The following is a 115,343-nucleotide window of genomic DNA, read 5'->3' as shown; positions in this document are numbered from 1 at the left end:
GGTTGCGAACCGCGTGCGTCACAAAGAACACGACCGACAGCACCGCTACCCCAATCGCCAGCCAGGTCACCGGCATGATTCCTCCGTTATCATACAGTATTCCCATGACATAGGGCCCTGCCATTCTTCCGACAGCCCCCATTCCCCCGGTCAAACCGATATAGAACGGAGCCGCCTTATAGGCGTGATCGGAAATAAAAGCCGGGATGGCCGGCGAGATCAGCATCTCTCCGAGCGTCGCCAGGATCATAGCCATGACCATTCCCGGATAACTGTGCAGACCAGCAATGACAAGATAGGCCCCAAGGTAAAAGAGGCCGCTGGCCGTAATTTGGGCCGACGAGGTCCGTGCGAACCAGCGCTTGATCAGGCTTGTCAGCGGCTGGGCGACAAAAATGAGAATGCCGTTCATCGTCCACAGGAAGCCATAGGCCCGCTTCGGCATGCCCTCGGAGATAATGAACGGGGACACGCCTGTGTTCCAGATCGAGTTCCCCAGCCAGAGAAACAGGGAACCGATGCCGATGAACAGGTAAACCCTCGTATTGCAGAGCAGGGACCAGGTACCTTCGGCACGTTCGGGCTTGTCCTTTTTCTGCAGATGAACCGGCCCCTGCTCCTTATCGAGCCGGCTGAGATAATTCAGGAAAAACATGGCGAAAACCGCCGATGTGACCCCGTTCAGAATAAAGGTCAGGTCGTAGGACAGATCCGCAAGGAATCCGCTCAGCGCCGTCCCCAGGGCAACGCCGATGTTGTTGGCGACGTACACGACGTTAAACAGCTCGCCCCGCCGGTCGGCGAAGCGGTAGCCGATGAACGCCTGGATCGCCGGCATGGACACGGCGTTGCAGAAGCCGATAAAGCCCATCAGAGCCATGTATAAATACCAATACGGGCTGATGAAAGGCAGGGCGAACAGACCAAGCGCATTGAGGCTAAGCGATCCGACGATGAGCCTCTTCACCCCGACCCGGTGGTACAGCGCGCCGCCGAGCAGCTGGCCGATGATGCCGCCCAGCGCCTGGACCATGATGACCAGGCCGGCGTCGGCCATCGAGTGGCCCAGCTCCTCAAACACGTACATGGTGGTGAGCGGCCACATCAGCGACCCGCCCGCCGAGTTGATCAGGCTGGCCGCCAAAAATATTTGAACTTCCCTTGGATAGGATTGCAGAAATTTCATGTTAGGAATCTCCTGTGCAGCGGTATGTGGTGAGGCCGGGCACATGTCCGGCTTCTGAAACCGGCAGATAACGAACGAAAAAAAGAAAGCCCCTGGGGGCTCTCCGGCAGGTGTCCGCCAAGCGTAAAGCCGGCTGACACCTGTAGCAATTTATCGTTATGTCTGCCGTCCCACATGACAGTATCTATCATATTGTGTCATCCCGCAATGACCTTCACTGACGCTTTACTTCGACAGTGGTTGAGAAGAACGTGGCTCCGCCGCCCATGTCGGCCAGGCGGTCGGGCGTCAAAGCGTTGGCCCGCTGCCTGCGGCCGTCCTTTGCCCACCACAACCCTTGGCTTACGACAGTGCCGGGAAGCATTTTATCCGTGACCACGGCTTTCAGCTCATACTGTCCCCGCTCGTTGTATACGCAGACGGCATCCCCGTCTGTAATGCCGCGTGCAGCGGCGTCTTCCGGATGGATCTGCAGCGCCGGCTCCTTCTCCAGCTTCTGATGCTTTTCCACATTGGCGAAGGTGGAGTTCAGGAAATTGTGGTTCGGCGGCGAAATGAACATGAGCGGGAAGGTCTCTCCTGCTGCAGGACGGCGCTCACCGTCGTAGCCTTCCTTCAGCGGGACATACTCCGGCAGCGGCGGCAATCCTGCCTGCTTCATCGCTTCGGAATACAGCTCGATTTTGCCTGAAGGGGTCGGCAGCCGGTCCAAATAGTGCTGCTTCGGCGTCATGTCGAGCTTGACGAAGCGCTGCTCCTTCAGCGACTCCAGGGTTACTCCGTTTAGATAGGGATTGTCCGGATAATCCAGCGCCGCCTCGATCATCTGCTCCTCCGTCTGGGAGAAGGCTTCTTCATCGAAGCCCATCGCCCGGCCCAACAAAGAGAACAGCTCCACGTTGCTCTTGCTCTCGCCCTGCGCCGGAATGACCGGCTCCTGGATCTGAACATATTGATGCCAGTATGAGCCGAACAAATCTGTGCTCTCAAAGGAAGATGTCGCTGGCAGGAGGATATCGGCGTATTTCGCCGTATCGGTCATAAACAGGTCATGCACGACCGTAAACAGGTCCTCCCGGGCAAATCCGGCCTGAACCCGTGCCGTATCCGGCGCGACGACGAGCGGGTTGCTGCAGTAGACAAGCAGCGCCTTGATCGGCTGCTCCGTCATGGCCAGCGCTTCTCCGATCCGGTTCATATTGATGCTGCGCGCCTCTGGGTTCGGCCGCAGATCCGGGCGCTCCAGCGCTTCGCTGTTCATCGCGTTATAGCCGCCGTTGGACTTGGCCGCACCTCCGCCCTGCTTCAGCCAGTGGCCGGTCAAGGCCGGCAGGCAGGCGATGCTGCGGATGTTCATGCCGCCATTGTCATGGTGCTGCAGCCCGTTGCCGATGTGGATGTAGGCGGCTTCCGCCTCGCCGTACATACGGGCCAGCTTCTCGATATCTTCCTCCGGAATGCCCGTAATTTGGGATACACGGGCCGGGGTGTACGCCTTCACATGCTCCCGCAGCTCCTCATGGCCGACAGTGTACTTGGCCATAAAGTCATTGTCCGTCAGTCCGTCGCGGAACAGGATGTGCATCATGCCCAGTGCGAGCGCCGTATCCGTTCCGGGATACAGCGGAATAAACCAGTCGGCCCACTGGCCGGTGCGGTTGCGGTGCACGTCGATCACGACCACTTTGGCTCCGCGCTTGCGGGCTCTCTCCGCAATGACGACTTGGTGCATATTCGTGCTGATGATGTTGCCGCCCCAGACCAGAATCAGGTCGGCGTATTCAGTATCCTCCGGCGTCGTCCCGCCGCCGAAGCCCATCGTATATTTCCAGCCGGCGCCGCCGGCGGAGTTGCATATCGTTTGGTCCAAACGGCTTGTACCCAGCGCATTGAGGAAACGCCGGTCCATGCCGTCGACGCTGAGAATGCCCATATTGCCGTAGAAGCTGTAGGGCAGTATCGCTTCGGAGCCATGCTCCGCAATAATATCCCGAAAGCGCTGGGTAATTTCCGTCACCGCTTCGTCCCAGGTAATCCGTTCAAACTGGCCTTCCCCTTTGGGCCCCGTTCGCTTCATCGGGTACAACACCCGGTCCGGATGATAAACCCGCTCCGTCATATTTCGCACCTTATTGCAGATCGCACCCTGAGTAATCGGGTGATCGGGGTTGCCGGTCACTTTGACGATTCTACCGTTCTCCTTGTGCAGCAGCAGGCCGCAGGTATCCGGGCAGTCCAGCGGGCACACCGCAGGAAAAACGCCGTTCTCTTGCTCGATCATCTCCCGCTCCATCTCCCTCTATATGAAGTCTGTATATGCTTGTATTTCTATCTTAAAGCGAGCCGGCAAAATCCGCAAAAGAAAAAATAAGACATCTGTTTCAACCCCACGCCCGCCGGGTATAAAAAGAACAGGAGCATAGAGTGGACGAACCGTGTTCGCCCTGCCTGCTATGCCATATATCATGGACCACTCCCAACCGAATTCGCCAGGTCGATGTTTCGTTCCCCCGGACGCCGACCTGGCGAATTTGTTTATTTTTGGAATTCTATCAAAACCTGTGTTCCCGCCCTGGACATCGGGGTAATGCATACGTAGAGGTGATCAACGATGACAACCGTTTTTGTGGCAGGCGCAAACGGGCAGACCGGGCGCAGAATCGTATCGAAGCTGGTTGATGCAGGCTATGACGTGAGAGGGCTGGTCCGTAAAGAAGACCACCTCCGGGATCTGGAGTCCACAGGAGCCAAGGGTTATCTTGGAGACTTGTCGGGAGTTTTCACAGGCGGTATGAAAGGAGCGGACATCGTCATCTGCGCCGCAGGGGCCGGCGCCTCGGGAGATCCGGAGCATGTGGATCATGTCGGAACCGTTCGGCTCATTGAGCAGAGCGTGCTGGAGCAAATTCCGCGGTTTGTGCTGATCAGCTCTATGGGCACCAAGGATCCGGACGCCATGCCTTCCTTCCTGAAGCCCTTCCTGATGGCCAAACGCAAGGCCGAGACCATCCTGGAGGAAAGCGGACTGAACTATACGATTATCCGTCCGGGCGGGCTGACAAACGAGCCGGGCAAAGGCAAGGTGTATGCCGCTCCGGAGCTGCAGCGTCACGGCAGGGTATCCAGAGATGATGTGGCCGCAGCTGTTCTCGCGGCGCTGCAAATCCGGCAGACCCATAACCAGTCGTTCGACCTGCTTGAAGGCGATACCCCGGTGGAGGAAGCCTTGAAGGGATTAAACGGCAGCGTTCCGCAGTAACCTCCGTTTGTGGGATGCAGCAAGAACATGGTTATCCGTACTTCAAATCCGGGATCATGCCGGAGAAGTAAGAAAAACGTCCATCGACGTACCTTCAAAGAAGACAGACCGCGTTTAAAGGAAGTTTTTCTTGCAATATCAGGAAGCAATGGCTCTGAAGTTTATACTTCTGATATTATAAAAAAAACGTCCATCGACGTACCTTCAAAGAAGACAGACCGCGTTTAAAGGAAGTTTTTCTTGCAATATCAGGAAGCAATGGCTCTGAAGTTTATACTTTCTGATATTATAAAAAAGGTCTGTCCCGTTTTCGGGACAGACCTTTTGTTCATGATATTATCGGTTCGTATCCCTTCCAGGATGCTTCACGGCATTTTACAGCAAACCGCGGATGGCTTCCGTCATGGCCTCCGGTGACTCCTTCGGCTCAAAGCGGGCAACCACTTCTCCCTGCCGGTTCACCAGAAACTTCGTAAAGTTCCATTGAATCTCGCCGTCTTCGGCCGGACCCGGCTGCTGCTGTTTCAAATATTGAAAGAGCGGATGTACCCCTTCCCCGTTCACTTCCACTTTGGCGAATACCGGGAATTGAACCCCATAATTCAGCTGACAGAACGATGCGGCTTCTTCACTGGTACCCGGCTCCTGTCCTCCGAACTGGTTGCAGGGAAATCCAAGGATTTCGAGCCCCTGCGCCTTGAACTGGTCATACAGCTTCTGCAGGTCGCCATACTGCGGCGTTAATCCGCATTGGCTTGCCGTATTGGCGATGACCAGCACTTTACCTTCATAATCCTGAAGAGACACCTCTTGACCAGAGGTCTTGGCTGCTGTGAATTGGTACACGGACATGTGATTACCCCTTTCTATCCTTCATATAGAATTGGCATTCTGCTGCTATTTACCCCGATGCTTGGCCTTAGCCTTCCTTACAGCGATCTCCCGCTTGTAAGCGGCCAGGGCTTCCCGCTGTTCCCTGCTTCGGCAGGCGCGCTGCTTCTTTGACTTCTCCAGCTCCAGGCGAAGCGCCTCCTGGCTCTGGGTGCTGACGCCGCGGGAGCGGGACTCCTTCGCCGCCTGCCGGGCAAGCCGCTTCGGGTTGACCGACTTCACAGGCAGCCGCGCGGCCGGGACGCTGCAGGATAAACGCTCCACCAGCGCGGGAAGATCGTTCATAACATATTCCCACACTTCCTGCAAAGACGGCTCGGAACCAAAGACGTGACGACCCGCCTTAAGCCCGTCTGCTCCCTGCACTTCGACGACACCGACCCAATAAGGATCTTCAAAAAATACCGTGAGTTTCACCAGTATTCCCCCTCTGTATAAATCGGACCGAGGGACATCCCGAGGGGGGAAGGTTACTGACATGTGATCCGGGAGGCTGTGCTGGCGAATCGCCCTCTGCCTCCGTACATGCGCCGCGGACTACCGACCGGGCTGTGATTTTACGATCCACTTTCCATGATACTCCAAAGCGGCCGTGATGCAAGTCCGGCCCCAAGCGAATCCAATGAAGCCGGGAATCAGCCTCATATCGGCATGCGGCGGTTCATATACTTTCCTGTAGCTGAAAGCGAGATTACTGCTGAAAAGGGGCCATACGCATGAATCATTCATCCAATCGGCCGGAGTCGGGCAGGCGGATTCCCCAGCCGATCCGCGGCCGCGAAGGGGCGACCGACGAGGGGCCGCGCGACGTGCTTCGGGACATGGAGAATCCCGACATGCTCGTTCCGCCGAAGACCGATAACGGGCTGATACCCAATTTAAAATTTTCCTTCTCCGATACGCACATGCAGCTTAATGAAGGCGGATGGTCCAGGGAAGTGACGGTTCGCGAGCTGCCCATCGCCACCACGCTGGCCGGTGTCAACATGCGCCTCACTCCGGGCGGCCTGCGTGAGCTCCACTGGCCACCAGCAGGCCGAATGGTCCTTTATGCTGCTCGGCAGGGCACGCATTACGGCGGTGGACCAAAACGGGCGCAATTTCATTGCCGATGTGGGTCCCGGAGATCTCTGGTATTTCCCGCCAGGCATCCCCCATTCCATCCAAGGGCTGGAGGAAGGCTGCGAGTTTTTGCTTGTTTTTGACGACGGACATTTCTCCGACCTGAATACCCTCAGCATCTCCGACTGGTTCGCCCACACGCCCAAGGAGGTGCTTTCAGCCAATTTCGGCGTTCCGGAAAGCGCGTTTGCAAGCATCCCTTCCGGCCAGGTGTACATCGAGCAGGAACCCGTTCCTGGTCCACTGGACAGCCAAAAGGTAACCTCGCCCTACGGGGAGGTGCCCCAAACCTTTACGCACCGCCTGCTCGCGCAGCCTCCGATCATCACATCCGGCGGCAGCGTGCGGATCGTAGATTCGTCCAATTTCCCGATCTCGCGCACCGTAGCGGCAGCACTGGTGGAAATTAAACCCGGCGGAATGAGGGAGATGCACTGGCACCCGAATCAGGACGAATGGCAGTATTACCTTACCGGCCAAGGCAGAATGACCGTATTCGCCGGTGGCGGCAAGGCCCGTACGTTCAACGTTCGCGCGGGGGACGTCGGCTATGTGCCGTTCGCCTTCGGACACTATATCCAGAATACCGGAACAGACAGCCTCTGGTTTTTGGAAATGTTCAAAAGCGACCGGTTCGCGGATGTGTCATTGAACCAGTGGATGGCCCTGACACCGCGGGAGCTGGTGGCGGAAAACCTGAACGTCGGGTCCGATCTGCTGGATGCGCTGCGCAAGGAAAAATCGCCTGTAGTCAAGTACCCCGGCTTCACCTACACGAAGCCAAAAGACGGCGCCCCGGACGGATAACATCCAGGGGGCCGTCTTTTTTTCTAGATATAAGAAGGTATAAGCTTCGAAAACTTGGCTTCATTGATACCGCAAGAAAAGTTAACGCTTAACGCGTTCCGTCTCCTATGAAAATAAGCCTCTAAACGTTATTTTAATTTCGCCTGTTCGTTCTGTTATCTTCCGGCGGCATCCGCCGGAAGTCCGAACGCTTCGGCGATCAGCCGGAAGGACTGCAGCTTATCCTCAAAACGATGGGTAATGCTGGCGATCATCACCTCATCGGCATTGTATTCCTCGCACAGCTCTTCAATCCTGCGCTTCACCTGCTGCGGGGAACCGACGACCATCCGCTTGCGGTTCTCCTCAATCCGGATTCGGTCGTACCGCGAATACGGATATTCCAGCGCTTTCTCCACCGACGGAGTGCCTCCAGACGATCCGCCCTTTTCCAATAAAATGAGCGAGAGATCCATGCTGGACGCAATCCGGTTGGCTTCCTCCTCCGTTTCGGCGCATACGGCAAAGATGGCCACAAGGGACTGGGGCTTGTCAAAAATGGCCGACGGCTGAAAATGCTCCTGGTACCAGCGCATCACATCACTGCCGCCGGAACCGTTGATAAACTGGGCGAAGGCAAAGCCGGTTCCCTGCATGGCGGCAATCCCGGCGCTGCCCCCGCTGGAGCCAAGCAGCCACATTTCCGGAACGGTTTGGACCATCGGCGTGGCCAGAAGGCCCGTAAAAGGATGTTCCGGACTCAGGGAATCCGTCAAATAGGCGACTAAGTCGTCGATCTGATCGGCGTAACGGTCCTCGCCGCGCATCTTCCCTTCCTGAAGGGCACGGGTCGCCAAAGGCATGCCGCCCGGCGCGCGTCCGAGCCCCAGGTCGATTCTGCCCGGATAGAGGCCTTCCAAGAGCCGAAAATTCTCCGCCACCTTGTAAGAACTGTAGTGAGGCAGCATCACGCCGCCCGATCCAACCCGGAGCGTCGACGTCTTCGCCGCCAGATGGGAGATCAGCACTTCCGGACTGGAGCCGGCAAGGTTCGGGGAAAAATGATGCTCCGAAACCCAAAAACGATGGTATCCGAGCCGTTCGGCTTCCTGGGCCATGGCCGCCGTCTGGGCCAGCGCTTCCACCGGATTGCTGCCTTCGGATATCGTTGATTGATCCAATATGCTCAGCTTGATCATTACGCATCAAGACCTTTCTGCTTATAACTGATTACAGCCGGTGCTGACTGCTATTGCAGCAGCGGCATCCAGGTTTTGGATGAGCTGCCCTGCTATTATATCATGCGCGTGACGGGCTGCCGAAACGCTTGGCCGCAAAGTGGGAGGATGCCCGAATCATCCGAGTCAGATTTGCCCCTAAATTCGGGGCATCCGAGAGGACAAAAAAAGGCAGCAGCTGACCCCTCCTAGGTTAGCTGCTGCCTTTGCCTTGGCCGCGGGGCGCCGTTATTTCCGGCGCCCGCGTCCTCCCGCGCTCCGGCCTCTGCCGCCGGGAGCGGATGGGCGGCCCGTGCCGCTCCGCTTGGCATCCCGGCCGCCGCGGGAACCGCCAACCGGCGCGCCGCGTTCCGCGCGGGCCGCTTGGCCCCGGCCGCCGCCAGAGCTGCGGCCGTCACGCTGCCCGGCCGCACCGGTGCGGGAGCGGCCGGCACCTGCACCGCCTGCGCCGGCTTCGCTTCCGGCGTAGGCGCCGCGCGCCCGCTTGGCCTCGCCGCGGGCGCCTCTGCCTTCACCGCCCGCGCGTGCGGGGCGGTCGTCCCGGCGCGGGCGGCCTTCGCTGCGCCCGCCGTCTCTGCCGCCGCGTCCGCGTTCGCCCTGCTCCGCATGGATGGAGCGCGCCTTGGTCCCCGCGGCGGTGATGCCGGCGCCCTTGTCATACCGGCGCCGTTCAATGTTGTACTGGATGTGCTGCTCGATGCTTGCCAGCTCGCCTTTATCTTTGGGGGCGACCAGCGTGATGGCCATGCCCTTCTCCCCAGCCCGGCCCGTGCGGCCGATCCGGTGGATGTAGCTCTCCACGTCATGCGGAATATCGTAGTTAAACACGTGCGTGACGCCTTCCACGTCAAGCCCGCGGGCCGCCACATCCGTGGCGACCAGCAGCTGCAGCTTTGCCTCGCGGAACCGCTTCATAACCGCTTCGCGCTTCGCCTGCGACAGGTCGCCGTGCAGCTCGTCCGAGTTATAGCCTTTCTCCAGCAAGGCTTCGTTGAGTGTCGACGCCCGCCGCTTCGTGCGGCAAAAAATGATCGCCAGGAACGGGCGGTACGTGTCGATCATAGACATCAGCGACTCCTGCTTCGTCCGGTCCGTCACTTCCACGACGATCTGCCGGATATGGTCCAGCGGCACCGGCGATTTCTCCCCTTTGATCACCACGTCCTCCGCGTCCCGGGTATAGGCTGCCGCAAGCCGCTTGACCTCGGCAGGCATCGTGGCCGAGAACAGCATCGTCTGGCGCTTGTAGGGCAGCGCCTGAATCAGCGTCTCGACCTCGTCCAGGAAGCCCATGTGCAGCATTTGGTCGGCTTCATCCAGCACGAGCATTTTGACGCGCCCGAGCTCCAGCGTGCCGCGCCGGAGGTGATCCAGCAGCCGGCCCGGCGTGCCGATGATCAGCTGGCGTCCCCCTTCGAGCTTCCGCAGCTGCTTCTCGACGTCCTGTCCGCCGTAAACGGCCAGAATCCGGATATCGGTCCCTGCCGCCAGTTTGCGCGCCTCCTCGGTAATTTGCAACGCCAGCTCGCGTGTAGGCGCAACGACAAGCGCCTGCGGGTACAGCTGTGTCGGGTCTATTTTTTGCAGCATCGGCAGCATAAAGGCCAGCGTCTTGCCGGTTCCTGTACGTGCCCTCGCGATCACGTCGCTACCTGCAAGCAGGAGCGGGATCGTCTCCACTTGTACCGGTGTCGGGATGGCAATACCGTTCGCCCTCAGTGTATTGACCAATGATTCGTTAACGCCCAAACTTGAAAACTTCAACAAAAATGCACCTCATTCATTAAGTTCCGCCTTTAGCGGGATATATAGTGGATTAACTCGGTTCAGACGCTTGTACTTCTATATCTTAAAAAGGAGGACCGTCACGTGGCCCGTGCAGGGCCGCCGGACAGACCTCCCTTAAAGGATGAAATGAAAAACGCATGAATAACAATGTATGGATCATAATGGCAACAATACAGGCAGCTAAAACCTGCCGGATTTGAATATGGAAAACAGCAGCCACAGCACCATCAACAGCGCCACAATAAAACCGGTTCCGATTACCGGAAAATGCCACAGCACCGAGGACTGCTGATTCAGGGAAGAACCGATGATCAGTCCAACCATAATGATGCTGAAGGCAAGCAGCACGATGCTGAAAGACAGCCGGTTGCTGATCTGGTCGAGCTTCCTCATCAGGGCTTCCATCTCCGGAACGCTGATCTCAACCTTCAGCTTGCCCTTGCTGATTAACGATGAAATCTGCCTTGCCTGGTCCGGCAGGTCAAACAGCGCCTCCGCCAGACCCGCCGCTCCGCCCAGCAGCTTCTTGCGCAGATTGCGGGTGCTGAAGCGGTCCTTGATCAGCTTCCGTCCAAATGGCTCCGCCATGTCGATGATGCTTAGCGTAGGGTCCAGCTTCTCGATGACGCCTTCCATCGTCAGCAGCGCCTTGCCGAGCAGCGTCAGATCAGGGGGGATCATCACTTTGTGACGCTGGGCGACCGCGAACAGATCGTTCAGTGCCGTCCCCATGCTGATTTCGGAAAAAGGAATATTATAGTACTGCTCCCGCAGACTGTCCAGATCCCTGCGCAGCTCGCGAATATCGCCGTCTTCCGGCATCATGCCCAGCCTCAGCACGGCGCGGACCATGCTGTCGGTGTTTTTTCGCATCAGGGCGATGATCAGCGAAGACAGATGATCCTTCATCTCCTCGCTAAGCCGTCCCACCATCCCGAAATCCAAGTAAGCGAGGCTGCCGTCCTTGCGCACGAGCAGATTGCCCGGATGCGGATCGGCGTGGAAGAAGCCTTCGATAAAAATCTGGTGCAGCATGCTCTCCACGAGCTTCTCGGCCGTTTCCTTCAAGTCATATCCCTTCGCCACAAGCTCCTCCTGATGGCTTAAAGAGATGCCCCGGACGTATTCCATCGTCATAACGCGCGAAGATGTAAATTGCCAAAATATTCGCGGGATGCACACGGTCTCATCGTTCTGAAACTGCAGGGCGATTTTCTCCGCGTTGCGGCCTTCCTGGGTGTAATCCAGCTCAGCCCGCATAGAGCTCGCAAACTCTTCCACCAGGCGGGCGATCTGGTACTGCTTGACCCATACCCAGCGCTTCTCCGCTAGAGCGGTCAAGTCCCTGAGGATTTCCAGGTCTCTGACCACCATCTGCAGAGCGCCCGGACGCTGGACCTTGACCGCTACATCCTCGCCGGTCTTGAGCTTGCCGAGATGAACCTGTCCAATGGAAGCCGCCGCGATCGGCGACTCCTCAAACCAGGAGAAAATATCCTCGATGGCGTCGTCCAGCTCCTGCTCGATAATGCCTTTGGCCGACTCGGACGAGAAGGGAGGAACCTGATCCTGAAGCTTGATCAGCTCCCGGATGATCGGCTCCGGCAATAGGTCCGATCGGGTGCTGGCCAGCTGCCCCAGCTTGACGAACGTCGGCCCCAGGTCTTCCAGAACCAGCCGGATCCGTTCCCCCAGCGTCTTGGTCTGCGGCGTCTGATGGGTGATCCACCGTTTTGGGATGGACAGCATCTGGAACAGGCCCAGCTCCTCCACGATATAACCAAAGCCATGACGCATAAGCGCCATGGCGATCTCCCGGTAACGACCGGTATGTCTGATGCGCAGTGCCATCTTATTCCGCGGCCGGTCCGGAACGCTCTGCTTCGAGCTCCGCCACCCTCTTCTCCAATGTTGCGATGCGCTGTTCCAGACTAACGATATCCTGATCGGAAGGAACGTGAATGTCCGTCAATACACGCCGAACCTGCTCCTGAATCCACGTTTTAAATTGGGACTGCTCCTCCTCGCCGCGTTCCACCAGCCGGTTGACCAGATCCTTGGATTCGGACGGCGCCAGCTCGCCCCGTTTGACCAGATCGTCCACGATCTTCTCGACTTTCTCTTTGCTCACTATGGTAAGGCCCCAACCTAATGAAATTGCTTTTTTAAACAGATCACTCATGGTTATTCCTCCCAAAGCTATAGTCAATATATTATACCCCCAAATGATGGGTCATATAAACCCGGGGGCCGTATTAACCCGGAAGATGCGCCGCCCACTGCGCGGCCTGCAGAATAAGCCGGCGGATCTGCGGATGGAGGAATGTCGGCTCGTGATGCCCCGGCATCAGAAAGGCGACTCTTCCCATACCGTAGCTGTGCTTCCAGGCCGCCGGATGCCACGTTCCTTCCAGTTCGTATTCCAGCAGGACGGTTCTTTCGCCAAACGGGTCAAAATCAATCTGGTACGGCTCTTCGTCGAGTTCAAAAGGCTCGATGCCTTTCGTAACCTGGTCCTCTGCGCTCACCCGGAACGACAGCGGCTGGTACGGTGGATGACCGTTAAAACGGCCGCCGGCCAGCTGGGCCAGCTCGTAGCGCCGGTTGCCGACGGACAGGCCGTTGTGGATGACAAGCAGGCCTCCTCCCTGGCTCACGTAAGACAGCAAACCCGCCGTCTGCTGCGGAGACACCTTCTCGTCCCACAAGTCGAAATAGCATATGCAAAGGTCAAACGGCTTCAAATGCTCCTCGAGCAGCAAATTTTTGTTTTCGCTGCATTGAACCGAAATGACATCGTTCAAAATATGGCTGATCTGCGCGTCCACCCCCTGCAAAGGGTGAAATTTCGGATGCGTATAATCACCGAGTAAAATGCTTTTTTTCTTGTTCATTATGTTCCTCCTTGCTCGCTCTCGTTCCTTATAGCATTCCACACTTTCTGGAAAAAACCTTTAATTCCTTTCGTTTTGATGAAGGAAAAAGGGATGCAGCCAGCCGCATCCCCCGTCTGTATGGACATGTCCCTTTCCGTCAGTTTCGAACAAAATACCTTCCCAGTTCCACCATCATGCTGCCCATCCGCTCATCTTCCTCCGGCGAGCAGACGCGTTCGATGCCTTCTTCCCGCAGCGCCTGGGCTGTAACTTTGCCGACAGCCGCCGCGATGACCGGTCCGGAGAAAGCCGATACCAGCTCCGGAAGCTCACCCTTCGCCCGGGCGTACTCGATCAGGTTGCGCACCTGCGGCCCGCTGGTGAACGCCACGGCGTCCAGCTCCGCCGCCGTAATTTCGGCGAGCAGCCGCGCAAGCTCCGCTTCATCCGGAGCAATATGCTGATACGGCAGCACTTCCCGCACCTGGGCCCCCTGTTCCTGCAGCCAGGCCGTCAGCTTCGGGGCCGGATCGCCGTGCAGCTGAAGAATGACGTCCGCCCCTTGGAACGAATAGGACGCCAGCCCCCGGATCAGACCGGCCGTGCTTCCGTCGTCGTCCCGTACGATCGGGATAAGCCCTCTCTTCTTCAGCGCATTCACCGTCTTGTACCCGCGGGCGGCAATGGACGAGCCCTGCAGCGTTTCGAGCAGTGCAGCGCCAGCCCCCATCTCCTCCGCCACCTGATCGATGGCGTCGAGCCCCATGCCCGTCGTCAATATGACCCAAGCGGGTGGAATGGCGATCCAGGCTTCAATATCCTTGCGCAGCTTCACATCGTCGAGGAATACCGTTCCCTGTGCGGGACGAATCAGCGGAATGCCTCCCATATTCTCCACAAGTTTGGCCATTTCGGCCGCTTTGCGGGGACCGGTTAACGCAATTTTCTTACCTGCCAAATTCCGAGCCATGCATCCTTCTCCTCATCAGGGTTCATGGAACCCGCCACTGTTTTACTAAACAGTATACTTGAAATTCCGACCAAGGAGATGAAAAGATTCACAGACTTTTGACGGCAGCGGCGTTCTGGCGCTTGGCCAGGCGGTGCCTTTTGCGCTGGTTATACAAGAATCGAACGACAAAAAAGGAAATGACGCCAAGCACCAGGCCGAACACCGACATACCGATCAGCACGTGAAGACCGCCCTGCAGCAGATGCTTAAATATGGTGAAATCGCCGGACGGCAGGTTTCTCCAAGCATGTTCCTGGACCGGAATATCCACCATTTTTTTCGGGAAGAACCATTCTCCGATTTTCTTGGCAAAAGGGAGGAGGACGATAGGAAGGAAAGTGAGCTTGCCAATGACATTGCCTATAATAGCTGCCGGAAGCGAGCCGCCGGCCAACCTTACCGTAGGGTAAAAAATCAAATACACCAGCGATCCGGTGGAAATGACGATCATCTCGAGCCCGAACCCGAGTGCGAATCCGAGCGACACTTTGCGTGCTCCGCCCGGGGAACGGAACAGCTTGATCATGTTCAGCTTGATTTTCCGGTAAAACTTATGAAAAATGTTGTACTTTTTCGATTTAGTTGTCATGTAATCACCCTTCAGGTATGCCTAGCAGGCAGGACATCCCCTTCAGCCGCAGGCTTCAGGGCCGCCCGTTCCTTCTATTGTATCACTTTTATCCCCTCTAATCTAACCGAAAGAGCCTGTTTTATTTTTGCCGGCAGAAGGATCAGGTAGCGTCCTCCCGGGGTTCCTGCATCCGGGGTTTTCGATGGGGCCGATGGAACAAAAAGATGAAGATCGGCAGCACAATGACAAACAACAGGGCCACGACCGTCCACTCCCTGTCGAACCGGAACACTTCGATCGAGTTGGGGTAGATCCAGAACGCTGTAACTGCGGCGAACAATCCAATGGGCGAGGTCATCATTTTTCCGGAAATTTGCGGGATCATCGTTTTTAATCCGTAACAAATGATGAACAAGCTGGTGGCAATATTCAGCAGAACGGCCGGAAACCAGAGGGCCACGAGCAGCATGTCGAACCGGTCGAGGAAATCCGTTATTTTGATCTGCCGGGTCAATTCGTAAGACGGATACATCAGGCTTTCGGCAATGGGTACACCTACCAGCAGCGCAATCATAATGACGATCAGCAGCAGCAGCCCTGTCGACAGGAGCAGCGCGTACATCCCGTCACGGATGCGGTAATCCTTGCTTGAGAAGATGAACGGGAGCACCAGAATCTGGCCCAGGTAAGAAAAGACGACCCAGCTCCCTTTGCCGACGCCCGCCCAATCGACGTAAAAGTAAGGCTTGATATAGTTGAGATCAAAGTCCTTGGCAACGATAAACGGCATGGTGAGGACCACCGTTGTCATAATCGGCCCATAGAGGTCGGCAATGCCCATCACCGTCTGCACGCCTCCTCTGGCGATAAAAATCACCGTCGCCGTGATCGCAATAGATATGATGAAGATCGGCGTAAGCGGAAGCAGGACAACATTGGTAAAGTCGGCAACCATGCGGATATCCCTGGCCAGGATGATAAAGAAAAATATCAGGTACAGGATGGTAATCACTCTTCCGATCACTTTATGCCGTCCGTTCAGCGATTGGAACAGGTCCTTCCCGGGGAACCGCTTTGCGCTTTTGGACAACAGCAGAAGCATCAGCGCAACGACGAGTCCCGCCGGAAAAAAGGACAGGTAGGCGTGCTGCTTGGCATAATTGGCAAGCTCACTCGGTACGTGGATTAATGTGGTGTTCAAGATATAGGTGATTCCGAGCATCCTAAACTGCCGGTTCGTCACTTTATTCACAGCCCTGCCTCCTTTATTGCGATTTCACATTCAAAAAGGAACGAATTGGTCGAGATAATGTCCCGCCAGTATCGATCCGTACACGACGTGGCCAAACTGCAGGCAGTAGGCCCATATTCCGAACCCGCCGACAAGCAGGATATAGGCCATCCAGCGGTTAATCCCCGGAATGTCGCGCATGACCTTCCGATCGACCAGGATCACCAATATAGCGGCCAAGATATACAGCCCCAGAAGCTTAATCATTCCTGATTTCCTTTCTGCCGAAGGGCTTGCCGACGGCTCCGATATTCTCGATATGAAGCTCAGGTTTTACGATAACCCTGACCTCGGGATATACTTTCTTCCAATTGCCCTTAAATCTCTGCCATGCCTTCGGGTCGTGCTCGTAGATCGTCCTGCCGAATCCCAGAATATCCGAATTGTATTTATGCTGCAGAGAACGCATGGCGAGCTGCACTTTATTGACAATCTCCTCGCTGGCCCGGCGCTCCAGGTCCCGCAGGCTATGCTCATCGCTGATAATGCTGTTTGAGTCATTTTCGTACACGGCGCCCTTGGCGTAAATTTCGATGGTCATCGTGATATCGTTGCCGCGGACAACCGGTTTCAGCTTGGCTTCATTTTCGCTGAAGCGAATGGAAATGTGGCCCTTTCCTCCGGGGCCGTCGACGATAATGTCCGGGGAGGGAGCCTGATTCATGGCCAGGTTAATGATTTTGCCCTCCTGTCCTTCCATGGCTCCCACGAACTTATCTTCATCAAACAGGGCCAGGCCCGTAACCTGGATATTATTTTTGGACGTTCCCACGCCCGGCGGCACCGCCTCTTGAATAGACAGGTACGGAAGAGCCACGTCCACGCCATCCGTCATGAGTGTGTTAACCAGCTGTTTCAGCGAATCGGGCCTTTTCGTGAATTCGTTGATCAGCTCCCGGATCATCTCGCTGGAGAATTGCTCCATCGGCGCATCTGCGTCCAAAATTTTGTACGCTGCTCCGCTTGTCACCGCCACCAGCGATGACAGGCGATTCTGAGGAATCCGGGCGAATTGGTCCAGCATCGGTGCAATGCCGTCCCTGGCGAATTCCTCGCCGATAAGCAGCACGCGCCGGTGGGAGAAGGAAAGGTTCCGGGAGTTGCCGGCCTGGATTTCCATATTGGCGCTGCGCAGCGTAATGCCCGTTTTCGATTCCAGGTAGTAGGACTTTCCGCCGCTGGTGCCTCCGCCGCCGCCTTTGCTGCCTGCCCCGCCTAAATTCCCCGGCAAGGCGATCTGGAGGGCACTTCGGTACAGCCCGTTTTCCTTGTCAACGGAAGATCCGATGACGAAGGCAACGTCGTTGATTTCTTTACGGTCCCAGCAGCCGGCCAGCGCAAGCGGGCTCAGGAGCAGTAAACCGGCTACCGCCCATTTCTTGATCATGTCCATATCACCACACCTTGTTTGATTGCGGGGTACCGTTGATCTCCTTCTTCTCGCGCACCCGGTCTTTCTTCGATGCCCAGGATGGGCGCCGCTTCATCTTCCACCATGGGGCGCGAACGAACACGTCCTTGTTATCCTGAACATGGAACGGGCTGATGCCGGACATATACGGCACGCCAAAGGAGGTCAATTGGGTCACGTGGACCAGAATCCAGACCGTGCCCAGCACGATGCCGAACAATCCGAGCACCCCGGCCAGGATCATCAGCGGAAACCGCAGCAGTCGGACCGTGATGGCCAGGTTGAAGCGCGGAATCGTAAAGGAGGCGATCCCCGTCATCGATACGATAATGACCATCGGGGCCGATACGATGCCGGCTTCGACCGCAGCCTGGCCGATAACGAGCGCCCCCAGAATGCTGACCGCCTGGCCGACGGTTTTCGGGAGCCTAACGCCGGCCTCGCGCAAGGCCTCGAAGGAAATTTCCATAATGAGCGCCTCGACAAGCGCAGGAAACGGGATCGCCTCCCGGGCAGCCGCGATGCTGAGCACCAGGGTCGAAGGCAGCATGTCCTGATGATAGGTCGTCGTAGCGATATACAGTGCAGGAAGGAAGAGGGCGATAAACACGAATAAGTACCGGATCCACCGGATGAAGTTCGTGATGAAAAACCGCTCGTAATAGTCCTCGCTCGCCTGCATCAATTGGAAAAAGGTAACCGGACCGATGAGAACGAACGGTGTGCCGTCCGTGAATATGGCAAACCGCCCCTCCAGCAGCTGGGCCGCGGCGGTGTCGGGGCGCTCGGTGTACTGAAGCTGGGGAAACGGCGAGAACGGATGGTCCTCAATCATTTCCTCGATATATCCGGATTCCAGTATACCGTCGATCTCAATGTCCTTGAGCCGCTTCTCGACGTCCCGGATCATCTTGGGATTCGCCAGTCCCTCGATGTACGAAATGACCACATCCGTTTTGGTCTCCGTCCCGAGTACGATGCTCTTCATCTTCAGCCGCGGGGATTTAATTTTGAAACGCAGCAGCGCTGTATTGACGCGAAGCATCTCCGTGAATCCTTCGCGCGGCCCGCGGATGACCGCTTCGGTCTCCGGCTCGGATACGGTTCGGCGCAGTCCGCCCTTCACATTGAACAGGTGGGCTTCCGAATACCCGTCCACCAGGACGACCGCACTGGAATTCATCAGCCCCTCGATGACGTCCCCCCACATGGTGGCGCTGTTGACCTGGGACAGGGATACGCGCGTATTTTCCAATGGTTCCAGATCAGGGTCTTGCTCCTTGCTCTCGTCCCCCTCATTCTTCAGGCGAACCAACCCCTGGACAATGGGCTGGATCATATGGATCTGAAGCTCTTCAGAGAACACGATCCCCTCCACAAATACGAGCAGGGCTTTAACGCCCGGGGCAACCTCCATGCTCCGGTAGACCATGTCCGAGCAGTCCTTGAAAACATCCTTCAGCAACTCCGTATTGGCTTTCAGATCCTTCTGGATCGGCACCTTATCCAATGAAGGAGAGGGCAGACCCAGTGCCCTTCCTGTTGGAAGGGCCATACGCGGCTTATCCGGTGTTGTACTGCCTTTTTTCATCTCCACTAGTCACCTCGATTTCCGCTCCTTGCCAACAAGAAGGAATTTAACCGTAGGTTGTGCCAGATTTGGATAAATTATGTGAATGGCTCCGGGAATACACAAAAAAAGGCGCCACCCGCTTGCAGCTTCGGGTAGCGCCTGTGTATCGATTGCCGTTAGATTTTAAATTGTGCCACCTGCTCGAGCAGCTGCTCAGCCAGCTTGTTCAGACTGGCCGCCGAGGAAGCAATCTCCTCAATGGAGGCAAGCTGCTCCTGGGCGGAAGCCGAGACGGCCTGCGTGTTGCCTGCGGCTGCTTCCGAATACCCCTGAATGAGCCGAATCGACTGTTCTACGCTTTCGCCGCTCTGTGCAAGCGAGCGCGACGCCTCGGCGGCCGAGGCGATGTCCGCGCTGGCTCCTTTGACAGCCTTGCGGATCCGTGTAAACGACCGGCCCGTCAAATCCACCGCTTCGATGCCCTCGGACACCCTCGTCTTCGCGTCGTTCATGGCGGACAGAATCCGTGTCATCTCGCCCTTCATGCCGCTGACGAGCGCTTCGATGCGCTGGGCCGACTGCTCCGACTGCTCCGACAGTTTCCGCACCTCGATCGCGACGACAGCGAAGCCCCGTCCATGCTCTCCGGCCCTGGCCGCCTCGATCGACGCGTTCAGCGCCAAGAGATGAGTCTGCTGGGCAATGCCTGTGATCAAATTGACGATTTCGCCGATTTGGGCCGTACGCTCGTTCATCGTATCCACGATCCCGTCGAGGTCGCTGACTGTCTCGTGGATGCTCTGGATCTTGTCCGTGACGCTGATCACGGCCGAGTTGCCTTCTTCCGCCGATTGGGTCGTCCGCTGCATCGTCTGCATGACGTCGTCCATGTTCGCCCGAATCTGCTCGGACTCCTTGGACATGACCTCCATGCTCACCATGCTCTGCTCCACACTGCGAAGCTGCTGCTCACTTCCGGCGGCGACCTCCTGGATGGCTTCGGTCACATGCTCGATCGCTTTGGTCGTCTGATCAGCGCCTGCAGCCAGCCCCTTGGCAGACGCGTTCACGTGATCCGTGATTTGCTGAACACTGACGATCATCGTGCGGAGATTGTCCACCATCGTCTGGAAGTGACGGCTGAGATTGCCGATCTCATCCCTCTTCGCCGTGTCCAGATCCTCCCGCAAATCCCCCTTGCTGATGCGCTCGGTCGCCAAGGTGAGCGTAGAAATCGGCTTAATGATCGAGCGGATATTGAACAGGATGATGGCCAGGGCGGCCAGAATGGATATCGAAATGACCAGGATCACCGTGTTGCGAATGCCGCTGACGGCACCAGCCACCTCTTTGTCGTACATCGTTCCGGCTATTTTCCACCCGGTGAGCTCGTTCGTCGTGAAGGACGCCCGCTTCTTCTCGTTTTCGTATGTATAGCTGAATGTTCCTTCTTGGCCGGCAAACAGATGCTTGGTCACCACTTCTTCCGCGGGTTCCCCCGTCTTGTCCGGATGCACCACATAGTTTTTTGCCGTATCGACGATCACGATGTATCCGTCCTTGCCCAGCTTCATTTGGGTCAGGCTGCGAATCGTATCCAGATTGAGCTCGATCGACATGACGCCTTTGCCTGATGGGAGCATCTGGGCGATGGAAGCGGACATTTGGCCGTTGGCCGCTTTAAACACAGGCGAGATGGTCGCGCCCTTCCCCTGCTTGATCGCCCGGATATACCAGTCCTGCTTGCGGACGTCGTACCGTTCCGGCAGCGGGTCCTCGGAGGCCCGGACGAAATCGCCGCTATCCGTGCCCAGCAATATATCCTTGACCTCCTTATGCAGGGTGAGATACTGCCTCAGCTGAGCCTTGAGCTCGCCTCCCTTGCCGGTGGGATCGCTTTCAGCACTGGCTACATAAGGCTGCTGAATCAGGTAAGCGAGATCATCCACCTTGGCCTTGATGTTCTGCGTGATGATCCGGTCAGCGGATTGGCTGCTCTCCAGAGCGTTGGTCATCAGCGTTCCCTCAATTTTCCCCTTGGCCGACTGGTAAGACAGCATTCCGATCATGACGCTGGGAATGATCAGCACGACGAGATACGATACCAGCAACTTTCGTTTAATGGACAGCGACATTCGTTTCACTAGCACTTTCCTTTCTACTGGGTAATCTGTATCTCCCACCCTCAAACTTGTTACTTGAGTCACGGTATATATGAGCACATTATCACAGATTGTTCTCGCTCATCCCCATAACATTTCTACATATATCCATTTTCTTTAAAAATTTTGAACTTATCAATAGGTAATAAGAACTAGTAAAGCATTTCTCAGGCGTCATTCATCCGATAGAGTTCAAGGCATTTTCTCCGCGGGATACGGCGTTTTGCATAAAAAAACAGCCTGGTGCTATGCACCCAGACTGCTTGCCGACTTGCTGCTGATTATTGACTCCCGGTAAATAAAGTCATCGCTGTTTGCCTCTGAAGGCAGACTATCGTTTTAGCGCGTTCGTAATCCGTTCCTGCAGCGCCACGAGCTCTTCCCGAACGCGGGCGATCTCCTGGATTTTGACGTCCAGCAGGCCGATCTGCTTGGTAACCGCTTCTCCCATCTGCTTCAGCTCAGCCGTGCGCTGTTCGTCGTCGGACGAGGACGAAAACTTGCTGCGGTGGAGCTCCACCTGCTCATGAATCTGCAAATACTCCTGGATTTCCTGCAGGGAGAAGCCGAGCACCTTGCGGGCCAACACGATATTTTTCAAATGCTGCACGTCTTCTTCCGTATATAAACGCATGCCTCCGTCCGAGCGCTCGGGTGATTTGATCAGGCCGATTTCCTCATAGTAGCGGATCGTGCGCTTGGTCAGGCCGGTTTCCTTCGCCACATCGTCAATTTTGAGCCAGTCCATTCCGTTCCTCCCATTCAAGGTTCTCCCCCAAGTATATCGTTCTCCCTGGCAGAATGCCAATGCGCGGAGAGCGGCAGGCGGGGGACTCAAGGCAAATGAGAAAACAATCGAAACGCCGTCAGGCGCTCATGAATAGGGGGCAGAAAAGCACTAAACGCTGTCCTTCGGTTTTTCTCCGATCAAACCAAGCAAAAACATTTGGGAATAAGCAAACCCGCCATGAAGCTTCTGAACAATCGCGGGAACGGTCAGATCATGATCCAGATACACCGAGAGGATGCGGTGCGTGAATTGTTTTTGATCCGTTAGAGAGAACTCCTGAAGCTGCTTTACAAAGTCCTTATCGATCTGCTCCCTCCCTCCTAGCTCCTGCTGCAGCCGGTAACCCGCCACATACAAATCAGCCGCCGTCTCTTCGTCAGTTTTGCGGTGCTCGGCGACATAATCGGCAATCCAGTCCCTGACCAGGGTGGAAGTATCCTTATGATTATCCTTTGCCGCCTGCTGAAAGCTTTCTTTCAGCTCTTTCGGGAGACGGATATGCAAACTTGAATCCATTGGTCGTTCCTCCTATTTTGGCATCCATATACGTACGATTTTATACACGATGTATACACAATGTCAACACACATATCAAAAACAAGGCAGCCAACCCTTAGATTGACTGCCTTGTCCAACTGCATCGTAATTTAAGCCTGCTGCGCTTTGCGCTGTTCCAGCTCCTGAATGATTTCGGCGTATTTGCGGTCCGTTAAATTATAGAAGAAGATCAGGACCATCGCGCCCAGCGTCAGAATGGCCGGAGCCAGCGTGAGCGAAAAAGCGATGCCGTGCAGCGCGGTAACCGTCTGTGCCTGGTTAGCCACATACCCGGTCAGCGTAAGCAGAATACCAGAGAGCGAGCCGGCAAGCGCCGTCGCAACCTTCTGGGCGAAACTGAAGGAAGCATAGCTGATACCCTCGGCCCGGACCCCGGTTTTCCATTCGCCGTAGTCGACCGAGTCCGCCGCCATCGTCCAGCCGACGACCCACGGCACGGTGAAGGTCAAGCCGATCAAAGCCGAGAAGATAAAGATCAGCGTAATGCTGCTGTAGCTCGTAAAGTACAGACACACGCTGCCGACAATCGTAATCAAAAAGGCGAGCTGAAGCGTGTTTTTCTTGCCGATTCTCTTTTCCACAAAAGGAACGCAGGCCATGCCGATCATGCCCATCAGAAGGACCACCGGGATGTAATACGCCGCCAGGTCCTCCCGGCCAACATTATATTTGAAATAATACGCCGGAATGGCGAAGAAAATCGTATTGGCTCCGCCGCTCAGCATCATAGCAAAAGACGAGAGCAGGAGCGGTCTGTTTTTCGCTAACGTTTTCAATCCGCCCTTGGTGCTGACTTCCTTCTGGATCGGAATCCGCTCCTGCGTGCTCTTGAAGCAGCCCAGCAGCAGCACGATCGCTACGATGGCGTACAGCCCCACCGTGTATTGATAGCCTTTGGCGGTGTTGTCGCCGCCGAACCAGCTGGCCAGCGGGCTGGTGGCATACGATACGATGAGCGTCGCCACGTTGGCGAAGATCATGCGGTATGTCATCAGCTTCGTGCGGTCTCTCTGATCCTGTGTAATGACAGGCGACATGGCCGAATAAGGAATGTTGACCAGGGAGTACAGAAATCCGAGCAAAATATAAGTCACGTACGCATAAACCAGTTTACCGGTATTCCCCATATCCGGCGTCGAGAAGCATAATACGAACATAACCGACAGCGGAATGCTGCCGAACAATAAATAAGGTCTGAAGCGTCCCCATCTTGAATTCGTTTTATCGACGATCATCCCGATGATCGGGTCAAAAATGGCATCCAAGAACCTGGCGACCAGAAACAGCGATGCGACGGCCGCCGGGCTGATGCCGTAGACGTCCGTGTAGAAGAACATCAGGTAGACCGACGTCATGCCCCACACGAAGTTGTTGGCCGCGTCGCCCAGCCCGTATCCCATCATTCTGAACGAGCTGAGCTTGCCGTACACTGATGCCGCTGATGTTTTAGCTCCCATGTGATTGCCCCACTTTCAAAAATTCTTCATTCAGGATGTTTAGGTGAGCTCCTGATATATTCAATTATAGGAAACGCTTGATATCGCTTTCATCGCGTTTTTTGCTCAGAACCTTCACGTTTTTTGTTGAACAGGTCCGGCTGCATCCGGGTCACGGCGGCAGTTAGGGAAATCATGATGCCCGAAAAGCGCAAAAAAGGTACAGCCGTTCCAAAGAACAGCTGTACCTTATAGAGTGAACGTTATGGGCTGTGCTTAAACCTTCGTCTGGTGAACCGAAGCAAGCAGCTCGTCGACCATCGATTCAGGCGAGCGCTCAATCAGCATTTCCTGACCGTACAGCTGGATCAGCTTGATGAGCGGAAAGTCACCAAGAAACTCAAGCGACTGTTCGCTTAGCGAAATCGGATCGGAAATTTGCCCGTTCATACGCTCCATGAACCGCTCCAGCACTTCCCGGGACCGGGACTCCGCCATCCAGTCGCAAATGAGGCTGTACCGGTGCAGACTTGGACTCTGCTGCGCCTCAAAGGCCATGTCTACCCGTACCGTCGCGCGGATATCCGCAGAGGAGCTGCCGGCCATGAGCGTGAACCACCCGCTTTCCGCCACCCATTGCCCCCGCTTGGGATCATAGTAAGAGAAATCTCGCGAGGTCAGCGTAAAGACGGCAGACTTCGTTTCCCCGGGCTCCAGCTGCAATTTGCAGAAGCCTTTCAGCTCCTTGACCGGCCGGATCAGGCGGCTCTCTTCGTCCTGAACATAGAGCTGGACAACTTCCTTACCCGCGCGGTCCCCCGCGTTACGGATATCCACTTCGACCGTCGTCACCCCGCCAGCAGTGCGGACGCGCAGGCCGCCGTACTCAAACGACGAGTAGGACAAGCCGTGGCCGAACGGGAACAGCGGCTCAAGCTCCTTTTTGTCGTAATAGCGGTAACCGGTAAAAATCCCTTCGCTGTACACCGCCTGCTGGTTGCCGTCGCCGAATGTAAGGTAGGACGGCGTGTCCGACAGCTTCACTGGGAACGTCTCGGACAGCTTTCCGGAAGGGTTCACCCGCCCAAACAGGATGTCCGCCACTGCCCGGCCGCTGCCCTGTCCGGACAGCCACATCTCCAGCACGGCCGGCACGCCGCCGATCCATTCCTGCATCGCCACCGCCGTACCGTTGCACAGAACGACGATGCAGTTCGGCTGAGCCGCGGCAACTTCCTGGATCAGCTTTACCTGGGCCGGCGGCAGGTCGATCGTCTTGCTGTCGTAACCTTCGGATTCCGTGCCTTCAGGCTGGCCGACGAAAAGGACAGCCGCTTCGGCCTGGCTGGACAGCCGCACGCTCTCTTCGATCAGAGCGTCGTCCGGCTCGTTGTCGTTGCGGTACCCTTCCGCGTACGCCAGATGGTCCTCCCCGCCAACCATCGCCGCGATTTCATCGTACGGGATGTCCAGTCGGGTCGGCGTAACCCGTGCGCTGCCGCCGCCCTGGTAGCGCGGCTTCTTCGCCTTCTGGCCGATAACGGCCAGCCGGCGGAGCTTCCCGGCCGCAAGCGGCAGGATGCCGTTCTCGTTCTTCAGAAGAACGATGCTCTCCGCTGCGGCCCGGCGCGCCAGCTCATGATGCGCGTCCACGTCCCAAGGCTGCCGCGCATCCCTGCTGCCGGCTGCGGCGGTGACCTTGGCGACCAGCTCCAGCATGCGCCGCACGGACGCATCCAGCATGCTCTCGTCCAGCTCGCCGCTCTGCACGGCGGAAACCAGCTTCACGGCGTTGTATTTCGCCGGTCCCGGCATTTCCAGGTCAAGCCCGGCCCGCAGGCTCTTCAGTCGGTCGTGGACCGCCGTCCAGTCCGACATGACGACCCCGTCATAGCCCCATTCTTCGCGCAGCACCTGGCGCAGCAGAAAATCATGCTCGCTGGTATAAGTACCATTCAGCAGGTTGTACGAGGTCATCACCGTCCAAGGATTCGCCTTCTTGACGATGATTTCAAACGCGGTCAAGTAGATTTCCCGCAGGGTGCGTTCATCCACAACGGAATTCGAAACCATCTTCTCGGTCTCCTGGTTGTTGCCGGCAAAATGCTTGACCGATGCGCCGACGCCCATGCGCTGCAGCCCGTTCACCATGGCGGCGCCCAGCTCCCCGGTCAGCACCGGGTCCTCGGAATAATACTCGAAGTTCCGTCCGCCAAGCGGAGAGCGCTTCATATTTACGCCGGGTCCAAGCAGAATCTGCGTATCCAGCGCCAGACTTTCCCGGCCGAGGGCTTCGCCCACTTCCTCAATGAGCTCCGTGTTCCAGGTGGACCCCAGCGCCACGCCGGTCGGATAGCAGGTCGCCGGCATATTTTCCGAAAACAATCCCATTTCCTGCGTGCTTCCGGGCTTGCGGACGCCGTTAGTACCGTCAAACATCGTAATGGACGGAACGCCCACCCGTTCAATCTCTTGCGTCTTCCACATGTCGGCTCCCGCGACGAGCGCCGCTTTCTCTTCCAGGGTCAGCGATTTCAGCAGCTTATCTATGGATGTATTCATGATGACTCATTCCTTTAATCATGGATTGTACATAGATTGAACTAAAGTTTTGCATGGAACTTCCTGTTATATAACGGTCCAATAGGCCCTATAACATCCATTTCTTTAGTTCATGCTATGTAGACGTTTGCAGAATCAACAAATGACTGCTTGTTTTCATTCTAACCCTGAAGCAAAAGCCCGTTCTTGTTCTCTTTTGCCTAAAAGCACCCCTTTTTTTGCGGTCATCCCCGGCTGCTGCAGGCATATCGCAAACAGCCCCGAATTTCCGTCCGGCACAGGAACGGGAAATTTCGGAGCTGGTTTCAATACTGTTTATGGAGCGTGATCAGCTGCACGCCGTGCGGCGGTACGGTGACGCGAACGGTATAGGGAGAAGCGTCCCGAATTTGGGACACCTTCAAGTCGGGCCCGCTTTGACGGCGCAAATAGGCGACCTCATCCTCACTGGGAAAGTCCGGCGCTCCCATCGCCTGCCATGCGTCAAACACCGATCCGTGCTCACGGTCCAGGGTGTAGTGCGACACCTTGTAATCCCCCTGCAAACCGTGAATGTCGAGCCTGACGTCAAGCGCCTCCTTGCTTTCAAACACGTCGTACCGGTTTTGATCGCTGATGCCCGACCATTCGCCCTTGGCGTACAAGCTGTCCACATGTGTATAGTTGTACAGCAGCACCTGGATGTCTCCGTTCTCCTCGGTCGCGATATAATACGGACCCTTGGCCAAGATCCGGCGGCCGAGCTTGTTCAGCAGCGCAAAAGCGTAATAGGAGGGCTTCTTGAGCCCGTGCATGCTGATCAGCCCGAATCCGCCGTGAAACGGGCTGTCGCCCGCCCGCATCTCCTCAAAAATGTCGGTGAACGTCCAAAACCCGAGCGACTGCAGCAGGCCGATGGAATCAACCGCGTTTTTGATAATAAACGGAGCCATGAACATCGTGTCATGCAGCAGATTGTGCGGATACAAGGAAAAGTTCCATTCCGTCAGATGCAGCTCCAATGCCTCCGCCGGAGAATCGGCGATCCGTTCGCGGACTTTGTGGATCGTATCCACAAAAAATTCCGGCGGCTGTGTATGGGATAGGCCACCGGAGTGCTCGTCCCCGGGCCAATATTCCGAATAGCTGTGGAAGGAAAAGAAATCGATATCCACCCGGTGCTCGTGGCAGTACTGCAGGAAGGTCTGAATCCAGTCCGTCTCCCACACGGTAATATAATTCAGAGCCGGCCCGCCGACCCGGAGATCCGGGGAGACCGACTTGATCGCCAGCGCGGTGGCGGCGTAAAATTCGAAATATTCCTCCTTCGTTCCCGACCAGCAGATCTCGATGGCATCCGGCTCGTTCCACACTTCAAAGTACCACTGCCGCACCTCTTCCATGCCGTAGCGGTTGACCAGATGCCGGACAAACTGGCGGATGAGCTCCGACCACTTGGCCATATCCTTCGGCGGCGATATGTTCCCTTTCCACCAAAAGAGCGTCTCATCCGAACGCTTCAGCTTGCCGGGCATAAACCCGAGCTCAACGAAGGGACGTATCCCTTGACCCAGCAAAAAATCGTACAGCTCATCGGCATAACTCCAATTGTACCGCGGAGTCCCGTCCTCGGATTCGTCGTAAATCATCATCTCGTCATTGAAAATGCCGTGGAATCGGATATGTTGAAACGGCTGCTCCGCCTGGATTTCCACCAGCTGCTTCCGCCAGTCCTCGCGCAGCCCTTCGGCGGCTCTTCCTGCCGTCAGCAGCCGGTTCCAGTGAGGCTCGTACGATTCTCCGGGAGCGGCCGCATCCAGAACGAGGCTTTCCTCAACGCTCCGGGCAGGGGCGGGCGGCACGGACGGTGCCGCGGCTTCAACCTGCGGCAGATGCCGGTACAAGCCCTCCAGCACTTTTACCGTATCGACCTTGATGTAGGAGCCGCTCTCCGATGTATCTCTCGTAAAAGGAAGATGCTTGTCATCCGCTCCTCCGCTCTGCCGCTCATGCTTCTGCCGGTACTCGGAAGGCGTCACGCCCATTTTTTCCTTAAAGCTCTTGTTAAACAGCTTTACATTGGCGAACCCGCAGTCCGCGGCGATGTCGATAATGTTGCTCGTCGTCTCCCTCAGCATCGTCTCCGCTTTTTCCAAACGGATGAGGGTCAAATATTTCTGAAAGGAGATGCCGATCTTGCTTTTGAAAAAGTGGGAAAAATAATAGAAGCTCAGATGCTCCTGTTCGGCCATCTGGTTCAGGTTGATTTTGTACATATAGTTCTCGTCCACGTATTGAATGATCCGGCGAAGGCGCTCGAGATCCACGTCGCTCGCATTCGCGCTGTCGTCCAGCCGCTCCGCGGTCGCGAAATATCGAACCAGCTGGCCCAGCAAAAGATGCAGATGCCCCATCACTTTGTCGCCGTAGCCGTCCTCCCGCTTGTTCAGCTCCCACATCATTTGGGCAAGACCGGAGCGGATGGGCGCAAAGCGGGCGTCGTCCGCACCCGGGGCGTTCACGGAGCTGCAATCGATCCGGTTTTTGGACTGCTGCGGCTGGGCCTGGACCGTCCCTGGATCGACCTGCAGGGTAAGCAGGACGTTGGCCTCGCCGGTCTTGTCGATTTTGTGCACGTCCATGCTGTTGATGACCAGCAGGTCCTCTTCCCGCAGAATCAGCCGCTCCTGGGCGACATGGATTTCCACCGAGCCTTTGAGGACGTAGATCAGCTCCAGCTCTTTATGCCAATGAAACGGAATATGGTCAATGCTGTTGATGAACAGCGTAAAAGGCATATGCTCATGGTGTTCGATAAACTCGTATCTGTGTTTCAATCCGATTTCCTCCACTTGGCTTTCTTGCCGCAACAGATTCAACGTAGAACTACTTTACAAGCTGCTCCGCCCGATGTAAAGCTGCGGCCCGGCGGGGGCCCTTGGCGTATCTAGAGCATTCCCGTTATCCGGTTGGCATAGACGAGCGATATATTCTCGGTCTGGAGATAAAAAAGACCGCCCCCAGCGCGGTATCGGGATACCCGCTGCAGGACGGCCTTCGCCATGCCTTATTCGATCATTAGGAGTTCAAAATTTGTTCGATCCGTTCCAGCACGTCCGCCGAAAGCTCAATGCCCGAGGCCTTCACGTTCTCGGCGACCTGCTCCGGACGGCTCGCGCCCACCAGCGCGCTCGCCACATTCGGCTGCCGCAGAATCCAGGCCAGGGCCAGCTGGCCTACCTTGATGTCAAGCTCGGCGGCGACCTTCTCCAACTGGCGCACCTTGGCGATCTTCTCTTCGCTGATGCGGTCTTCCTTCCAGCCGAGCTTGGCGGCGCGGCTGCCTTCCGGAGCCTGGCCGGGTGCCGTGTATTTGCCTGTCAGCAAGCCTTGCGCCAGCGGCGAGTAGACGACCTGGCCGATGCCCTTCGCTTCGCCGAGCGGAATAACCTCGTGCTCGATCTCCCGCTGAAACATATTGTATACCGGCTGGTTTACGACGATGCGGTCCAGCAGGTAGCGGTCAGCCGTGCCGAGCGCGGCCTCCATCTGCGCCGCGGTCCACATGCTGACGCCGACATACAGCACCTTGCCCTGGCGGACCAGGTCATCCAGCGCCCGCAGCGTTTCGTCGATCGGTGTATCGGCATGATACCGGTGACAGTAGTACAGGTCCACATAGTCGTGGCCCAGCCGCTTCAGGCTGGCATCGCACTGCTCCATAATATGCTTCCGCGACAGTCCCTGGTCGTTGGGCCCGTCCCCCATTTTTCCGAACACCTTGGTTGCCAGCACGTAAGACTCCCGCGGGTACGCCTTCAGCGTCTGCCCCAGCAGTTCCTCGGCCGCACCCCGCTCGTACACATTGGCCGTGTCAAAGAAATTTACGCCCTCGTCATAGGCTGTCCGGATCGCCTGAACCGCATTTTCGCGCTCCACGTATCCGCCGTAAGTCAGCCAGCTGCCCAGGCTGATTTCACTCACTTTCAGTCCGCTTCTTCCCAGTCTCCGGTATTTCATCGTTGGATCAGCGCCTCCTTTATCATATCGGCTTTCCCCCAAATGGCCGCCCTAAGCGCAGGTTTTCTGCCCGCCCGCAGGACGATTTAGGCTTTCCCTACTATTGTAAACAACCCCCGCAGGGAAGAAAAGCCGCCGCCGGGGCAAGCTCCGTTTCTTTTTGGTGAAAAGTGGTAATAAATGAAATGAAAATACTTAGGAGGCTACGATGCTATGCAACCATCTGAACCGATATCCAATGAGCTGCCGCAGTACCCTGAATCTTTATGGAGAGCGACAACGGACCTCCCTTCCTTTCCGCGTCTGGCGGAAGACATCAAGGTGGACGTTGCTATCGTAGGCGCGGGAATTGCGGGTATTACGACCGGGTACCTGCTTGCCAAGGAAGGGCTGAAGGTCGCCCTGATCGAAGCGGGGAACGTGCTGAACGGCACAACCGCACATACGACTGCCAAAATTACAGCCCAGCACGGCATGCTGTACGATGAACTGCTGAGCCATTTCGGGCAGGAACGGGCATCCATGTATTATCAGGCCAACCGGGATGCGCTGCAATTCATCCGGGATACGGCGTCCAAGCTGAATATCGACTGCGGTCTCCATGAGGAAGACGCCTATGTATATATGGAGAAGGATAAGGATCTCAATAAGCTGGAGAAAGAATTCGAAGCTTATGAGAAGCTGGGCATCCCCGGCGAATGGGTAAACAAGCTGCCGATTCCTCAGTTCGCATCGGGTGCCATCAAGCTGCCGGGACAAGCCCGGTTCCATCCGCTGCATTATTTGCGGCGTCTGTTGGAGGAGTTCGTGAAGGCTGGCGGACAAGTATATGAGAATACGACGGTCCATAAGGTGGACAAGGAGGGGCCGTTAACGGTCGTCACCTACCGCGGAAGCCACAAGATTCAATGCAGCCATGTTGTCGCTGCTACCCACTTCCCGTTCCTCGATGAAGGCGGCTTTTATTTCGCGCGGCTGCATGCTGACCGCTCGTACGCACTGGCTATGAAGCCGGAGACGGCGTTTGCCGGCGGCATGTATATCAGTGCGGACAAGCCGACGCGCTCGCTTCGGGCCGCCTCCTGGAACGGCGAAGAGGTGGTCATCGTCGGCGGCGAAGGGCATAAAACCGGGCAGCATATGTGCACCTTCTCCTACTATGAGGCGCTCGAAGCCTATGGCGGCAAACTGCTGGGCAGCAAGGGCATACCTTTCCGCTGGTCCACCCAGGATCTGGTCACCATCGACAAGGTGCCGTACATCGGACAAATTACGTCCAAGGACGAAGGGATCTACGTGGCAACCGGCTTCAACAAATGGGGCATGACCAGCGGTACCCTCGCCGGGCGGATGTTATCGGATCAAATCATCGGCAGGGACAATCCGTACAGCGAGCTGTACACGCCGTCCCGTTTCCTCGCCGACCCGTCGATTATGAACTTGGTGAAGGAAAATGCGGATGTGGCTGGAGAGCTGATTTCCGGCAAAGTCGGCCTCGTCCACACCCGGATCGAAGACCTGAATCCTGACGAAGGCGCCGTGGTCCGCCATAACGGAAAAAAAGCCGGTGCTTATAAAGACCCGGAGGGCAATCTTCATCTGGTGGATAACACGTGTACGCATATGGGCTGCGAGACCGAGTGGAACGCGGCGGAGCGGACCTGGGACTGCCCTTGCCACGGCTCCCGGTTTTCCTATGACGGGGTCGTGTTTGAAGGACCTGCTATCAAGCCGCTTGAGAAACTGGATGCACACGAGTAGACTGAATTAAGGAACGATACCACAATCGGAGGCGATTCCTTATGATAGTCATTACCAATACGATTTTGATCAAGGAAGGGCACGGACAAGCCGTGGCCGAGCGTTTTGCGAATGCCAAGGGCGTGCAGGACATGCCGGGCTTTGTCCGGATGGAGGTATGGCTGGGCAAGAGCAAGGAGGCGGACGCCGAGGAGCTGAAGGTGTCCACCGTCTGGGAGGACGAGGCGTCGTTTAAAGACTGGACGCAGAGCGAGTCCTTCCGCGCTTCTCACCGCGGGGCCGGAGGCAGCAAGGACGTCCTTCTCGGCTCTACGCTGAACCAGTATGAGCTCGTCGTCAGCCCTTTGAACGCAGCGGAATAAGCATTCGATGCTATAGGGCAGGCGGATGTCGCCCGTTCAACCAAAAAAGGATAGGTTCGAGAGATCCAAAGGGTCTGCCCGAGCCTATCCTTTATTATTTTATAAGATGCAGCTGATCCGCCTCTGACCCCGCGGCAGCCGGTTCCGACTGGCATCAGGCGATGCCCGCCTCGGCTCCCGCTTCCTCCACCTGAAGCCGGTACGCATACAGCGACTCGTCGATAATGGCGCTCATCATGGGCAGATCCGCTTCGGGAATCAGCTCCAGCGCATAGTTCCATGCGTTCTCTTCAATTTGCAGCGCCACGCGCATCCGATGTTCCTCAGTAAGATTCATGTCTTCCAGCGATTCGGAGAGCGCAGGCAGCTCCGGATCCGCGGCATGCCCCAGCTCATGGGCCAGGACAATCGTAAAATACTCCTCCACCCGGTCCAATGATCCGAACATCTGCATGCATTGTTCCTCGATCACACCGGTATACATCGTGATCCGCTTGGAAACCATCCCGTACTTGCCGCCGATCAGGCGTCCATCCCGGGACCGTGTTCTCAGACGGACCTGAACGCCCAGTCCCGACCGTCCGACCAGCTCACGGATGATTTCTTTCAAATGTATGGTGTTCAACGCTCTATCTTTATCCCCTTTAATGTCAAATAACCTAATAAATCATTATACGACGCAGCAGACGAAAAGCAACAAGCAATCAAGCACTTTTTTCGGGTCTGCAGGGTGTCGGAGTCGATAAGCTAATGGTGAAAAGGGCATCCCGCTTGTTCCGGCGTAGCGTTTGACGCCTCTCTCTTAAAGAAGTTTGGCGTCTTGACCGTGTTGTCATACGAATGATGAAAAATATGGGTCGTCGCCGGCGATAACGGCGGGATCAACCACGTCCAGTTCCCGGTGACCTCTCTGCCGCTCCTGGCTTCCCGCTCTTCAAACAACCGGAACTGGGAAGCCGCCGTATGGTGATCCACCATGCTGACCCCCGCCTGCTTGTAGGAATGCAGCACGGCGACGTTCATCTCGACGAGTGCGCGGTCCCGCCAGAGCGAGGTTTCGCTCGCTGTGGACAAGCCCATCAGCTCCGCCACCCGCGGCAGCATGTTATACCGCTGTTCATCGGCGAAATTTCGCGCACCGACCTCGGTCACCATGTACCAACCGTTAAACGGAGCGGCCGTATAGCGGATGCCGCCGATCACGAGTTCCATATCGGAAATGATCGGCACGGCGTACCAGCGTAGGCCCAGCTCGGCGAAAGCGGGCATATCCGGATGCGTGATCGGCACTTCCATGACCAGCTCCGGCGGAATGGGAAACAGCTCAAGCCCGCCTTCCCCGCCTTGAATGACAAGCGGAAGGACGTCGAAAGGCGTCCCTTCTCCCGTCCAGCCCAGCTTCTTGCACAGCCTCGTAAACAGGGCGGAAGCCGGATCACCGGTGACCGTCCCGCCGTTCTCGTACCCCGCATAGCGGATCAACTGGTGGTTCAGGATGCGGATATCGCTCATGCCGGGTACCGACGGCCTAAATACCGTGATCGTCGGCACGATTTTGCCGCCGCCCGTGCCGCGTTCGATATGACGCAGCAGCGCCTCGGCAATGTCGCCGGGCCGCTCAAGACCCCGTTCATCGATGACCTGCATCGAGTCCCAGAACAGGCGGCCGATGCAGCGGTTGCTGTTGCGCCAAGCCATTTTTGCCCCGTGAACCAGTTCCTCGTACGTATGCTCATACGTTCCGGTCTCTTCAATGCTGGCCCTGATCTCCGCCAGCCTCCGGACGGTCTCGGCCTCCGTCTTGCCAAGCTCCTGGTAACACAATAATATATATTCTTCCGCATCTTGCTGCAGAACGTCATACACCTTCATGCCGCGTTCACCTCGTTGTTCGTAAAAAAGGTCTGTCTCTCCCCATTATAAGCCAGACGCAGAAGCCACAGCCGTGCAAGGCTTGAGCAAATGGTGAATCTTGCAGCAGGCCGGATGATCGGTTTGTGGGCCGTGAACGGAGATGTCCGATGGGAGCACAAATAGAGGAGCCCCTGAAAAACATGACTCCTCCTTATGATGAATCAGGACGGCATGCCGGCCTTGGTGTTCTCGGCCTCCGTATGGGAAGACGGCCAGAAAGCAAAGCGACCCAGCAGCGCCGTAATGGCCGGCACGAGAAACGGCCGGACGATGAAGGTGTCCAGCAGGACACCCGCGGCGGTAATGATGCCGAACTGGACCAGCACCTGGATCGGCAGCGAGGCGAGCACCGCGAAGGTCCCGGCAAGAATGAGGCCGGCGGAGGTGATGACCGAGCCCGTCTCGGACACGCCCTCCTGGATCGCCTGCTTTAACGGCATATGCTTCCGTTTTTTCCAGATGCTCGAGATCATGAAGATGTTGTAGTCCTCGCCCAGTGCCACCAGGAACACGAATGAATAAAGCGGAATCGCTCCTTGGATCGCGTCCGCGCCAAGCCCGTAATGGATGATGAGCCAGCCCAGGCCAAGCGCCGAGAAATAAGACAAAATAACGGTCAAAATCAAATACACCGTTGCGGTGATCGACCGCAAATACACGAGCAGCAGCAGCGTAATCATCCCGATGACGACCGGAATAATGACCATCGTGTCGCGGTCGCCGGTCTCGCGGGTATCGTATTGTTCGGCGGTCTGGCCGCTGATCCACACTTTATCCGCCAGGGAACCCACACCCGCCGCCTGAAGCGCCTGCTCTGCCGTGCTCCGCAGGTGGGGAATCTGGTCCATCGCTTCGCTGGAATAAGGATTCATGTCGAGCGTGACGTCATACGCGATAATATTCGCGTTTTGACTGCCCGGTTGACCTTTCGACACCTCATCCACATATGGCAGCTCTTTCAGCTTCTGATCCAGGCCGTCCGGTTTGCCTTCCGTATCGACCATAATTTTCACCGGAGCCAGTTCCCCGGGGCTGAACTGCTTCCCGATCGTATCGAAGCCTTCACGCGAGGCCATATCTTTCGGAAAAGATGACATAATATCGTAGGTAAACTTCACCTGACTGGATACGGAAGCGAGCGCGCCCAGCACGATCACCGTCACAATGACGATCATCCAAGGTCTGCGGACCACGAGCCGGCTGGCAAAGCCGGGACGCTTCGGCTTGCGGGCGGGTACCGGTTTGCCCTTCTTGCGGGCGCGTTCCTCTTCCATCTCCGGCGTGCGGGGAACGAACGGAAAGAACGACGTCCGCCCGAAAATCGCCAGCAGCGCAGGTACCAGCGTCAAGCTCGCGATCACCATCACAAGAATAGAAACGCTGAACGGAACCGCAAAGCGGTGGTATGCCCCGTACTTCGCCAGCAGCAGGGCCAGCAGCGACAGGACCACCGTGAAGCCGCTCATCGCGATCGCGCCTGAGGATTCCGTCACTGCCCGCAGCAGCGCCCGGGTCTTGCTCTCTTCTTCCTTCAGCAAATGGCGGAAGTGCGAGATCAGGAACAGACAGTAGTCCGTCCCGGCCCCGAACAGCAGCACCGTCATGATCGAAACGGCTTGGGAATCGACGGTGATCCAGCCCTTCTGGGCCATCAGGCCGAGCAGGGGGCTGACTGCGCCATACGCAAATCCGACCGCGATCAGCGGAATCAGCGCCAGAATCGGCGAGCGATAAATGAGCAGCAGGATGACCAGCACCAAAATGACGGTGGACATGAGCAGCTTGAAATCCGCGTTCTTGAAGAGGCCGGTCGCGTCGATCGAAATGCCGACCGGACCTGTGACGCGGACGCTGAGGTCCGAACCGGCGTTATGGCTTGCGGCGAAGGGATCCTGCCCGGTTTCATGCGTGATCCCGGACTTCAGCTGCTCCACCCCTTCTTTCAGCTGGTCGCTGTCTGCGCTTTTCTGGAACAGCACGGGGGTGACCAGCGTGCTCTGGTCCTCGGACAGCGTCGCTTTCAGCGCAGCCGCCGGCATTTGGTGAAATGGCGGAACCGAATCCTGGTAAGGAACCGGATTCGCGCTCCATTCGGCATACACCTTCTGTACATGCTGCAAATCGTCGTCTTTTAGCCCGCCTTCACGGTGCCAGACCAGCAGGGCGGGAACCCCTGCATCGCTGCTGAACTGTTCCTCCGCGATGCGTTCAGCCTGAACCGAAGGCTTGGCGTCGTCCAGATTGGCCGCATTGTTCTGGACCTCGCTGTTGACCATCGGCCAGATGGCACTCAGCACGCCCACGATGATGACCCAAACGGCCAGCGTGATCCATTTGCTTCTTTTTCCGGCGACCCAGCGCCCGTATCCGGAATCCCCCATATTCTGCTCCTCCCCACCTGTCACAGGTGTCAAAATTGGTATAGTATAAGTACATGTTCATGCCGATAAAGTGCGGCTTCCGCAGGCTCCGTGATACAATATGGGACAGTACGGACCGCTGTCCTTTTCAGCCTTATCAGGCGGCATACAATCGCAGAATTTCAATGAAAGGCACATCCGCTGTTGCCATGCCACATTAATTATATATACCGGAAGGTTAATTATCAATCAAGATTTAGAACAGGATCGTGGAATTACTGGAGGACAACGATCAACTACTTAGATTATGGAGGACAACGATATGGAACAATCCCAGGGAAAACATCCGGCTAAACGCTCCCCGGGCCGGCCCAAACGCCGGCAGGAGGACACTCCCATGAACGAATTCATCCTGAAAACAGCTTCCGCCCTGTTCATGGAGTACGGCTATGAGCCGGTCTCGCTGCAGCAAATTGCCCAGGTATGCGGCGTAACCAAGGCTTCCATTTACTATCACTTTGAAAATAAAGCCCAGCTCTTCACGGCAGCCGTCACCGCCATGATGCAGAAGGCGCGCAATGCTTCCCTCCGGATTATGCAGCAGGACAAGCCGCTCTACGACCGGCTCGTGGAGCTGGCCGAGAACAAGCTTCGTTTCCCGCACGGAGACTTTGAAACGATCATGCGCGATGCCAGCGCCTCGCTGGCGCCCGAACAGCTGGAGGAAATCCGCGTCAGCGAGGACCAGATTCACGATGTGCTGACCGTCAGCTTCACCGAGGCGATCACAAACGGGGAGGTGCGCTCCGCACACCCGCTCCTGATGGCGCACACGCTGGCATCCATGCTGATGATCGGCAACCGGGAGATTGCCAAAGAATTCGCCCCGTCCGCGGGCGAACTGGCCCGGGAGATCGTCAACATGTTCTGGAACGGGGTCGGCGTGCAGGAAGCGTAGCGGTTAGGACTGGTTGAAGGCGGCCTCGATGGGTTGGTGGCATGCGGCTCGATTATGTCCTAGCTCAATGGATGGATTGGCGTAACGCCCGCGAAAGATCCGCGCCGCTCAAGTCGTATAGACTTAACTGGCTGTTATGAGCCCACCCTATGAAGCCATTCCTGCCAACCGGTGCTTATGAGCCCGTTCTGATTAAAATGCCTATCTCCCTCAGAGGGTGCTTATGAGCACTTCCCTGCTAAGCTCCTTACAGGTCAGCCGCCGCTATTCTTCCAAGGCTTTCCGGGCCGACTTGCCGCGACCCGGCTTCTTCTGTTCCTTCTCCTGCTTCTGCCGCAGCTTCCACTCGTCGAGCCAAGCCCATAAGTAGTAAGCGGCGTAGCTCCGCCATGGCGACCAGCTGTGGCTGATCTCCAGCATGAGCGGAGAAGGCGGCTGGCTGTCAAAGTCCCACAGCACTTTCATTGCATTTTTCAGTCCGATGTCATCAGCCGGGAAGAAATCGGTTCGGCCCACGCTGAAGAGCAGGAAGCACTCGACCGTCCATTTGCCGACGCCGCGTATCGGGAGCAGCCTGTTGAAAATTTCTTCGTCCGCAAGGTCCGGCATGGCGTTAAGGTCGAGGGAGCCGTCCGCTACTTGCCGCGCCAAGCCGGTGATGTACTCGGCTTTTCGCCGGCTGAACTGCAGCGGCAGCAGCTCGTCCGGTTCGAGCGCGGCCAGCGCTTCCGGCTTCGGGAAGCTGTAGAGCGTATGGTCCCCGATCGTCACGGGGGTGCCGTACTGCTCGGTGATTCGCGAGACGAGCGAAGCGGCAAAGCTCAGGTTCATCTGCTGGCCGATAATTGTCCGCACCAGATTTTGAAACAAATTTGGCTCCAGCAGTATTTTCAGCCCATGCAGCCCCGGAAGAATGGAGCCAATAACAGGCTCATCTTCAAGCTGCGCATAGAACGGCCTGAGGTCCACATGGTTGGACAGCATTTTGCCTACATATACCCGGATGGCCTCGATTTCCTTCGAATTGCAGGCCTGCAGCAGCTCCACCTCCGCCGCCGGTCCCTGGCCGGTCTCCACCAAGGACACGGTGACCGGAATGTCGCGCCCTTCCGCCGGAATCACCTTCGTGAATACCGGGTATTCCGGATGAGCCAGCACGAGCCGGGGATTTTGCCCCCTGACCGCGACCATCGTTCGTTCGATGCTAAAGGGCGTAAGCAGCGGGATTGTTTCTTTCATGTTCCGTACCTCCTGACTCTTGTAAAGTGATCAAGCATTCGCCGCAGGTTCGGTCTGCGTTTTATATTCCTGAATGAACTTCTAAGATCAATATTGACAAACACACGTTCGATATTCAAGCATAAACTGCCAATATTCCAAAAAAAAGAGCAGCCGTGATGGCTGCTCTTTTGAAATGCGGATGATAAGGGTTGCGGGTGGGGTCACCTTCACCCTCAGACAACCTCCTGAATGCTTCCGCCGGAAAACTGGCTGTTATACAGATCGGCGTAGAAGCCGCCTTTGGCCAGAAGCTCCTCGTGGTTGCCCTTCTCGATCACACTGCCCTGGTTCATAACCAGGATCAGATCGGCGTCACGGATCGTGGACAGCCGGTGGGCGATGACGAAGCTCGTTCTGCCCTTCATCAGGTCGTTCATCGCCTTCTGAATATAGACCTCCGTCCGGGTGTCGACGCTGCTGGTCGCTTCATCCAGAATGAGGATGGACGGATCGGCCAGAATGGCACGCGCAATCGTCAGCAGCTGCTTCTGCCCTTGGGAAATGTTCGACGCTTCTTCGTTGAGCACGGTGTCGTAGCCGTCCGGGAGCGTACGGATGAAATGATCGGCATGAGCCGCCTTGGCCGCCTCGATCACTTCCTCGTTCGTGGCGCCGGCCCGGCCGTAAGCGATATTTTCCATAATCGTCCCGTTGAAGAGCCAGGTATCCTGGAGCACCATGCCGAAAATGCTGCGCAAATTGCCGCGCTTCAAGTGGGTAATGTTCACGCCGTCGATGGTGATCGCCCCGCCGTTCAGCTCATAGAAGCGCATCAGCAGGTTGATGAGCGTCGTCTTGCCGGCACCGGTCGGCCCGACGATGGCGATCGTCTGTCCCGGCTTCACGTCGATGTTCATGTCTTCAATGAGCATTGCGTCTTCCTTATAGCCGAACCGCACATGCTCAAACTGCACGGCACCTTTTGGATTGTTCAGGACAGCCGCATCCGCCGCTTCCGGCACTTCCTCTTCTTCATCCAGCAGCTCGAACACACGCTCCGCCGAAGCAATAGTGGACTGGATGATGTTCGCGATGTTGGCCGTCTGCATAATCGGCTGGGTGAACTGTCTGGCGTACTGGATGAACGCCTGCACATCCCCGATCGTAATGCGGCCGTGGGTGACGAAGATCCCCCCGACCACGCAGACCAGCACATAGCCGATGTTGCCGATAAACATCATCATCGGCATGATGATGCCGGAGATGAATTGGGCTTTCCAGCCGGAGCTGTACAGCTTTTCGTTGATTTTGTTGAAATCTTCGACAGACTCCCGCTCGCGGCCAAAGGCCTTCACGATTTTATGGCCCGTGTACATTTCTTCGACATGGCCGTTGAGCTGTCCCAGAGAGGCCTGCTGGGCCATGAAATGCTTCTGGGACCGGGAAGCTACCGCTTTGATGACGATGAAGCTGAGCGGCAGCGTCACGATCAGAATCAGCGTCATCCATGGGCTGATCGACAGCATCATCACGATGACGCCGACCAGCGTCACGATCGACGTGATCAGCTGCGTCAAGCTCTGCTGAAGCGTGGTGCTGATGTTGTCGACGTCGTTGGTCGCGCGGCTCAGGATTTCCCCATGCGTCCGGGAATCAAAATATTTCAGCGGCAGGCGCGACAGCTTCGCATTGATCTGCTCCCGCATGTCGTACACGACCTTCTGCGCCACGCCGGCCATCAGATACTGCTGGATGTAGCTGAACGCTGCGCTGAACAAGTACAAACCAATCAGAATGAGCAGGATTTGGGTGATGTAGGTAAAATCAATGCCGGCGCCCGGCGTCCCCTTCGCCATGGCGATGACGCCTTCCAGCAGCTTGGTGATCGCCTTGCCGAGAATTTTCGGGCTCGCGATGCTGAACACCGTACTGAGAATCGCCGTCAGGAAAATAACGATCAGCGTCCCACGGCGTGGCCGCAAATACCCTACCAGTCGCTTCAGGGAGCCCTTGAAGTCCTTGGCCTTCTGCGCAGGCATCATTTGGCCGGGATGGCCGCCAGGATGCCGAGGTCCTCCCATCGGAGGTCCGGGTCTTCTGTTTTGCTCACTCATGCGATCTCCTCCTCTGACAGCTGTGAGGATACAATTTCGCGGTAGACGTCACTGGTTTCCATCAGCTCGCGGTGGGTGCCGATGCCCGCAATCCGCCCTTCGTCGAGGACGATGATCCGGTCGGCGTCCATGACCGTGCTGACCCGCTGCGCCACGAGCAGAACGGTTGCGTCGCGCGTCACCGGCTTCAACGCGCTGCGCAGCTTCGCATCCGTCTTGAAATCAAGCGCCGAGAAGCTGTCGTCGAACGCATAGATTTCCGGTCTGCGTACCAGCGCCCGCGCGATGGACAAGCGCTGCTTCTGCCCGCCGGACACGTTGTTTCCGCCCTGGGCAATTTCCGACTCAAAGCCGTCTTTCATATTCATAATAAATTCGGTCGCCTGGGCGATATCCGCCGCTTCGCGGATCTCTTCATCGGTGGCGTCCTTTTTGCCGTAGCGGATATTGTCCGCAATCGTCCCGGTGAACAGCAGCGCCTTCTGCGGCACGAAGCCGATCTTGGCGCGCAGCTCCTCCTGCGTCATCTCGCGGACGTCGACCCCGTCGACCAGCACGCTGCCTTCCGCTACATCATAGAAGCGCGGAATCAAGCTGAGCAGCGTCGACTTGCCGGAACCGGTGCCGCCGATAATCGCCGTGGTCTCCCCCGGCTTGGCGGTGAATGAAATCCCCGACAGCGCCGGCTGCTCCGCGCCCGGATAACTGAACGTCACGTCCCGGAATTCCAAATAGCCGCGTCCTTCTTCAGAGGATTGTGCAACGAGCGGATCGTCGATATCGGGCATAACGCTGAGCACTTCGTTAATCCGCGCAGCGGATGCGGAAGCGCGCGGAACCATGACGAAGATCATGGAGACCATGATCAGGGAGAACATGATCTGCATGGCGTACTGGATAAAAGCCATCAGGTCACCGACCTGCATATGTCCGTCCCTGATGCGCAAGCCGCCGAACCAGACGATGGCGATGGTCGATAAGTTCATGACGATCATCATGATCGGCATCATGGCCGCCATGATTTTGTTGACCCGGACCGCCGTACTGGTCAGATCGTAGTTGGCTTCCTTGAAACGCTCCTGCTCATGCTGAATCCGGTTGAACGAACGAATGACCCGGATCCCGGTCAGATTTTCGCGGAGCACCCGGTTCAGTTTGTCCAGCTTGACCTGCATCGCCTTGAACAGCGGCAATCCCATCCCGGCTATGATGGCAATGGAGCCCGCCAACACCGGAACGATCACAACGATGATCAGGGACAGCTTAGCGTCCTTGGACACCGCCATAATAATTCCGCCGATACACATCATCGGCGCGCTGATCATCATCCGCAGCATCATGGTCAGCACCTGCTGGGTCTGGGCGATATCATTGGTGGTGCGGGTAATGAGCGAAGCGGTGCCCAGCTTGTCGAATTCCTGCAGGGAGAAATTCTGGACATGCTGGAATACCCGGCTGCGCATCGATCTGCCGAATCCGCCCGCCACTTTGGCGGACAGGTAGCTCGCGGCGATGGAGCAAATGGCACCACCCAGAGCTACGGCCAGCATAAAGCCGCCGATTTTCCAAATGTAAGGAATATTCCCCTCGATGATGCCCTTATCCACGATGTCCGACATCAGCGTCGGGAGATACAGGTCCGACATGGACTGCAGAAACACAAGCACAAATGTGAACAGGATCAGAAGCCAGAACGGCTTCAATGAACGAAAAAGCTTCAGCATGTTGGCACTTCACCTCCATCTGATGAATCATTCTGCGTTTTGCTTTCATAATACTTATAAGCCTTGGTCAGCAGCTCGGACAGCTTCTCGCTCTCCTCGATGCCCAGGTGATCGACAAGCCCCCTGAAGGAATGGATCGTCGCCTTACGGGCTTGGATAATCGCTTCCCGCCCCTCTTCGCTGAGCCTGATCCGGACCACCCTTCGGTCCGCCTCATCCGGCGTCCGTACGATCCATTTCTTCTTCTCCAGCGCTTTGACAAACTGGGTGACGGTCGGAGAAGTGACCCCCAGCATCGCACTGATCTCGGACACCTTCAGTCCCGGGCTATCCGGCTCGACATGACGCATGAGCAGAACCATCAGCCCCATCTCGCTCATCTTCAAGCCTTCGATTACCCGGTGGCGAAACTCACCCCTGTTAAATCGCATGACCGCCTGAAGCAGCTGGACAACGGTTTCGTGGTGCTGATCATGCTCCTGCGGTTCACTACCCTGGCAGAAGGCTTTCTGACGGTTGTTGCCATCGTCGTTCATGACGCCAACAATCCTCCTTTCTCAAACGTGCTATGAAGGATGAGATCCCGCACAAAAAATAATTAGGTCACCAATTAAATAGGCAACCTAATTATATGGTCTTTCCGTTTTATATGTCAATTAAAACATATCTAATAAAGTCCAACAATATTTTGTTCATGGATCGGCTGTGCTTGCAAGATCAGGATTCCGCAGCAGACGTTTCACCGTCGCCGCAAACAAGATGCAGCAGGTGACCGCCGCGCAGGCATCTGCAATCGGCTCGGCCATAATGACGGCATCGGCTTTGGGCGATATGAACTCCGGCAGCACAAAAACCAAAGGAATCAGCAAAATAATTTTACGCAGAACGGCAATAAAGATGGACACCTTAGCCTGCCCAAGCGCAAGAAACATCTGCTGCAGCGCCAGCTGAATGCCGTAAATGCATGTCCCCAGAAAAAAGACCGGCATCAGCCTTTCCGTCAGCGCAATCAATTCAGCCTGATCCGTGAAAATCATGACGGGAAACCGCGGCAAGAACACCGCCACCGCCCACATCACGATGCCGAGGACACCGCAAACGGCCGTACAAAACCGGATCGCTGCCTTCACCCTTGCATAGTCTCCCGATCCATAGTTGTAGCCGATGACCGGCTGTGCTCCCTGCGCAAAGCTGGATAAAGGCAGGGAAAACAGCTGCATGAGGCTGGTCAGAATGCTGATTGCGCCCACATACAAATCGCCGCCATACCGTGCAAGGGAAATATTAAACACGATCTGGATCAGGCTTTCCGTCGACTGCATGATAAAAGGGGACAGCCCCAGCGCAAGGATGCGGCACGCCATCCGGGGGTTCACCCGCAGGTTGCGGAGCCGAAGACGAAGGTGGCTGCGCCTGGAGGTAAGAAACGACAGCACCCATATAGCGGACGCAGTCTGGGAAATGACGGTTGCCAAGGCGGCCCCGCGGACACCCATATGCATCGGAAATATAAAAAGGGGTGCCAGGATGGCGTTCAGCATGGCTCCGGCACAGACTGTGGCCATTGCCGTTTTGGCAAAACCCTGAATGGAAATAAAAGAATTCAGTCCCAGGGACATCAGCACGCTGACCGTCCCCAGCAAATAGATGTCCATATAATCACTGGCATAGGGCAATGTTTTACCGCTCGCCCCGAAGGCGATTAACAGGGGACGGTGAAAACACAGCAGCACCGCCGTCAGCATTCCCGAAACGAACAGGAGCATCAGACAGCAGCTGCCCAGCAGCTTCTCCGCTTCCTTTGGTTTCCCTTCCCCCAGCTTCATGGAGGCCAGCGGAGCGCCGCCAAGGCCGATAAGGGCCGCAAACGCCGAGATGGTCATGATCAGCGGGAAGGCGATGCCCAGTCCGGTTAATGCAAAGGTACCGCCTCCCGGCATCCTGCCGATCAGCATCCGGTCGACGACATTGTACAGCGCGTTGACGATTTGAGCCGCAATCGCCGGAAGTGCAAGAGACAACAGCAGCTTGGGGATGCTCCCCGCGGCAAACCGGCTGCTCATTTCATCATGGTTGATTGTAAATCAGTCCTTTTCGCTCGTAGTTCCGTAGAAATGCGCATTTCCATCTTTCATTATATCAGACTGAAATCGCATGAAAACACGAGTTTTAAGGCATCTATACGGCCGTTTAAGGGTTGTAAAATATAAAAATAATGAGGAGATACACGTCTGAATCCAAAATGCCTTAAAAGCAAAAATAGGAGGTCTGAGAAGGTGTAGGTAAATGTAATTTTATCTTGTAACCTCATTAAAAATAATGCGTTTCAGTCTGCCCGGTTACCCCCTGTCCTCCATCAACTTCCCCTGCGTAAACGCGATCCATTCCCGCGCGGCATAGGACAGGTAACGGTCCCTGCGCCAGATCATCCCCAGCTGCCACGGAATGACCGGTTCCACCAGCGGCATAATCCGGATCCGCTCCCGGTTGATTTCCCGGCAGATCGTTTCCGGCAGCAGGGCGATACCCAAATTGGCGGCGACCATTCCGCTGATCAAGTCCCATTGGGAGCTTTCGTAGACGATATGCGGCTGGAAGCCGACCTTGACGCATTCCGTAATGATCCGGTCATGCAGCGCAAAGTCCTCCCGGAACAGCACGAAGTTCTCTTCCGCCAGATCGGCAAGACCGGCGCACTCGCGGTGCGCAAGACGGTGAGACGGGTGCACCAGCAGCATCAGGTTTTCCCGGACGAACGAAAACGAGTGGAACAGCGAGTCGTCGGTCGGCAGCACCACGACGCCAATGTCGAGCAAACCGCTTTCTACGTCGACCTCCACCTTTTTGGCGCCGTCCTCAAAGATCTGCATCGTCACCTGCGGGTATTTCTGATGGAACTGCCCGATCACCTCAGGGAAAAAGCTCGATCCGACCATCGGTGGCAGGCCGAGGCGGATATGTCCCTTCTTCAGATTTTTCAAATCGCCGAGCTCGGAGGACAAGCTCTGGAACGACTTCACGATCGGCTGCGCCTGCTCGTAAATAATGCGGCCGGCATCGGTCAGCACCACCTTTTTGCCTGAACGGTCAAACAGGGTGACGCCCAGCTCCTCCTCGATGTTGCGGATCGTTTTGCTGATCGACGGCTGCGTGATGTAGAGCGATTCCGCCGCCTTCGTAAAACTCTGCAGCCGGGCGACCTCCATAAAATACTGCAATTGGCGGATGTCCATACGTCGTTCTCCTTTTCTTTGAATATGGAGTCCAAGTGGCCTGCGGTGGATCCATATAAGTTGACCTAATGAATACGATGCAAGCAAGGGAGTAAAATGATTCCGAAGAAGCGAAGCAGTCACACTTGGCTTTCGGATTTCTACCTCACGTGGGTTCAATACAATCAAGAAATCCGAAAACAAGAGTGATCGTAGGGACATTTTACGTACTTGCCCTACCATCCATTTCAATTATTCAACTTATACGTCATCCTTATGCCATAGCCATATGGAATGATATCCATTCGATATATGCATTTTACCTATGAAAATAAATGCTGTAAAATTTTCATTATAAATGAAAGGAAGGCGAAAACAATTGATGAAGCATGCCGTCAAAGGGACCTTTCAGGTCGCCGTTTTAATGCTGTTTTCATATGCGATGAACCAGCTGGCCGGTCTGCTGCATCTGCCGGTGCCGGGCAGCATTCTCGGAATCATCGTGTTGTTTCTTTTGCTCGAATCCGGCGTCGTCAAGCTCGAATGGATCGAAGTCGGAGCGAACTGGCTGCTCGCCGAGCTCCTGCTCTTCTTTATCCCGGCCGCCGTCGGGGTGATGAAATATTTTGCGATGCTGGAGAGCGACGGGGTGCGAATCCTGCTCGTCGTTATTTTCAGCACGGTCGTGGTCATGGCCAGCTCCGGCTTGACCGCCGCACGCATTGCCAAACATAAAGAACGGAAGGTGTCATGATGATCGGTCTCATCTGTCTATTGCTAACCCTCGTGATCTACATGGCAGCCAAACGATTGTATAAGCGGTATCCCAAAGTGTATTTGTCGCCGCTGCTGGTGACGCCCTGCATCATTATTATTTTCCTGCTGTGCACGCATATTCCCTATGAACATTACAACTCCGGCGGGAAATGGCTGAGCGATATGCTCCAGCCTGCGACGGTCGCCTTTGCGGTGCCGCTCTATAAAAATTTTAAAGTACTCAAAAAGCACGCCGTCGAAATCGTCGTCAGCGTGCTTACCGGTTCCTTCATGGCTATGATCTCTTCGGCGGTGCTCGCCAAAGGGCTGAAGCTGGACACTTCATTGGTGACCAGCCTGATCCCCCGCTCGATCACGACGCCGATCGCCATGAACGTATCGCAGGTCATCGGCGGGGTGCCGAACATTACGGCGGTCTTCGTCATTATGACCGGCCTGCTCGGCTCCGTACTCGGGCCGATGATTCTGCGCCTCCTGCGGATCGAGAACGAAATCGCCCGCGGCGTGCTGCTCGGCACGAGCGCCCACGGGACGGGGACGTCCGTGGCCTTCGGCTTCAGCTCGATGAGCGGAGCGATCTCCAGCGTCTCGATGATCCTGGCCGCCCTGTTCACGCTCGGCGCGGCGCCGCTGCTCATGCTGATGTGGTAAGGAGTTAGAGGCGGACCGGCTTGCCGGTAGATGCCGAGGCCAACGCGGCACAAGTCACGGCCTGCGTCCGGCAGGCATCCTCATAGCTTGAAAGAATACGGGAGCGGTCTCCGGTGCGCAGCGCATGGAGAAACGCTTCCGTTTCGCGTACATAGGGGCTCCCCTGCTCCGTATATTCCGTCGTGACGCCGGGCGCCGTCAGCTGCAGCCGCTGCGGGTTCCAATCGACAATCCCCCGGTCGGTGTAGAACGTCAGTCCCGTCTTGCTCAGCCCGCCGCCTTCCGGCAGGACGCATGTGTTGGAGATGTTCGCTACCACGCCGCTTGCCAGGCGGAGCGTAACCGTTCCTACGTCGGCGACCTCCACCCCGCCCACCTGGCTCTGCTTAACCCGGTCCCCGTAAAGCGCATACACTTCTTCCACTTCGCCGGCCGTATATCGAAGCATGTCGACCATATGCGTCGTCTGCTCGATGAACTGCCCGCCGGAGCCGCTTTGCCGTCTCCACCAGGACACGCCCGGCATGCTGTCCATCCACCGTCCCAGCACCATACCGGTCGTATGGTTCGACAGTTCCTCCTTCAGCCGCGCCGCATTGTGCTGGTAGCGGAAATGGTACCCCACCGACGTCAACAGCCCCGTCTCGCGGACCCGGGCCAGAATTTGTTCCGGCAAGCTGGTGTCGAGCCCAAGCGGTTTTTCCACCAAAAACGGAATACAGCGCTCAATCAGCTTCATTTCGATTTCGCCGTGTGCCATCGGCGGCACGCAGATATACACCGCGTCGAGTGGTCCCGCGTCCAGCATAGCATCCAGATCCTCATATCCCTCGGCGCCGTAACGCCGCGCCATCCGTTCTGCTTTCTCCAGGCTTGTACCACAAACCGCCGTCAGCTTTACTCCATCCATCCCCGCCAAGTTGTCGGCATGTACGCCGCTGAACCATCCGGTTCCGATCAATCCGATACGAAGTGTCATCCTGCGCGATCCCACCTTATCCTGTTTTCTCCACTATACCGGGGTCCGTCCCGTTTGGCTACGATTTGTTAGGAACGCATCGCACGCCCTCGTATCCATCCCGTTCGCGGAACCAAATCCCGACGAGACCAAGCTGCCTGGCGGACCACTTCGCTGTGCCGCGTCTCGCCCGTCTAAGGTCTCCCGACGGTGAATCCCTTCCACTCATCCGGGAGCAGCCCCTGATAGTGCCGCTGGAGAAAACGGTCGTCGACCAGCACCAGCACGCCCGTATCCTGCTCGGAGCGGATCAGCCGCCCTCCGGCCTGCAGCACCTTGTTCATCCCCGGGAACACGTAGGCGTAATCATACCCGCTTTTCCCGTTTTCATTGAAGTAATCCCGAATCAGGTTCCGTTCAAAACCAAGCTGTGGCAAGCCCACGCCGACCACGACGACGCCTCCCAGCCGATCCCCCTGCAGGTCGATGCCTTCGGAGAAAATGCCCCCGAGCACGGCGAAGCCGACGAGCGTATCCTCATTGTCCGCCTGGAACGCCGCGAGGAACCGCTCCCGCTCCTCCTCGGCCATTCCGGTATCCTGCACGATGATGCCAACCTCCGGGTGCAGCTCCGCAAAAGGCTCGACCACCATACGCATATATTGGTACGACGGGAAAAAGACCATGTAATTCGCTTTGCGCTCCGATATGAGGCCATGCAGCAGCTTCACCAGCGCGTCCCGGGTGTCGTCCCGGTCCCGGTACCTGGTGGACAGCGGCTCGATGCGCACATCCAGCTGCTCCCGGCTGAACGGCGACGGCACGGACAAGCTGTAGTCCTCCTCGCCGGCGCCCAGCATGTCCCTATAGTAGGACAGTGGAGACAGAGTGGCCGAGAAGAACACGGTTGAGCGGAAGCCTTTTCCCGCCTGCGCGAGCAAGTAGGACGGATCCATGCAGAACAGCTTCAGCACGCAGTCGCCGCCGTGAATCTCGGCATACGTCAGAAAGCGTTCGTCATACAGCTTGGCGATCCGGATATAATGCTGCGACGCAAAATAGGCATCCAGCAGCTGCTCCTGCAGCCCGGGGTCACCTTTGGGAGCCAGCAGCTCCCGCTCGGCTTCGGCGATGAACAGCGTAAGCAGCTCCCCCAGCTCCAGGGGCTGTTCCTGCCACTGCTTCTGGCGGGCTTCGCCCATTTCCTTTTTCAGTTCGATAAAAAATTTATTGACCGCATCCGCCGCCTTCTGAACCCCGGCATCCACGCCCTTGTATCCGCGCTTCAGCTCGAGAAATGCCGCCTTGCCGATCTCAGCCGAGAACATGTCCCGGCCACGATCAACGAGGTTATGGGCTTCGTCCACGAGCAGCACCGTCTGCCTCTTCTGTTCCTCGGGCAGCCGTTTGAACGAAACCCGCGGATCAAAGATGTAATTATAGTCGCAAATGACCGCATCCGCTGCGTAGGCCGCGTCCAGCGAAAACTCAAAGGGACATACCTGATGCTTGCGCGCGTAACGCTCAATGACGGCGCGGTCCATCACCGTTTCCTGGGACAGCATGTCCAGAACCGCCCCATTAACCCGATCATAGTAGCCGTCCGCAAACGGGCAGGCGTCCTTCCGGCAGACCGTCTCCTCCTGAAAGCAAACTTTGTCCTTGGCCGTAATCGTCACCGTCTGCAGCCGCAGCCCTTTGGCCTGCATCAGCGCAAAGGCCTGCTCGGCGGCCGTTCGGGTGATCGTCTTGGCCGTCAAATAAAAGATCTGCCCAAGCAGCCCCTCCCCGATGGCCTTCACGGACGGAAACAGCGTGGACATCGTCTTGCCGATCCCCGTCGGGGCCTTGGCAAACAGCTTCCGCTTCTCCTTCACCGCCTGATAGACCGCTCCCGCCAGCTTGCGCTGCCCTTCCCGGTAAGTGTCGAACGGGAACGGCAGCGCGCGGATGCTCTCATCCCGGAGATGCGCATTTTTCAGCCGGAGCGCGGCATACGGGGTGTAGACCTCGAGCACCCCCATCACAAAGGCCTCGAGCTCCGCCAGCGTCAGCATCCGCCGGAAACGGCGCTCCGTGCCGGTATGCGTCTCGACGTAGGTGAGCTGCACCGTCATCCGGTCCAGGCCGTGGTCCATGGCATAAATATAGGCGTAAACTTGGGCCTGTGCCCAGTGAACGGGCTTTCCGTCCCCCTCCATCGCATCCAGGCTTGCAGCGGTCGATTTGATCTCATCGATCATCCAGCCGTCATCCTTTTGGATCAGGCCGTCGCATCTTCCTTCAATGACATAAGTCAGGTCCCCGAAGGAGATCTCCCGCTTGAGGAACACCTCCTTCTGGTCGCCTTCCCCGTAAGTTTTCTGCACCTGCTGGTGAATTCGTGTGCCTTCAACCATGGCGGTGGCCGACCGGAATCCGGAATCGATATCCCCGCTTGAGAAAGCATATTCCACCAGCGGCCGGACCGATATCCGAACCTCCGCCCGCTCCCGGTTTTCTTCAGACATAAGATCACCCGTTCCCCTTGTTTTTCCCATCATACCATAATGGAGCAGGCAGTCCCAATGGCGCTATCCACGTAAAAAGCCCGTGCCGCCCTGATAAAGGGGCACGAGCTTTGACTAGTGAACTCATCCGGCAGCGGCAGGTCACACGACGCCACCGTCTTCCTGCTATCTTCTCCGCGTCTCGGTCAGGCGGAACTGGTTGACAAGCTGAAGCAGCGATCCGGTGATGGACTCCACATTTTCCGATGTGCCGCGGACGTGCTGCATGTCCTCCTGCAGCTCCTGCAGGGTGCCTTCCACCTCTGCCGAAATGCTGCGGTTTTCGATGCTGACGGCGGCTACCTTTTCCATGATGCCCACCACTTCACCGACCATCTTGGTCTTGAGGCTGTCCTGGCTGCCAGCCTGTCCCAGCATTTCAGAGGCCGAAGCGACGATTTTCGTGCCCTCCTCCACCGCCCGGCTGCCTTCGTCCATGGAGGCAAAGGCCAGTTCCACCTGCCCGCCGATCTGCCGCAGCGTCCGCTGGATCTGCTCGGTGGAATGCCGGGTAAGCTCGGCCAGCTTGCGGATTTCCCCCGCCACTACCGAGAAGCCTTGACCGTGCTCGCCCGCCCTCGCCGCTTCGATCGACGCGTTCAGCGATAACAGATTGGTCTGCTTGGAAATGTTCTCAATGGCCGTCAGCAGGCCGGCAATATCCCGCGTCGTTTCCATAAACGTCCGAATGGTCCGGTTGCTCTCCTCCACCTTGTCCTGGATTTGCTTCATCTTGTCGCCGATATGCTGCACTTCGCTTTGCGCCACCGCAATTTGCTGAGCGGCCGCCTCCTCGATTTTCCGCAGACTAACACTCATCTCCACCGACACGTCCTTGGCCACGTCAATATCCTTCAGCTGGCCGCGGATGCCGCGGATCATGCTGTGAACCTTCCCGCTCACCCGCTCCGTGGAGCTGGCGGTCGACTGGGCCGTCGCATGCTGTACGTGCTGGCTGTCCTGAACGTCCTGCGCCGCCTGCTTAACCTGCAGCATGATGCCTTCCAGGGCATCGATCATGCTGTTTACCCATTTGCCGAGCTCCTTGGCCTCGTCATCCGCAAATTCGCGCAGGTCCAGCCGCTGCGTCAAATCCCCTTTGCCTTCGGCATTGATTCGGATGAACCGGCTCAGGCTGCGTAAATGCTCCGCCGTCCGCCGCGTCCCCCTGCGTTCAAGAACTGAGACCGCGATCCAGCCGAACAGCAGGTTTGCCGCTAGAACCGCGATCAGCCCCGTGACCGGAGGCAGACTCAAGACCAGCAGGCCGAATAGAAGACCGTTCAGCACCACGCCCGCCAGGCCTGTCATCAGGTGCATTTTCTTCATCTTCCAACCGAAGCTCCGGAAGCGGTACACTTCCTCCAAATCCCCTTCGCACATCATCCCCCATAGATCCGGGCAATGCGGAAGCTGAAAAGTAACCCCTTTACCGATCACCGGAATGTGCCGGTAGTCCGAATATCCCGGAAACTCCACAAACAGATTGCTCCCGTTCTGTATCGTGTTCGCCACCCCTGGATGCAGTTCTCCCGTGGCCGGGTCCTTGAACACCAGCTCCAGCTCGGTATGGTTCTTTACCTGAACCGTCCCGTAGTCGGTCCGCACCCCTTCTTTCAGGTTATCGCCGTGCGTAAAGGTAAAGTCCTCGAAGCGGCTCCGCGACAGCGCCGTTCCGGGCGCAACGTTCTTGTTCAGTCCCGGCTTGGCCATGAAAATGTAGTTATCGCCTGAATCGGGATATACATGCCCCTGCTCCCGCTGGATCAAGTCGCCCAGGACATCGTTTGGAACCCGGCCGCACAGCGCCCCTTTCCACTCACCATCATTCATGACCGGCAAAATAAACATCAGCGTCATCGCGTCGTGAAATGCTGAAGTACTCGGTCCGACCTCTACTGTGGCCGGGTCGGAATAGGGGCCGAACAGGCAAGGACTCCCCTGCAGCGTATACTTCAGCCCCGGCTCGATCAGGCCCTCCCGGCTGCAGCTTGCCCCGATGCGGGACGGATGGGTGGAGTATACCACCTTCATGTCGTCACGAATCAGGAAAATCTCCGAGAAATCGGCACCTCTCTTCATATAGGAAGCGAACAGTGGCTCCAATGCAGCGGCCCCAGCAGGATCCTGGACGATATGGCCGAAGTTTGGGCCAAGCTGTATGCTCAAACGCTCCAAATGGGACCAATACTCCGTAACCCAGCTCTCTAATATTTGTATACGATTCTGGGCAATTCCCTCAAAAATGTTTTCGATATCCTCTTTCAAATGACGGTTTAACCGGTACGACCACCAGAGCGGCAGCCCCGTTGTAAAGCCCAGCCAGTCGAACATCCCCCTCAACCCCTTCAGCAAAAATAACATTATGTGTTAACTTATTTAACACAATATGTTTTTCGCACATTTTACCTAAAATACAGGCCCGGTTCAACACAATATTTTACAGTTTTTAGGGGGTTATTGACCGGTGGGAAATAAGCAGTGTACCGCAGTGTTCAGCGGGGTGTCGTGGTGTTACGGCTCAGCCCGCCGTACCCTGGCGGATCGGAAATCCGGACGTTTTCAAAGAATGGATCAGAGGAGCGGCGGAAGCGGTTCATTTACTTCCCAATATGGTAAATGATAACTAGAAATGACAAGGATTCGCCTTTTGACATCTTTCTGAGCCGAAGGCATAATAAACCTATTGCCCTCGATTCCATGCGACAAAAGGGCTCAAGCAACCGCAGGATATTCAATTTTATGCGCAATCATCCAGCTTTTCGCGCGATATACTCAGCTGCCCGGCTTAGACCAGCCAGTCAGCCCGTCATTAAAAGGAAGGAAGTTGGTAACGTGTCTTCACTTCGTGGATTTCTGCGAAAACCGTTTGTCTTATTCACCATTCTTTTAATTTTAAAGGGGTATTTGGCATGGGCCGTTACATTTAATGACCTGATGCCATGGAAGCCCATCATTACCGAAATTCCGTTTATTTGGCTCGTGTTCTGTCTGATTGAGTGGTTTGCCGGCAAGCGGAAATTCGGCGCTTATGTCATCGCCAACCTGCTGCTGACCACGATCTTTTTCGCCGTCATTATGTACTTCAAATACTATGGCGTCATCGCGACTTACCATGCCCTGGAGCAGGTCAACCAGGTTACGGCCGTCCGCAACAGTGTTTTTTCGCTGATGGACCCTTACTATTTGCTGATCTACGCCGACATCGTCGTGATCTTTGTCATCATGGTGCGCGGCCGTAAAGCGCGGCAATGGAAGGATCAGACCAGCCGCCGGGCCCGCCGGAGCGTCGTTACCGTGCTGTTCATCCTGTCCCTCGTGATCTGCCTGTTTAATATCGTTCCGAACCGGGCCAGCATGAACGAGATCACAAAAGCCCAGCAAATGGGCATTTTGAATTATGAAGCGTATACGATTTTCTCCAAGAAGAAAGAGGACATCGTTCCGCTGAACCGCATTACCCAGGCTTCGATCGATGAACTCAAAGGTATCAAGAAGACCGATCAGCCGCAGCATTTCGGGGATGCCAAAGGCAAGAACGTGATCATTATCCAGCTGGAATCGTTTCAGAATTTCCTGATCAACCTGAAGATCGACGGCCAGGAAATTACGCCTAATATGAACAAGCTGGCCAAAGAGCAGTACTACTTCCCGAACTTCAACCAAATGGTCGGCCAAGGCAATACATCGGATGCCGAATTCGTCGTGAACACCTCGTTCTATGTTCCCCCGAGCGGGGCAGCCACGCAGAACTATGTCGACAAGAAGCTGCCGAGCCTGCCGAGGCTGATGGAGAGCAACGGTTACGCGACCGCGACCTTCCATACGAACGACGTTGAGTTCTGGAACCGCGGGGAGCTGTATTCGTCCCTTGGCTTCCAGCATTATTACGACAAGTCCTTCTTCGGTGACGAAGACTCCTTCTTCTTCGGCCCATCGGATGAAGTGCTGTATAAGAAGACTGCCGCGAAAATGAAGGAAATGGACCAGGAAGACAAACCGTTCTATGCCCAGGTCATCTCGATGTCGGCGCATCATCCGTTCACGATTCCGGAGAGAAAATACCACATGCAGCTCCCTGAGCGATACGACGGTACGTTTGTCGGAGATTATATCCGCGCCCAGAATTATGCGGATTATGCGCTGGGCCAGTTTATCGATGAACTGAAGACTAACGGCCTCTGGGAAGACAGCCTCATCGTCATCTACGGGGATCACATGGGGCTGCCGCTGTACTCCCTGGACCGTGATGATAAAGAATTGATGAAGGAAATTTACGGACATGAATATTCCTATTCGGATATGATTAACATCCCGCTGATTCTGGCGGGCGGCTCGATCCAACATCCGGAAGTGAACAACACGGTGGGCGGACAGGTCGACATCCTGCCGACGGTCGCCAATCTGACGGGCGTTTCCGTCAAAGACCATATTCATTTCGGACAGGATCTCTTAAATCAGAGCTATAATCTGATTCCGGAGCGTTATTATTTGCCGACCGGTTCCTTCCTGACCGGCAATGCGCTCTTCGTGTCGGGAGCCGGATACGAGGATGGAGCGCAGTACCCTCTGAGCGGCCGGACCTCGGTAGACGGCGGCACTACGGAAGACGAATATAACCGGGCGCTTAAGCTCCTTAATTTGTCCGACAGCTACGTGAATCAGCAGCCGCTTAAATAGAGAATGGCCTCATGCATATCAAGCCTTGCCTGTACAATTACGGGCAGGGCTTTTTTTGCTATTGTTATCATTGTGTTATCTACTTTTCACACATCCCATCTCCACACAACACGGGCAGACTACCTATAAATCATCATATTTCCTCAGCCGCACACTTGATCTTCAGGCGTATTTTGTTTATAACAAGTATATAAAGTTATCATAACCAAATAACAAAATACACTAACAAAATAACACAAGAAGAGGTGCACACGGTGAATTTGATGCGCAATAACTTGCTGGAAGGATATATCGGCGGCATGACCTGGGGATGGACCGGCATCCGGGGAACATGGAACACCCCTGAGGCCGGACATTCAATGGAGGAAATGGTAAAACGCCTCGGCGTGAACTGGACGGCCGTCACCTTTGCGGCCCTGCAGGATACGGCCCATTCGACGGAAATCCACTTTGCGGAAGAGCCGACCGTAACGGATGAAGAGGTTCGCCATGCAATTGCCTCCGCCAAGCGTCTCGGCTTGCGCGTCTGCCTGAAACCGGTCGTCAACTGCGCCGACGGAACTTGGCGGGCCCATATTAACTTTTTCGATATTGACGTGCCTTGTGAACCGAAATGGTCCGAGTGGTTTGACTCTTATACCCGGTTTATGCTGCACTATGCGGCTATTGCTGAGGAAACCGGCTGCGAAATGCTGTGCATCGGGTGCGAAATGGTGCAGACCGACCGAAGGGAACGGGAATGGCGCGAGCTCATCCGCCAGGTTCGGCAAGTATACTCCGGCATCATTACCTATAACTGCGACAAATATCAGGAAGGTCAGGTGGCTTGGTGGGATGCAGTGGATGTCATTTCATCCAGCGGCTATTACCCGATCGACAGCTGGGAAGAGCAACTGGACCGCATTGAGCCGGTCGTCCGCCGGTACGGCAAGCCCTTCTTCTTTATGGAGGCGGGATGTCCCAGCCGGACCGGTTCGAGCCGGATTCCAAACGACTGGGGACTGCCCGGAGATCCAAACGAGGACGAACAAGCCGCCTATTATGAGCGGATGTTTGAAGCCTGTGCCAGCCGTTCATGGGTGGGAGGATTTATGCTGTGGGACTGACCGGCAGCGCTGTATGCACCAGAGGACGCCGCCGAGAATGATGATTACTGCCCTTATGCAAAAAAGGCGGAGGGCCTCATCCGCGATCATTACACGGCACAAATCCGCGAGCTCGGTGGACTGCCTGCCCAGCCGTAAGCGATCTAAAGGGCGCACAGGAAGACAGAACCTCGCGATTTCAGCTCTTTCAGCCTGCACATACGGCAACCCTGTGCACTTTCCGGAAACTTAGAAACTTCCTTTATCGATAAAAAGCATCCTGCCTGTTGGGCGGGATGCTTTTTGTTATGGCCGGCTGAGATTTCATCGTACCTGCCGTGATGTCAGCTCCCGGAGCCATCCGGAGCCGGTGCCGTGGAATCGCGGTAGACGATATCGCCGGCGAGCAGGATTTTTTCCAGAGGCGTATCCGCTTTTTCCATTCGTTCGAGCAGCTTTTCAACAGCCCGGCGGCCCATCGCCTCCTTCGGAACATGGACGGTCGTCAGAGACGGACTGCCCTTGGCCGCATCGGCGATATTGTCAAATCCGGAGACCGACACCTCCTCCGGAACCCGCACGCCGAGCTCGATCAGGATATCCCGGGCCGTCAGCGCAATCGCATCGTTGGCGCAGACCAGTGCGGTCGGCAGCGATTTGGATTTGATTTTCCGCGAGATCCACGACCGGATCTCGGGCTCGAAGCTGCCGTTCTCCAAATCGGGAAGCGGAATGACCAGCCCTTCCTGGCTCGGCAGCCCCTGCTCATCCAGCGCCGTCCGGTACCCGATGGAGCGGTCCCGGAAGCTGCGCGAATACCGGTCGTTTCCGATGAACTGCAGCCGCTGATGGCCGATGCCGATCAGGTGGGTCGTCAGCCGGGCCATCACATCCATATTGTTCGCAAAGACCGTGTCGGACGGAATGAGCGGATCCTCCATGTCGACCAGCACGATCGGTAGCCCCATCCGGTGCACCTCCAGCAGCAGCGGCGTGGAAATTTCCCCGACCCCAATGAGTCCGAGAATCCCTTCCGGATTCAGGAGGCTCACAAAGTTGTCCACGTTCTGCTCAGAGATGATCACCATGCCCAGTCCCCGTTCCTCGAGGCTGATCGAAATCCCCTCCATAATCTTGCCCCAGTACAGCGATTCCCTGTTCTGAAAACGGATATTGGGCATCAGGACGATCACGGAATGCTTCGCGCCGCTGCGCTTAAGCGTATGGGTTTCCGTGCGCGGGCTTCTCATATAAGCTTTCTTTTGCGAAAAATACCCGAGCTGGGAAGCCGCCTGGATCACCCGCTCCCGGGTCATTTCATTGACTCCGCCCTTGCCGGACAGCGCCTTGGATACAACGAACTTCGATACGCCCAAGTGGTCGGCGATTTGCTGCATCGTAATCTTTTTGGCCATCGTCTCTATTTCACCTCAAATAAACTGTCATTCATGTTACGAATATCATTAAGGGCTGCATCGGCCTGCCGTTTCCAGGGCGGTTTAGATGCCGGTGATACTCCGGGTCCGGATACAGCCGTTTCTGGAATCATGTTTGTTAGTCTGAAGAATCAACAACATTATAACAAAATGGGCGCCGGCATTATATAGAGACGATAACGAAGAACAGTGAAAGCTGGACCTTTCCAGATTTAGGGTAAAAAGAATTGACTCTAATCACACGATCGTATACATTTGTATACAAACAGCAATACACGTATACACATCCACTAATTCTAAGGAGTGACGTCAATGAAAGAAGATATGAACAACGAGGGCGGCCGCTGGGAGCGAGGCGACCGGCGAGGCGGGGGCCGCGGACACGGGCACCACGACCACGGCCGGCGCGGCAAAAGGGAGCATCACGGCGACGACGAGGGCGGCCGGAGCTTCCAGAGCGCCCAGACGTTTCGGCGCGGCCGCGTGCTGATGTTTCTGGAGCGTATGCAGGTCATGCGCAGCACGCTGATGCAGCAGCTGAGCCAGCCCGAGTTCCAGCCGATCCAGCAGGTCATTACCGGTGAGCTGAAAGCCGTTGACCAGATGATCCAGGAGTACATCCATACGTTTGAGCTGCGCGAAACGGGGGATGGCGGAGCCCCGGGTCCTTCGCCGGGAGGCCAGGCGCAGGCTGCCGATTCTGATACCAAGTGAGGTCCCGCCCATGTGGAAACTGATGATATCCTACCTTCGTCCCTATAAGGTGTCGGCTCTGCTGGCTCCTCTGCTGATGCTGCTTGAGGTATCCATGGACCTGCTGCAGCCAGCGCTGATGGCGAACATCGTTAATAAAGGAGTTGTTCCCGGCGACCTTGCGTACATCGAGCGAACGGGTATTCTGATGATCGGGGTTGCCGTAGTCGGCCTGCTTGGCGGCGTAGGGTGCACCGTCTTTTCAACTTATGCCTCTCAGCATTTCGGCACCGATCTCCGGGACCATCTGTTCCGGAAAATACAAACCTTTTCCTTCCGCAATCTTGACGAGCTGAAGACCGGATCGCTCATCACCCGGCTGACAAACGACGTCGTTCAGCTGCAGACGGTAGTCCAGATGATCCTGCGGAGCATCCGCTCCCCGCTGCTGTTCCTCGGCAGCCTCATCCTGGCCCTCTGGATCAGTCCCCGGCTGACGCTGGTTCTGGCGGTATCGATTCCCGTCCTGGTCGTATTTCTGGTGCTGCTGATCCGGAAGTCTTTTCCGCTGTTCGGCCGGGTTCAGTCGATGCTCGACCAGGTGAACGGCGTCCTGCAGGAGAACCTCGCCGGCATTCGGGTCGTCAAGGCCTTCGTCCGCGCAGGCTATGAACGCAAGCGCTTTGCCGGCGCTAACGGCGATTACACGAAGGAGGCCATCTCGGCCAACCGGCTCTTGGGGCTGAACATGCCGGTCATGACGCTGATCCTGAATTTGAGCATCGTGGCGGTGCTCTGGTACGGCGGTGCCCTTACCCGCGGCGGATCCCTTCCCGCCGGCGATTTGATCGCTTATATCAATTACGTGACCCAGCTCCTGTTCGCCATGCTGATGGTAAGCAACATGCTGACTTTCATCTCCCGGGCCAGAGTCTCCGCGGCCCGGGTGCAGGAAGTGTTTGACGCGCAGCCGGACATTGTCGATCCCACCGGCGCCCAGGCCAAGGAACCGGCGGCCGCGGACGTGGTCTTCGAGAATGTATCCTTCGGTTACGGGGAGCATCCGCATGCCGATCCGGTGCTCAGCGGGATCAGCTTTACAGCCAAACCGGGACAGACGACCGCCATTCTCGGCGTTACCGGATCCGGCAAATCCTCGCTCGTGCATCTGATCCCGCGGCTCTATGACGCCACCGGCGGCCGGGTGCTCATCGGCGGCACGGATGTCCGCGACATCCCGCTGGACATCCTGCGCGGGATGGTGGGCATGACGCTGCAGCAGTCCGTGCTGTTCAGCGGCACGGTGCTGGATAACATCCGTTACGGCCGGCCCGGCGCTCCGCTGGAGGAAGTGACCGCCGCGGCCAAGGCCGCCCAGGCCCACGATTTCATCATGCAGATGCCGGACGGCTATGAGACCGTGATCGGGCAAAAAGGCGTCAACCTGTCCGGCGGGCAGAAGCAGCGCCTGTCGATCGCCCGCGCGCTGCTCGTTAAACCGCGGATTCTCATCCTGGACGACAGCACGAGCGCGGTCGACGTCGGCACGGAATCGCGCATCCAGGCGGCGCTGAAGGAGCTGATGAACCGCAGCACCAACATCATCATCGCGCAGCGGATCAGCTCGGTCATGGAGGCCGACCAGATTCTGGTGCTGGAGAACGGCTCCATTGCCGCCCGTGGGACCCACGAAGAACTGCTGCGGACCAGCGCGATCTATCAGGATATTTACCGTTCGCAGCGGAAGGAGGAAGATACGCATGCCGCAGCCAACTAAACCCGCCGGCGCTGAAGCCGGCCGCGGGGGCTCTCCCATGATGGGCCATGGACCCGGCCGAAACATGGTCATGCAGAAAGCCAAGCCCAAGCAGGCAGGCGCCACCCTCAGAAGACTGTGGGCCTATCTGAGTCGCCAGCGGTTCGGGTTGGTCATCGTATACGTTACGACCATTCTCAGCGCGGTCATTTCCCTGATTGGCCCTTTCCTGCTCGGCAAAGCGATCGACCGCTTCATTATGCCGAAAGAGCATGACGGCTTCTGGTCTCTCTGCCTGCTAATGATCGGCATCTATGCACTGGGCAGCGTCGTTTCCTGGATTCAGGTGTACGTCATGACGGCCGTTTCCCAGCGCACCGTCTTAGCCCTCCGCCAGGACCTGTTCGATAAATACCAGCAGCTACCGCTGCGCTTTTTCGATACCCATCCGACCGGAGAACTGATGAGCCGCACAACCAATGACATCGAGAACGTGTCGAACACGCTGAACCAGAGCGTAACGCAGCTCTTGAACAGCATCATTACGCTGGCCGGGTCGCTGGTCATCATGCTGAGGCTCAACCTGCCCCTTACGCTCGTCAGCCTCATCAGCATTCCGCTCGTGCTCGTGGCAACACGCCAAATCACGCGGCTGACCCGAAAGCTGTTCAAAGCCCAGCAGCAGCACCTCGGCGAGCTCAACGGCTTTATCGAGGAGACCGTCAGCGGGCAGAAAATCGTCAAGCTGTTCCGGCGGGAGCCTGTCGCGGTCGAGCAGTTCCAGAAGATCAACCAAAAGCTGAATCAGGTCGGAATCCGCGCGCAGATCGCCTCCGGCATGGTCGGGCCGGTCATGAACATGGTGAACAACCTCAGCTTCGCCTTGATCGCGGCGGCCGGCGGCTGGATGGTGCTGCAAGGGCACACCTCCGTCGGCATCGTCGTCAGCTTTCTGAACTACTCCAAGCAGTTCGGCCGGCCGATCACCGAACTGGCCAACCAGTTCAACCTGATGCAGTCCGCTATTGCGGGTGCCGAGCGCGTATTTGAGATTTTCGACCTCGAAACCGAGTATGCCGAAGACCACAAGCGGGCCGTCGCGGAGCTTGGAGAGGTGAAGGGCAGCGTCGAATTCCGGAATGTAACTTTCAGCTATAAACCGGGAACGCCGGTGCTGCAGGACGTATCCTTTACCGCCGAGCCCGGCCAGATGATCGCCCTCGTCGGCCCGACGGGTGCAGGCAAAACGACGATCATCAACCTCCTGACCCGGTTCTACGAGATCGACCAAGGCGACATTTGCATCGACGGGGCGAGCATCCGCGATATGGATAAAGACAGCCTGCGGAGCAAGGTGGGGATCGTCCTCCAGGACGCCTACGTTTTTTCCGGCAGCATCCGCGAAAACATCCGGTTCGGACGGTTAGATGCGACCGATGCCGAAGTGGAGCATGCCGCGAAGCTGGCGAATGCCGACCGCTTTATATCCCGTCTGCCGGACGGGTATGATACCGTCCTGGCCGCCGAGGGCAGCAATCTCAGCCACGGCCAGCGCCAGCTGCTGACCATCGCCCGGGCGATCCTGGCCGATCCGGCCATCCTTATACTGGACGAAGCCACCAGCAGCGTCGATACCCGGACCGAAATGCATGTCCAGGAAGCGATGCAGACGCTCATGAAGGGACGGACCAGTTTTGTCATCGCCCACCGGCTGAGCACGATTCAGGATGCGGACCGGATTCTGTTCATCAACGGCGGACGCATTGCCGAGCAGGGGAGCCACCTTCAGCTGCTGGAAACCAAAGGTTTTTATTATGACTTGTACACCAGCCAGTTTCAGCGGGCGATATAACTTATTGGGTATAAGAAAAACGTCTATCGACGTACCTTCAAAGAAGACAGACCGCGTCTAAAGGAAGTTTTTCTTGCGAGATCAGGAAGCAGAAGCTCCGAAATTTATACTATCTGATCTCTAAAACAAAACTCCGGATGCCTTCATAGGCACTTCCGGAGTTTTTTTCAGATGAACGATGTTGTCAGGTCAGGATTTAACCCTCCATAGGGGTCAGAACAGCCTGCGACTCCGGTTCGGGAATCATCTCCCTTTCCGTCCCCTCCCCTAACCGGATGTAACGCCCAATAAATTGGCGTATCCTGAGTTCATACTCTTTTTTGTCCACAAAATAAGCGTTCGCATGCGAAGCCCCCTGAACCACGTAGACTTCCTTATCCCCTGCCGCGGCATCCGCAAGACGGTGCAGCATCGCGTATGGGACAAAGGTATCGCGGTCCCCGTGAATAAACAGAATCGGGAGCTTCGTCCGGGTGACCTGCTTCAACGCTGAAGCTTCTCCGAAGGAGTATCCAGCCCGCAGCTTGCACATCAGGCTGGTTGCCGGCAGCAGCGGAAATGGCGGAAGCTTATACATCTGCTTGAGCTGATGGGTCAAAATGTCACGCACTGACGTGTAGGCACAGTCCGATACGATGCACTTCACCTGCCCGGGGAGCTCCTCCCCGCTTACCATCAGCACCGTCGCTCCGCCCATGGATACGCCGTGCAGTATGATTTCCACCCTGGGTCCGCTGCGGTCAATGACCGTGCCGATCCACCTCATAATATCTCTGCGGTCCGGCCAGCCAAACCCGATGTAATTCCCTCCGCTTTGGCCGTGCCCCCGGTTATCCGGCATCAGCACGTTCATGCCCATCTCATGGTACAGCTTTGCAAAAGCCCCCATTTCCCGGCCCTGGCTGGAATAGCCATGCACGACGATGGCGGTTTGGCGGGTAGGCGTGGCGGCGGGGATGAAGTATCCTTTGAGGGCAATTCCGTCCAAGGACGTCAGCTCCAACGTTTCAACAGGCTGGCTGTGGAGCCACTCTTCCTCAAGCTCCCAGGGGTGCTCTTCTTTGACCAGCGCCGGATCGGCTTCCAAAAACTCCTTCGTGCTGCGCTTGATGCCCACATTATAAAAATAAGCACTTGCCGCGGCCAGCAGCAAAACGATCACGGCCAGGCAAATGATGGCGACCCATACGGCGGTGAACATGATGGTGATCTTTCCCTCCCGGTCTTAGGCGATTATTGGATATGTATAAAATAACATTCCGCAGCACGGCATACAATGGCGGCTCTGCGTCCGCTCCTTTCGGTCACGCAAAAACAGCCCCTTCGGTCCATTACCGAAAGCGGCTGTTCGCTGTGCTGCAGGATCGTGCTACTTTTTGTTCTTCGCCATCGAACGCAGCGCTTCCCGGTAGGCGTTGTCCGTACTGTAGTCCGGCTTTGGCGCCGGCGGTTCCTCCTCCTTGGGCGGCGTGCCTCCGGCGAACTGCCGGAGCGCCTCGCGGTAGGCCCGGTCGCCCTGCTGCTCCGCGGACTGCGGCCTCCGGGTTGTTACCGGCACCGGCTCGGGCCTTCTTACCGGTTCAGAGGCCACCGGTCCGGTGGTTGCCGGCGGCGGTTCCGCCGCCTTCACAGGTTCAAGATGAGCAGCTGGCTCCGCCGTTTCTTGGTTGTTCCGGATGGGTTCCTTTGCCTGCTTTTTCGCTGCTTTCTTGGACATCCGGGCATTGTAGATAAAAAGAAAAACCAGGGCGAGGACAGCCAGAACGATAAAGGCGATAATCATAGCCTGTACCTTACCTTGCTGCCGAGGAGAATCGTCCGGCCAATTCGGCTACGCGCTTGCCTAATGCTCGGCCCAGGGCGAGGTCGTTTTCGCCGGGCAGGTTTTTGGGATCGTCATCCGAAAGCTCCACGGGGCACGTCACACCTACACCGTAATACGATCCGTACAGGGCATTCTCCGGTATGTTTCCGGGAAGACCGACAACGATCATGCCGTTGTGAAGCATCGGCGTCAGCAGGTTGATCATGGTGGATTCCACCCCTCCGTGCACGGTTGCTGTCGTGCAGAATACGGCCCCGACTTTGTTGACCAGTTTGCCCTGCGCCCACAGGTAGCCAAGCCGGTCAATCCAATTTTTGAGTCCTGAGCTGATGGTTCCAAAATGTCCCGGACACCCCCATACGATGGCGTCCATATCCTCAAGTTTATAAATGTCCGCTTCATTGACGTGAGCGATCTCTGCCTCAGCTCCGTCCACGCCCTTAGCCCCTTCCCATACGGAACGAGCCAAGGCTTCCGTGTGGCCGTTTTCGCTGTCGTAAACCACGTACACTTTCATGTATAACTCCCCTTTCATCAACTGGATTTCTTATTTATCCCCAGGGCAGCGTTCCTTTATCCTAGCGGTGATCCGGGAAATTCCTCTGCTGAATATGAATGGGGCAATTAGGAGATGCTCTTGGATATCTGTTTTCAATCGATAACTAGGAAGCAACTTTAGGAGGGATCATGCTTTTATGAACTCGCGTGCACTGCTGGTCAACGTTGTAGTCGTCATCATTGTGCTCGTCCTGGGCGGCGCGGCCATTTATTACTACAACCAGACGTCCAACTACATTAAAACCGACAACGCCCAAGTCACCGGACAGGGGGTATCCATCACCGCACCAGCGGCCGGCAAGCTTACGACCTGGAACGGATCCGTCGGCAAATATTACAATTCCGGCGATGTCGTAGGAAGCGTAACTTCCGGAGGTACCCGGGTCGATATTACGTTCCCTGTGAACTCCACCATCGTTCAGCAAACAGCGGTTCCCAATTCTTTTGTATCCCCAGGAACTTCGCTGGCAAGAGCCTTCAACCTGAACAACCTGTGGGTTACAGCCAATATTGAAGAAACCAAGCTGGATAAAATCAAGGTCGGCCAAACCGTCGACGTCTATGTTGATGCTTTTCCGGATACAACGCTAACTGGCAAGATCGATCAAATCGGACTGGCTACCGCGTCTACGTTTTCGCTGTTTCCAACGACTAATTCCAACGCCAACTACACCAAAGTGACGCAAGTCATCCCTATCGTCGTTACCATTGAAGGGTATAAAGGCCTCGGGCTCGTTCCAGGCATGAATGCGACCGTCCGAATCCATATTTAGGGGGCTTGTCTAATGGAAAATATACACTTGGGGCGGACGTTGACGGTACTCATGCTCGGGGCGTTCGTCTCCATCCTGAACCAGACGCTGCTGAATGTGGCGATCCCCCACCTGATGAATGATTTTAACGTGTCCGCAACGACGGTGCAGTGGCTGTCCACCGCCTACATGCTGGTGAACGGCGTGCTCGTTCCGGTCACGGCTTTTCTGATTGAGTCCTACGGGACCCGGGTGCTCTTTATTACGGCCATGAGCCTATTCACCATCGGTGCGGTGCTCTGCGCCGTCAGCACCAACTTTCCGCTGATGCTGTTCGGCCGCGTTGTACAGGCCAGCGGGGCGGGAATCATTATGCCCGTCGTGATGAACGTGTTCCTGACGGTTTTCCCGCCCGAAAAACGCGGGACCGCGATGGGCATGATGGGGATCGCCATGATGTTCGCACCGGCGATCGGACCGACGTTATCGGGATGGATCGTGGAGCACTATACGTGGCGGATCCTGTTTTTCATGGTCATTCCGCTGGCCGTTCTTGATATTCTGTTCGCCCTGAAGTGGCTGAAAAACATCAACCGCCTGACCAAACCGAAATTCGACTTCTGGGGCGTCGTCTTCTCTACCCTGGGCTTCGGGATCCTGCTGTACGGGTTCAGTTCCGCCGGAGACAAGGGCTGGACCAGCTTCACCGTACTTGGCTCGCTGATTGTTGGTGCCATTTTTATCATCCTGTTTATCGTGCGCGAGCTGAACATGGACTCGCCGATGCTCGATTTCCGCGTGTTTAAATACGACATCTTCTCGGTTTCGACGGTCGTCGGCGGCCTCGTCAACATGACGATGTTCGGGGCGATGCTGCTGCTCCCGATTTACCTCCAGAATATCCGCGGGTTCACCCCGCTTCAGTCCGGTCTGCTCCTTCTGCCAGGGGCGATCCTGATGGGGATCATGTCCCCGATCTCGGGAGCGATTTTCGATAAAATCGGCGCACGGCCCCTGGCCATTATCGGCCTGCTTATCACTGCGGTTATGACCTTCGAATTCAGCCGGTTGACCGACACCACGACGTATTCGCATCTGATGATACTCTATACGATTCGCAGCTTCGGCATGTCGCTGATCATGATGTCGGTGCAGACGGAGGGACTCAACCAGCTTCCCTACTACCTCGGAAGCCACGGAACGGCGATGTCCAATACGATGCGGCAGGTGGCCGGGTCGATCGGAACCGCGCTGCTGGTGACGGTGATGTCGACGCGGACCACTTTTCACATCGCGGAATCGTCCACGCTCTACAACGAAGACAATCCGTTCATCATGCAGGACATCGCTGCACTTGGGCAGGAGGTTGCCACCACCGCAGGGGTTCCCGCCGAGACCGGCGTATCGCTGGCACTGCAGTCGGTGCTGGGGCTGGTGTCGTCGAATGCAAGCATCAACGGCATTAACGACGCCTTTATCGTGGCGACCTGGTTCGCCATCGCCGCCTTGTTCTTTTCCCTCTTCCTGCGCCGGGCACGCAAAGGCAAACGGGCCGGCAGCCCGGCCAAGCAGCCGTAAGCTTCTAGACCCAAAGCGCAGCACCAACGATATTGGACCTCATGATTGGTATACAAAGCCGCTATCCCGCATGGGATAACGGCTCTTTTATTTTTCGGACAAGATTTGCTTTTTTAGTCGTACAAGCAGGGCCCTTCACATAGGATGTAACAATGCGACAGACCGATGAAGGGGGTTCTCTTTGAATGAGTGTATGGATCAGCCATTTCCTGCTTGGCCTTTCCCTGGCCGCTCCGATTGGTCCCATCAATGCGGCACAGATGGACCGCGGGCTGCGCGGAGGCTTTTTACACGCGTGGCTGGTGGGCCTCGGGGCCATGGTGGCCGACGGAATTTTTATGCTGCTTGTGTATTTCGGGGTCATTCATTTTCTTAACATCCCTTTTATGAAAACGTTTCTGCTGCTGTTCGGCTTCTTTATCCTGACTTATATCGGCGTAGAAAGCCTCCTGACCGCAGGAAAAGCGGGTATGGAAACCCGCAGCAGCAATGAATCGCATGTGAAATCCTTCAGCGCCGGCTTTATCATGTCCATCTCTAACCCGCTGTCTATTCTGTTCTGGATGGGGATTTACGGGTCGGTTCTCGCCGACATGATCGCCAAGTACGAAGCCAAAGAGGTGTTCCTGTACAGCTGTGCGATCATGGCCGGCCTCATGCTGTGGGATGTGCTGATGGCACTCGTGGCCAGCATGTTCCGGCGGGTGCTCACGCAGCGCCTGGTCAGCGCGATTTCGGTCATTTCCGGCATTTCGCTTATCGGATTCGGCCTCTACTTCGGATACGAGGCATACCGAATTTTGTTCGGGTCCTGATCGTTCTTGGGCCAGACTCTGCGTGCTCTTCGGTATCGTACGAGCCCTTCTTCGGCCCATCGGTCTTGTTCCAGAAATGGCGCATGACCAGCGTAACACAGCCGATCACGACGATAAATCCGAGACTGATGAAAAAACCGGGACGGCTGATTTTATGAAACAGCGTTCCGATCAGTGTCAAGGCGATCAGCGCCATGCCGATATACCTCTTGGCTTTGCCCCATCCGGTCAGCTCCAGCAGCTTGCCGGACGTGACGAGAATAAACATCCAGTTATACAGCAGCATCATGCCCGCAGCCGTCGTAATGTACTCATATACGCTTTTCGGCATCAGCAGAGCGGATACCACGGAAGCGAGGAGCCCCACAGCCGTCAGACCGATGGCCGGCAGGGGCTTTTTGCCTTCCTTCTTCTTGCCCTTGATGAAAAAGGGCGGTGCGTCCCCATCGCTGGCCAGCGTAACGATCATCGTCGTCACCGCAAACAGCGAGGCCGTCATCGTCGAGAAGCCGGCAATAATGAGGACCGCATTAAACAAATGCGGCACAAACGGAAGCTTATAATCGACAAGGGCCACCACAAACGGGCTCTCCTCGGCGGCATAGGATTTCCATGGCTCGAGAATAAGCGCCAGTCCGATGGAAATGACATAGATGGACACTAACAGCAGCAGCATCACTTTGCCAGCCTTCGGCGCGTCTTTGGGCTCCTTCAGCCTCATGGTCATCAGACCTAACGCTTCCAGTCCCCCGTATCCGTAAAAAAGCAAAAATGAGCGCTGCCCAAAATCCTGTGAGCCCGCCCGGTATCCAATCCCGCGGAAAAGCGGGACCGTGAGCTTTGGTCGGGAGTACGCCGGATACCGCCAAAATGGCGATGACCATAAACATGAAGATCGCCGCAATTTTTAGCACGGCAAAAATGTTCTCCATTCGCTCGAATCCCTTGGTTCCAACCCAAATGATAAGGAGCCCGAGAACACCGTATCCCGCCGCAAAGCACCACATCGGAACCTGCGGAAACCAAAAGCGCGAAAACAGGGCAAGCGCCGTTAATTGGCTCCCCATAATAAGCAGCTCCGACGACCAGTACACCCACCCGCTGCTGAACCCCGCCCACCGGCCGAAAGCCTTCTTCGCATAAGAGCGGAACGAGCCCTCCATCGGGTCCTCCGCTGTCATTTGGGACAGCTTGTCATAGACCAGGTAGGCCCCAAAGGCCGCCAGGGCGTACGCAACGACCGCGGAAGGGCCGCCGATCTCAATCGCAATATGTGAGCCCAGAAAAAAACCTGTACCGACCGTGCAGGCCACCCCAAGGAGCGACAGCTGCCACCATTTCAGTTTCTTTTCTTTCGTCTGGGAGCCTTGATTCTGTGCCATAAATGATTCCCTCCACCGTATTGGTCGAACTCTGTTATCATCCCCGGGAGGTGACATCTTATGTACTTTATGTCGGACCCCGAAATACCAAAAAACCGCAGCTGCAGGGACTTTCGCCATCCTGCAAACTGCGGCTTTGAAACAATAGATTTATGATTCCTTTTACAATTCGTTACTTCTTGATTCCCCAAGCTTTCAAAATGGCATCATGCACATACGTGTTCTCGTAGACACCTGCAAACAGCTCGGCTCCGCTGCCCGTAGCCGTCAGCGGCACGTCGACGCCAGAGTGGCCGGAAGTCGTCCAGTCCACATAGAACTGATCCTTCGAGTTCGCGATGGTGAACGGACCGTCTTCCTTCGAGATGCCGTCTCCGGACTCGTCCTTGTCATCCGCTTCTTCGATCGTCAAGCCGCCTGTCTCATGGTCGGCCAGCACAAGCACCAGCGTATCAGGATGCTTCTTCGCGAATTCCTTAGCTGCGCCTACGGCTTTGTCCAGCTCCTGGCCGGCTTTGATCGTCAGCTTGGCATTGTCGTTGTGGGCGAATTCATCCGTGCCTTCTTCCTCGACCATCAGGAAAAAGCCCTTTTTATTCGTAGAGAGGGTATCGAGCGCCTTTTTCGTCATATCCACGAGCGGTACCGTCGGGTTGTACAGGTCGCCTTGTCCTTCCTCTCTTTGCTGGAACATTTCTTCATTGGCGAACAGGCCAAGAATTCTGCCGTTCTTCGCTTTGCTCAACTCTTCTTTGTTCGTTACAAATTGATATCCAAGCTGCTTAGCTTTCTCCACCAGATTGCCCTGAGTGCCCTTGCTGCCTTCCGACGGATCTTCAGCAGGCTGGTCCGGATGCGGCCCCGGCGTACCTTGCGGGGGGTACCAGAAATCCTCACCGCCGCCCAGCAGGACGTCTACCTTTTTCTCCAAGTATTGCTTGGCGATATCGCTTTGCTTCGAGCGGTCCTCCACATGCGATGCGAATGCTGCAGGCGTTGCGTCGGTAATTTGGCTCGTCGTCACCAGGCCCGTAGATTTGCCTTTCTCCTTGGCGATTTCAAGCAGCGTTTTGACCGGTTTTTTGTTGGCGTCTACGCCGACGGCTCCATTGTAAGTCTTCACGCCGCTGGCAATCGCCGTTGCCGCTGCAGCGGAGTCGGTGACCGTTGTTGTGGAATGGGTACGAAGAAGTCCAACATATGGCATATCGTCCATTTGCAGCTTGCCGTTAACGCCAACCGTGCTCAGACGGATGGCATCGCGAGCTGCGGTGCCCATGCCGTCACCGACAAACAGGATCACGTTTTTGGCTTTGCCCGCATTGGGCGAAGGGGCTTTCGAGTTTCCTTGGGCGCTGACCGAGCCCGTAAAAATTAAACTTGCCGCCGCGCTCAGGCAGAAAGCGGTTTGAACCAGACGTTTACTGCGTTTCATTCATCATTCACTCCTTTAAAGGATTCTAGCATGTCCCCATTATAGGAGCCGATTGTTAAACGGGATGGCGGAGTTTGTAAAATGTATTTCATCTTTACGAAGAGGCAAGCGGATCGGGGCCGGACAGGTCCAAACTGGCTTCGGGTGAAATCTGTTTTCTTCTGGTCCCCGGATTATGATATATTTCATATCAGGAAGACCTATTTTTCATAGAAGTGGAGAAGGAGGAAACACAATTGGAATTCAGAATTGAGAAAGACACCATCGGCGAGATCAAGGTTCCGGCGGACAAGCTTTGGGCGGCACAAACCCAGCGCAGCTTTGAAAATTTTGAAATCGGCACGGAGAAAATGCCCCTTGAGCTGATTCGTGAATTCGCCATCCTCAAGAAAAGCGCAGCTCTCGCCAATAAAGAGCTCGGCAAGCTGAATGCAGAAAAATCCGACGCTATCGTCGCAGCGGCCGACGAAGTGATTGCCGGCAAACTGGATGATCATTTTCCGCTCGCCGTATGGCAGACCGGAAGCGGCACCCAGTCCAACATGAACGTAAACGAGGTCATCGCCAACCGGGGGAACCAGCTGCTTCAGGAACAAGGCAGCGACCAGCGTATCCATCCGAACGACGACGTCAACAAGTCGCAAAGCTCCAATGACACCTTCCCGACCGCTATGCATATTGCCGCCCTGATCGCCGTGGAGGATCAAGTCCTGCCTTCCCTGGTGAAGCTGAAGGAGACTTTCCGGGCGAAGAGCGAGCAGTTTATGGATATTATCAAGATTGGCCGGACCCACCTTCAGGACGCGACTCCGCTGACCTTGGGACAGGAAATCAGCGGATGGCACCGGATGCTGGAGAAAAGCGAAGGCATGATCCGCAGCAGCCTGGAATCCCTGCGCGAGCTGGCGATCGGCGGGACCGCGGTAGGAACCGGGATTAACGCCCATCCGAAGTTCGGCGAGATGACGGCAGCCAATATCAGCAAGCTGACCGGCAAAACGTTCACGTCGGCGGAAAACAAATTCCACGCGCTCACGAGCCATGACGAGATCGTCTATGTTCACGGCGCGCTGAAAGCGCTTGCCGCTGATCTCATGAAAATCGCCAACGACGTGCGCTGGCTGGCCAGCGGTCCGCGCTGCGGCATCGGCGAGCTGACGATCCCGGCCAATGAACCGGGCAGCTCCATCATGCCGGGCAAGGTCAACCCGACGCAGAGCGAAGCACTGACGATGGTCGTCTGCCAGGTTATGGGCAACGATGCAGCGATCGGCTTCGCGGCGAGCCAAGGCAATTTCGAGCTGAACGTGTTCAAGCCGGTCATCATCTATAACTTCCTGCAGTCCGCCCGCCTGCTGAGCGACGCCATGCGCTCATTCAACGATCATTGCGCCGTGGGCATCGAGCCAAACCGCGCAGTCATCGAGCGCAACCTGAATCAGTCGCTCATGCTCGTGACGGCGCTCAATCCGCACATCGGCTACGAAAACGCCGCCGCGGTCGCCAAGCTGGCACACAAGGAAGGCTTGACGCTGAAAGAAGCGGCCCTGAAGAGCAACCTGCTCACCGAAGAGCAGTTCGACGCGGTCGTGCGTCCGGAGGAAATGATTCATCCGAAGGAGTAGTTATAGATAGAAGCAAAAAAGTCGAGTTAAGGTCAGGAATCTTCCTGGCCTACTCGACTTTTTTATATTAGGTAGATCAGTGGCAATAGTCTCTCTCACCATACTCCCCTCAGCTTGTCATTGCCCCTTGGTCTGCCCCGGCGGCGGCAAGTTTGGCCTTGGAGTGTGCCAGCCGGATTTCCTCCTGCTTTCTAGCGGCGTAATAACGGCGGAATCGGACGGAATAACCAAGCACGTACAGCACCAGCAGTGAGGCCAGTATGTTCAGCACCACGAGCGACACATGCAGATCGAAAAAGTACGTCAACACGCCGGTGCCAACAACCGGTACGATAAACCCGGCATAGCCGGCAAGGTAGAAGGTCGTGATGACCTTTGACCGAGCCTCGGCGTGCGGCAGCTCACCAGCCAGACGCAAGCTGATTTGGAACGTCCAGCCGCTGCCAAGGGCTTGAACCAGCACCCCGATCCACAGCAGAACGATACTTCCAGTGGATCCTGAGAAGACGACCAGCCATGCCCCGATCGACAGCAGCGCGATGCCCAGCCGCAGACGGGTAACCGGTTCGCTCGCCAGCGGCAACAATTGCAGCAGGGCCCCTCCTCCAAGCAGCAGCAGGATCAGCAGGCCGGAGACGGACAGGTTGGATGAATGGAGCACGCTTTTCACAAAGGAAGGAATCAGGGACAAAATAATACCATTCAGCGTAAACAGCGTAAAGATCGGCAGGGCGCTGAACGACCAGAAATGCGGGCTGATCTCGGACGGCACTCCCAGCGATATCGGTGCAGGTGCCGCTTTCGGCTTGCCTTTTTGCGCCAGAAAATCGGCATCCTTTAACGTTTCCAGAGCCATCCACGCGGTCACCAATAATGCCGTCAACAGCCAGAATGGAACGCGCAGCGGCATCAAGTGCAGATACTGAATGACCAGTCCCGTCAAAGCCGGACCGAGACCGAATCCGACCGAGACCGTTATACCCGATAAGGTGATGGCCAGCGGGATTTTATCACCCGGCGTCTGCTTCAGCAGAAACGCCACCGCGGTACCGGTAAACGTCCCGTAAGCGATCCCCTCCAGAATTCTTGCGGCATACACGAGCCATGCCTGCTGACTGCCCATAAATACCAGAGTGGCAAGAATGGAGATCCAGATGCTGATACGGAGCACTCGCTTGAGCCCCCAACCGCTTCCCCGGGATCCGGAGACCAGCAGTGACGGCAGCAGGAACAAGGCGTATACCGCAAACAAAATCGTGATCTGCAGGCTGCTTAAATGGTAACGCTCCTGATAGAGCGGAAATAACGGGGACGTAAACGTCGCCCCGATCGACATCATCAAAATGATCCAAAGCATGCGTTTCATATGATCACCCTCACTTTTATTGGAATGTTCGTTCAAGAAAAAGGTATAAGAATCGGCCTCCTACCTACAAAAGGGAGAAGCAGCCGGTGCTGTAACTACATTTATCTGAACGATCGTTCAAGAAAATATCAAAAAAATAGGGTCAGAATCGCTGAAAACTTCCCCATTTCTATTTATCTTTAAAAAACCGTAGACACCGCGACTGCACAAATATCCTCCAGCACGCCGCGATCAGCCGTCGTCCGGGCCATGACATGGACGCCCTGCTTGACGCCGTTCAAAAAACGGGCCAGCTGGCGCGGACTTTGCTTGCTTCGCACCAGCCCTTTGTTTTGCGCCCGCATCAAGAAGCTGAACAGCAGTCCTTCTGTATGCATATAGTGCGCATCGATCCGGCTGGCGACGTTCGGGACATAAGCTACCGCTCCCAGGGTCGTGTTCGTCATGAGGCAGCCGCGCCCCCGGGCCGCGTTACTCAGCGAAACGTCCATCACTCTGGAAAAATAACGCTCCAGCTGCTCCTTGGGCGAGTCGCTGTCCTCTTTTAAAATATAGTTGTAATTCTCGTCCGTCCTTGCGCTGAAACGGTCCAGGCAGGCCAAAAACAGCTCATGCTTGTCGCCGAACGTATCGTACAGGCTGCCTCGGTGAATCCCGAGATGATCGCACAAGTCCTGGATTGAGGTGCTCTCATAGCCCTTCTCCCAGAACAGGTCCAGCGCCTGGTCGACAGCTTTCTCCTGGTCGAATTCCTTGTGTCTGCCCATACCGTAAACGCCCCTTTCTTGATCATGATGTGAGGATAACATTTTCTTGAACGTGCAGTCAAGTATTTTGCGCAAAAACAGGCGGGACGCCCCCGATCTTCACGATCTCCTTAAGGACGCCCCGACGTCATATCGCTGCTATAATGGAAAATGGTCTTTTTGCCAAAGCCCGAGGGCCGATTATTCGTTATCCTGGGTTGGCTGCTGGCTGAACGCTTCTTTGGCGTCCTCCACCATTTCTTTGGCGAACTCTTCTCTTTGTTTGTCCGGTACCGGCATTTTGTTCAGCTCGGTTCTTTGGACTTCGTGTTTGCTAAGCTCTTGATCATTGTGATTCGTCATGTCCGGGTGCACCTCCTTTAATTGCAAAAAACTGCCCAAGTGGTAGGATGCACCAGTCCGGTTTTTTTATGCATGGCAGGTTTCAACGGGAAGGCGGCAGCACGCTGCGTGCCGCTAATTGATCAATGCCAGCCCCCCATTAATTGGCCTTGGTCAGCAGCGCCTCCGGCCGATCCAGCTGGTACAAGCTGCGGTAGCGGGGCTCGTTATCCATCAGCTCGGCATGGCTGCCGCGCATCACGATGTTTCCGTCTTCCATAAATACGATTTCATCCATGTGCTCCGCTCCGGCCAAATGATGAGTCACCCAGATCAGCGACTTCCCCTGAAGCGAATCGAGCATGATCCGGATCAGCTCATTCTCCGTTCGGGGGTCCAGGCCAACCGTCGGTTCGTCCAGTAGGACCACCGGGTTGTTCCGCAGCCAAATCCGGGCCAAAGCGATTCGCTGGCGCTCGCCTCCGGAGAACCGCTGACCGGTCTCGTGCATCCGGGTATGGTAGCGGTCAGGCAGCGATTCAATCAGCCGGTCAAGCTTCACCTGCCGGGCGGCCCGCACGATATCCTCCTCGCCGGCGTCCTGGCTGCCAAGCCGGATATTGTTGGCCACGCTCGTATCGAACAAATGCGGATTCTGGTTCAGCACGGAAACGATATGGGGCATATGCTCCCCGATCGCCGCGGCCGGAACGCCGTTCAGCGTGACCTCGCCTTCGCTAGGGGTAAGCGCCCCTTCCAGCAGCTTAAGCAGGGTCGATTTGCCCGCACCGCTGCGGCCGATGATGGCGACCTTTTTGCCCTGCGGAATATCGAGGGATATGTCCCGAAGTGTCCAGGACGAATCGCCTTCATAGCGAAAGCCGGCGCGTTCCACCCGAATATGAACGGCGCCGCCGGCCATCGCCGCGGCTTGATCCCCGCTCACCCGTCCATTTCCGTATCCATTCACGTTAGACTCATCCCCTTCCAAATCCGAGAGACGCCGCAGGGAATCCCGGTAGCGGGGAAGATGCTCCACGGCTTCCGATACCGGGAGCAGGGCATCCGTCACCGGGAACACGACCAGCACAAAGGCCGCGATCAGCACGGCAGGCAGCTTCCCGTCCGCATGCATCCCTGCCGCCCAGACCAGCACCGTCAGCAGGATCAGGCCGACAACGCACTGGGCAGCCAGCTGTCTGAAGCGTACCCAGGCGCGGAGCTTCGCATCCGTTCGGGCGGATTCCCCGGCCTTCGCCTCGTATGCCGCCAGAAACTGGGCCTCCCGGCCGCTGATCACCCAGTCGCCCATACCCAGCACGGCATCGGTCAGCTGCCGGTACATGCCGGCTTTCTGCGTTTTGGACAGCTTCGTTAGGGCCTTGGTGATCATCAGGGATAGCCACGGCAGAATGCCGACAAGGATGAACATATACAGCGCCAGGACCAGGGCAAAGCGAAGATCCCAGCGGCCCACCGCCGCTGCGGCTGCCGCGTACATGACCAGCGCCGACGCTCCGGGAAACACGGTGCGCAAATACACATCCTGCAGATGCTCGATGTCGGCGGACAACACGCCCAATACGTCTCCGGCGCGAAACCGCGACTGGATCCAGAGCGCCTGCGGCTCCAGGATCCGGTACAGCCGCTCGCGCATGGAGGAAACGATTCGAAGGACCGTATCATGGCCTGCCAGCCGCTCGGCATAGAACAAGACGGCCCGCCCGATGCCGAACGTACGGACGAGCACGATCGGCACATATACCATTAGAATGTTGTCCGGGCGCAGCGCCGATTTGGAGATCAGCAGTCCGGAGGTGAGCATCAGTCCTGCCGCGAACAGCAGCGCGATACTGCCAAGCCCGATAATCAGCAGGCAGCGTCCCCAGTGGGCCCGGATGTACGGTAATATCCATCCTTCTTTTCTCACCTTACTCCCTCCATTTGCGATCGAATCAAAGCGTCATACGCCCCGCCCTTGCCGAGCAGACCCGAATGGGTGCCCTCCTCGACGATTCTGCCCTGGTCCATCACCAATACACGGTCCATATCGGGCATCCAGTGCAGGCGGTGGGTGGCCAGAAAAACAAGCTTGCCCCGGAACAGGCGCAGCATCGTTTGCTTCAGTTCATACTCGGTTTCAATATCGAGATGGGCCGTCGGCTCATCCAGCAAAATAATCGGCCGGTCGCTCAGAAAGGCTCTGGCGAGCGCCACGCGCTGCGCCTGCCCGCCGCTCAGCTGGCGTCCGCCCTCGCCGATCGGCTCATCTAGGCCTCCCGGCAGGCTGCGGACCAGCCCGGCAAGGCCGGCTGCTTCCACAGCCTGCAGCGCTTCCTCCCGGGACGCCTCCGGCGAGTAGAACCGGATGTTGTCCAGCAGGGAGCAGCTGAACAGATACGGATGCTGCGGGATATAGGTGATCTGGCTGCGCCACGCTTCACCAGCCAGCGAACCGACCGGCGTCCCGTTCAGGCAAATCTCGCCGGCATCGGGTTCCAGGAACCCGCCCAGCACGTCGATCAGCGTGGATTTGCCCGCGCCGCTGGCGCCGATGATGCCGATGGTCGGCATGCCCTGAACCTCAAAGGACGCGTCATCCAGGGAACGAGGGCTCTGAGGGCTCTGCCCCTGCCCTTGCTCCTGCCCGGCCCCATCTATACGGCCATCTGCAGGCTGGTCAGCTCCAGCCTCCCGTCCGCGTTCCGCACCATCCGTCTCCGGTGCTGAACCGTACGCCTCAGCCTGGTGCTGCACGTTCACCCCCGACAGCTTCAGCCGGCTGAACGGCGACCAGCGCCAATCGGCGCCCGGACCCGGCGCTCCGTCGGAATCAGCCGACTCTCCCTCCGGCCGGTCCAGGATGGACTGCATCACGGCACCCGCCTCTTTGCCGTCCTGCGTCGCATGGAAATCCGTACCGACCTGCCGGACGGGCAGGAAATATTCCGGCGCCAGGATCAGCACCGTCAGCGCGGTGACCAGCTCAAGCTGGCCGTTCACAAGCCGCAGGCCAAGGCCGACGGCGACGACGGCCACCGACAGCATCGTGAAGAAATCGAGCGCGAACGAGGACAGGAAGGCGACGCGCAGCGTACGCATCGTCGCCGTCCGGTAGCGGTCGCTCACCCTGGCTACCGATGCGCTGTGCTCCCGGCTCTGCCCCAGCAGCTTCAGCGTCTCCAGGCCGCGCAGCGAATCGACGAAGTGGTTGGACAGTACCCGGAAAGTGTCCATCTGCTTCTCAGCCTGCTTGCGCGCCGCCAGCCCGATAAGGATCATGAAGGCGATCAGGATCGGCATGGAGACCAGCAGAATTACGCCGGAAGTGATGTCGCGCAAAAAGACGTAGGCCAGAATCAGCCAAGGAATGATGGACATGCCTGCCATCCGGGGTAGCATCAGCTCCAGGTATTTGCGGAACTTCTCCGTCCCTTCGAGCGCCAGCGTGACCAGATGGCCCGTGCCTTCGGTTCGCGCAAACCGCGGGCCGAGCCGGAACAGCTTGCGCAGCACCCGCCCCCGGACATCGGCCGCGGTGCGGTCCGCAAACGCGCTGCCGATTTTCTGCTGCAGCAGTCCGAGCCCGTGCCGGAGCAGGTAGGCACCAAGGAACATCGCGATCCTGCCGGTCTGCCCGGATAGCGGCGCCCCGGCGAACAGGGCCGATACGGCTTCGGCCAGCCCCTTGGCCATCATCAGGATGGAGACGCCTTGCAGAACCGTCAGGAGCAGCATGACGGCGAAAACGGGCTTTATCCCTTTGTAACCCAGCAGCTGCTTATCCATCGTGCTCAGTACTCCAGATGGCTCTGCTCGTGAACCCGTTTATGAAAGACGAAATAGCTCCAGATCTGATAGCCAAGCACGAACGGCAGCAGGGATAAAGCCACGATCGTCATGACTTTCAGGGAATACGGACCCGATGCGGCGTTGGTCAGCGTCAGGTTGAACGCCTGATCGATCGAGCTGATCATGACGTTCGGGAACAGTCCGGCAAAGAAGAAGGCAATCGTCAGCGCAATGACGGCGCCCGTCATGCCGAATGCCCAGCCGTCACGGCGCTTGGCGATGAAGACGGCGGCCAGCACGTAAGCGGCGACGATCACCACGCCCATGACGGTCAGCAGGAAGGCACGGTCCTCAAAAATGTCCGTTTCGAAATAGGTCATGGCCCCAAACGCCGCGATCAGTACCGCCAGCGGTGCAAGCAGCACTTCCGCCAAGCGGCGGGCCCGCACCTGCAGGTCGCCGGTGACCCGAAGCGTCGTAAACATCAGTCCGTGCACGAGGCAGAGCACTACCATGGTGAGCCCGCCGACCACGGAATACAGGTTGACGATGTCGCCGAAGAATCCAGCTTTCATCTCCATCGCCTGGTCTATCGGCAGCCCCCGGATCAGGTCGGCGAAGACGACGCCGAGCAGCAGCGGCGGCAGCAGACTGCCGATGAAGATGACGACATCCCACGTTTTTTTCCAAGCAGCGGTCTGCACCTTGCCGCGGAATTCAAAAGCCACCCCGCGCCCGATCAGGGCGAGCAGCAGGAGCACCAGCGGTGTGTAAAAACCGCTGAACAGCGTCGCGTACCAGTTCGGGAATGCGGCGAACATCGCGCCGCCTGCCGTCAGCAGCCATACCTCGTTGGCATCCCAGAAGGGGCCGATCGAATTGATCAGCACCCGGCGCTCGGTATCGTTTTTGGCCAGAATGCCCGTGGACATCCCGACCCCGAAGTCAAAACCCTCCAGAAAGAAAAACCCGATAAACAGGACAGCTACAAGGACAAACCACAGCTCATTGAGAGACAGCATGCGGAACTCCCTCCTTATCAAATGGATCGGCCGACTCATTCGAGTGAGCAGCGTTGTCGGCGTATGGTCCTTTCTTAATGACGCGGACGAACAGATACACCATGACCACCGCCAGAATGGCGTAAATGGCCGTAAAAGCAATAATGGAGAACAATACCTGGCCGGCCGTGACGCTCGGCGACACCCCGTCGGCGGTCGTCATCAGCCCGAATACGGTCCAAGGCTGGCGCCCAATCTCCGTCATGATCCAGCCCGACGTATTGGCGATAAACGGCAGTGAAATGGCAAACAGCATCAGGCGCATAAACCAGGTGTTACGGTTGTCGAGCTTTTTGCGTGCCGCAAGATAGGCGCCGTACAAGCTGAGCACAATGAGCAGCGAGCCGCTGGCCACCATGATGCGGAAGCTCCAGAAGGTCGTGCGCACCGGAGGAATGTAATCCCCTGGGCCGTACTGCTGTTCATACTGGGACTGCAGCTCCTTCATCCCCGTCACTTCGCCGGAAAACTTGCTGTAAGACAAGAAGCTTAGCAGGTAGGGAATTTGAAATTCCCCGGTATTGGTCTGATTTTTCGTATCGATAAATGCGGTGACCGTCCACGGCGCGGGATCGCTGCTCGTTTCCCAGAGCGCTTCGGTCGCAGCCATTTTCATCGGCTGGGTCTTCACCAAATATTGCGCCTGCTGGTGGCCCACCAGTGCCACGCCGATCGAGGACACAAGCCCGATGATCACCGCGATGGCAAAAGATTTTTTGAAAAAGGCGGTATCCTGCTTCTTCAGCAGCTTGTAGGCGCTAACCCCGGTAACCAGAAAGGCCCCTGTCATAAAAGCCGCCAGAATCGTGTGCGGGAACTCCAGCAGCAGCTGGCCGTTCGTAATCAAAGCTAGAAAGTCGTTCATCTCCGCACGGCCGTTGTTGATCGTAAAACCGACCGGACGCTGCATAAAGGAGTTGGCCGCCAAAATCCAGAACGCCGACATCACCGTGCCGAACGCGACCAGCCAGATGCAGATCATGTGGACCTTTTTGGACAAGCGCTCCCATCCGAAAATCCACAGGCCGATAAACGTCGATTCGAGGAAAAACGCAAGCAACGCTTCGATCGCCAGCGGCGCCCCGAAGACGTCACCTACAAAGCGGGAGTATGCCGACCAGTTCATGCCGAACTGGAACTCCTGCAAAATCCCTGTCACCACGCCGACGGCGAAGTTGATCAGGAACAGCTTCCCCCAAAATTTAGCCATTCGTTTGTACTCTTCCTTGCCTTTGACGACATACATCGATTCCATGATCGCGATCGTGAACACCAGCCCAATGGACAGCGGCACGAAAAAAAAGTGAAAAATCGTCGTCGCGGCAAACTGGATACGTGACAGCATAACTACATCCATCGTCTCTTCCCTCTTTCCTGTCGTTATTCTTAAAACCCGCCTAACAGGTTCCGATAACTTGGCTTCATCGTTTCTTCCTGTATCATGGCAGACTTTGAATCCGAATATTGTGATTTATGTCACAATGCCAAGCCCAAATCGTTGATTTTGTGAAATTAGTCACAAAATATTAAAAAATGAGGCCCTTCAAGCACAAAAAAGACGCCCGCACCTTTCGGCGCAGCCGTCCAATTCCTTCAGTTCCTCTATATTTGTTGCCTGCTTCAGGCTCGTTCGTGAAATCATGCTAGTCCCGTGCCACATAGTATTTATTGGTCATGTACCAGGCATCGCCCTTATCGGTCGGCACTCTGCCCTTCTTCTTGTCCAAAAATACGATTTCCTTGCACTTGGAACAATACCATTTGGTCGTGTAGTATTGGGAAAAGGTCGTGTAAGTCGTACCGCATTTGCAATCGACTTTGAAGTACACCCGATTTTCTTCGTACGCCTTCGAGAGCTGATCCGTGTTGTCGGGCTCCGAAGAAGATACTACGGGCTTGATCAGTTCAGCGTAATTGGAGAACCGATTATGCACTTTAAAATCGGCGACCAGCTCCGGATTCAGGCCGAAAAACTCCTTACCGATCGCTGTGATGAATTTCGCATCTGTGCGATAGCACTCGATCCATTCCTGAATCTGCTTATTGGATAAAGGTACAGTTCCTTTAATGCCGCTATTCAAGGTGTAGGTCATGATGCTCAAATTCTCATTGTCTTCATAGAACATTAATTCGGAAACCTCCTTATGATTTCAATTAATAATGTACTACTTCTGAGGGACAGAATCAAAGTGAGAAATAGTGCCAAGTGCCGGAAATATAAAAAAGCCCCCTTTCGGGGGCCTTCCAAAGCGGGAAACCCGCAGCTGCCGGATGTAGAGCGCTTTAATGCGACATGCGTGCGGCTTCATTTTTTGTATGAAATTACGACAAAAGGATAACATTTACCAGCCATTTTGTCGAAATCCGCCTCGTGTAAACGGTTGTTAGCCGCAGAAACAAGTCCGATTATAGACGACGGTATGGGCCGGGATACGGACCATGTGGATAGTGTGGATGCGGAACATGATGGTGACGGCCGTCCGCCAGCACAATCACCAACAGATCAAACAGTACGAGCGGCAGAATGAAAGGAAAAAACGAGATATGCGCCTTTCCGGGACTGCTCGAGACCGAGGAAACCTTCAGGTATACCTTGGAACTGCTGACCTTGACGATCTTACCGTAGAACGTGCTTCCGTACTTCGTCTTGATCTTTACCCGGCGGTTCATATACTTCTTGGCTGCCGAATAATGCTTGGATGTCGTCATGCGTCTCACCCCCTTCTCCCCAGCTTATTCCAGCTGAGGCGAAGGGAGCCGGGGCGGAAGGCTATTTCCTGAGCCGGTTGGAGCGGAGCCTTAAAGGTTACGGAAGGCCAGTTTCCATGCGGCAATATTGCCGATCAAGGCCACAGCCATCAGCACATATACTCCGTAAGTCGAGAAACGGAGTGCAAAATGAAGCCCTGCCATGGCCCCCAATATTAAAAAAAGAAGGAGCATCAGGCCGGCCCTTCCGGATTGCGTTCCTGCCTGAGCGGGTTCGGTAAACGGCATCTCCAAACCCATCAGCCGGAAGCTGATCACGGTATACAGCAGGGTCATAATGAGTATGACCAGCAGATCCGGCAGAATTCTGACGCCGAAAATCACCGTAAAGATCATGCTCTCCACAACGAAAATCGGCAAAATAAGCTGAGCAATGCATGCTTTAAGCGTACCTTTATAGACAGGCTCATGATTACGCAGCGGTACCGTACTGAAAATCCACGCCCCTTTCGGCGTGCTGGTGTACTGCAGCATCATGACGGCGCTGGGGATCATCAGGGCACAGAAATACATAAACAAATAAGAGTTGCCTGAACGGATATCCTCCCAGCCTCTGCCCGAACCGAAAGTATTAAACACAAAAATAAAAGGAATGATGAGCGAGAGTCCCAGCGATGGGTATACCTTCAATTTATAATCCCGCTCCTTCCGGATCATGCCGAGCGCAAAGCGGAAAAACACCTGCTCTTCCCGGCTTCTGCAGATCCAGCGCCCCAGAACATCCGGCCACCGTCCGCCCCTTCCCTTCTTGCGGGCAGTCTGGGTGGACAGTTTCCGCAAATTGGCTTCAAACGAAGGGATCATCCGAACATAAATCCATACGGCCAGGAGCGGCAGGAGGACCGACAATAGGCTGAAAACGATGATCGCCTCTCCCCTATGTCCACCGAACAACCATTCAAACGGAGCCGCAAACCAGACCGGGAACAGAAATACATGCCACCAATGGGCCTCATACCCGATCTGCAAATCCACCACATTGAACACTCTGGCGATGAGCTGATAACCAACCGCCATTACCATCGTGAGGCCGATTTGCGCATAATTGATGATGTCCTTCAGCTTTTCACCGTCGAAGAAGCGGAGGACAAGCCAGTACAACAATGCCGTTATCGCTACGATCAGCAGATCCATCAGCACGATCTCCAGCACAAATATCAAGAAAAATACAATGCCGTGTCGGAACAGGGCGGCAGCAAGCGGTGCGGCCGTAATCGAGCCTGTAATAAAAAACAAATAAATCATGTTATGAATGGCCTTGGCCATATTGATCGTCTTAGCGTTCACCGGTTTGGAACCCAAAACGGTATGGTCCCGAACATCCAGCAATACGGAGGAGAAGTCGGAAATCAGCGACGTCGTGATCATAAACATCAAGATACCGAATACGATGCTCATCTGAAAAATAAGGTTGTGACCCATGACCACGAATGGGGTCATGACCACCCCCATCACGGCATAGATCCACAGCGACTTAAGAAACTGGTTCGACAGCTCATCAGGATCAGCAGATCGGGAAGTTTTACCGATGAGTGTCGGCGCCCGGCGGCCATCCATCATGAGTTTGACCTGTAGTATACGGCGCATCTGCACATAATCCATCCCTGCCTTTTCGAAAAGACCCTTGCAGCGGTCCAGCACAATCAGCGTTTTGAAATCATTCATCGCTGTACCTCTTTTACAATGGACACAATTCGGGCTGCCGTATCTTTATGCTCATGATACCCGGTCAGCTCTGTAAAAATTTCTTCCAGTGTTCCTTCATGCAGCTGTTCCTGCAGCTGCTCGAAGCTGCCGTCGGCGACAACGTTCCCTTCATTCAGCAAAACGATCCGGCTGCTGATCTTCTCCACAACCTCCATAATATGCGAGGAATAAAAGATCGTTTTGCCTTCGGCTGCTAGGCTCGCCAGCATCTCCTTCACCACCATAACGCTGTTTGCATCCAGTCCGCTGAGCGGCTCATCCAAAAAAAGAATGTCAGGATTATGCAGGAGGCTTGAGATTAACAGTACCTTCTGGCGCATGCCTTTACTTAAAGAGGAGATCCGATTATAATACACCTCTTCCAAGCCAAACTGCTCCATCAGCCGCTGCGCCTTGTGATCGGCAAGCCGCCGCTCAAGACCGTACAGCTCGCCAACGAACGTCAGATATTCCTGGGCGGTCAAGCTATCGTACATCTCGGCGATCTCCGGAACATAGCCGATCTTAGCCTTATACCCTACCTCTCCGTCCGAAATATCCTTGCCGAAGATGCGAACCCGGCCGCTGTAACCTTTGACCAGTCCCAGCATGATTTTGACCGTCGTACTTTTTCCCGCGCCGTTCGGGCCGATATATCCGATGATTTGCCCTTCATACACATCCAGGTTGATGCCCTTCAGAACCTGCTTTCCCCCATAGTTCATTTCGAGTCCTTGGATGGAGATGATCGGCTCATGGTTCGATTCTGGCATAGCAGCTCCCCCTATCATCTTATTTTCCAAATACTAGCATAGCAGATATAGAGATGGAAGCGGACCATGAATCATACAATCGCCGTATTTTTTGCCGATATGCGACAACTTTCCTTCATTTTACGCGTTCTACACAATGTCCGGTTGAATGCACACCAAACCGGCATCATGAAAGGAGAATGACATTATGGTGACTCCCGGGCCACCACCCTTTGGCGGAGGAGGCTTTGACTTCTTCGATTTTATGTTTAGAATTTTCCCCTTTGTTTTCGGCATCGTGTTCATCATCATCGTTGCCAGCTTCATTATGAATGGTGCCCGTTATGTAAAAAATGCCCGTACGCCTCGATCATCCGTGTACGCTCGCGTCATTTCCAAACGGATGGACATCCGCCATCACAGCGGCAGCCATCATGATAACGGCAGCGGCTTTGCCAATTCCAGCGGCTCCTCCAGAACGTACTACTACATTACCCTGGAATTTGATAACGGGGAGCGGAAGGAATACCTGGACGTGAAGCATCTGTACGGCTTGGTTGCCGAAGGAGATGAGGGGTATGCCGCGGTCCAGGGCGATTGGATCGTCGGTTTTGAACGGGAGGTTGGGCAAACACCCTAGAACAGTAAAAGCAGCCTTGACCGCGGGTTCAATCGCAGGACAAAGGCTGCATTTTTAACATTCGGGGAAGCCGTCAATGATAAGTGCCTCATTATACAAAAAAAGAAGGCCGGCGCTTCGCCAAGCCCTTCCCCGCATATAGTGCTTATGAACGGCATCCGATAGATGCCTGCTTACTTCCAAGCCTGTCTGAACTTCATCACTTTACGATACATGGATTTGTCCTTCAGCTGGTTAAAAATGTACGGATCGGGCTTCGTATTCACTTCAATGATCCACGGCGTCCATGTCCGGTCAAAGCCGATGTCCAGGCCGATGTGCCGGAAACCGGGGTACTTTTTGTGCAAATGCTTTGCGGTAGTCACCCCGAGCTTGTTCAGGGATTGGATGACTTTAGCCGTCTCTTTCTCATTTAAATGGGCTCCAAGCAGCGTTTTGACATCCATCGGCGTGCCCCCGCTGTGATAATTGGTCACGATTTTGCCTTCGCGGGCGACTCTTCCGATCAAACCGGTCGCCTCCCAATCTCCTCCAGGACGCCGCTGCACCATCACCCGGATATCAAAACGACGCTTACGATTCTTTACGAGATGAATCCCTTTTTGAATCAGGTAGCTTCGCTTCCCGGTCAGCTTCTGCAGCGATTGATAGAACGGATCATAGCTGTCGAAGGTCTTTTTTACCGTCTCCACCTGATACGTATAATCTCCGTTCTCCAGCTGTTCCGCCCGAATCACCCCTTTGCCGTGGGTGCCGTTTTCCGGTTTGACATAGACCATACGGTACGACTTCAGCATCTCCTTCAGGTCGGTTTTGCTGATTTTACGGGTATCGAGCATAAACGGCCGGACTTCCTTGCTGCCAAGCAGCACTTTCGTTTTAATCAACTTGCTGACGACTGCCGTGCGGTTCTTCTCCCCCATCCACTGATCTCTCCTGTCCTGTCTTCAAAATTGATTGTAACGCGCTTGCAAAACCTGTTTATTGTATGCAAGGCACGGCGGACTGGACAGGACATTCATCCCGCAAGCAGAACAATAGATTCCGTTTCTGGGCTGGCATCCCGTACTCCCTTATGGGGGCACGCATAAATAATAGAAGGATCAATTGAAGCAGCAGGTGCGGGGATCAGCATCTTTGCTGTAAGGGAGGAAAGCGGCTTGAACATACTGATTGTAGCCCCCGAACGGCTCCCTGTTCCCGGCAGCGGCTCGGTGGAAATCTGCATTTTATCCATCGCCAGGCAGCTTGCCAAGAAGCATGCGGTAACCGTCTTAAGCAGAGCCTCCGCGGGATTGCCTCTGGAGAGCACGGATGAGGGGGTTCGTATTGTCAGGGTCCGTTCCGGCAGCTCCAAAGTCTACCTCGCTTCGGTGCTTCGATTCATTCATGGGAAAACTTACGACGTCATCCAGGTGGATAACCGTCCCCACTATATGGCCGCTATTCAGCGGGCTGTTCCCCAGTCCAAAGTAACCCTGTTTCTACATTCGCTCACTTTCGTGCCTTCGACACGGCTCGTTGCCGCGAGCCTGAAGCATGCATGGTGGATTGTCGCCAACAGCGCTTCGCTAAAGCAAAAGCTGTCCGTACGGTTTCCCTCGCAAGCGCACAAAATACGTACGGTCGAGCTTGGCGTCGACACCGACCGGTTCCGTCCGCCAACCGATTTTGAGCGGGCGCAGGCCCGCAGCCGGTATGGAATCGGGGATGTCTTCACCGTGCTGTTCACTGGACGGATCATCCCGAGAAAAGGAGTGCCCGTTCTGCTGAAAGCCGCGCAAATCGCAAGCAAACAAGTCCCACTGCATCTTGTGATTGCAGGCCGGAGCAAGGAGGGATACATCCGGAAGCTGAAAGCCGAGGCCGCCAAGCTGAGGGTAGCGGTCACCTGGACCGGCAACAAAAACCACAGCGAAATTCACAGCATCTACCGGATGGCCGACTGCTTTGTCTGTCCCTCCCAGCGGCACGAAGCCTTCGGCCTCGTGAACGTCGAGGCCATGGCATCCGGGCTTCCGGTCATCGCCTCGCAGATCGGCGGCATTCCCGAAATTATTAAGCACGGGGTAAATGGTTACCTGGTGGATGACTACTGGCGTCCGGAAGGTTTTGCGGAATATCTGGTCACACTGGCCCAAAGCAAAGAGCTGCGGCGCAGCCTGGGCGGCAGCGGACGCAGCATGGTACTTCAGTCTTTCACATGGGGCCGGACCGCCGAAAAGCTCGCGGCGCTGTACTCCTAAAGGGTGCCCCTCTGGCTGCTGAAGACAAATGACTCAATGCATTTTTCTCAATAATCCGTCCGCGTTGCGCAGCATCAAAGCACCGGCAGCCAAGGAGAGCAGGAAGCAGAAGCCGGCAGCGACAGTGAGCGTTGACCATTCAAGAACCGTATGGCCCAACAAAGTCTGCCATCCGATGAAGACCAATCCAAGCACGTAGCAAATGCCCGTCAGGTGGATCATGCGGAGACGTACCCAAATGGAGAGCGAAGTCCGAGTACTCAGCCAGGCGACGAGCGGGATGGCCTGAAGTGCATGGAAGCCTAGGCCGTGCAGCCAAATAATGTTGCCATGCAGCCCCACGGTCCGGCCTTGGTTAACCGAAATCCAGATTCCCGCTGCAAAAGACAGCATCACGGCTACCATGGCATAACGGATGCCCGTCACCAGCTCAGGATGAGCCGCGTATACTTTGCGACGGAAATACTGCGCGGCCAGGAACAGATAAAAGACGACGAGCAGCAGGGCGATGAACGCAAAAATGTTGCCCACAGCCTTGTCAAAGGCAGACCCGTCTTTGACAAACCGGGGATTGACCCCCCGGAAATTTTGTACCGTTTCGGCAAAATAGGAATACAGTGCGAGCACGATGTAGGGGTAGCGGTAAAAGGCTCTGCCTCTTCGTCCGAGACCCGAATACGGGATAATGAGGGCCGTGGACAGCAAAAATATCCCGATCGCAGCGTTAAAAGAAAATGCGTTTTGAACATTGCCCCCGGGGGCTACTTCCGCCCCGTTCACAAGGGTCCAGATCCCGCAGAAGGCGGACAGCAGAAATCCCAAGACAGCGGTCAGAACCAGCCACTTCTCCCCTTCAAACCAGCGGAACGCCGGCCGGGCGCCCACGCTCCTTACATTGACCATTTCCATCAATAATCTCCTCCATCCGAACGTTTTGGCTTTGATTACGTCTTATTGTACAGAGAAGGAGGTTCCGGCAATTCTATCCGGGGTCCAGACTTTTTCCTGGACTTTGGTCGATGCCGTCCCCGACCAAAGTGCGGGATACAAGCTTCTTCATTGTTTAGTTCGCTTACAGAATAAGCAGGGGGAGTTTCTGCCAGGACAAACAGCCCTGAGCCGGTCAACCGGCTCAGGGCTGTATTGGTTAAGGCTTTTCGTCTGGCTGCCAAGCGCTTCTGGTTGAGCTAGCAGTAGGAGTGCTCATGTACGGGAGCTATCCAGCCTGCACAGGATCAAGGCAGCACCATCTACCCGGAAACCTGCCGCAGGGGTTCTTCATAGGCGTGTTTCTTGCTGCCTGCCGGCCACAGAACCCGCTGCAGAAGAAGGCAGATGAGGCCAAAAACAAGAACGAGCATGCCTAGGACGCAGAACACCTCTCCCACGCCAAATCCTTTGATCAGCAAACCACCGGCCAATGGAGCTGCGACCATAATCGTACTGGACATCATGTTCTGAATGCCGAATATCCGTCCGGTCATGCCTTCCGGCGTTTCCTTTTGCAGCGCGTAATTGTTCGTCACCATAAACAACCCGTTGCCGATCCCGATGACAAGGCCCAGCACGATGCTCCAGATCTCCGGTGAACCGGGTCTCAGCAGCCCCATCGCCCCGATCGCAGCGCCTACCAGGACGATGCCGCCCCCGATCCCTGTGCCGTAACCGATCCGGTTCCGGCGGTTCAAGATCATGATCGTGGCTACAGCACCCACGCCGGTTGAGGAGACCATCCAGCCCAGAAGAGATTCGTTATCCGGCGCAATCTCTCTATAGAGCGTGGGAAACTGGAAATCGATCATAAGAATAACGAGGATGACCGCCATATTCACGATCAGCGTGGTGAGCAGAATCCGGCGCTGCAGCAGCACCGCCCACCCCTGCTTCCATTGTTCGATGAAGCCCGGTCCGTGCTTCGGACCGGCATTTACACCCGGATTCATGTCCGCCTGAGGAGCCGTATGATTTGCCTCGATACGGCGCAGCGTAAACAGCAGCAGGCAGGAGATTAACCGGGTGACGGCATTCACCAGAATGCACAGCTGCGGGGATAGCACCGTCAGGACGACCGCACCCAGCAGCGGACCGGCGATTTTGGAGAACTGGTTGACCAGACCGTTATAGGAAGTCGCCTTCAGCAGCTGATCCTCGTGGACCACCTGGCGTGTCAGCGCCTGATGGGACGGGACGCGGAATACGCCCATGGCGGCACGGAGCGCCAGCAGCGGCAGCAGCCAGTACATGCCGGGAGCAAACAGCAGCAGGACCGTCAGGACGGTCTCGGCCGCATCGGCGATCAGCATCAGGTTGACCTTTTTCCAGCGGTCGGCAACCACCCCCGCGAGCGATCCGAGAAGGATGCCCGGCAGGGCCATCATGACCGGGATCAGCGCAATCATTATGGGATCGGCCTGCCAGCGGTAGGCGACCAGGACCTGGATCGCAAAAGCGTCGAACCATTCACCGAACGACGAGATGGCGTAAGCCGTAAACATTTTGGCATAGATGCGGTTAGTCCACACCGATTTTGCGGGGGGCCGCGGCTCAGTAACAAGGGTAGACATGAAAAATTCCTCCGTTCAGTCAGAATATGGCGTACTCTCACTCTAACGAAGGAATATCAGAGGAACATCAGACAGCATCCAGGATGCTTTCGATTTTTTCTTCGATCGGCACTTTATTGGCTTCCAGTTGATACATCCGGTTATATTCGGCGTATTTCGCGGCAAACTGGCGATGAAGCTGTGGATCCTGCACGTTGTGCTCCAGATAAACCAGCGTTTCCCGAATCGATCCGACGATCAGCGGCACGTTGTGCGTCATTTCTCCAACCTCAATGCCGTAGTTCAGGGCAGCTGCAGCCTCGGCGCGTTTCCCCTGCCGGAGCAGCATCCGGCCTTTAAGCCCGTGATAAAAGCAAATTTCCCGCAAATACGGGGTTTCCTCCAGCATTCGTTCGACTTCGCCTGCGCAGCGTTCGGTTTCGGGCAGGTTGTCTGCACCCAGGTGGACATACATCTCTGCCATTTTGATATGGACGTTGAAAATATCCAGCTCTCCCCCCGCTTCACGAACGGCCTCGTATGCCGCCTTAACCCTGGACAGATCCTCTTCGGTCCGGCCGTTGTCGGTGTACAGCCCGATAATATTTAAAATCCTCAGCTCCCGCTGATGATCCTCCGGACCAATGTTGGCGGCCATGGTTCGCTCGAAATAATCCAGGCATTTTCCCGGTTCATTGTAAAAGTACAAGTAAAAATGCAGCAAATAATACAGTTTACTCGACAGCGGGAATTCGTTATCCGTTAAAAACCAGTGGATATCCGCCTGCGCATACCGGATAAAAATCAGGTGGGACGGGGGCAGCTCAAACCCGAGCAGATCCTGCTGGCTCGCCAGCGTAATCATTGATTTGCATTGGCCGTACATGAGGTACTTGTTCATCAGCTGCCGCATTTGGGCCTGCAGCTCGGTATCCTGCATCGACGGATTGCGGAGATCCGGCTCTTTGACCGTCAGGCTGTAGCCATAGCCGCGCACCGTATTCAGAAAGACCCGGTTACTCCAAGGACGCAGCTTCTTGCGCAGACGGTAAATGTGGTCGTCCACCGTCCGCTCCACCGGATATTCCATCGGCCATACCCGGTCCAGCAGCTGTTCCCGGCTGAAAGCCTGGCCGCGATGGCTGTATAAAAATTGCAGCAGCGCATACTCTTTGGCAAGCAGCGAAATGCGCTCCTCCTGGTAGCTGACCGTATATCCGCTTGGATCAAAATCCAGCTGGGCCACCATCCTCCCCCCTTTCTTCAATCGCGCATGTTGGCGACCGTTTATCTCCCTTTCTGCTATTTAAGCATATTCCCGATTTGCCGCACAATAGGATGGAGGTCGGGTGGTGAAATGATGCCATTAGGCCAACTTTTATCACAGCTTAACGTTTAAGAGTAAAAGACGTTGGGTTTTGAGGTATGAGAAGGAGGTACAGCCGTGATCAAAATTCAAACCAGACTGGTCATGGTACCGGTTGTGTTATATATCATCTGCCTGTTGATAGGCTGCAGCCGTGCAACGTCGGCCTCGCCCGGCTCTCTATGGTTTCGCAGTGCTGAACAGGCCGTAGAATATGGCCTTCATGAAGAGCAGGTTGAACTGTCCGACGTACTCACGACCATCACGGTCGACGGGGAAGAGCTCATCTTTTACGAAAAATACGGCGCCTTCGGAGTGGTTGGGGTGAACGAGGGGTCCCGCGGGTATCAGTGGTACCGATTATCTGCCTATCTGAACTTTCAAGGAGAGGAAACCCCTTATATGACCGGAGGCTTTACCGTTCAAACCGCTAAGGGGCGTAATGTGAACATTCTTGCCGGAAAAGTGTTTGATCTGAAGATTACCAGCATGATCGTAAAAGGGAATAACGAGGCTCAAGTGCTGTCCGTTACGGGGCATTCCCGTTTCTTCTTTATGGCTCACCAGTCGCTTTTTTCTGAATTGGAGGTCACTCCGGTAATGGGCGGCGGGGGCAGCCAGGATGGGGGAGAAAAGGAACTCATAGATAAGTAGATGTCGGGATCATCCCGATTCATTAAAGTGACAAAAGAGGTGTTAGATTGATGATACGTCAGCTCAGACGCCCGGCGGCTCTGCTCGCAACGGCTGCCGGTACAGCCACCATCCTGCTTTGGATGATGCTGGGCTTTTTCAATCCGTATTCATCCAGCCTCGAAACCGGCCCCCTTCAAATCACCTTCTTTACGCTGTGCGTGCCGGCCGTCCTTGCGATCATGTCTGCTTGGTTTCGCCTTAAAGCGCTTGTGCTGATCGCTTTTCTTTGGTCCCTGCCCATTAGTTTGTACCTCACGATGACCCAGGGCATATTTGCATGGTTTGGCGCTACCTCCTGCGCTTATCTGGTCACCTACTTCCTGATGCTGGCGGAACGGCCGCGATAAGGGGGCAGAAGCGGCAGTAAGTGCAAATAGGTGCACAAGTACATCTATTTCAGTCGCGGGCCCCCTCCAGTCCCCGATTCCCCGCCTCCCCCAGTTCGCCTCCCAAAACTTCGCCTGCTGTATCCCACCAAACGCAAAAAACCGCCGCGGCGTCCTTACGGACCTCCGCGACAGCTCCTGGTGGCACGCGCCTCAACGGCCGCGTACTCTTTGCCTAACTACTGAATGCTTGCTCCGACTTCCTTGACCATCTCCTGTACGGACAGCAGTCCGCCGCCGGAGAGGTACCAGTAGTTCGGATCGAGATAGACGATGTGCCCGTCTTTGAAGGCTTTCGTATTTTTGATCAGATCGTTCTCCACCGTCTGCTTGGCGGAAACGGATTCTCCGCCTTCTCCGGCAACAGCCGCGCCGCGGTCCACGACGAACAGGTAGTCCGGATCCTTTTCGGCTACGTATTCGGATGTGACGCTTTGACCGTGCGTGGAAGCTTCAATGTTTGCATCCACCGGTGTAAAGCCCAGCACATCGTGGATCAGTCCGAAGCGGGAGCCCGGGCCGTAAGCGCTCAGCTTGCCTTCATTCGCCAACACGATCAGGGCGTTTTTGCCCGAAGCAGCGGCTTTATCGTGAATTTCCGCGATCGTCTTGTCGACATGGTCCAGCTCCGTTTGGATCTCGTCTTCTTTGCCGAAGATTTGGCCGACGGTGTTCATATTTTCCTTAAACGATTCCATGTACCGCGCCGTATCCAGGCCCAGGTAAACCGTCGGCGCGATCTTGCTGAGCTCCTCGTAAGCATCGGATTGGCGGCCGGAGATAATAATCAGGTCCGGGCTCAGCGCATTGATTTTTTCAAAATCCGGCTCTTTCAGGCTCCCCACGTTGCTATATGCATCCTTGTCGGCGTACTTGGACAGGTACGGAGGAATGTTCGCCTGCGGAACCCCGGTAACCTGAACGCCCAATTTATCCAATGTATCCAGAATGCCAAAGTCGAACACGACGACCTTCTGCGGATCTTTCTTAACCTTTGTCTCGCCAAGCTTATGTTTAATCGTCAGGTCCTCGGAACCTGCAGCCGCCGAAGTGTTGGTCGGTTCAGCAGACGCCTCTTTCGCGGGTTCTGCCGTATTTTTATTGCCGCATGCCGCCAGGACGACGACCAACACGGCCGTGATGATGAACAGCATCATCTTTCTTGTTTTCAACTTCATCCACCCCATATTCTGATTTGGTTTTCGGCTTGAACCAAGCCGTAAATGTATAAAATTATGTGATGAACTACCCGCCGGCGCCTGGCTGGGATGAGTCCACGCATATAATTTCCCTTGGTTAGCATTCCATATGATTCTTCACCTGGCCCGTTCAACTCAGGGAGAACTTTATTTTTCGAACAAGCTGCCTCTTACCTCTCCCGGGCCTCAGGCTTCAGGCAAAATAAACGCAAATTTTGTTGTTGTTAATGTTCTCAATGGGGATATCCATCCCGTAGACCTGCTTCAGCACCGGCGTATCGATGATCTCGTCCGCCGTTCCTTCCTTCACGACTCTGCCGTTCTTCAGCGCGACGATGTCGTCTGAATAGACGGAGGCAAAATTGATGTCATGAATGACGATAATGACCGTCTTACCCAGCTCATCCACCATCCGCCGCAGCACCTTCATGATCTGCACCGAGTGCTTCATGTCCAGGTTGTTCAGCGGTTCATCCAGCAGCACGTAGTCGGTGTTCTGGGCAATGACCATCGCGATAAAGGCCCGCTGCTGCTGCCCTCCGCTCAGCCGGTCCAGGTACTGGTCCTGCAGATCGCCGAGCTCCATATAATCAATGGCTTCCTGGACGTATTTCCAGTCCTCCGGCTTCAGCCGGCCCTGCGAGTAAGGAAACCGGCCGAAGCTTACGAGCTCCTTGACCGTCAAGCGGACGTTAATATGATTGGACTGCTTCAGAATCGAGATCTTCTTGGCGAGTTCGCTGCTCTTGCAGCGGTCCACCCGCTCCCCTTCGATCAGGATTTCACCGCCGTCACAGGAAATGAGGCGGCTGATCATGGAGAGAAGCGTGCTTTTGCCCGCCCCGTTGGCACCGATAAAGGAGGTGATTTTCCCTTTGGCGATGTTCACCGAGACGTTGTCGACCACTGTTTTGCCGCCATATTGTTTGGAAACCCCTTTAACCTCGATCACGATGATTTACTCCCCTTTAGCAAAAGATAGATAAAGTACACGCCGCCGACCAGATTGATGATGACGCTCAGCGTCGTGGAGAAAGTAAACACCCGCTCCACCAGCAGCTGCCCGCCTACAAGGGCGACGATGCTGATCAGCACCGCAGCCGGGATCAGCAGCGTGTGCCGGTAGGTCCGCATCAGCTGATAGGCCACATTGGCCACGAGCAGCCCAAGGAACGTGATCGGCCCGACAAGCGCCGTTGCGATGGAAATGAGCACCGCTACAACAATGAGCAGCCTTTTTACCACCCGGTCGTAATCGACGCCTAGATTGACAGCGTGATCCCTTCCCATAGCAATGACATCGAGATACTTGGTATAGCGCGTAAAATAGGCGGTGACCAGCACGATCCCGGCCGCCGACACAAGCAGCAGATCCGTATTAACGTTGTTGAAGCTGGCAAACATTTTGTCCTGGACGATTTGGAACTCGTTCGGATCGATGAGCACCTCCATAAAGGAGGACAGGCTCTGAAACAATGTGCCGAAGATCAGACCGAGCAGAAGCAGAAAGTAAATGTTCTGGCCTTCCCTTTTGAACAGGAGCTTGTAGAACACGACCGAGAACACGGCCATCATGCCGACGGAAATGAGAAAGTTCACGTTTTTGCCCATCGCCGTCAGGCTGATCGAGCCGAACACATAGACCATGAAGGTCTGAAACAGCATATACAGGGAATCCAGCCCCATAATGCTCGGTGTCAAAATGCGGTTGTTGGTAATCGTCTGGAACACGACCGTCGAGAAGGCGATCGCTCCGCCTGTCAGGATCATGGCCAGCACCTTTTTGCCCCTGCGCGGAAGGATATAATCCCAGTTGCCGCCAGATTGGATCATCATAAAGACAGCAATCAGGACAAGTGCGATGACGGTTAAAACGATCAGCTTGGTCAGGTTGGATTTGCTCATGTATAAGCCCTTCTTCTCAGCAGTAAATAAATAAAGATCGCGCTGCCAATCACCCCGACGGTGACGCCGATGGAGATTTCATACGGAAAGATGATGACCCGGCCCAGAATGTCGCAGAACAGCACGAACACGGCTCCCAGCAGTGCGGTATGTAGCAGGCTTTTTTTCAGATGATCCCCCAGATACATCGTGACGATGTTCGGAACGACCAGGCCCAGAAAAGGAATCATGCCCACGGTTAAAATCACGACCGATGAAATAGCGGCGACGATGACCAGTCCGATGTTGACGACGGCCTTATAGTTAAGCCCCAGGTTCACCGCGAACTCCTCCCCCATGCCCGCAATCGTAAAGCAGTTCGCGAACAGATAGGCGATGATCAGGAGCGGAATGCTGATGTACAGCATCTCGTAGCGGCCTTTGAGGATCATGGAAAAGTCGCCCTGCAGCCAGGAGGACATGTTCTGGATCAGATCGTTTTTATAGGCAAAAAACGTCGTGACCGAGCTGACAATGTTGCCGAACATGAGTCCGACAAGCGGAATGAAAATCGCGTCCTTGTATTTGACCTTATCCAGGATCCGCATGAAGATCATCGTTCCCAGCAGCGCAAAAACAAAGGCCACCAGCATTTTCACCAGCGGCGCCGCATTACCAAATACCATGAGGGCCACCAAAATGCCGAACCTTGCCGAGTCCATCGTTCCGGCCGTCGTCGGCGACACGAACTTGTTTCTCGTCAGCTGCTGCATGATCAGGCCGATAATGCTCATGCTCGTGCCGGCGATGATAATGCTGATCAGGCGCGGCAGGCGGCTGATCCAGAGCACCTGCTTCTGTTCGGCTGTGAGATGAAACAGATCCAGCGGGGAAATATCCTTCACCCCGATAAACAAAGAAGCGGCTGAGAATACGATAAGCAGGATCCACAGCGTCCACAGGTAAGTGTTTTTCATGGCTATCCAACGCTTTCTTTAGTCTGGCCAGTCATTGAAAATAATGAAAGTATTCCGAAAAAGCATATGTCACTTTCGATCTAATTAATAATGATATTCATTCTCAATTAACTGACTTAGTTATTATTCTAACAGCTGACCGGTTTTTGTCAAACGTTTCTGGGTATTTTTATTCTTCTGCCTTCCTCCCGCAAGATGAATGCAGGCCGCCCGGAGTGGTCATAGTAACAGGGAATGCCGACTGCAAACACAAGGAGGTTGAACAGCCATGGACAGCACGCACGAGTATGTGGAGAAGCTCCACGATACCCAGGAAAAAGCCCGCAAACACAAGGATGGCATCAGCAAAGGAGCCAGCGCAAAGCTTCCGACCAAGCAGCATGGCACGAAGAAATAACCGGTAAACCTTAAAAAAGGGCATTTCCCTTTCGGCCGAAGGGGAAGTGTCCTTTTTTTTGAAGATATAAGATAGTATAAGCTCCAGAGAGTGCTTCTCCTATATCGTAAGATAGGCTTTTTTCTTAAGAGAGCAGAAAGTATAGGATTCGGAGCCTCTGCTTCCGGATCTCGCAAGAAAAACTTCAGCTAAACGCGGTCTGTCTTCTTTGAAGGTACGTCGATAGACGTTTTTCTTATTATTCAGGGGTTTTCGCAAAGTTTCTGCAATCTCCAAGACCAAAGTCCAGTTTGAACCTAGGCCAGAGACAGTTTCTGGATGACCCGCTGCTCCGTTAGAATGGACGAAAGCATGAGACGGCATCGGCCTCAGGTTGGATTTGACTGCAGGCGGCGAGGGCCGGTAAGGAGAGAAACTATGGAGTGGATCATCCATCTGTTTGAACAATACGGGTATATGGTGCTGTTTGGCGGCCTCTTCGCTGAATCTTTGGCGATTCCCTTCCCGGGAGAGCTGGCCATGGCCATCTCCGGCCATATGTCGACGCTGGGGAGCTTTCACCTGCTGCAAATTATTTTGTATTCGTATATCGGCGCCATCGTCGGCACGACGGTGACGTATATAATCGGGTATCGTATGGGAACGCCCTTCTTTGAAAAATACGGCAAGTACGTCCTCCTGAACCCGGCCCGGATTGCCAAGATTACCGGCTGGTTCGACCGGTACGGCACTAAGCTTATTCTGATCTGTTACTTCGTGCCTGGGCTCCGGCATTTTACCGGATACGTGTCCGGCGTGCTCCGGATCAATGTACGGACCTTCTTTATCTATAACTACATCGGCGGACTCGCTTGGGTGATCGTCTATGTCATGATCGGCAGGCTGGTCGGCTCGAAGATCGAGCAGTTCCTGCATTTGATTTCCCAGTATTCACTTGCCGCGATCCTGGTGGCTGCGGCGATCCTGGTTCTCGTCGTGTACCTGAAACGGAGAAAAAAATCCGCAGCCCCCCGTATCAAAGCGGAAGTGCGGCAGGAGGACTAAGGCCAAGCGCAAACGAACGAGCAGCTAACAGCTGTGGGACAGCCGACGCCCGAAATGACCGCACGCCTACAGCACTGGCTATCGTCTAGAACGTCAAAAGCCGCCCTCCGGGGCTTGCCCGGGGAGCGGCTTGTAACGAACGCTTTACACTCTATTTGACGGCGCCCTGTGTCACGCCGTTGATGATCCATTTTTGCGCGAACAGGTAGATGATGATCATCGGCAGCATCGCCATCAGATACGAGGCGAAGGCCAGGTTGTAGTCCGTGTTGAACTGTCCCTGGAAAATGTACTGCACGAGCGGCAGCGTATAGCTCGACTGGTCGCTGATGATGATCAGCGGGAGCAGGAAGTCGTTGTAGGTCGACAGGCAGATCAGGATGCCGACGGTGGCGTTGATCGGCGCCATCAGCGGGAAAATGATCCGCCAGAACGTGCCCCACGTCGTTGCCCCGTCCACCGTGGCGGCCTCCTCGAGCGCCATCGGGATCGAGCGGATGTATCCGACGTAGACGAAGACGTTAAAGGCCAGCGCATAGACCGTATGCAGGATCGTCAGGCCGACCAGATTGGTCATATGCAGCGCCGATGCCAGCTTAACGATCGGCAGCATGATGATCGGGAACGGAATGAACATAGCGCTGATGAAATAGAAGTACAGCCCTTTGAAGAACTTCCGGTGCATATTCCGGGCGATGGCGTACGCCACGAGCGAGTTGGTGAGCAGCGTCAGCACCACCGTCGAAATCGTCACAAGCGCACTGTTGCGGAATGCGCGGAAGAAGTTGGTCATTTTCACCGCGTTCGAGAAGTTTTCCCAGTGAAACGTCTTCGGAATCGCGAAGACCGACCGCGTCATTTCCTCGGGATTTTTCAGCGCAATGGTCAAGGTCATGTACAGCGGGAACAAAATCAGCAGCGTCCCCAAGGCAATCAGGATCATGACGGCCCAGTTCGTTTTCGTTCTCATTACATATCGCTCTCCCTTCCTTGTAGAAATTTAAGCTGCAGGATGGAGATGATCGCAATGACGATAAAATAAATGACCGAGTTGGCGGACTGGTAAGCAAACTCGCCTCCCTGGAATCCACCGATGTAGATCAGGTGCGAGATGGACTGCGTCGCCCGGCCGGGCCCGCCATTGGTCAAAGCGACGATCTGGTCGAAGACCATCAGCGAGTTTTTCATCGCCAGCACCATATTGATCGTGAAAAACGGGGAAATGAGCGGAAAGGTAATTCTCCAGAACTCCTGCCAGCGGCTGGCCCCGTCCAAATTTGAAGCTTCGTACAGCGAAGCAGGGATGGTCTGGAGTCCCGCCAGATACAGGATCGTATTAAACGCAATCCCCTGCCATACCGCCACGATGACGACCCCGATCCAGGCCAGGTTTTCGTTGCCCAGAATGTTCGTTGAGAACGCATGGATGCCCAGGTTCTGCCCCCAGATCGTAAACACGTTGGAGAACAGGTAATTGAAAATGTAACCGACGATCAGCACGCTCAAAATGTTCGGCAGAAAGTAAATGCCGCGGAAGAAGTTGCGCGCCTTGATCCGCGCGTTCAGGCCTAAGGCGATCAGCAGACTGAGCACATTGATCAGAATGGTGACGACGATGGCAAACTTGAAGGTGAACAGATAGGCGTTCCCCACGTTGCTGTCCGTAAAGAGGTTTGCGTAGTTGCGGAACCCGATAAAGTCGTAATGCTTCCCGAACCCGTTCCAGTTCGTGAACGAATAGTAAATGCCCTGCAGGGCGGGCAGTGTCATAAATACGAAGAACAGTACGACCGCCGGCACGGTCATCCAATAAAACGCCGTAAGTCGCTTGGACATCCCTTCATCCTCCTCTTTTGATCATGATGTTATTTCCGGCTCTGGACTTTGTCCCACTCGGTATCGAGTGTTTTCAGGTAGGCGTCGATATTCCGGTTTTGCAGGAATCCCTGAACGATCGAGTTCAGCTGCACGGCGGCCGGGATGTAGTGGTCGGCAAAATCGACGACTCTGCCCGCCTTGAAATAAGGCTGCAGCTCGGCAACCGCCGGGTCGTCCTGCGTCACACCTTTAACGGCCGAGAACGCGGTCTGCTCTTTGATGTACTGGCCGATGTTGTCCGGCTCGAGGAGAAAAGCGATGAATTCCTCCGCTTCTTTTTTATGCGTGGTGCTCTCGGAGATGGTCAGCAGCGTGTCCACCCCGGAGATCAGCTTGTTCTTGTCCGGGTCGTTTCCGGTCGGGAACGGGAAGAAGCCGATATTCGCGTTCGGGTTCGATTTCCGGATTTCCGGAATGGCCCAGCTGCCTTGGATATACATGGCCGATTCCCCGCGCGCAAAGGCTCGGTTGCCGTCCGCGTACGTTTTCCCGAAGTTGTCCCCATGTCCGTAATCGAGCAGCTCCAGCTGCTTCTCCGCCACCTCGCGGAACTTCTCTTGGAAGGTCACCTGATTCTCACGGCGCTGCTTGAAGAAGTCGATGCCGACCAGGTTGGGTGCGAGCGCATTAAACGGCAGATTCGTCTGCCAGTCGTCCTTGTATGTAAAATAAAACGGAATGACGCCGCTGTCCTTCACCTTTTGGGCGGTCGCAATCAGCTCATCCCACGTTTTCGGAACGCTCAGCCCCAGCTGCTTAAAGATGTCCTTGTTGTACATAATGCCGTTGGCGTTGGTTGCGTAAGGGATGCCGGTAATTTTACTCAGCCCCGTTACGTCCTTGAGCATTTTTATGTAGTTCGGATCAATGGATTCGACCAGCTTGCTCTGGGTCAGATCGGCGAAAATATCGCTCTGCGCCAGGATCGAATACGTGTCGGTCGCGCCCATGCCGATGACGTCGGGAATGTCGTTCTTGACGACCCTTGTCTTCAAGACCGTTTCGGCATCCGGCGGATTCACCTGGGTGACCTGGATCCCGGGGTGCGAAGCGTTGAACTTGGCCACCAGCTTATCAAAGGAGCCTTTGGCCTCCGGCTTGTTTTGAAAAAACTCCAGCTTGACCTTCCCGGCGTTCTCCCCGTTATTCCCGCAGGCCGTCAGCATCGACGCGAGCAGCAGGCAGGCCAAAAGGATTCTTCCCATTTTCATGCGAAACCCCCCATATCGAAATTCTTGATGTTGAATTTTCTCTAAAATTACCCGATTTTGTCGAAAAATAAACAAGCCGCCAAGCATGAAGCCTGCGCGACCATGCAAATGCAGCGCCGTTTCCCGGCGAAGTAAAAAGCAGCCCCCTGACGGAAAGGCTGCTTTTTGCATGGCTGGACCGAAGCGCGCTTATTTTTTGGCGGCCAACCATTGGGCTACGCCTTGAATGTCAGCATCGGACAGTTGGCCTTTGAAGGCCGGCATGCCGCCACGGCCGTTCGATACGATCCCGGCGATTTCGTCCGCGGAGTATTTGGCTCCGACCTTTTGAAGGTTTGGTCCTACGGCGCCTTCGAGGTTGTTACCGTGGCAGCTGACACAATTGGCTTTAAAGGTCGCTTCCCCGTTGCCTGCTGCTGCGTTGCCACCGGTTTGACCGGTCGTTGTACCCGTATTCCCGGCGTTGTTATTAGCTGCGCCCTGATTGTTGTTATTGTCGCTGCTTTTACCGCAGGCGGACAGGGAAAGAACGAGCAGCAGGCTCAGGAAAATGATCGATTTTTTCATTGGGGGTGTCTCCCTTCAACTTTTTCAAATTTGCCTCAATACAGCTACGATGCCCCAGCAATAAGCTTTTCATGTACGCGGATTATCGTGATTTCTCGTATTTGCGGTTTTTTCGGCTTGGCATGGCATGTGCATAATATACCCAGCAAAGGGGAACATATCCCTCAAGGAGGAATGAAACCATGGCAGAACAACAAAAGGAACAACCACCAAGCGGGTCCAGGCGCCAGTTCCTGAAATATTCAGGGACGGCGATCGGCGGTCTGGTCGTCGGGGGCGTTATCGGCGGAGCCATTACCGGCGGCTTCAACAAGAAAAAGCCGGCTGCGAATGCCCCGACATCGCCGCAAACCGGAACGCAGCCTGCTGCAGATTATAACCATGCGACCATGTACTTCAACCAGCGCCAGCTGCAAATTACACAGGCAGCGACAGAGCGCATTTTTCCTAAGGACGATAACGGTCCTGGAGCCAACGATTTGGGCGTTGCTTACTACATCGACCACCAGTTAGCCGGTCACTGGGGCTTCAACGCCCGCGAATACCGCATGGGGCCTTTTGTTAAAGGGGAAGCCACACAGGGCGACTATCAGAGCATTAACCGCAACGAGGTCTTCCTGCTCGGGCTTACCGCCATTGACAATGCAAGCCAGAAAAAGTACCAAAAGGGGTTTACCGACCTTGCCGACGAAGAAAAAGACGCCATTCTGACTTCGCTCGAAAAAGGTGACATTGAAGTGATTAACGGCATCACCGGCAAAAGCTTCTTCGATCTGCTTCGCAATATGACGCTCGAAGGCGTATATGCGGACCCGCTCTATGGCGGCAACGTCAACATGGAGGGCTGGAAGATGCGGAACTATCCGGGCAACCAGATGTCCTATGCCAAAATTGTCGGTGAGGACGCTTTTGCAAAAACCGATCCGCTCAGCCTGCATGACCATTTGGCCACACATTAATTTTTACATGCTGACAGAGAAGGAGAGTTATCCATGGCTACGAAATTGCCAAGAGTCCCGGTATTGATCGTCGGGATGGGATGGATCGGCGGCATTATCGCCGCCGAATTAAGCAAGCAGGGAATCAAGGTCGTCGGCCTGGAACGCGGTAAACCCCGTTCTACCGAGGACTATTACATGGTCCATGACGAGCTCCGTTACGCCCAGCGCTATGAGCTGATGCAGGACTTGTCCAAGGAAACGATCACCTTTCGGAACACGTCGAAAATGACGGCCCTGCCGATGCGCCAATACGGCGCCTTCCTGCTCGGGGAAGGTCTCGGAGGCGCGGGCATCCACTGGAACGGACAAACGTACCGGTTTCTGCCGTACGATTTCGAGATCCGGAGCAAAACGATCGAGCGCTATGGAAAGAAAAAAATTCCGGATGGCATGACCATTCAGGACTGGGGCATTACATACGACGAGCTGGAGCCCTATTTTTACAAGTTCGAAGAGGTCGCGGGCATTTCCGGAGATCAAGAACAGACGCCGATGGTCGGCAAGCGTTCCAAGCCGTTCCCGACCAAGCCGATGACCAAGACGCCGATGATCAAAATGTTCGAGGAAGCGACCAAAAAGCTTGGCTACCATCCGTATATGATGCCGTCGGCCAACCTGTCCGAGCAGTATACGAACCCGGACGGCATTACCCGGGCCCCTTGCCAGTACTGCGGCTATTGCGAGCGCTTTGGCTGTGAATACGGCGCTAAGGCCGATCCGGTCGTGACCGTCCTTCCGGTCGCACAGAAATCGGGTCATTTCGAGCTGCGCGAGTATGCCAACGTGACGGATATTTTGCATGACGGGAAAAAGGCCACCGGCGTGAAATATGTCAACCCGTTGACCGGCCAGGAATACGAACAGCCGGCAGACGTCGTCATTCTGGCGAGCTACGTGTTCAACAACGTCCGGCTGCTGCTGACGTCCAAGCTCGGCAAACCGTATGATCCGAATACGGGAACGGGCGTTGTGGGCAAAAACTACGCTTACCAAACGAATGGCGGTTCAGCGACCGGTTTTTATGACGACAAGCAGTTCAACCTGTTTGCCGGAGCCGGCGCGCTTGGCATGGAAATCCCGGACTTCAACGGCGACAACTTTGATCACAGCGATCTGAATTTCATCCACGGCGCAGGTATCCGGATTTCGCAAACCGGGCTCCGCCCGATCGCGAACAATTCAGTTCCGAAAGGGACGCCAACGTGGGGCAAGGACTTCAAAGCGACCTCGCTGAAATACGCGAACAACTACTTGACCGTGGCGGCGCAGGGATCGAGCATGCCTTGGAGGCACCACTATCTCGATCTGGATCCGACCTACAAGGACGCTTACGGCAAACCGCTGGTCCGGATCACGTTTGACTTTGAGGAGCAGGACCGGCAAATGATCGCCTTCATGGCAGGTAAAACCGAAGCCATCATGAAGGAAATGAAGCCCTCGTCTATCGGCTCATCCAAGGAGCTGGGGCCGTTCAATATCGTGCCGTATCAATCCACGCACAACACCGGCGGCGCGATTATGGGATCGGACCCTTCGACTTCGGTCGTCAACAACTATCTCCAGATGTGGGATGCCGAAAACGTGTTTGTCGTCGGCGCATCCGCCTTCCCGCATAACAGCGGTTATAACCCGACTGGTACCGTTGGCGCCCTCGCTTACCGGGCTGCGGAAGGCATTGCGAAGTATTTGAAATCAGGCGGATCTCTCGTTTAAGCGAAAACACCGCCTGTGGGCAAGGAAAATGCGGAGGGAATCAAATGGATCAAGACAACTGGATTGTTCATGTCGCCGAGGCGCGGAAGCGGCTGATCATCGTCGGCATCTGCTTCATCGTGACGTTTGCCGCCGGATTGTACGCCGCCCCCGGCATCCTGCTCTACCTCAAGTCTCAGCCTTTGGCGGAGCCGATCGCCTGGAATGTGTTTTCCTTTACGGACGGCATTCTGATCTACATGAAATGCGCGCTGATCTTCGCGCTCATGTTCACAGTTCCCGTCCTGCTGTACCAGCTGTGGGCTTTTGTGAAGCCGGGGCTCACGGAGCATGAGGCGAAGAGCGCGTTCCCCTTCATTCCGGTCGCATTCATGCTTTTTCTGGCCGGGCTGTCGTTCAGCTATTACGTCGTGTTTCCGATGATGCTGAAGTTCATGAAGCGCATGAACCAAACGATCGGGGCGATCGAAACGTACGGGATTGACCGGTATTTCGGGTTCCTGTTCGATCTGGTCATCCCGATGGCCATCGCCTTCGAGCTTCCAGTGGTCATTCTGTTCCTGACCCGAATCGGAATCTTGACGCCCGATACGCTGAAAAAGACGCGCAAATACGCGTACCTGGGGCTGGCGATCCTCGGCTCCTGCATTTCGCCGCCGGATTTCGTCTCGCACCTGTCCGTCACCATTCCGCTCATCCTGCTGTTCGAGATCAGCGTTTACGTATCCGGCCGCCAGTGGCGGAAAATGCAGTCCAGTCCGTCTGGCAGCTAGCTACTGCAGTTCCTGCTCATCAGCAGCTGCACAATCCCAAAGTCTGGCAACTGCAGCAGTTCAATCCGTCTGGCAGCCAGGAAATTGCACTCTCCGTCTATCCGAGACCGCATCAGTTCCGTAGTCCGGCAACTCGGAGGCTGCAATCCTGACCAGACGACAGCCGCCATCCGTCCAGTGTTCAGTCATCTGGGGCTAGGACGTTAAATCCAGAAAAGAGGTGTACATGCTATGCTGAACAACATTGGTGTATCCGGCCTGGTCATTATTTTGGCCATTGCCCTCGTCCTCTTCGGGCCATCGAAGCTCCCGCAGCTCGGAAGAGCGTTCGGGGACACGCTCCGCGAGTTCCGAAGCTCCACGCGCGGAATCGTCGAGGAAGAAGAGACTTCCTCCGAGTCTTCGGTGAAGCAGCTTGTCGAGAAGCGCTAATATGCCCAAAGCAACGCCTATTAAACAAATAAAAAGCAGCCTCCCCTATGGGGATTGGCTGCTTTTTCATTGAGGATCCCTTCGATGGGGACCTTTTTAGGTTCTTCAATGGGGCCCTCAAAAGGGACTAGTTGCTTATTTATAAGGTTTCATCTCCGGGCACATAAGCTGGTATTTTCACAAGATCTTCGGATAGAACTGGTTGCATTTATTCAAATGGAGTCCAGTCTCTCACCGGGGGATTATCTGATGCTTTCATCAGAAATACACTCTTGTTGGAGGCTGATCGCTTTTTTCAACCTGGCCTTCCAACCTGAGTGGCTGGTGTATCCCTGTACGACTCACTTCTATTGTGACCTTCGCTTACTTTATAGGAATAACAAAGAGGGCATACGAAAAAACGTCCTTATCCAATGGACACTTCTCTGTTTTGTCCTATAAAAGAAAGACACGGTACTTATATTCTCTAGCCTGCCGTTTCAAGAGTTCACCCCTATATTTAGCGTTAAAACTCACTAATTATCTATATCTAGGAGTTTACGATGAACCAAAGGTATGGTATTAGTGTCCACCTTTTAAAAGACAAAATCGAGTTTTGTTCGTTTCCAGTAGACAAATACAGTCTAATTGGGACCAGCATGAGGCGCAAGGGCCCAAACCGTTCGGCTTCCCCCGTTGTTCTCTAGTTTCAAATCCACTAACTGCTCCCTGGCACTCCACAAGTCACAAGCCAATCAACTGCTCCAGGCACTCCAAAAATCTCAAGTCAATCAGCCTTTTCTCCGGTACTGTCCAGATCTCTCAAAACCACCAACACTTTTCCTCCTGATCTCAAACCCACTAACTGCTCTCAACAATCACAAATCCCAAATCACTCAGCCTTTTCTCGTCTCAAAACCACTACCTGCTCCCCGACACTCTCCATTTTGAAATAGCTCCCGCTCATCTTCCGTCCTCCTATAATGGACATATCCTTGTTTTGTTTTATAAAAGGAGGACACGACACTATATTCTTCTACGGGCGGCTGGATATAAAATTTCCCTATATTTTGTGTTAATATTTATAATCAAATCAATATATAGGGTAGTGACTGAGGACAAAGATATGGTGTTAGTGTCCAGCATTTGAAAGACAAAATCGAAATTTGTTCGCTACGAGGGAACAAACACTATGAAAATAAAAATTTGAATTTTGTTCGTTATCACTGAACAAACACCTTGAAAGATACAATTTGAATTTGTTCGTTGTCAGTGAACAAACACCTAGATATACATCGAAATATGTTTGTTGTCAGTGAACAAACTCCTTTAAACGGTACAATCCGAATGTGTTCGATCTGATTAAGACAAATTCAATATAATCGTGAACAAGCTCCGGGGCGCAAGCCGACCAATTATTCTCCTGCGCTCTCCAGGTTTTTGAACTGGCTCTCAAACATCCGGGCGTAGAAGCCCTGGCGCCCGATCAACTCGTCGTGGCTGCCCTGCTCCACGATCTCGCCATGATCGATGACCATGATGTTGTCGGCGTCCCGGATCGTGTTGAGCCGATGCGCGATAATGAAGGTCGTGCGGTCCTTCATGATTTGGAGCAGCGCATCCTGGATATGCAGCTCGGTACGCGTGTCGATGCTGCTCGTCGCCTCGTCGAGGATGAGGATCGATGGCTTCGCCAGGATGACGCGGGTGATGGCCAGCAGCTGGCGCTGACCCTGGCTGAGATTGCCGCCGTTCTCCGACAGCTCCGTCTCATAGCCGTCTGGCAGGCGGCGGATGAACACATCGGCGTTCGCCATCACGGCGGCTTCGCGGATTTCCTCATCCGTCGCGTCAGGTTTGCCGTACTTGATGTTTTCCTTGATCGTGCCGGAGAACAGATACGTATCCTGCAGCACGATTCCGAACGTGCGGCGGAGGCTGTCGCGGGTGTAATGGCGGATATCGATGCCGTCGATCCGGATGGAACCCCCGGTCACGTCATAGAACCGCGTCAGCAAATTGACGATCGTCGTCTTGCCCGCCCCTGTCGGCCCCACCAAGGCCGTACTGGTCCCCGGCTTCGATTCGAAGCTGACCCTTTTCAGGATCGGCACCTCTGGCCGGTACCCGAAGCTTACGTCCTCGAATACGACGTGGCCTTTGGTGCGATCGAGCCGTACCGCATCCGGCAAATCGTCCGGCTCCTCCCGCTCGTCCAGCACCTCGAACACCCGCTCTGCACCCGCCACGCCGGACTGGAGCAGATTATAGATGTTGGCCAGGTCGTTCAGCGGGCGAACAAACTGGCGGGAGTAGCTCAGGAAGCTCGCGATTACGCCGACGGTAATGAGGCTCTTGACGGCGAGAATCCCGCCGACAAGGGCGACGGCGGCAAAGCCGATGTTGTTGATGACGTTCATGAGCGGCATCATGAAGCCGGATCGAATCTGCGCTTTGAGCCCGACTTCAAACAAGCGGCCGTTGACCGCCTCGAACTCGTTAATCGCTTGGTGCTCGTGATTGAACGCCTTGACGACTTCCATACCGGAAATCGTCTCTTCGATATGTCCGTTCAGCATGCCGAGCTGAACCTGCTGCTCCTTGAACAGCACTGACGTTTTGCGGGTGACCGTGCGCGTCAGTAAATACAAAATCGGTACGGTAATTAGACTCGCCAAGGTCAGGATCGGGCTGAGCACGATCATCATCACTAACGAGCCGATAATCGCGATGCCGCCGGCCATCAGCTGCGTGGTGGATTGGGAAACGGTCTGGCTCACATTGTCGATATCATTGGTCAGCCGGCTCATCACTTCCCCGTGCGACCGGGCGTCGAAATAAGATACCGGAAGCTTCTGCAGCTTCTGAAACAACGAACGCCGCAGCCCCGCAACGATTCGCTGCGAAACGCCGGCCATCAGCCAGCCCTGCAGAAAGACGAGCACAACGTCCGTGATATAGGCAGTTGCCAGCACGATAATAAACGACTGCAGCAGCCCGAAAGCAACGCGTCCATGGTTCGCGGACATAGCGTCGATCGATTTGCCGATCAGAAACGGCCCGATCAGGGTTACGCCCGCATCGATGATGATAAACACCATGATCAGGCTGAGCAGCTTGCGCTCGCGTCCGAAATAACGCCACAGGCGCCCCATCGTTCTCCGGAAGTTTTTGGGCTTGACCGGCTTGCCCCGGCCCATTCCCCCGTTTCCGGGTCCCCTCATCATCCCGCCAGGGCGTCCCGCAGGACCCGGTGCCCCAGGAGGCGGCGTCTGCTGTGCCTGTGCGGTTTCATTCTGCGGCATGCGGATGCATCTCCTTTCCCAACTGGGATTGGTAAATCTCCTGGTAGACCCGGCACGTCTCCATCAGCTCTTCATGCGTGCCCGTGCCGACCATCTCCCCGCGGTCCATTACCACGATCCGGTCGGCATCCATGACCGACGTGATCCGCTGGGCGATCAGAATGCAGGTCAGCTCGCTAGCATACGTCCGCAGCGCTTCCTTGATTCTCGCCTCGGTCGCAACGTCCACCGCGCTCGTGCAGTCGTCGAGAATCAAAATTTCCGGCTTCTTCACCAGCGCCCTGGCAATGGACAGGCGCTGCTTTTGTCCGCCCGAGAAGTTGACGCCGCCTTGGCCGATCCGGCTGGCGTATCCTTCAGGCGAAGCCATGATGAAGTCATGCGCTTCGGCGATCCGGCACGCCTCTTCCATTTCATCTTGGCTCGCGTCTTCCTTGCCCCATTTCAAATTGTCCTCCACCGTGCCGGTGAAGAGCATGATCTTCTGCGGAACGACGGCGATCATCTCGCGCAGCGCATGCGGGTCCATGTCCCGCACGTCGGTGCCGGCCACTTTGACCCGCCCTTCGCCGGCATCGTAAAAGCGCGGAATCAGGCTGACCAGCGTGCTTTTTCCCGAACCGGTCGAGCCAATAATCCCCACTGTCTCTCCGGGAAGGCAGGTCAGCGTAAAGTCGCGAATGACCGGGTCGCCCTGGGTTCCCGCATAGGAGAAGCTCACATGCTCGAAGTCGATGCGTCCGCGCTGAGAATCGCGTTTCACCGCCGACTTGCCTCCATGATCCAGCCCGCTTCCTTCGGCAAACACTTCGCCAATCCGGCCGGCGGACGCCTTGGCCCGCACGAACATGTTGAAGACGTTGCTGATCATCATCAGCGAGAACAGCATCTGCGTCATGTAGTTGATGAACGCGATGATGCTGCCGACCTGCATCTGTCCGTTGTCGACCCGAATCCCGCCGATCCAGAGGACGGCGATGATGCCGAAATTGAGGAAGAGCGAAATGCCCGGTCCGAAAACGGACATGACCCTCATCGACAGGACCGAGCGGCTGGACAGCTCCGTGTTGGCGCTTTCAAATTTTTCCACTTCGTAATCAAAGCGGTTAAACGCCTTGACCACCCTTACGCCCGACAAATACTCGCGCATGACGCCGTTCACTTTATCAAGCGCCCGCTGCACCCGGATAAAGAAGGGGAAACCGATCTTCATGTTCAGCACGATCAGGACGGCCACAATCGGCACCACAACCGCCAGTACGAGCGACAAATGCACATCCAAACGGATGGCCATAATGAGGCTCCCCACGCACAGCAGCGGCGCCTTTACGAAAAACCGCATCATCCCGTTCACGAAGTTCTGCACTTGGGTGACGTCATTCGTCAGCCGTGTGATGAGCGAGGCCCGGTCGAACTTATCCATGTCCTCGAACGACAGGGACTGGATTTTCCGGAACAAATCGGACCGCATTTCCGCCCCGAACCGCTGTGACACATGGCTTGAAATGATGTTCCGAGTGGAGGCCGACACCGCGCCGACGGCGGTGATCAGGAGCATGAGCCCTCCGTAATGGAGGACTTGATCCATCCGGCTCTGGGCCACCCCGACATCGATGACCTTGGACATCATAGTCGGCTGCAGCAAGTCGCACAGCGACTCTACCGCCAGAAACAATACCGCTACGCAAAACAGTTTCCAGTATTTCTTGACATACTTGTTGAAAAAGGACATGGCTGCATCACCTTTTTACGCTTATTTGAGGTAAAGCTACATGTTCACCGATATGTAATTTAAGACATATACACTAGTGAAGATTACTCCTTTTTCGGCCATCTGTCACGACCAATATCCGGCAAAAACCTTTTATACCCTAAGCCACTTGTCAAAAAACTCACGGTACCCTTCCTTCATGATGCGGCTGGAAAAGCTCTCAAACGCGTAGCTCCGGTTGTCCCAGGAATAAGCAGATGGCGATGCCGCAGCCATGTTGACCAGCTCAAACCAATTTTTTTCGTTCCCTGAAAAGGAATGCCGGGCGCTGATATGGCCGTAACAAGGGTGCTCGGGCTTTACGACGATTTTACCCATGGCGAGCGCCTCGGTCAGCGGCATGGCGAACGTATCGAATTTCGAACAGTTCCAGTACACCTTCGCCGTGTTCATCAGCTTAAAAATATCATCCTGGCTCAGCGCAAACTGCAGCCGGACATTGAGCGGAATGTCGTATTTCTTCATACTCTCCCGGTATCGTTCGCCCCCGAAGACCATGTATACCTCTTTGTCAGGATTCTGCCGGGCATACTCCAGCACGAGATCCGGCCGGCGGTTCTCCTCGTCCCGTCCGATCCACAGAATGCGGTTGTTCACGATCTGCGACGGGTCAAAATGCCGCTCCGCCAGATCCTCGCTGAATCCGATCGGGATCACATCCACGTCGGTTACCCCGAAATTGCGGGCAAGCTCGCCTTTCAAAAACTCGGTCTGCACGATCGCCTTGTCCACCATTTGATAAAAAGGCTTCATCATATCGTACCCCGTCAGGGCCGGGTCGGGAAAGCTGTGCGGAAAAAGCACGCTGTTTTTAAGAAACATTTTCAGATAGGTAAATCCGGATACGGTATAGATCACGTGCTCGATGCCGTTCGCATAGATCTGGTCCAGCACGATGTCATAGTTTACCAGGTCACCCTTCTCATGCTCATATCCCGGCACCCAGTCATACCCGCTCACATGGCGCTCCGGAGATATAAAGACGATATCCACCCCCAGCTCGCGGCCGATGGCCTGCAGGCGGTCCGCAAAGACGCGCGGCCCCTGCCTCTCGGTAAATTGGATCTTTCTCATGACCAGTCCGACTTTGTTCATAACTTCATCATCCTTTATCTGCACTGCCTTTCTGAGTTGGAAAATCAACAGGTATACGGGTCAGGACAAGAGCGGACAGGCCAGCAGCGCCATTTCCAGGCATATGCGCCGTTCCGGCTCCAAAAAGTCCTCCCCGAGAATTTCATTTAGTTTGTCCAGACGGTTGTACAGGGTCTGCCGGTGGATAAACAGCGCCTTGGCCGTATCGTTCTTCGAGCCCATGTACTGCAAATAGACGTCGAGCGTCTGCACCAAATGCAGGTGATGCTCCTTGTCGTAAGCCATCAGCGCCCCAAGCTGCTCCTCGACGAACGATTGGAGGAACGCCTTGTCCGGGATGGCCTTCAGCAGCTGGTAGACGCCGATCCGCTCGTAGAACAAGCTGCTGCGCATCAGCTCCACCGAGCGGGATACCTCCATCACTTGCTCCGCTTCCTTGAAGCTCTTGTGCATGTCGGTCATCCGCGGGCGGATGCTGCCAAAGCCTGCGTGCAGGCTGAACGGCTGGGTAAGACCCACGCCCGTCAGGCGCAGGCTCTCCACGATCCGGCGCACCGCCTGCTTCAAGGCCGCCGCGTTGTCCCCCGAAGCGGAGCGCTCCCGCGCGCACAAAATGTAGATGCGGTGCCCTTTCTGCATCAGCAAATTGCGCAGCCCGTGCTTCTTGAGCAGGGCGCGCAGCCGGACGAGGAGATCCTGCTCCTCCGCTTCGATCCGGTCCCGGTCGGGCCGCAGGGCGCTGTCCGGATACTCCAGCTCGACGATGCCGCCGATGAAGAGGACCTCCCCCTGCTTGGCCGGACGTACGCCCATCCTGGACCGCGCCGCCTCTTCGTCCTCCAGCTGGTCGGACAGAATGTCCTGGATCAGCTGGTTCTGATCTCGCAGATGCTTCTCCTCCAGGAACAGCATCCGCAGCAGCAGCGTGGCCAGCGATTTGGCCGTGTAGTCCAGCAGCAGGACGATCCGGTCCAGCGGCTGCTCGCCCGGGAGGATCATTCCCACGTACGCCAAGGTCTCGCCGAGGCAGATGACGGGCTGCGAGAGCAGCAGCCGGTCGCCCGGCATCGGAAAGCGGCTGGGCTCCTGGGCGGCCGCTTCATTTCCCTCCACCTGCTTGCGGTAGAAGAACGTCAGCTCATCCGCCTCCTCCGATGTTGCCGGCTTCGGACAAAATTTATTCGCCTCCACGGACGAATGATACACAATTTGATAACCCGTGTATTCATATAATACATGGAGAACGGCATGAACATCCGTACTCTGCAGGGTAATCTGCTGCAGCCGGCGGGAAAAGGCCTCCAGATCCTTCAGCAGCTGATGCTGCTGGTTGATCAGCAGCCCGTGAATATCCTGGGTGATTTCAACGAAGCGGACAGGCTGCTCGAACACGAGCAGCGGAAAATCGCACTGGTCCGCCAGCTCGATAATTTCCTCCGGAATGTTCTCGATGCTCGTGCCCAGCTCCACGCACAGCCCCGCCGCCTGCTGGCGGATGAGCTGCTGCATGTAGGACAGGCGCTCCTGCTCGTAATGATGGAGCCAAAGGCCGGTGGTGAGGATCAGGTCGTTCTTCGTCACGAACGGGGCCACGTTCGTGATTTCGAGAATATGCACCCAGCCCACCTCACGGTCCAGGCCGTTCGCTCCGGCAATCAGCCGGGCCCGCTTGAACACCGGGCGCTCCAGCACTTCCCGGATATGCAGGTTGAAGCCGCTGCTCATCGGCATTCACATCCCTTATGTTAATTATGGTAACACCAGCCGAACATTATGTCCTGCCGCTGCGGCAAACGGATTGACAAGACGTATGATGAATACGCGCCGATTCGATTGTACACTTTTAATATATTATGAGGTGAGGTGATCTGTCATGAAAATCGGAGTACCCAAGGAAATTAAAAACAACGAAAATCGCGTCGCCGTCACGCCGGCAGGTGCCCTCGAACTGATTCAGCACGGACATGCGGTATATATCGAGCATCAGGCCGGAGCGGAAAGCGGATTTCCCGATGAAGAATACAAGCAGGCCGGAGCCACCATTCTGACGGAAGCATCGGAGGTGTGGTCCCAGGCCGATATGATTATGAAGGTGAAAGAGCCGCTTCCCAGCGAATACGGATATTTCCGCAAAGGGCTCATCCTGTTCACGTACCTTCACCTGGCCGCCGAGCCGAAGCTGGCCGAGGCGCTTGTGCAGTCCGGTGTTACCGCCATCGCCTACGAAACCGTGAACGTGAACGGCACCCTGCCGCTGCTCACGCCGATGAGCGAGGTCGCCGGACGTATGGCGGCGCAGATCGGCGCCCAGCTGCTGGAGCGCCCGCATGGCGGCAAGGGCATCTTGCTCTCCGGCGTTCCGGGCGTATCGCGCGGCAAGGTGACGATCATCGGCGGCGGCACGGTCGGCATGAACGCGGCGAAGATCGCCGTTGGTCTCGGCGCCGACGTCACGCTGCTCGATCTCAGCATTCCGCGGCTGCGCCAGCTGGACGATATTTTCGGCAGCCAGATCAAGACGCTCGTGTCCAGCCCGTCGAACATCGCGAAGTCGGTTCAGGAGGCGGACCTCCTGATCTGCGCCGTCCTGATTCCAGGCGCCAAAGCGCCGCGCCTCGTCACCGAAAAGATGGTCAAATCGATGAAGCCAGGTTCGGTCATCGTGGACGTGGCGATCGACCAAGGCGGCATCGTCGAGACGATCGACCATATCACGACGCACGATAACCCGACGTACGTGAAGCACGGCGTCGTGCACTACGCGGTGGCGAACATGCCGGGCGCAGTGCCGCAGACGTCCACCCTGGCGCTGACGAACGCCACCATGCCGTTCGCCCTGAAGCTGGCCGGCGAAGACCTGCAGCATCTGCTGGCAACGAACAGCGCCATCCGCAGCGGGGCGAACGTGGTCAACGGCAGCATCACCTACGAGGCGGTGGCCCGCGACCTTGGATACGACTACGTGCCGGCGGAGAAGGCGCTCGGACGCATTAAAGTATAGTCATCGCCCCTCCCTACAGGATCGATACCCATGTCAAAAACCGGCTTCCTGATGCATAGGAGCCGGTTTTTTTGGGGTCCGCTTCGGTTACTTTACTTGATAGTAATTTGAATCTCAACGGATTCCTCGAAACGCTCGCCTGTGGACTTCAGGCTAAAATCGGGACGCGCGATGATCGTGT

Annotated in this window: 92 protein-coding genes and 3 pseudogenes (2 of these 95 running past the window's edge); 27 read left to right on the top strand and 68 right to left on the bottom strand. The window is 55.8% G+C overall.

The genetic code is table 11. The features are described from left to right. Both ABIE48_RS33315 and ABIE48_RS33310 read right to left on the bottom strand, forming a co-directional pair. Window positions 1–1,186, bottom strand: the 5' portion of a protein-coding gene (locus ABIE48_RS33315; RefSeq protein WP_192716720.1) for an MFS transporter. It extends 41 nt beyond the left edge of the window; only the first 1,186 of its 1,227 coding nucleotides appear in the window; the start codon lies at window positions 1,184–1,186; the stop codon falls past the left edge of the window. Window positions 1,187–1,400: 214 nt separating this feature from the next. After that, window positions 1,401–3,467: a molybdopterin-containing oxidoreductase family protein gene (locus ABIE48_RS33310; protein ID WP_192716721.1), complete on the bottom strand. Its 2,067-nt coding sequence runs from the start codon at window positions 3,465–3,467 to the stop codon at window positions 1,401–1,403. Window positions 3,468–3,797: 330 nt separating this feature from the next. Between ABIE48_RS33310 and ABIE48_RS33305 the strand changes: the two genes are divergently transcribed. Continuing rightward, entirely contained in the window at window positions 3,798–4,445 is a 648-nt protein-coding gene (locus ABIE48_RS33305) for an SDR family oxidoreductase (RefSeq protein WP_192716722.1), read from the top strand. A gap of 375 nt (window positions 4,446–4,820) precedes the next feature. Here the strand turns inward: ABIE48_RS33305 and ABIE48_RS33300 are convergent, their stop codons facing one another. Together ABIE48_RS33300 and ABIE48_RS33295 are read right to left on the bottom strand one after the other, a co-directional pair. Further along, window positions 4,821–5,297, bottom strand: a complete 477-nt coding sequence (locus ABIE48_RS33300) for a glutathione peroxidase (protein ID WP_192716723.1) — start codon at window positions 5,295–5,297, stop codon at window positions 4,821–4,823. Between the two features lie 45 nt (window positions 5,298–5,342). Beyond that, window positions 5,343–5,753, bottom strand: a complete 411-nt coding sequence (locus tag ABIE48_RS33295) for a YjdF family protein (protein ID WP_145028001.1) — start codon at window positions 5,751–5,753, stop codon at window positions 5,343–5,345. A 299-nt stretch (window positions 5,754–6,052) separates the two neighbouring features. On the opposite strand from ABIE48_RS33295, the pseudogene ABIE48_RS33290 reads away from it, so the two are divergent. Next, window positions 6,053–7,265: pseudogene (locus ABIE48_RS33290) on the top strand (oxalate decarboxylase family bicupin). A 155-nt stretch (window positions 7,266–7,420) separates the two neighbouring features. On the opposite strand, the gene ABIE48_RS33285 reads toward ABIE48_RS33290, so the two are convergent. The 18 genes from ABIE48_RS33285 to ABIE48_RS33200 all read right to left on the bottom strand — a co-directional run bounded on the left by ABIE48_RS33285 (window position 7,421) and on the right by ABIE48_RS33200 (window position 30,511). Continuing rightward, window positions 7,421–8,443, bottom strand: coding sequence for an LLM class flavin-dependent oxidoreductase (locus tag ABIE48_RS33285; protein ID WP_192716725.1), 1,023 nt, complete (start codon window positions 8,441–8,443; stop codon window positions 7,421–7,423). A gap of 267 nt (window positions 8,444–8,710) precedes the next feature. Beyond that, window positions 8,711–10,246 carry a DEAD/DEAH box helicase gene (locus tag ABIE48_RS33280; protein ID WP_483312677.1) on the bottom strand — a complete coding sequence of 512 codons (1,536 nt, stop codon included), beginning with the start codon at window positions 10,244–10,246 and terminating at the stop codon, window positions 8,711–8,713. A 204-nt stretch (window positions 10,247–10,450) separates the two neighbouring features. After that, window positions 10,451–12,121: an ABC1 kinase family protein gene (locus tag ABIE48_RS33275; RefSeq protein ID WP_192716727.1), complete on the bottom strand. Its 1,671-nt coding sequence runs from the start codon at window positions 12,119–12,121 to the stop codon at window positions 10,451–10,453. A 1-nt stretch (window position 12,122) separates the two neighbouring features. Then, complete coding sequence (locus ABIE48_RS33270) at window positions 12,123–12,452, bottom strand: phasin family protein (RefSeq protein ID WP_105445560.1); 330 nt, start codon at window positions 12,450–12,452, stop codon at window positions 12,123–12,125. A 73-nt stretch (window positions 12,453–12,525) separates the two neighbouring features. Beyond that, window positions 12,526–13,164: a ThuA domain-containing protein gene (locus ABIE48_RS33265; RefSeq protein WP_145027992.1), complete on the bottom strand. Its 639-nt coding sequence runs from the start codon at window positions 13,162–13,164 to the stop codon at window positions 12,526–12,528. 139 nt (window positions 13,165–13,303) lie between these two features. Further along, entirely contained in the window at window positions 13,304–14,116 is an 813-nt protein-coding gene (locus ABIE48_RS33260; protein WP_192716728.1) for a uroporphyrinogen-III synthase, read from the bottom strand. Between the two features lie 88 nt (window positions 14,117–14,204). After that, the gene (locus ABIE48_RS33255) at window positions 14,205–14,747 is read right to left on the bottom strand and encodes a DUF2062 domain-containing protein (protein WP_192716729.1); all 543 of its coding nucleotides are present in this window, start codon (window positions 14,745–14,747) and stop codon (window positions 14,205–14,207) included. 142 nt (window positions 14,748–14,889) lie between these two features. Further along, window positions 14,890–15,981 carry a GerAB/ArcD/ProY family transporter gene (locus ABIE48_RS33250; RefSeq protein ID WP_192716730.1) on the bottom strand — a complete coding sequence of 364 codons (1,092 nt, stop codon included), beginning with the start codon at window positions 15,979–15,981 and terminating at the stop codon, window positions 14,890–14,892. A gap of 30 nt (window positions 15,982–16,011) precedes the next feature. Continuing rightward, entirely contained in the window at window positions 16,012–16,227 is a 216-nt protein-coding gene (locus ABIE48_RS33245) for a hypothetical protein (protein WP_145027984.1), read from the bottom strand. Beyond that, entirely contained in the window at window positions 16,220–17,407 is a 1,188-nt protein-coding gene (locus tag ABIE48_RS33240) for a Ger(x)C family spore germination protein (protein ID WP_192716731.1), read from the bottom strand. The genes ABIE48_RS33245 and ABIE48_RS33240 overlap by 8 nt, the downstream gene beginning before the upstream one ends. 7 nt (window positions 17,408–17,414) lie before the next feature. Then, window positions 17,415–18,986, bottom strand: coding sequence for a spore germination protein (locus ABIE48_RS33235; protein ID WP_192716928.1), 1,572 nt, complete (start codon window positions 18,984–18,986; stop codon window positions 17,415–17,417). 194 nt (window positions 18,987–19,180) lie between these two features. Next, complete coding sequence (locus tag ABIE48_RS33230) at window positions 19,181–21,139, bottom strand: methyl-accepting chemotaxis protein (protein ID WP_354520769.1); 1,959 nt, start codon at window positions 21,137–21,139, stop codon at window positions 19,181–19,183. 358 nt (window positions 21,140–21,497) lie between these two features. After that, the gene (locus tag ABIE48_RS33225) at window positions 21,498–21,914 is read right to left on the bottom strand and encodes a MerR family transcriptional regulator (protein WP_145027976.1); all 417 of its coding nucleotides are present in this window, start codon (window positions 21,912–21,914) and stop codon (window positions 21,498–21,500) included. A 150-nt stretch (window positions 21,915–22,064) separates the two neighbouring features. Then, entirely contained in the window at window positions 22,065–22,472 is a 408-nt protein-coding gene (locus ABIE48_RS33220; RefSeq protein WP_192716733.1) for a ribbon-helix-helix protein, CopG family, read from the bottom strand. Between the two features lie 131 nt (window positions 22,473–22,603). Next, the gene (locus tag ABIE48_RS33215; protein ID WP_192716734.1) at window positions 22,604–23,971 is read right to left on the bottom strand and encodes a glycoside-pentoside-hexuronide (GPH):cation symporter; all 1,368 of its coding nucleotides are present in this window, start codon (window positions 23,969–23,971) and stop codon (window positions 22,604–22,606) included. Between the two features lie 255 nt (window positions 23,972–24,226). Next, window positions 24,227–26,512 carry a beta-glucosidase family protein gene (locus tag ABIE48_RS33210; RefSeq protein ID WP_192716735.1) on the bottom strand — a complete coding sequence of 762 codons (2,286 nt, stop codon included), beginning with the start codon at window positions 26,510–26,512 and terminating at the stop codon, window positions 24,227–24,229. 305 nt (window positions 26,513–26,817) lie between these two features. After that, window positions 26,818–29,328: a GH39 family glycosyl hydrolase gene (locus ABIE48_RS33205; protein WP_192716736.1), complete on the bottom strand. Its 2,511-nt coding sequence runs from the start codon at window positions 29,326–29,328 to the stop codon at window positions 26,818–26,820. 241 nt (window positions 29,329–29,569) lie between these two features. Beyond that, window positions 29,570–30,511 carry an aldo/keto reductase family protein gene (locus ABIE48_RS33200; RefSeq protein WP_145027970.1) on the bottom strand — a complete coding sequence of 314 codons (942 nt, stop codon included), beginning with the start codon at window positions 30,509–30,511 and terminating at the stop codon, window positions 29,570–29,572. A gap of 213 nt (window positions 30,512–30,724) precedes the next feature. Here ABIE48_RS33200 and ABIE48_RS33195 point away from each other — a divergent pair, with 213 nt between their 5' ends. Continuing rightward, a complete protein-coding gene (locus tag ABIE48_RS33195; RefSeq protein WP_145027968.1) occupies window positions 30,725–32,272 on the top strand; it encodes an FAD-dependent oxidoreductase in 1,548 nt (515 codons plus the stop codon). A gap of 41 nt (window positions 32,273–32,313) precedes the next feature. Beyond that, entirely contained in the window at window positions 32,314–32,634 is a 321-nt protein-coding gene (locus ABIE48_RS33190; RefSeq protein WP_192716737.1) for an antibiotic biosynthesis monooxygenase, read from the top strand. Window positions 32,635–32,788: 154 nt separating this feature from the next. Here the strand turns inward: ABIE48_RS33190 and ABIE48_RS33185 are convergent, their stop codons facing one another. The 3 genes from ABIE48_RS33185 to ABIE48_RS33175 all read right to left on the bottom strand — a co-directional run bounded on the left by ABIE48_RS33185 (window position 32,789) and on the right by ABIE48_RS33175 (window position 36,929). Next, entirely contained in the window at window positions 32,789–33,259 is a 471-nt protein-coding gene (locus ABIE48_RS33185) for a hypothetical protein (protein WP_192716738.1), read from the bottom strand. Between the two features lie 122 nt (window positions 33,260–33,381). Beyond that, entirely contained in the window at window positions 33,382–34,506 is a 1,125-nt protein-coding gene (locus ABIE48_RS33180; RefSeq protein WP_192716739.1) for a nitric oxide synthase oxygenase, read from the bottom strand. 203 nt (window positions 34,507–34,709) lie between these two features. Further along, the gene (locus tag ABIE48_RS33175) at window positions 34,710–36,929 is read right to left on the bottom strand and encodes an MMPL family transporter (RefSeq protein WP_192716740.1); all 2,220 of its coding nucleotides are present in this window, start codon (window positions 36,927–36,929) and stop codon (window positions 34,710–34,712) included. A gap of 376 nt (window positions 36,930–37,305) precedes the next feature. On the opposite strand from ABIE48_RS33175, the gene ABIE48_RS33170 reads away from it, so the two are divergent. Then, window positions 37,306–37,866, top strand: coding sequence for a TetR/AcrR family transcriptional regulator (locus tag ABIE48_RS33170; protein WP_260869507.1), 561 nt, complete (start codon window positions 37,306–37,308; stop codon window positions 37,864–37,866). 264 nt (window positions 37,867–38,130) lie between these two features. On the opposite strand, the gene ABIE48_RS33165 is transcribed toward ABIE48_RS33170, so the two are convergent. The 6 genes from ABIE48_RS33165 to cidR all read right to left on the bottom strand — a co-directional run bounded on the left by ABIE48_RS33165 (window position 38,131) and on the right by cidR (window position 46,158). Further along, window positions 38,131–39,105, bottom strand: a complete 975-nt coding sequence (locus tag ABIE48_RS33165; RefSeq protein ID WP_192716741.1) for a DNA-3-methyladenine glycosylase family protein — start codon at window positions 39,103–39,105, stop codon at window positions 38,131–38,133. A 215-nt stretch (window positions 39,106–39,320) separates the two neighbouring features. Continuing rightward, a complete protein-coding gene (locus ABIE48_RS33160) occupies window positions 39,321–41,201 on the bottom strand; it encodes an ABC transporter ATP-binding protein (protein WP_192716742.1) in 1,881 nt (626 codons plus the stop codon). Next, window positions 41,198–42,925 (bottom strand): ABC transporter ATP-binding protein, encoded by a 1,728-nt coding sequence (locus tag ABIE48_RS33155; RefSeq protein WP_192716743.1) that lies wholly within the window; start codon window positions 42,923–42,925, stop codon window positions 41,198–41,200. The genes ABIE48_RS33160 and ABIE48_RS33155 overlap by 4 nt, the downstream gene beginning before the upstream one ends. Continuing rightward, the gene (locus ABIE48_RS33150) at window positions 42,919–43,461 is read right to left on the bottom strand and encodes a MarR family winged helix-turn-helix transcriptional regulator (RefSeq protein WP_192716744.1); all 543 of its coding nucleotides are present in this window, start codon (window positions 43,459–43,461) and stop codon (window positions 42,919–42,921) included. Before ABIE48_RS33150 ends, ABIE48_RS33155 begins: the two co-directional genes overlap by 7 nt. A 156-nt stretch (window positions 43,462–43,617) precedes the next feature. After that, the gene (locus tag ABIE48_RS33145) at window positions 43,618–44,988 is read right to left on the bottom strand and encodes an MATE family efflux transporter (protein WP_192716745.1); all 1,371 of its coding nucleotides are present in this window, start codon (window positions 44,986–44,988) and stop codon (window positions 43,618–43,620) included. A gap of 276 nt (window positions 44,989–45,264) precedes the next feature. Next, window positions 45,265–46,158 carry a cidABC operon transcriptional activator CidR gene (cidR, locus tag ABIE48_RS33140; protein ID WP_105445544.1) on the bottom strand — a complete coding sequence of 298 codons (894 nt, stop codon included), beginning with the start codon at window positions 46,156–46,158 and terminating at the stop codon, window positions 45,265–45,267. Window positions 46,159–46,519: 361 nt separating this feature from the next. On the opposite strand from cidR, the gene ABIE48_RS33135 reads away from it, so the two are divergent. Further along, the gene (locus ABIE48_RS33135) at window positions 46,520–46,891 is read left to right on the top strand and encodes a CidA/LrgA family protein (protein WP_089549661.1); all 372 of its coding nucleotides are present in this window, start codon (window positions 46,520–46,522) and stop codon (window positions 46,889–46,891) included. Further along, window positions 46,891–47,565: a CidB/LrgB family autolysis modulator gene (locus ABIE48_RS33130; protein WP_192716746.1), complete on the top strand. Its 675-nt coding sequence runs from the start codon at window positions 46,891–46,893 to the stop codon at window positions 47,563–47,565. Before ABIE48_RS33135 ends, ABIE48_RS33130 begins: the two co-directional genes overlap by 1 nt. A 4-nt stretch (window positions 47,566–47,569) precedes the next feature. On the opposite strand, the gene ABIE48_RS33125 is transcribed toward ABIE48_RS33130, so the two are convergent. The 3 genes from ABIE48_RS33125 to ABIE48_RS33115 form a co-directional block, all read right to left on the bottom strand. After that, on the bottom strand, window positions 47,570–48,544 hold the full coding sequence (locus ABIE48_RS33125; protein WP_192716747.1) for a Gfo/Idh/MocA family protein: 975 nt from the start codon (window positions 48,542–48,544) through the stop codon (window positions 47,570–47,572). 173 nt (window positions 48,545–48,717) lie between these two features. Further along, window positions 48,718–51,033 (bottom strand): helicase C-terminal domain-containing protein, encoded by a 2,316-nt coding sequence (locus ABIE48_RS33120; RefSeq protein WP_192716748.1) that lies wholly within the window; start codon window positions 51,031–51,033, stop codon window positions 48,718–48,720. 165 nt (window positions 51,034–51,198) lie between these two features. Then, the gene (locus ABIE48_RS33115) at window positions 51,199–53,406 is read right to left on the bottom strand and encodes a methyl-accepting chemotaxis protein (RefSeq protein ID WP_192716749.1); all 2,208 of its coding nucleotides are present in this window, start codon (window positions 53,404–53,406) and stop codon (window positions 51,199–51,201) included. Between the two features lie 501 nt (window positions 53,407–53,907). On the opposite strand from ABIE48_RS33115, the gene ABIE48_RS33110 reads away from it, so the two are divergent. Both ABIE48_RS33110 and ABIE48_RS33105 read left to right on the top strand, forming a co-directional pair. After that, window positions 53,908–55,752 carry an LTA synthase family protein gene (locus ABIE48_RS33110; protein WP_354520474.1) on the top strand — a complete coding sequence of 615 codons (1,845 nt, stop codon included), beginning with the start codon at window positions 53,908–53,910 and terminating at the stop codon, window positions 55,750–55,752. Between the two features lie 263 nt (window positions 55,753–56,015). Beyond that, a pseudogene (locus ABIE48_RS33105) lies at window positions 56,016–56,996 on the top strand (glycoside hydrolase family 113). 185 nt (window positions 56,997–57,181) lie between these two features. Here ABIE48_RS33105 and ABIE48_RS33100 read toward each other — a convergent pair. After that, window positions 57,182–58,252 carry a LacI family DNA-binding transcriptional regulator gene (locus ABIE48_RS33100; protein WP_145027942.1) on the bottom strand — a complete coding sequence of 357 codons (1,071 nt, stop codon included), beginning with the start codon at window positions 58,250–58,252 and terminating at the stop codon, window positions 57,182–57,184. 333 nt (window positions 58,253–58,585) lie between these two features. Here ABIE48_RS33100 and ABIE48_RS33095 point away from each other — a divergent pair, with 333 nt between their 5' ends. Genes ABIE48_RS33095 through ABIE48_RS33085 form a run of 3 tightly spaced genes read left to right on the top strand, consistent with a single transcriptional unit; the run spans window position 58,586 to window position 62,574 of the window. After that, the gene (locus tag ABIE48_RS33095; RefSeq protein WP_145027940.1) at window positions 58,586–58,987 is read left to right on the top strand and encodes a hypothetical protein; all 402 of its coding nucleotides are present in this window, start codon (window positions 58,586–58,588) and stop codon (window positions 58,985–58,987) included. Window positions 58,988–58,997: 10 nt separating this feature from the next. After that, on the top strand, window positions 58,998–60,743 hold the full coding sequence (locus ABIE48_RS33090; RefSeq protein WP_192716751.1) for an ABC transporter ATP-binding protein: 1,746 nt from the start codon (window positions 58,998–59,000) through the stop codon (window positions 60,741–60,743). Then, complete coding sequence (locus ABIE48_RS33085) at window positions 60,727–62,574, top strand: ABC transporter ATP-binding protein (protein WP_483312676.1); 1,848 nt, start codon at window positions 60,727–60,729, stop codon at window positions 62,572–62,574. The genes ABIE48_RS33090 and ABIE48_RS33085 overlap by 17 nt, the downstream gene beginning before the upstream one ends. Before the next feature lie 196 nt (window positions 62,575–62,770). On the opposite strand, the gene ABIE48_RS33080 is transcribed toward ABIE48_RS33085, so the two are convergent. From ABIE48_RS33080 to ABIE48_RS33070, 3 genes are all read right to left on the bottom strand, one after another. Next, the gene (locus tag ABIE48_RS33080; protein WP_192716752.1) at window positions 62,771–63,775 is read right to left on the bottom strand and encodes an alpha/beta hydrolase; all 1,005 of its coding nucleotides are present in this window, start codon (window positions 63,773–63,775) and stop codon (window positions 62,771–62,773) included. 168 nt (window positions 63,776–63,943) lie between these two features. Further along, entirely contained in the window at window positions 63,944–64,357 is a 414-nt protein-coding gene (locus tag ABIE48_RS33075) for a hypothetical protein (protein WP_192716753.1), read from the bottom strand. Between the two features lie 10 nt (window positions 64,358–64,367). Next, window positions 64,368–64,916, bottom strand: coding sequence for an NAD(P)H-dependent oxidoreductase (locus ABIE48_RS33070; RefSeq protein ID WP_076171918.1), 549 nt, complete (start codon window positions 64,914–64,916; stop codon window positions 64,368–64,370). A 178-nt stretch (window positions 64,917–65,094) separates the two neighbouring features. Between ABIE48_RS33070 and ABIE48_RS33065 the strand changes: the two genes are divergently transcribed. The 3 genes from ABIE48_RS33065 to ABIE48_RS33055 all read left to right on the top strand — a co-directional run bounded on the left by ABIE48_RS33065 (window position 65,095) and on the right by ABIE48_RS33055 (window position 68,102). After that, the gene (locus tag ABIE48_RS33065) at window positions 65,095–65,730 is read left to right on the top strand and encodes an HlyD family secretion protein (protein WP_116233405.1); all 636 of its coding nucleotides are present in this window, start codon (window positions 65,095–65,097) and stop codon (window positions 65,728–65,730) included. 12 nt (window positions 65,731–65,742) lie between these two features. Beyond that, entirely contained in the window at window positions 65,743–67,287 is a 1,545-nt protein-coding gene (locus ABIE48_RS33060) for a DHA2 family efflux MFS transporter permease subunit (RefSeq protein WP_192716754.1), read from the top strand. A 185-nt stretch (window positions 67,288–67,472) separates the two neighbouring features. Then, window positions 67,473–68,102, top strand: a complete 630-nt coding sequence (locus tag ABIE48_RS33055; protein ID WP_145027929.1) for a LysE family transporter — start codon at window positions 67,473–67,475, stop codon at window positions 68,100–68,102. Here the strand turns inward: ABIE48_RS33055 and ABIE48_RS33050 are convergent. After that, window positions 68,044–69,484, bottom strand: a pseudogene (locus tag ABIE48_RS33050) (amino acid permease). The gene ABIE48_RS33055 and the pseudogene ABIE48_RS33050 sit on opposite strands and share 59 nt — an antisense overlap. A gap of 172 nt (window positions 69,485–69,656) precedes the next feature. Beyond that, window positions 69,657–70,919 (bottom strand): alkaline phosphatase, encoded by a 1,263-nt coding sequence (locus ABIE48_RS33045; protein WP_354520469.1) that lies wholly within the window; start codon window positions 70,917–70,919, stop codon window positions 69,657–69,659. Between the two features lie 236 nt (window positions 70,920–71,155). On the opposite strand from ABIE48_RS33045, the gene fumC reads away from it, so the two are divergent. Next, entirely contained in the window at window positions 71,156–72,544 is a 1,389-nt protein-coding gene (gene fumC / locus ABIE48_RS33040; RefSeq protein ID WP_192716757.1) for a class II fumarate hydratase, read from the top strand. 109 nt (window positions 72,545–72,653) lie between these two features. On the opposite strand, the gene ABIE48_RS33035 is transcribed toward fumC, so the two are convergent. The 11 genes from ABIE48_RS33035 to ABIE48_RS32985 form a co-directional block, all read right to left on the bottom strand. After that, entirely contained in the window at window positions 72,654–73,910 is a 1,257-nt protein-coding gene (locus tag ABIE48_RS33035; RefSeq protein ID WP_354520467.1) for an MFS transporter, read from the bottom strand. Between the two features lie 179 nt (window positions 73,911–74,089). Continuing rightward, window positions 74,090–74,677: a TetR/AcrR family transcriptional regulator gene (locus tag ABIE48_RS33030; protein WP_192716759.1), complete on the bottom strand. Its 588-nt coding sequence runs from the start codon at window positions 74,675–74,677 to the stop codon at window positions 74,090–74,092. 180 nt (window positions 74,678–74,857) lie between these two features. Continuing rightward, entirely contained in the window at window positions 74,858–75,019 is a 162-nt protein-coding gene (locus tag ABIE48_RS33025; RefSeq protein WP_186382052.1) for a hypothetical protein, read from the bottom strand. Window positions 75,020–75,158: 139 nt separating this feature from the next. Then, complete coding sequence (gene cydC / locus ABIE48_RS33020) at window positions 75,159–76,928, bottom strand: thiol reductant ABC exporter subunit CydC (RefSeq protein ID WP_192716760.1); 1,770 nt, start codon at window positions 76,926–76,928, stop codon at window positions 75,159–75,161. Then, on the bottom strand, window positions 76,925–78,787 hold the full coding sequence (locus tag ABIE48_RS33015; protein ID WP_192716761.1) for an ABC transporter ATP-binding protein/permease: 1,863 nt from the start codon (window positions 78,785–78,787) through the stop codon (window positions 76,925–76,927). Before ABIE48_RS33015 ends, cydC begins: the two co-directional genes overlap by 4 nt. A gap of 5 nt (window positions 78,788–78,792) precedes the next feature. Further along, on the bottom strand, window positions 78,793–79,812 hold the full coding sequence (cydB, locus tag ABIE48_RS33010) for a cytochrome d ubiquinol oxidase subunit II (protein WP_192716762.1): 1,020 nt from the start codon (window positions 79,810–79,812) through the stop codon (window positions 78,793–78,795). Further along, entirely contained in the window at window positions 79,796–81,208 is a 1,413-nt protein-coding gene (locus ABIE48_RS33005) for a cytochrome ubiquinol oxidase subunit I (protein WP_192716763.1), read from the bottom strand. Before ABIE48_RS33005 ends, cydB begins: the two co-directional genes overlap by 17 nt. 286 nt (window positions 81,209–81,494) lie before the next feature. Next, complete coding sequence (locus tag ABIE48_RS33000; RefSeq protein ID WP_116233394.1) at window positions 81,495–81,977, bottom strand: hypothetical protein; 483 nt, start codon at window positions 81,975–81,977, stop codon at window positions 81,495–81,497. Window positions 81,978–82,257: 280 nt separating this feature from the next. Further along, window positions 82,258–82,560 (bottom strand): hypothetical protein, encoded by a 303-nt coding sequence (locus ABIE48_RS32995; protein WP_076171949.1) that lies wholly within the window; start codon window positions 82,558–82,560, stop codon window positions 82,258–82,260. 90 nt (window positions 82,561–82,650) lie between these two features. Then, window positions 82,651–84,285 (bottom strand): hypothetical protein, encoded by a 1,635-nt coding sequence (locus ABIE48_RS32990; protein ID WP_192716764.1) that lies wholly within the window; start codon window positions 84,283–84,285, stop codon window positions 82,651–82,653. After that, the gene (locus ABIE48_RS32985; protein ID WP_145027907.1) at window positions 84,282–85,079 is read right to left on the bottom strand and encodes an ABC transporter ATP-binding protein; all 798 of its coding nucleotides are present in this window, start codon (window positions 85,077–85,079) and stop codon (window positions 84,282–84,284) included. The genes ABIE48_RS32990 and ABIE48_RS32985 overlap by 4 nt, the downstream gene beginning before the upstream one ends. A gap of 190 nt (window positions 85,080–85,269) precedes the next feature. Here ABIE48_RS32985 and ABIE48_RS32980 point away from each other — a divergent pair, with 190 nt between their 5' ends. After that, on the top strand, window positions 85,270–85,698 hold the full coding sequence (locus ABIE48_RS32980) for a DUF2500 domain-containing protein (protein WP_483312703.1): 429 nt from the start codon (window positions 85,270–85,272) through the stop codon (window positions 85,696–85,698). Between the two features lie 173 nt (window positions 85,699–85,871). On the opposite strand, the gene ABIE48_RS32975 is transcribed toward ABIE48_RS32980, so the two are convergent. Beyond that, a complete protein-coding gene (locus ABIE48_RS32975) occupies window positions 85,872–86,621 on the bottom strand; it encodes a YheC/YheD family protein (protein ID WP_192716765.1) in 750 nt (249 codons plus the stop codon). A gap of 237 nt (window positions 86,622–86,858) precedes the next feature. Between ABIE48_RS32975 and ABIE48_RS32970 the strand changes: the two genes are divergently transcribed. Then, complete coding sequence (locus tag ABIE48_RS32970; RefSeq protein ID WP_105445523.1) at window positions 86,859–87,944, top strand: glycosyltransferase family 4 protein; 1,086 nt, start codon at window positions 86,859–86,861, stop codon at window positions 87,942–87,944. 33 nt (window positions 87,945–87,977) lie between these two features. On the opposite strand, the gene ABIE48_RS32965 is transcribed toward ABIE48_RS32970, so the two are convergent. The 3 genes from ABIE48_RS32965 to ABIE48_RS32955 form a co-directional block, all read right to left on the bottom strand. Then, the gene (locus ABIE48_RS32965; protein ID WP_260869503.1) at window positions 87,978–88,853 is read right to left on the bottom strand and encodes a hypothetical protein; all 876 of its coding nucleotides are present in this window, start codon (window positions 88,851–88,853) and stop codon (window positions 87,978–87,980) included. 341 nt (window positions 88,854–89,194) lie between these two features. After that, the gene (locus ABIE48_RS32960; RefSeq protein WP_192716766.1) at window positions 89,195–90,508 is read right to left on the bottom strand and encodes an MFS transporter; all 1,314 of its coding nucleotides are present in this window, start codon (window positions 90,506–90,508) and stop codon (window positions 89,195–89,197) included. A 67-nt stretch (window positions 90,509–90,575) separates the two neighbouring features. Next, window positions 90,576–91,733 carry a winged helix-turn-helix domain-containing protein gene (locus tag ABIE48_RS32955; RefSeq protein ID WP_192716767.1) on the bottom strand — a complete coding sequence of 386 codons (1,158 nt, stop codon included), beginning with the start codon at window positions 91,731–91,733 and terminating at the stop codon, window positions 90,576–90,578. 198 nt (window positions 91,734–91,931) lie between these two features. Here ABIE48_RS32955 and ABIE48_RS32950 point away from each other — a divergent pair, with 198 nt between their 5' ends. Beyond that, entirely contained in the window at window positions 91,932–92,507 is a 576-nt protein-coding gene (locus tag ABIE48_RS32950; protein WP_192716768.1) for a hypothetical protein, read from the top strand. A gap of 50 nt (window positions 92,508–92,557) precedes the next feature. Further along, entirely contained in the window at window positions 92,558–92,896 is a 339-nt protein-coding gene (locus tag ABIE48_RS32945; RefSeq protein WP_192716769.1) for a hypothetical protein, read from the top strand. A gap of 218 nt (window positions 92,897–93,114) precedes the next feature. On the opposite strand, the gene ABIE48_RS32940 is transcribed toward ABIE48_RS32945, so the two are convergent. From ABIE48_RS32940 to ABIE48_RS32925, 4 genes are all read right to left on the bottom strand, one after another. Further along, window positions 93,115–94,092, bottom strand: coding sequence for a siderophore ABC transporter substrate-binding protein (locus tag ABIE48_RS32940; protein ID WP_354520766.1), 978 nt, complete (start codon window positions 94,090–94,092; stop codon window positions 93,115–93,117). Window positions 94,093–94,327: 235 nt separating this feature from the next. Continuing rightward, window positions 94,328–95,086: an iron ABC transporter ATP-binding protein gene (locus ABIE48_RS32935; protein ID WP_105445517.1), complete on the bottom strand. Its 759-nt coding sequence runs from the start codon at window positions 95,084–95,086 to the stop codon at window positions 94,328–94,330. Next, a complete protein-coding gene (locus ABIE48_RS32930) occupies window positions 95,083–96,039 on the bottom strand; it encodes an iron chelate uptake ABC transporter family permease subunit (protein ID WP_192716770.1) in 957 nt (318 codons plus the stop codon). Before ABIE48_RS32930 ends, ABIE48_RS32935 begins: the two co-directional genes overlap by 4 nt. Continuing rightward, on the bottom strand, window positions 96,036–96,995 hold the full coding sequence (locus tag ABIE48_RS32925; RefSeq protein WP_192716771.1) for an ABC transporter permease: 960 nt from the start codon (window positions 96,993–96,995) through the stop codon (window positions 96,036–96,038). Before ABIE48_RS32925 ends, ABIE48_RS32930 begins: the two co-directional genes overlap by 4 nt. A 268-nt stretch (window positions 96,996–97,263) precedes the next feature. Here ABIE48_RS32925 and ABIE48_RS32920 point away from each other — a divergent pair, with 268 nt between their 5' ends. Both ABIE48_RS32920 and ABIE48_RS32915 read left to right on the top strand, forming a co-directional pair. Then, window positions 97,264–97,392 (top strand): DUF4023 family protein, encoded by a 129-nt coding sequence (locus tag ABIE48_RS32920; protein WP_076171988.1) that lies wholly within the window; start codon window positions 97,264–97,266, stop codon window positions 97,390–97,392. Between the two features lie 417 nt (window positions 97,393–97,809). Continuing rightward, window positions 97,810–98,436, top strand: a complete 627-nt coding sequence (locus tag ABIE48_RS32915) for a DedA family protein (RefSeq protein ID WP_192716772.1) — start codon at window positions 97,810–97,812, stop codon at window positions 98,434–98,436. Between the two features lie 151 nt (window positions 98,437–98,587). Here ABIE48_RS32915 and ABIE48_RS32910 read toward each other — a convergent pair whose 3' ends face one another. The 4 genes from ABIE48_RS32910 to ABIE48_RS32895 all read right to left on the bottom strand — a co-directional run bounded on the left by ABIE48_RS32910 (window position 98,588) and on the right by ABIE48_RS32895 (window position 102,092). Then, window positions 98,588–99,406: a carbohydrate ABC transporter permease gene (locus tag ABIE48_RS32910; RefSeq protein ID WP_192716773.1), complete on the bottom strand. Its 819-nt coding sequence runs from the start codon at window positions 99,404–99,406 to the stop codon at window positions 98,588–98,590. Continuing rightward, window positions 99,406–100,272: a carbohydrate ABC transporter permease gene (locus tag ABIE48_RS32905; protein WP_089549634.1), complete on the bottom strand. Its 867-nt coding sequence runs from the start codon at window positions 100,270–100,272 to the stop codon at window positions 99,406–99,408. Before ABIE48_RS32905 ends, ABIE48_RS32910 begins: the two co-directional genes overlap by 1 nt. Before the next feature lie 29 nt (window positions 100,273–100,301). After that, window positions 100,302–101,525, bottom strand: a complete 1,224-nt coding sequence (locus tag ABIE48_RS32900) for an ABC transporter substrate-binding protein (RefSeq protein WP_192716774.1) — start codon at window positions 101,523–101,525, stop codon at window positions 100,302–100,304. Window positions 101,526–101,714: 189 nt separating this feature from the next. Then, on the bottom strand, window positions 101,715–102,092 hold the full coding sequence (locus ABIE48_RS32895; RefSeq protein ID WP_145027883.1) for a c-type cytochrome: 378 nt from the start codon (window positions 102,090–102,092) through the stop codon (window positions 101,715–101,717). 182 nt (window positions 102,093–102,274) lie between these two features. On the opposite strand from ABIE48_RS32895, the gene ABIE48_RS32890 reads away from it, so the two are divergent. The 4 genes from ABIE48_RS32890 to ABIE48_RS32875 all read left to right on the top strand — a co-directional run bounded on the left by ABIE48_RS32890 (window position 102,275) and on the right by ABIE48_RS32875 (window position 106,011). After that, the gene (locus tag ABIE48_RS32890) at window positions 102,275–103,051 is read left to right on the top strand and encodes a gluconate 2-dehydrogenase subunit 3 family protein (protein ID WP_076172005.1); all 777 of its coding nucleotides are present in this window, start codon (window positions 102,275–102,277) and stop codon (window positions 103,049–103,051) included. A 33-nt stretch (window positions 103,052–103,084) separates the two neighbouring features. Beyond that, window positions 103,085–104,806: a GMC family oxidoreductase gene (locus ABIE48_RS32885; RefSeq protein WP_145027881.1), complete on the top strand. Its 1,722-nt coding sequence runs from the start codon at window positions 103,085–103,087 to the stop codon at window positions 104,804–104,806. A gap of 44 nt (window positions 104,807–104,850) precedes the next feature. Further along, a complete protein-coding gene (gene tatC / locus ABIE48_RS32880) occupies window positions 104,851–105,579 on the top strand; it encodes a twin-arginine translocase subunit TatC (protein WP_089549631.1) in 729 nt (242 codons plus the stop codon). Window positions 105,580–105,810: 231 nt separating this feature from the next. Continuing rightward, the gene (locus ABIE48_RS32875; RefSeq protein ID WP_076172013.1) at window positions 105,811–106,011 is read left to right on the top strand and encodes a twin-arginine translocase TatA/TatE family subunit; all 201 of its coding nucleotides are present in this window, start codon (window positions 105,811–105,813) and stop codon (window positions 106,009–106,011) included. A 1,394-nt stretch (window positions 106,012–107,405) separates the two neighbouring features. On the opposite strand, the gene ABIE48_RS32870 is transcribed toward ABIE48_RS32875, so the two are convergent. From ABIE48_RS32870 to ABIE48_RS32855, 4 genes are all read right to left on the bottom strand, one after another. Further along, window positions 107,406–109,295 (bottom strand): ABC transporter ATP-binding protein, encoded by a 1,890-nt coding sequence (locus tag ABIE48_RS32870; protein ID WP_192716775.1) that lies wholly within the window; start codon window positions 109,293–109,295, stop codon window positions 107,406–107,408. Then, on the bottom strand, window positions 109,282–111,027 hold the full coding sequence (locus ABIE48_RS32865) for an ABC transporter ATP-binding protein (RefSeq protein WP_192716776.1): 1,746 nt from the start codon (window positions 111,025–111,027) through the stop codon (window positions 109,282–109,284). Before ABIE48_RS32865 ends, ABIE48_RS32870 begins: the two co-directional genes overlap by 14 nt. A gap of 132 nt (window positions 111,028–111,159) precedes the next feature. Beyond that, window positions 111,160–112,161, bottom strand: a complete 1,002-nt coding sequence (locus ABIE48_RS32860) for a glycosyltransferase (protein WP_192716777.1) — start codon at window positions 112,159–112,161, stop codon at window positions 111,160–111,162. Window positions 112,162–112,221: 60 nt separating this feature from the next. After that, window positions 112,222–113,886 carry a PucR family transcriptional regulator gene (locus ABIE48_RS32855; protein WP_192716778.1) on the bottom strand — a complete coding sequence of 555 codons (1,665 nt, stop codon included), beginning with the start codon at window positions 113,884–113,886 and terminating at the stop codon, window positions 112,222–112,224. A gap of 148 nt (window positions 113,887–114,034) precedes the next feature. On the opposite strand from ABIE48_RS32855, the gene ald reads away from it, so the two are divergent. After that, on the top strand, window positions 114,035–115,162 hold the full coding sequence (gene ald / locus ABIE48_RS32850) for an alanine dehydrogenase (protein WP_192716779.1): 1,128 nt from the start codon (window positions 114,035–114,037) through the stop codon (window positions 115,160–115,162). 92 nt (window positions 115,163–115,254) lie between these two features. Here the strand turns inward: ald and ABIE48_RS32845 are convergent, their stop codons facing one another. Then, a protein-coding gene (locus tag ABIE48_RS32845) for a stalk domain-containing protein (protein ID WP_192716780.1) crosses the window boundary here: on the bottom strand, window positions 115,255–115,343 show its 3' end. Its footprint extends 670 nt past the window's final position; the window shows 89 of its 759 coding nt (coding positions 671–759); the start codon falls outside the window, past its right edge; the stop codon is at window positions 115,255–115,257.

This window comes from Paenibacillus sp. OAE614 (assembly GCF_040546645.1).
In the GTDB taxonomy this organism is placed as follows: Bacteria; Bacillota; Bacilli; order Paenibacillales; family Paenibacillaceae; genus Paenibacillus_AQ; species Paenibacillus_AQ favisporus.
Note: the sequence above shows the minus strand (reverse complement) of the source record. Positions and strands in the feature narration are given on the sequence as shown.

Bases quoted from the DNA above. Each gene is read 5' to 3' on its own strand.
- ABIE48_RS32895 (WP_145027883.1), bottom strand. From the start codon at position 102,092: ATGAAAAAATCGATCATTTTCCTGAGCCTGCTGCTCGTTCTTTCCCTG.
- ABIE48_RS33175 (WP_192716740.1), bottom strand. From the start codon at position 36,929: ATGGGGGATTCCGGATACGGGCGCTGGGTCGCCGGAAAAAGAAGCAAA.
- ABIE48_RS33055 (WP_145027929.1), top strand. From the start codon at position 67,473: ATGAGTGTATGGATCAGCCATTTCCTGCTTGGCCTTTCCCTGGCCGCT.
- ABIE48_RS32960 (WP_192716766.1), bottom strand. From the start codon at position 90,508: ATGTCTACCCTTGTTACTGAGCCGCGGCCCCCCGCAAAATCGGTGTGG.
- ABIE48_RS33100 (WP_145027942.1), bottom strand. From the start codon at position 58,252: ATGGCCAAAAAGATTACGATGCAGCAAATCGCCGACCACTTGGGCGTA.
- ABIE48_RS33000 (WP_116233394.1), bottom strand. From the start codon at position 81,977: ATGTTCTATGAAGACAATGAGAATTTGAGCATCATGACCTACACCTTG.
- ABIE48_RS33210 (WP_192716735.1), bottom strand. From the start codon at position 26,512: ATGAATACATCCATAGATAAGCTGCTGAAATCGCTGACCCTGGAAGAG.
- cidR (WP_105445544.1), bottom strand. From the start codon at position 46,158: ATGGACATCCGCCAATTGCAGTATTTTATGGAGGTCGCCCGGCTGCAG.
- ABIE48_RS33035 (WP_354520467.1), bottom strand. From the start codon at position 73,910: ATGAAACGCATGCTTTGGATCATTTTGATGATGTCGATCGGGGCGACG.
- ABIE48_RS32925 (WP_192716771.1), bottom strand. From the start codon at position 96,995: ATGAAAAACACTTACCTGTGGACGCTGTGGATCCTGCTTATCGTATTC.
- ABIE48_RS33165 (WP_192716741.1), bottom strand. From the start codon at position 39,105: ATGAAAGAAACAATCCCGCTGCTTACGCCCTTTAGCATCGAACGAACG.
- ABIE48_RS33265 (WP_145027992.1), bottom strand. From the start codon at position 13,164: ATGAACAAGAAAAAAAGCATTTTACTCGGTGATTATACGCATCCGAAA.
- ABIE48_RS32965 (WP_260869503.1), bottom strand. From the start codon at position 88,853: ATGGAAATGGTCAATGTAAGGAGCGTGGGCGCCCGGCCGGCGTTCCGC.
- ABIE48_RS32855 (WP_192716778.1), bottom strand. From the start codon at position 113,886: ATGAGCAGCGGCTTCAACCTGCATATCCGGGAAGTGCTGGAGCGCCCG.
- ABIE48_RS33160 (WP_192716742.1), bottom strand. From the start codon at position 41,201: ATGAGTGAGCAAAACAGAAGACCCGGACCTCCGATGGGAGGACCTCGG.
- ABIE48_RS33195 (WP_145027968.1), top strand. From the start codon at position 30,725: ATGCAACCATCTGAACCGATATCCAATGAGCTGCCGCAGTACCCTGAA.
- ABIE48_RS32900 (WP_192716774.1), bottom strand. From the start codon at position 101,525: ATGAAAATGGGAAGAATCCTTTTGGCCTGCCTGCTGCTCGCGTCGATG.
- ABIE48_RS33025 (WP_186382052.1), bottom strand. From the start codon at position 75,019: ATGACGAATCACAATGATCAAGAGCTTAGCAAACACGAAGTCCAAAGA.
- ABIE48_RS32905 (WP_089549634.1), bottom strand. From the start codon at position 100,272: ATGTCCAAGCGACTTACGGCGTTTTATTGGATGACCGTGCCGGCGGTC.
- ABIE48_RS32860 (WP_192716777.1), bottom strand. From the start codon at position 112,161: ATGAACAAAGTCGGACTGGTCATGAGAAAGATCCAATTTACCGAGAGG.
- ABIE48_RS33120 (WP_192716748.1), bottom strand. From the start codon at position 51,033: ATGTCTGAAGAAAACCGGGAGCGGGCGGAGGTTCGGATATCGGTCCGG.
- ABIE48_RS33225 (WP_145027976.1), bottom strand. From the start codon at position 21,914: ATGGACTGGCTCAAAATTGACGATGTGGCGAAGGAAACCGGCCTGACC.
- ABIE48_RS33245 (WP_145027984.1), bottom strand. From the start codon at position 16,227: ATGATTAAGCTTCTGGGGCTGTATATCTTGGCCGCTATATTGGTGATC.
- ABIE48_RS33235 (WP_192716928.1), bottom strand. From the start codon at position 18,986: ATGGCCCTTCCAACAGGAAGGGCACTGGGTCTGCCCTCTCCTTCATTG.
- ABIE48_RS33155 (WP_192716743.1), bottom strand. From the start codon at position 42,925: ATGCTGAAGCTTTTTCGTTCATTGAAGCCGTTCTGGCTTCTGATCCTG.
- ABIE48_RS33190 (WP_192716737.1), top strand. From the start codon at position 32,314: ATGATAGTCATTACCAATACGATTTTGATCAAGGAAGGGCACGGACAA.
- ABIE48_RS33135 (WP_089549661.1), top strand. From the start codon at position 46,520: ATGAAGCATGCCGTCAAAGGGACCTTTCAGGTCGCCGTTTTAATGCTG.
- ABIE48_RS33130 (WP_192716746.1), top strand. From the start codon at position 46,891: ATGATCGGTCTCATCTGTCTATTGCTAACCCTCGTGATCTACATGGCA.
- ABIE48_RS32930 (WP_192716770.1), bottom strand. From the start codon at position 96,039: ATGAGCAAATCCAACCTGACCAAGCTGATCGTTTTAACCGTCATCGCA.
- ABIE48_RS32990 (WP_192716764.1), bottom strand. From the start codon at position 84,285: ATGAATGATTTCAAAACGCTGATTGTGCTGGACCGCTGCAAGGGTCTT.
- ABIE48_RS33215 (WP_192716734.1), bottom strand. From the start codon at position 23,971: ATGGGAGCTAAAACATCAGCGGCATCAGTGTACGGCAAGCTCAGCTCG.
- ABIE48_RS33240 (WP_192716731.1), bottom strand. From the start codon at position 17,407: ATGATCAAGAAATGGGCGGTAGCCGGTTTACTGCTCCTGAGCCCGCTT.
- ABIE48_RS33005 (WP_192716763.1), bottom strand. From the start codon at position 81,208: ATGGATGTAGTTATGCTGTCACGTATCCAGTTTGCCGCGACGACGATT.
- ABIE48_RS33065 (WP_116233405.1), top strand. From the start codon at position 65,095: ATGAACTCGCGTGCACTGCTGGTCAACGTTGTAGTCGTCATCATTGTG.
- tatC (WP_089549631.1), top strand. From the start codon at position 104,851: ATGGATCAAGACAACTGGATTGTTCATGTCGCCGAGGCGCGGAAGCGG.
- ABIE48_RS32985 (WP_145027907.1), bottom strand. From the start codon at position 85,079: ATGCCAGAATCGAACCATGAGCCGATCATCTCCATCCAAGGACTCGAA.
- ABIE48_RS33255 (WP_192716729.1), bottom strand. From the start codon at position 14,747: ATGACAACTAAATCGAAAAAGTACAACATTTTTCATAAGTTTTACCGG.
- ABIE48_RS32940 (WP_354520766.1), bottom strand. From the start codon at position 94,092: ATGATGCTGTTCATCATCACGGCCGTGTTGGTCGTCGTCCTGGCGGCA.
- ABIE48_RS33030 (WP_192716759.1), bottom strand. From the start codon at position 74,677: ATGGGCAGACACAAGGAATTCGACCAGGAGAAAGCTGTCGACCAGGCG.
- ABIE48_RS33115 (WP_192716749.1), bottom strand. From the start codon at position 53,406: ATGTTCGACTGGCTGGGCTTTACAACGGGGCTGCCGCTCTGGTGGTCG.
- ABIE48_RS33285 (WP_192716725.1), bottom strand. From the start codon at position 8,443: ATGATCAAGCTGAGCATATTGGATCAATCAACGATATCCGAAGGCAGC.
- ABIE48_RS33085 (WP_483312676.1), top strand. From the start codon at position 60,727: ATGCCGCAGCCAACTAAACCCGCCGGCGCTGAAGCCGGCCGCGGGGGC.
- ABIE48_RS32995 (WP_076171949.1), bottom strand. From the start codon at position 82,560: ATGACGACATCCAAGCATTATTCGGCAGCCAAGAAGTATATGAACCGC.
- ABIE48_RS33305 (WP_192716722.1), top strand. From the start codon at position 3,798: ATGACAACCGTTTTTGTGGCAGGCGCAAACGGGCAGACCGGGCGCAGA.
- ABIE48_RS32890 (WP_076172005.1), top strand. From the start codon at position 102,275: ATGGCAGAACAACAAAAGGAACAACCACCAAGCGGGTCCAGGCGCCAG.
- ABIE48_RS33260 (WP_192716728.1), bottom strand. From the start codon at position 14,116: ATGGCTCGGAATTTGGCAGGTAAGAAAATTGCGTTAACCGGTCCCCGC.
- ABIE48_RS33150 (WP_192716744.1), bottom strand. From the start codon at position 43,461: ATGAACGACGATGGCAACAACCGTCAGAAAGCCTTCTGCCAGGGTAGT.
- ABIE48_RS32910 (WP_192716773.1), bottom strand. From the start codon at position 99,406: ATGAGAACGAAAACGAACTGGGCCGTCATGATCCTGATTGCCTTGGGG.
- ABIE48_RS33080 (WP_192716752.1), bottom strand. From the start codon at position 63,775: ATGTTCACCGCCGTATGGGTCGCCATCATTTGCCTGGCCGTGATCGTT.
- ABIE48_RS32865 (WP_192716776.1), bottom strand. From the start codon at position 111,027: ATGTCCTTTTTCAACAAGTATGTCAAGAAATACTGGAAACTGTTTTGC.
- ABIE48_RS33045 (WP_354520469.1), bottom strand. From the start codon at position 70,919: ATGAAACGCAGTAAACGTCTGGTTCAAACCGCTTTCTGCCTGAGCGCG.
- ABIE48_RS33270 (WP_105445560.1), bottom strand. From the start codon at position 12,452: ATGAGTGATCTGTTTAAAAAAGCAATTTCATTAGGTTGGGGCCTTACC.
- ABIE48_RS33310 (WP_192716721.1), bottom strand. From the start codon at position 3,467: ATGATCGAGCAAGAGAACGGCGTTTTTCCTGCGGTGTGCCCGCTGGAC.
- ABIE48_RS33060 (WP_192716754.1), top strand. From the start codon at position 65,743: ATGGAAAATATACACTTGGGGCGGACGTTGACGGTACTCATGCTCGGG.
- ABIE48_RS32870 (WP_192716775.1), bottom strand. From the start codon at position 109,295: ATGCCGCAGAATGAAACCGCACAGGCACAGCAGACGCCGCCTCCTGGG.
- ABIE48_RS33200 (WP_145027970.1), bottom strand. From the start codon at position 30,511: ATGAAATACCGGAGACTGGGAAGAAGCGGACTGAAAGTGAGTGAAATC.
- ABIE48_RS33070 (WP_076171918.1), bottom strand. From the start codon at position 64,916: ATGAAAGTGTACGTGGTTTACGACAGCGAAAACGGCCACACGGAAGCC.
- ABIE48_RS33180 (WP_192716739.1), bottom strand. From the start codon at position 34,506: ATGAAGGTGTATGACGTTCTGCAGCAAGATGCGGAAGAATATATATTA.
- ABIE48_RS32975 (WP_192716765.1), bottom strand. From the start codon at position 86,621: ATGGGGGAGAAGAACCGCACGGCAGTCGTCAGCAAGTTGATTAAAACG.
- cydB (WP_192716762.1), bottom strand. From the start codon at position 79,812: ATGCTGTCTCTCAATGAGCTGTGGTTTGTCCTTGTAGCTGTCCTGTTT.
- ABIE48_RS33230 (WP_354520769.1), bottom strand. From the start codon at position 21,139: ATGTCGCTGTCCATTAAACGAAAGTTGCTGGTATCGTATCTCGTCGTG.
- ABIE48_RS32920 (WP_076171988.1), top strand. From the start codon at position 97,264: ATGGACAGCACGCACGAGTATGTGGAGAAGCTCCACGATACCCAGGAA.
- ABIE48_RS33090 (WP_192716751.1), top strand. From the start codon at position 58,998: ATGTGGAAACTGATGATATCCTACCTTCGTCCCTATAAGGTGTCGGCT.
- ABIE48_RS32915 (WP_192716772.1), top strand. From the start codon at position 97,810: ATGGAGTGGATCATCCATCTGTTTGAACAATACGGGTATATGGTGCTG.
- ABIE48_RS32875 (WP_076172013.1), top strand. From the start codon at position 105,811: ATGCTGAACAACATTGGTGTATCCGGCCTGGTCATTATTTTGGCCATT.
- ald (WP_192716779.1), top strand. From the start codon at position 114,035: ATGAAAATCGGAGTACCCAAGGAAATTAAAAACAACGAAAATCGCGTC.
- ABIE48_RS33015 (WP_192716761.1), bottom strand. From the start codon at position 78,787: ATGGATAAGCAGCTGCTGGGTTACAAAGGGATAAAGCCCGTTTTCGCC.
- ABIE48_RS33300 (WP_192716723.1), bottom strand. From the start codon at position 5,297: ATGTCCGTGTACCAATTCACAGCAGCCAAGACCTCTGGTCAAGAGGTG.
- ABIE48_RS33220 (WP_192716733.1), bottom strand. From the start codon at position 22,472: ATGGATTCAAGTTTGCATATCCGTCTCCCGAAAGAGCTGAAAGAAAGC.
- ABIE48_RS33145 (WP_192716745.1), bottom strand. From the start codon at position 44,988: ATGAGCAGCCGGTTTGCCGCGGGGAGCATCCCCAAGCTGCTGTTGTCT.
- ABIE48_RS33170 (WP_260869507.1), top strand. From the start codon at position 37,306: ATGAACGAATTCATCCTGAAAACAGCTTCCGCCCTGTTCATGGAGTAC.
- ABIE48_RS32945 (WP_192716769.1), top strand. From the start codon at position 92,558: ATGATACGTCAGCTCAGACGCCCGGCGGCTCTGCTCGCAACGGCTGCC.
- ABIE48_RS33275 (WP_192716727.1), bottom strand. From the start codon at position 12,121: ATGGCACTGCGCATCAGACATACCGGTCGTTACCGGGAGATCGCCATG.
- ABIE48_RS33095 (WP_145027940.1), top strand. From the start codon at position 58,586: ATGAAAGAAGATATGAACAACGAGGGCGGCCGCTGGGAGCGAGGCGAC.
- ABIE48_RS33075 (WP_192716753.1), bottom strand. From the start codon at position 64,357: ATGATTATCGCCTTTATCGTTCTGGCTGTCCTCGCCCTGGTTTTTCTT.
- ABIE48_RS33125 (WP_192716747.1), bottom strand. From the start codon at position 48,544: ATGACACTTCGTATCGGATTGATCGGAACCGGATGGTTCAGCGGCGTA.
- ABIE48_RS32885 (WP_145027881.1), top strand. From the start codon at position 103,085: ATGGCTACGAAATTGCCAAGAGTCCCGGTATTGATCGTCGGGATGGGA.